General features: G+C 60.9%; 114 protein-coding genes, 1 tRNA gene, 1 other RNA gene and 1 pseudogene (2 of these 117 only partly in view). 67 read left to right on the top strand and 50 right to left on the bottom strand.

Features of this window, described 5'->3' with window-relative positions:
• The 5 genes from ACQY1K_RS13445 to ACQY1K_RS13425 form a co-directional block, all read right to left on the bottom strand.
• Window positions 1-409 carry the 5' portion of a tetratricopeptide repeat protein gene (locus tag ACQY1K_RS13445; RefSeq protein ID WP_430257584.1) on the bottom strand. It extends 245 nt beyond the left edge of the window, so the window shows 409 of its 654 coding nt (coding positions 1-409); the start codon lies at window positions 407-409; its stop codon lies off the left edge, out of view.
• Between the two features lie 107 nt (window positions 410-516).
• Window positions 517-642, bottom strand: a complete 126-nt coding sequence (ykgO, locus tag ACQY1K_RS13440) for a type B 50S ribosomal protein L36 (protein ID WP_003497670.1) — start codon at window positions 640-642, stop codon at window positions 517-519.
• A gap of 144 nt (window positions 643-786) precedes the next feature.
• The gene (locus ACQY1K_RS13435) at window positions 787-1,860 is read right to left on the bottom strand and encodes a 5-(carboxyamino)imidazole ribonucleotide synthase (protein WP_430257583.1); all 1,074 of its coding nucleotides are present in this window, start codon (window positions 1,858-1,860) and stop codon (window positions 787-789) included.
• 8 nt (window positions 1,861-1,868) lie between these two features.
• The gene (purE, locus tag ACQY1K_RS13430; RefSeq protein WP_062582383.1) at window positions 1,869-2,366 is read right to left on the bottom strand and encodes a 5-(carboxyamino)imidazole ribonucleotide mutase; all 498 of its coding nucleotides are present in this window, start codon (window positions 2,364-2,366) and stop codon (window positions 1,869-1,871) included.
• Between the two features lie 21 nt (window positions 2,367-2,387).
• Window positions 2,388-2,591, bottom strand: a complete 204-nt coding sequence (locus ACQY1K_RS13425; protein ID WP_062461867.1) for a YdcH family protein — start codon at window positions 2,589-2,591, stop codon at window positions 2,388-2,390.
• Window positions 2,592-2,820: 229 nt separating this feature from the next.
• Between ACQY1K_RS13425 and ACQY1K_RS13420 the strand changes: the two genes are divergently transcribed.
• Window positions 2,821-2,997: a YdcH family protein gene (locus ACQY1K_RS13420; RefSeq protein WP_082471995.1), complete on the top strand. Its 177-nt coding sequence runs from the start codon at window positions 2,821-2,823 to the stop codon at window positions 2,995-2,997.
• Between the two features lie 118 nt (window positions 2,998-3,115).
• Here the strand turns inward: ACQY1K_RS13420 and ACQY1K_RS13415 are convergent, their stop codons facing one another.
• Entirely contained in the window at window positions 3,116-3,373 is a 258-nt protein-coding gene (locus tag ACQY1K_RS13415) for an ArsR/SmtB family transcription factor (protein ID WP_062460875.1), read from the bottom strand.
• A 107-nt stretch (window positions 3,374-3,480) separates the two neighbouring features.
• Window positions 3,481-4,266: a sulfite exporter TauE/SafE family protein gene (locus tag ACQY1K_RS13410; protein WP_113167687.1), complete on the bottom strand. Its 786-nt coding sequence runs from the start codon at window positions 4,264-4,266 to the stop codon at window positions 3,481-3,483.
• Between the two features lie 136 nt (window positions 4,267-4,402).
• Between ACQY1K_RS13410 and ACQY1K_RS13405 the strand changes: the two genes are divergently transcribed.
• Window positions 4,403-5,056, top strand: coding sequence for a thiamine phosphate synthase (locus ACQY1K_RS13405; RefSeq protein ID WP_062460869.1), 654 nt, complete (start codon window positions 4,403-4,405; stop codon window positions 5,054-5,056).
• 8 nt (window positions 5,057-5,064) lie between these two features.
• Window positions 5,065-6,192 carry a tetratricopeptide repeat protein gene (locus ACQY1K_RS13400; protein WP_062461864.1) on the top strand — a complete coding sequence of 376 codons (1,128 nt, stop codon included), beginning with the start codon at window positions 5,065-5,067 and terminating at the stop codon, window positions 6,190-6,192.
• Window positions 6,193-6,215: 23 nt separating this feature from the next.
• Here ACQY1K_RS13400 and ACQY1K_RS13395 read toward each other — a convergent pair whose 3' ends face one another.
• Window positions 6,216-6,572: a hypothetical protein gene (locus ACQY1K_RS13395; protein WP_062460866.1), complete on the bottom strand. Its 357-nt coding sequence runs from the start codon at window positions 6,570-6,572 to the stop codon at window positions 6,216-6,218.
• Window positions 6,573-6,780: 208 nt separating this feature from the next.
• Between ACQY1K_RS13395 and ACQY1K_RS13390 the strand changes: the two genes are divergently transcribed.
• The 4 genes from ACQY1K_RS13390 (at window position 6,781) to ACQY1K_RS13375 (ending at window position 10,064) form a co-directional block, all read left to right on the top strand.
• Window positions 6,781-7,581, top strand: coding sequence for an inositol monophosphatase family protein (locus tag ACQY1K_RS13390; RefSeq protein ID WP_062461861.1), 801 nt, complete (start codon window positions 6,781-6,783; stop codon window positions 7,579-7,581).
• A 154-nt stretch (window positions 7,582-7,735) separates the two neighbouring features.
• Window positions 7,736-8,806: a hypothetical protein gene (locus ACQY1K_RS13385; protein WP_062460863.1), complete on the top strand. Its 1,071-nt coding sequence runs from the start codon at window positions 7,736-7,738 to the stop codon at window positions 8,804-8,806.
• A 3-nt stretch (window positions 8,807-8,809) separates the two neighbouring features.
• Window positions 8,810-9,841 (top strand): peptidoglycan -binding protein, encoded by a 1,032-nt coding sequence (locus ACQY1K_RS13380; protein ID WP_062582385.1) that lies wholly within the window; start codon window positions 8,810-8,812, stop codon window positions 9,839-9,841.
• 1 nt (window position 9,842) lies between these two features.
• Window positions 9,843-10,064, top strand: coding sequence for a hypothetical protein (locus ACQY1K_RS13375; protein ID WP_062460856.1), 222 nt, complete (start codon window positions 9,843-9,845; stop codon window positions 10,062-10,064).
• Here the strand turns inward: ACQY1K_RS13375 and ACQY1K_RS13370 are convergent, their stop codons facing one another.
• Together ACQY1K_RS13370 and ACQY1K_RS13365 are read right to left on the bottom strand one after the other, a co-directional pair.
• Entirely contained in the window at window positions 10,065-11,339 is a 1,275-nt protein-coding gene (locus ACQY1K_RS13370; protein WP_430257582.1) for a glucoamylase family protein, read from the bottom strand.
• A complete protein-coding gene (locus ACQY1K_RS13365) occupies window positions 11,339-13,135 on the bottom strand; it encodes an ABC transporter transmembrane domain-containing protein (protein WP_430257581.1) in 1,797 nt (598 codons plus the stop codon). The genes ACQY1K_RS13370 and ACQY1K_RS13365 overlap by 1 nt, the downstream gene beginning before the upstream one ends.
• A 188-nt stretch (window positions 13,136-13,323) precedes the next feature.
• Between ACQY1K_RS13365 and rpmE the strand changes: the two genes are divergently transcribed.
• Window positions 13,324-13,545 carry a 50S ribosomal protein L31 gene (gene rpmE, locus ACQY1K_RS13360; protein ID WP_062460846.1) on the top strand — a complete coding sequence of 74 codons (222 nt, stop codon included), beginning with the start codon at window positions 13,324-13,326 and terminating at the stop codon, window positions 13,543-13,545.
• Between the two features lie 65 nt (window positions 13,546-13,610).
• A complete protein-coding gene (locus tag ACQY1K_RS13355) occupies window positions 13,611-14,147 on the top strand; it encodes an AAA family ATPase (RefSeq protein WP_430257580.1) in 537 nt (178 codons plus the stop codon).
• A 56-nt stretch (window positions 14,148-14,203) separates the two neighbouring features.
• On the opposite strand, the gene ACQY1K_RS13350 is transcribed toward ACQY1K_RS13355, so the two are convergent.
• The 3 genes from ACQY1K_RS13350 to ACQY1K_RS13340 all read right to left on the bottom strand — a co-directional run bounded on the left by ACQY1K_RS13350 (window position 14,204) and on the right by ACQY1K_RS13340 (window position 16,645).
• Window positions 14,204-14,716: a DUF1465 family protein gene (locus tag ACQY1K_RS13350; RefSeq protein ID WP_062461855.1), complete on the bottom strand. Its 513-nt coding sequence runs from the start codon at window positions 14,714-14,716 to the stop codon at window positions 14,204-14,206.
• A 441-nt stretch (window positions 14,717-15,157) separates the two neighbouring features.
• Window positions 15,158-15,349: a DUF1192 domain-containing protein gene (locus tag ACQY1K_RS13345; RefSeq protein ID WP_062460843.1), complete on the bottom strand. Its 192-nt coding sequence runs from the start codon at window positions 15,347-15,349 to the stop codon at window positions 15,158-15,160.
• 18 nt (window positions 15,350-15,367) lie between these two features.
• Window positions 15,368-16,645, bottom strand: a complete 1,278-nt coding sequence (locus ACQY1K_RS13340; protein WP_062460840.1) for an MFS transporter — start codon at window positions 16,643-16,645, stop codon at window positions 15,368-15,370.
• 207 nt (window positions 16,646-16,852) lie between these two features.
• Here ACQY1K_RS13340 and ACQY1K_RS13335 point away from each other — a divergent pair, with 207 nt between their 5' ends.
• Complete coding sequence (locus ACQY1K_RS13335) at window positions 16,853-17,017, top strand: hypothetical protein (RefSeq protein ID WP_092659869.1); 165 nt, start codon at window positions 16,853-16,855, stop codon at window positions 17,015-17,017.
• Here the strand turns inward: ACQY1K_RS13335 and ACQY1K_RS13330 are convergent, their stop codons facing one another.
• The 5 genes from ACQY1K_RS13330 to ACQY1K_RS13310 all read right to left on the bottom strand — a co-directional run bounded on the left by ACQY1K_RS13330 (window position 17,018) and on the right by ACQY1K_RS13310 (window position 23,413).
• Window positions 17,018-17,935 carry a PhzF family phenazine biosynthesis protein gene (locus ACQY1K_RS13330; RefSeq protein ID WP_430257579.1) on the bottom strand — a complete coding sequence of 306 codons (918 nt, stop codon included), beginning with the start codon at window positions 17,933-17,935 and terminating at the stop codon, window positions 17,018-17,020. It lies immediately after the preceding gene.
• A 232-nt stretch (window positions 17,936-18,167) separates the two neighbouring features.
• Window positions 18,168-19,064: a fructose bisphosphate aldolase gene (locus ACQY1K_RS13325; RefSeq protein ID WP_430257578.1), complete on the bottom strand. Its 897-nt coding sequence runs from the start codon at window positions 19,062-19,064 to the stop codon at window positions 18,168-18,170.
• A 273-nt stretch (window positions 19,065-19,337) separates the two neighbouring features.
• Entirely contained in the window at window positions 19,338-20,537 is a 1,200-nt protein-coding gene (locus tag ACQY1K_RS13320; protein ID WP_430257577.1) for a phosphoglycerate kinase, read from the bottom strand.
• A gap of 118 nt (window positions 20,538-20,655) precedes the next feature.
• Entirely contained in the window at window positions 20,656-22,482 is a 1,827-nt protein-coding gene (locus ACQY1K_RS13315) for a potassium/proton antiporter (RefSeq protein WP_062460829.1), read from the bottom strand.
• A gap of 370 nt (window positions 22,483-22,852) precedes the next feature.
• On the bottom strand, window positions 22,853-23,413 hold the full coding sequence (locus ACQY1K_RS13310) for a histidine phosphatase family protein (RefSeq protein ID WP_430257576.1): 561 nt from the start codon (window positions 23,411-23,413) through the stop codon (window positions 22,853-22,855).
• Window positions 23,414-23,604: 191 nt separating this feature from the next.
• Between ACQY1K_RS13310 and ACQY1K_RS13305 the strand changes: the two genes are divergently transcribed.
• Window positions 23,605-23,838 (top strand): hypothetical protein, encoded by a 234-nt coding sequence (locus ACQY1K_RS13305; RefSeq protein WP_430257575.1) that lies wholly within the window; start codon window positions 23,605-23,607, stop codon window positions 23,836-23,838.
• A 131-nt stretch (window positions 23,839-23,969) separates the two neighbouring features.
• Here the strand turns inward: ACQY1K_RS13305 and gap are convergent, their stop codons facing one another.
• On the bottom strand, window positions 23,970-24,980 hold the full coding sequence (gap, locus tag ACQY1K_RS13300) for a type I glyceraldehyde-3-phosphate dehydrogenase (protein WP_062460824.1): 1,011 nt from the start codon (window positions 24,978-24,980) through the stop codon (window positions 23,970-23,972).
• Between the two features lie 73 nt (window positions 24,981-25,053).
• Window positions 25,054-27,030, bottom strand: a complete 1,977-nt coding sequence (tkt, locus tag ACQY1K_RS13295; protein WP_430257574.1) for a transketolase — start codon at window positions 27,028-27,030, stop codon at window positions 25,054-25,056.
• Between the two features lie 319 nt (window positions 27,031-27,349).
• Between tkt and ACQY1K_RS13290 the strand changes: the two genes are divergently transcribed.
• The 3 genes from ACQY1K_RS13290 to ssrS all read left to right on the top strand — a co-directional run bounded on the left by ACQY1K_RS13290 (window position 27,350) and on the right by ssrS (window position 28,262).
• Complete coding sequence (locus ACQY1K_RS13290) at window positions 27,350-27,622, top strand: DUF4164 domain-containing protein (protein ID WP_062460818.1); 273 nt, start codon at window positions 27,350-27,352, stop codon at window positions 27,620-27,622.
• A gap of 10 nt (window positions 27,623-27,632) precedes the next feature.
• Window positions 27,633-28,004, top strand: coding sequence for a cell division protein ZapA (locus ACQY1K_RS13285; protein ID WP_062460814.1), 372 nt, complete (start codon window positions 27,633-27,635; stop codon window positions 28,002-28,004).
• A gap of 99 nt (window positions 28,005-28,103) precedes the next feature.
• Window positions 28,104-28,262, top strand: a non-coding RNA gene (ssrS, locus tag ACQY1K_RS13280) — 6S RNA.
• A gap of 96 nt (window positions 28,263-28,358) precedes the next feature.
• Here ssrS and ACQY1K_RS13275 read toward each other — a convergent pair.
• Window positions 28,359-28,637: a BON domain-containing protein gene (locus ACQY1K_RS13275; RefSeq protein ID WP_062460811.1), complete on the bottom strand. Its 279-nt coding sequence runs from the start codon at window positions 28,635-28,637 to the stop codon at window positions 28,359-28,361.
• Between the two features lie 223 nt (window positions 28,638-28,860).
• Here ACQY1K_RS13275 and ACQY1K_RS13270 point away from each other — a divergent pair, with 223 nt between their 5' ends.
• The 8 genes from ACQY1K_RS13270 (at window position 28,861) to ACQY1K_RS13235 (ending at window position 36,175) form a co-directional block, all read left to right on the top strand.
• The gene (locus ACQY1K_RS13270) at window positions 28,861-30,360 is read left to right on the top strand and encodes a sensor histidine kinase (protein WP_430257573.1); all 1,500 of its coding nucleotides are present in this window, start codon (window positions 28,861-28,863) and stop codon (window positions 30,358-30,360) included.
• Entirely contained in the window at window positions 30,357-30,800 is a 444-nt protein-coding gene (locus ACQY1K_RS13265; RefSeq protein ID WP_062460808.1) for a response regulator, read from the top strand. The genes ACQY1K_RS13270 and ACQY1K_RS13265 overlap by 4 nt, the downstream gene beginning before the upstream one ends.
• Window positions 30,801-30,809: 9 nt before the next feature.
• The gene (locus ACQY1K_RS13260; protein WP_062460805.1) at window positions 30,810-31,841 is read left to right on the top strand and encodes a sensor histidine kinase; all 1,032 of its coding nucleotides are present in this window, start codon (window positions 30,810-30,812) and stop codon (window positions 31,839-31,841) included.
• A 255-nt stretch (window positions 31,842-32,096) separates the two neighbouring features.
• Window positions 32,097-33,377 (top strand): hemolysin family protein, encoded by a 1,281-nt coding sequence (locus tag ACQY1K_RS13255; protein WP_430257572.1) that lies wholly within the window; start codon window positions 32,097-32,099, stop codon window positions 33,375-33,377.
• Window positions 33,378-33,390: 13 nt separating this feature from the next.
• On the top strand, window positions 33,391-33,993 hold the full coding sequence (locus ACQY1K_RS13250) for a 5-formyltetrahydrofolate cyclo-ligase (RefSeq protein ID WP_430257571.1): 603 nt from the start codon (window positions 33,391-33,393) through the stop codon (window positions 33,991-33,993).
• Window positions 33,994-34,004: 11 nt separating this feature from the next.
• A complete protein-coding gene (locus ACQY1K_RS13245) occupies window positions 34,005-34,829 on the top strand; it encodes a TIGR00282 family metallophosphoesterase (RefSeq protein WP_062460799.1) in 825 nt (274 codons plus the stop codon).
• A gap of 1 nt (window position 34,830) precedes the next feature.
• Window positions 34,831-35,169, top strand: coding sequence for a hypothetical protein (locus tag ACQY1K_RS13240; protein WP_062582412.1), 339 nt, complete (start codon window positions 34,831-34,833; stop codon window positions 35,167-35,169).
• Window positions 35,170-35,311: 142 nt separating this feature from the next.
• Window positions 35,312-36,175 (top strand): MBL fold metallo-hydrolase, encoded by an 864-nt coding sequence (locus ACQY1K_RS13235; RefSeq protein WP_192086066.1) that lies wholly within the window; start codon window positions 35,312-35,314, stop codon window positions 36,173-36,175.
• 33 nt (window positions 36,176-36,208) lie between these two features.
• On the opposite strand, the gene ACQY1K_RS13230 is transcribed toward ACQY1K_RS13235, so the two are convergent.
• Window positions 36,209-36,721, bottom strand: coding sequence for a pyridoxamine 5'-phosphate oxidase family protein (locus ACQY1K_RS13230; protein ID WP_430257570.1), 513 nt, complete (start codon window positions 36,719-36,721; stop codon window positions 36,209-36,211).
• Window positions 36,722-36,862: 141 nt separating this feature from the next.
• Between ACQY1K_RS13230 and ACQY1K_RS13225 the strand changes: the two genes are divergently transcribed.
• Complete coding sequence (locus ACQY1K_RS13225; protein ID WP_062460788.1) at window positions 36,863-37,609, top strand: YebC/PmpR family DNA-binding transcriptional regulator; 747 nt, start codon at window positions 36,863-36,865, stop codon at window positions 37,607-37,609.
• Window positions 37,610-37,664: 55 nt separating this feature from the next.
• Here the strand turns inward: ACQY1K_RS13225 and ACQY1K_RS13220 are convergent, their stop codons facing one another.
• The gene (locus ACQY1K_RS13220) at window positions 37,665-38,675 is read right to left on the bottom strand and encodes an LLM class flavin-dependent oxidoreductase (protein WP_062461844.1); all 1,011 of its coding nucleotides are present in this window, start codon (window positions 38,673-38,675) and stop codon (window positions 37,665-37,667) included.
• A 129-nt stretch (window positions 38,676-38,804) separates the two neighbouring features.
• Window positions 38,805-39,656, bottom strand: a complete 852-nt coding sequence (locus tag ACQY1K_RS13215; protein WP_062460785.1) for a methyl-accepting chemotaxis protein — start codon at window positions 39,654-39,656, stop codon at window positions 38,805-38,807.
• A gap of 218 nt (window positions 39,657-39,874) precedes the next feature.
• Here ACQY1K_RS13215 and ruvC point away from each other — a divergent pair, with 218 nt between their 5' ends.
• The 6 genes from ruvC (at window position 39,875) to ACQY1K_RS13185 (ending at window position 43,650) form a co-directional block, all read left to right on the top strand.
• Window positions 39,875-40,384: a crossover junction endodeoxyribonuclease RuvC gene (ruvC, locus tag ACQY1K_RS13210; protein ID WP_062460782.1), complete on the top strand. Its 510-nt coding sequence runs from the start codon at window positions 39,875-39,877 to the stop codon at window positions 40,382-40,384.
• Between the two features lie 181 nt (window positions 40,385-40,565).
• Window positions 40,566-41,183 carry a Holliday junction branch migration protein RuvA gene (gene ruvA, locus ACQY1K_RS13205; protein ID WP_062460779.1) on the top strand — a complete coding sequence of 206 codons (618 nt, stop codon included), beginning with the start codon at window positions 40,566-40,568 and terminating at the stop codon, window positions 41,181-41,183.
• Between the two features lie 212 nt (window positions 41,184-41,395).
• Window positions 41,396-42,436, top strand: a complete 1,041-nt coding sequence (ruvB, locus tag ACQY1K_RS13200) for a Holliday junction branch migration DNA helicase RuvB (protein WP_062460777.1) — start codon at window positions 41,396-41,398, stop codon at window positions 42,434-42,436.
• A 31-nt stretch (window positions 42,437-42,467) separates the two neighbouring features.
• Window positions 42,468-42,956, top strand: coding sequence for an NUDIX hydrolase (locus tag ACQY1K_RS13195; RefSeq protein WP_430259011.1), 489 nt, complete (start codon window positions 42,468-42,470; stop codon window positions 42,954-42,956).
• A 54-nt stretch (window positions 42,957-43,010) separates the two neighbouring features.
• Window positions 43,011-43,232 carry a DUF2945 domain-containing protein gene (locus tag ACQY1K_RS13190; RefSeq protein ID WP_062460771.1) on the top strand — a complete coding sequence of 74 codons (222 nt, stop codon included), beginning with the start codon at window positions 43,011-43,013 and terminating at the stop codon, window positions 43,230-43,232.
• Window positions 43,225-43,650 (top strand): hypothetical protein, encoded by a 426-nt coding sequence (locus tag ACQY1K_RS13185; RefSeq protein ID WP_430251120.1) that lies wholly within the window; start codon window positions 43,225-43,227, stop codon window positions 43,648-43,650. The genes ACQY1K_RS13190 and ACQY1K_RS13185 overlap by 8 nt, the downstream gene beginning before the upstream one ends.
• A 19-nt stretch (window positions 43,651-43,669) precedes the next feature.
• Here ACQY1K_RS13185 and ACQY1K_RS13180 read toward each other — a convergent pair whose 3' ends face one another.
• The 3 genes from ACQY1K_RS13180 to ACQY1K_RS13170 are packed head-to-tail and all read right to left on the bottom strand — an operon-like array spanning window position 43,670 to window position 46,573.
• Window positions 43,670-44,539 (bottom strand): NAD-dependent epimerase/dehydratase family protein, encoded by an 870-nt coding sequence (locus tag ACQY1K_RS13180; RefSeq protein WP_430257569.1) that lies wholly within the window; start codon window positions 44,537-44,539, stop codon window positions 43,670-43,672.
• Window positions 44,536-45,345, bottom strand: a complete 810-nt coding sequence (locus tag ACQY1K_RS13175; protein ID WP_430257568.1) for a glycosyltransferase — start codon at window positions 45,343-45,345, stop codon at window positions 44,536-44,538. Before ACQY1K_RS13175 ends, ACQY1K_RS13180 begins: the two co-directional genes overlap by 4 nt.
• Window positions 45,346-45,352: 7 nt before the next feature.
• Window positions 45,353-46,573 carry an NAD-dependent epimerase/dehydratase family protein gene (locus ACQY1K_RS13170; RefSeq protein ID WP_113165977.1) on the bottom strand — a complete coding sequence of 407 codons (1,221 nt, stop codon included), beginning with the start codon at window positions 46,571-46,573 and terminating at the stop codon, window positions 45,353-45,355.
• Window positions 46,574-46,695: 122 nt separating this feature from the next.
• Between ACQY1K_RS13170 and ybgC the strand changes: the two genes are divergently transcribed.
• The 10 genes from ybgC (at window position 46,696) to glmM (ending at window position 58,160) form a co-directional block, all read left to right on the top strand.
• A complete protein-coding gene (gene ybgC / locus ACQY1K_RS13165; protein ID WP_062583118.1) occupies window positions 46,696-47,145 on the top strand; it encodes a tol-pal system-associated acyl-CoA thioesterase in 450 nt (149 codons plus the stop codon).
• A gap of 267 nt (window positions 47,146-47,412) precedes the next feature.
• Window positions 47,413-48,132 carry a protein TolQ gene (gene tolQ, locus ACQY1K_RS13160; RefSeq protein WP_062582426.1) on the top strand — a complete coding sequence of 240 codons (720 nt, stop codon included), beginning with the start codon at window positions 47,413-47,415 and terminating at the stop codon, window positions 48,130-48,132.
• Between the two features lie 27 nt (window positions 48,133-48,159).
• Window positions 48,160-48,618: a protein TolR gene (gene tolR / locus ACQY1K_RS13155; RefSeq protein ID WP_062460755.1), complete on the top strand. Its 459-nt coding sequence runs from the start codon at window positions 48,160-48,162 to the stop codon at window positions 48,616-48,618.
• A 9-nt stretch (window positions 48,619-48,627) separates the two neighbouring features.
• Window positions 48,628-49,809, top strand: a complete 1,182-nt coding sequence (locus tag ACQY1K_RS13150) for a cell envelope integrity protein TolA (protein ID WP_430257567.1) — start codon at window positions 48,628-48,630, stop codon at window positions 49,807-49,809.
• 11 nt (window positions 49,810-49,820) lie between these two features.
• Window positions 49,821-51,125, top strand: a complete 1,305-nt coding sequence (gene tolB / locus ACQY1K_RS13145) for a Tol-Pal system beta propeller repeat protein TolB (RefSeq protein WP_062460748.1) — start codon at window positions 49,821-49,823, stop codon at window positions 51,123-51,125.
• Between the two features lie 173 nt (window positions 51,126-51,298).
• Entirely contained in the window at window positions 51,299-51,841 is a 543-nt protein-coding gene (gene pal, locus ACQY1K_RS13140; RefSeq protein WP_062460745.1) for a peptidoglycan-associated lipoprotein Pal, read from the top strand.
• Between the two features lie 305 nt (window positions 51,842-52,146).
• Window positions 52,147-53,169, top strand: coding sequence for a tol-pal system protein YbgF (gene ybgF, locus ACQY1K_RS13135; protein WP_062582428.1), 1,023 nt, complete (start codon window positions 52,147-52,149; stop codon window positions 53,167-53,169).
• Between the two features lie 10 nt (window positions 53,170-53,179).
• Window positions 53,180-54,514, top strand: a complete 1,335-nt coding sequence (gene tilS, locus ACQY1K_RS13130; RefSeq protein ID WP_430257566.1) for a tRNA lysidine(34) synthetase TilS — start codon at window positions 53,180-53,182, stop codon at window positions 54,512-54,514.
• A 103-nt stretch (window positions 54,515-54,617) separates the two neighbouring features.
• Window positions 54,618-56,552, top strand: a complete 1,935-nt coding sequence (ftsH, locus tag ACQY1K_RS13125) for an ATP-dependent zinc metalloprotease FtsH (protein ID WP_062461836.1) — start codon at window positions 54,618-54,620, stop codon at window positions 56,550-56,552.
• A 252-nt stretch (window positions 56,553-56,804) separates the two neighbouring features.
• Window positions 56,805-58,160, top strand: a complete 1,356-nt coding sequence (gene glmM, locus ACQY1K_RS13120; RefSeq protein WP_062460737.1) for a phosphoglucosamine mutase — start codon at window positions 56,805-56,807, stop codon at window positions 58,158-58,160.
• 73 nt (window positions 58,161-58,233) lie between these two features.
• On the opposite strand, the gene ACQY1K_RS13115 is transcribed toward glmM, so the two are convergent.
• A complete protein-coding gene (locus tag ACQY1K_RS13115) occupies window positions 58,234-60,069 on the bottom strand; it encodes a glycoside hydrolase family 15 protein (RefSeq protein WP_430257565.1) in 1,836 nt (611 codons plus the stop codon).
• Between the two features lie 549 nt (window positions 60,070-60,618).
• Between ACQY1K_RS13115 and ACQY1K_RS13110 the strand changes: the two genes are divergently transcribed.
• Entirely contained in the window at window positions 60,619-61,452 is an 834-nt protein-coding gene (locus tag ACQY1K_RS13110) for an outer membrane protein (RefSeq protein ID WP_174196167.1), read from the top strand.
• Between the two features lie 264 nt (window positions 61,453-61,716).
• Window positions 61,717-62,016, top strand: coding sequence for a hypothetical protein (locus tag ACQY1K_RS13105; protein WP_062460726.1), 300 nt, complete (start codon window positions 61,717-61,719; stop codon window positions 62,014-62,016).
• A 23-nt stretch (window positions 62,017-62,039) separates the two neighbouring features.
• On the opposite strand, the gene ACQY1K_RS13100 is transcribed toward ACQY1K_RS13105, so the two are convergent.
• A complete protein-coding gene (locus ACQY1K_RS13100) occupies window positions 62,040-62,303 on the bottom strand; it encodes a hypothetical protein (protein ID WP_062461833.1) in 264 nt (87 codons plus the stop codon).
• A gap of 367 nt (window positions 62,304-62,670) precedes the next feature.
• Here ACQY1K_RS13100 and ACQY1K_RS13095 point away from each other — a divergent pair, with 367 nt between their 5' ends.
• The 3 genes from ACQY1K_RS13095 (at window position 62,671) to ACQY1K_RS13085 (ending at window position 66,854) form a co-directional block, all read left to right on the top strand.
• The gene (locus ACQY1K_RS13095; protein ID WP_430257564.1) at window positions 62,671-63,849 is read left to right on the top strand and encodes a phosphoserine transaminase; all 1,179 of its coding nucleotides are present in this window, start codon (window positions 62,671-62,673) and stop codon (window positions 63,847-63,849) included.
• A gap of 91 nt (window positions 63,850-63,940) precedes the next feature.
• On the top strand, window positions 63,941-65,536 hold the full coding sequence (serA, locus tag ACQY1K_RS13090; RefSeq protein WP_062460720.1) for a phosphoglycerate dehydrogenase: 1,596 nt from the start codon (window positions 63,941-63,943) through the stop codon (window positions 65,534-65,536).
• A gap of 244 nt (window positions 65,537-65,780) precedes the next feature.
• Window positions 65,781-66,854, top strand: a complete 1,074-nt coding sequence (locus ACQY1K_RS13085) for a Tim44 domain-containing protein (protein WP_062460715.1) — start codon at window positions 65,781-65,783, stop codon at window positions 66,852-66,854.
• Here the strand turns inward: ACQY1K_RS13085 and ACQY1K_RS13080 are convergent, their stop codons facing one another.
• Window positions 66,855-67,295, bottom strand: coding sequence for a DUF1810 domain-containing protein (locus ACQY1K_RS13080; RefSeq protein WP_113109802.1), 441 nt, complete (start codon window positions 67,293-67,295; stop codon window positions 66,855-66,857).
• A 106-nt stretch (window positions 67,296-67,401) separates the two neighbouring features.
• Here ACQY1K_RS13080 and ACQY1K_RS13075 point away from each other — a divergent pair, with 106 nt between their 5' ends.
• The 3 genes from ACQY1K_RS13075 (at window position 67,402) to ACQY1K_RS13065 (ending at window position 70,143) form a co-directional block, all read left to right on the top strand.
• Window positions 67,402-68,535, top strand: coding sequence for a mechanosensitive ion channel family protein (locus ACQY1K_RS13075; protein WP_430257563.1), 1,134 nt, complete (start codon window positions 67,402-67,404; stop codon window positions 68,533-68,535).
• 178 nt (window positions 68,536-68,713) lie between these two features.
• Window positions 68,714-69,910, top strand: coding sequence for a tRNA 2-thiouridine(34) synthase MnmA (gene mnmA / locus ACQY1K_RS13070; RefSeq protein ID WP_062582443.1), 1,197 nt, complete (start codon window positions 68,714-68,716; stop codon window positions 69,908-69,910).
• A gap of 156 nt (window positions 69,911-70,066) precedes the next feature.
• Window positions 70,067-70,143 (top strand) — tRNA-Met (locus ACQY1K_RS13065).
• Window positions 70,144-70,286: 143 nt separating this feature from the next.
• Here ACQY1K_RS13065 and ACQY1K_RS13060 read toward each other — a convergent pair.
• The 6 genes from ACQY1K_RS13060 to ACQY1K_RS13035 form a co-directional block, all read right to left on the bottom strand.
• Window positions 70,287-70,532, bottom strand: a complete 246-nt coding sequence (locus ACQY1K_RS13060) for a hypothetical protein (RefSeq protein WP_062460699.1) — start codon at window positions 70,530-70,532, stop codon at window positions 70,287-70,289.
• A gap of 130 nt (window positions 70,533-70,662) precedes the next feature.
• Complete coding sequence (locus ACQY1K_RS13055) at window positions 70,663-71,712, bottom strand: sn-glycerol-3-phosphate import ATP-binding protein UgpC (RefSeq protein ID WP_430257562.1); 1,050 nt, start codon at window positions 71,710-71,712, stop codon at window positions 70,663-70,665.
• Window positions 71,712-72,560 (bottom strand): sn-glycerol-3-phosphate ABC transporter permease UgpE, encoded by an 849-nt coding sequence (ugpE, locus tag ACQY1K_RS13050; RefSeq protein ID WP_062460693.1) that lies wholly within the window; start codon window positions 72,558-72,560, stop codon window positions 71,712-71,714. Before ugpE ends, ACQY1K_RS13055 begins: the two co-directional genes overlap by 1 nt.
• 8 nt (window positions 72,561-72,568) lie before the next feature.
• Window positions 72,569-73,450, bottom strand: coding sequence for a sn-glycerol-3-phosphate ABC transporter permease UgpA (ugpA, locus tag ACQY1K_RS13045; protein ID WP_062460690.1), 882 nt, complete (start codon window positions 73,448-73,450; stop codon window positions 72,569-72,571).
• A gap of 68 nt (window positions 73,451-73,518) precedes the next feature.
• Window positions 73,519-74,823 carry a sn-glycerol-3-phosphate ABC transporter substrate-binding protein UgpB gene (gene ugpB, locus ACQY1K_RS13040; protein ID WP_062460687.1) on the bottom strand — a complete coding sequence of 435 codons (1,305 nt, stop codon included), beginning with the start codon at window positions 74,821-74,823 and terminating at the stop codon, window positions 73,519-73,521.
• 184 nt (window positions 74,824-75,007) lie between these two features.
• Window positions 75,008-76,132, bottom strand: a complete 1,125-nt coding sequence (locus ACQY1K_RS13035) for a metallophosphoesterase (RefSeq protein ID WP_430257561.1) — start codon at window positions 76,130-76,132, stop codon at window positions 75,008-75,010.
• 408 nt (window positions 76,133-76,540) lie between these two features.
• Between ACQY1K_RS13035 and ACQY1K_RS13030 the strand changes: the two genes are divergently transcribed.
• A complete protein-coding gene (locus ACQY1K_RS13030) occupies window positions 76,541-77,986 on the top strand; it encodes an aldehyde dehydrogenase (RefSeq protein ID WP_430257560.1) in 1,446 nt (481 codons plus the stop codon).
• Window positions 77,987-78,036: 50 nt separating this feature from the next.
• Here the strand turns inward: ACQY1K_RS13030 and ACQY1K_RS13025 are convergent, their stop codons facing one another.
• From ACQY1K_RS13025 to ACQY1K_RS13015, 3 genes are all read right to left on the bottom strand, one after another.
• Window positions 78,037-79,032 carry an MDR family oxidoreductase gene (locus ACQY1K_RS13025; RefSeq protein ID WP_430257559.1) on the bottom strand — a complete coding sequence of 332 codons (996 nt, stop codon included), beginning with the start codon at window positions 79,030-79,032 and terminating at the stop codon, window positions 78,037-78,039.
• Window positions 79,033-79,155: 123 nt separating this feature from the next.
• The gene (locus ACQY1K_RS13020; protein WP_082471999.1) at window positions 79,156-81,102 is read right to left on the bottom strand and encodes an AI-2E family transporter; all 1,947 of its coding nucleotides are present in this window, start codon (window positions 81,100-81,102) and stop codon (window positions 79,156-79,158) included.
• 195 nt (window positions 81,103-81,297) lie between these two features.
• Window positions 81,298-81,762, bottom strand: a complete 465-nt coding sequence (locus ACQY1K_RS13015; RefSeq protein ID WP_062460678.1) for a hypothetical protein — start codon at window positions 81,760-81,762, stop codon at window positions 81,298-81,300.
• Between the two features lie 405 nt (window positions 81,763-82,167).
• On the opposite strand from ACQY1K_RS13015, the gene kdpF reads away from it, so the two are divergent.
• The 10 genes and pseudogenes from kdpF (at window position 82,168) to ACQY1K_RS12965 (ending at window position 92,610) form a co-directional block, all read left to right on the top strand.
• The gene (gene kdpF / locus ACQY1K_RS13010; RefSeq protein ID WP_062460674.1) at window positions 82,168-82,257 is read left to right on the top strand and encodes a K(+)-transporting ATPase subunit F; all 90 of its coding nucleotides are present in this window, start codon (window positions 82,168-82,170) and stop codon (window positions 82,255-82,257) included.
• Window positions 82,258-82,290: 33 nt separating this feature from the next.
• A complete protein-coding gene (kdpA, locus tag ACQY1K_RS13005; protein ID WP_430257558.1) occupies window positions 82,291-83,994 on the top strand; it encodes a potassium-transporting ATPase subunit KdpA in 1,704 nt (567 codons plus the stop codon).
• A 9-nt stretch (window positions 83,995-84,003) separates the two neighbouring features.
• Entirely contained in the window at window positions 84,004-84,159 is a 156-nt protein-coding gene (locus ACQY1K_RS13000) for a hypothetical protein (RefSeq protein WP_430257557.1), read from the top strand.
• Window positions 84,160-84,200: 41 nt separating this feature from the next.
• Window positions 84,201-86,288 (top strand): potassium-transporting ATPase subunit KdpB, encoded by a 2,088-nt coding sequence (gene kdpB, locus ACQY1K_RS12995; RefSeq protein WP_062460668.1) that lies wholly within the window; start codon window positions 84,201-84,203, stop codon window positions 86,286-86,288.
• A 12-nt stretch (window positions 86,289-86,300) separates the two neighbouring features.
• The gene (kdpC, locus tag ACQY1K_RS12990; protein WP_430257556.1) at window positions 86,301-86,867 is read left to right on the top strand and encodes a potassium-transporting ATPase subunit KdpC; all 567 of its coding nucleotides are present in this window, start codon (window positions 86,301-86,303) and stop codon (window positions 86,865-86,867) included.
• A gap of 55 nt (window positions 86,868-86,922) precedes the next feature.
• Window positions 86,923-89,626, top strand: a pseudogene (locus ACQY1K_RS12985) (DUF4118 domain-containing protein).
• The gene (locus ACQY1K_RS12980) at window positions 89,623-90,312 is read left to right on the top strand and encodes a response regulator transcription factor (RefSeq protein WP_430257555.1); all 690 of its coding nucleotides are present in this window, start codon (window positions 89,623-89,625) and stop codon (window positions 90,310-90,312) included. The pseudogene ACQY1K_RS12985 and the gene ACQY1K_RS12980 overlap by 4 nt, the downstream one beginning before the upstream one ends.
• Window positions 90,313-90,387: 75 nt before the next feature.
• Window positions 90,388-91,059: a DUF2161 domain-containing phosphodiesterase gene (locus tag ACQY1K_RS12975; protein WP_113165495.1), complete on the top strand. Its 672-nt coding sequence runs from the start codon at window positions 90,388-90,390 to the stop codon at window positions 91,057-91,059.
• A gap of 102 nt (window positions 91,060-91,161) precedes the next feature.
• Window positions 91,162-92,085: a GGDEF domain-containing protein gene (locus ACQY1K_RS12970; protein ID WP_430257554.1), complete on the top strand. Its 924-nt coding sequence runs from the start codon at window positions 91,162-91,164 to the stop codon at window positions 92,083-92,085.
• A 99-nt stretch (window positions 92,086-92,184) separates the two neighbouring features.
• Window positions 92,185-92,610: a plastocyanin/azurin family copper-binding protein gene (locus ACQY1K_RS12965; protein ID WP_062582465.1), complete on the top strand. Its 426-nt coding sequence runs from the start codon at window positions 92,185-92,187 to the stop codon at window positions 92,608-92,610.
• 107 nt (window positions 92,611-92,717) lie between these two features.
• Here ACQY1K_RS12965 and hydA read toward each other — a convergent pair whose 3' ends face one another.
• The 5 genes from hydA to ACQY1K_RS12940 form a co-directional block, all read right to left on the bottom strand.
• Entirely contained in the window at window positions 92,718-94,136 is a 1,419-nt protein-coding gene (gene hydA / locus ACQY1K_RS12960) for a dihydropyrimidinase (RefSeq protein ID WP_430257553.1), read from the bottom strand.
• A 14-nt stretch (window positions 94,137-94,150) separates the two neighbouring features.
• Window positions 94,151-95,419 (bottom strand): cysteine desulfurase-like protein, encoded by a 1,269-nt coding sequence (locus ACQY1K_RS12955; protein ID WP_430257552.1) that lies wholly within the window; start codon window positions 95,417-95,419, stop codon window positions 94,151-94,153.
• A gap of 26 nt (window positions 95,420-95,445) precedes the next feature.
• Window positions 95,446-96,195, bottom strand: coding sequence for an amino acid ABC transporter ATP-binding protein (locus ACQY1K_RS12950; RefSeq protein ID WP_430257551.1), 750 nt, complete (start codon window positions 96,193-96,195; stop codon window positions 95,446-95,448).
• Window positions 96,195-96,866, bottom strand: a complete 672-nt coding sequence (locus tag ACQY1K_RS12945; RefSeq protein ID WP_430257550.1) for an amino acid ABC transporter permease — start codon at window positions 96,864-96,866, stop codon at window positions 96,195-96,197. The genes ACQY1K_RS12950 and ACQY1K_RS12945 overlap by 1 nt, the downstream gene beginning before the upstream one ends.
• A gap of 78 nt (window positions 96,867-96,944) precedes the next feature.
• On the bottom strand, window positions 96,945-97,742 hold the full coding sequence (locus tag ACQY1K_RS12940; protein WP_430257549.1) for a transporter substrate-binding domain-containing protein: 798 nt from the start codon (window positions 97,740-97,742) through the stop codon (window positions 96,945-96,947).
• A gap of 157 nt (window positions 97,743-97,899) precedes the next feature.
• Here ACQY1K_RS12940 and ACQY1K_RS12935 point away from each other — a divergent pair, with 157 nt between their 5' ends.
• The gene (locus tag ACQY1K_RS12935) at window positions 97,900-98,610 is read left to right on the top strand and encodes a FadR/GntR family transcriptional regulator (RefSeq protein ID WP_430257548.1); all 711 of its coding nucleotides are present in this window, start codon (window positions 97,900-97,902) and stop codon (window positions 98,608-98,610) included.
• Between the two features lie 155 nt (window positions 98,611-98,765).
• Entirely contained in the window at window positions 98,766-100,067 is a 1,302-nt protein-coding gene (locus ACQY1K_RS12930) for a PQQ-dependent sugar dehydrogenase (RefSeq protein ID WP_430257547.1), read from the top strand.
• Window positions 100,068-100,167: 100 nt separating this feature from the next.
• Here ACQY1K_RS12930 and ACQY1K_RS12925 read toward each other — a convergent pair whose 3' ends face one another.
• The gene (locus tag ACQY1K_RS12925) at window positions 100,168-100,758 is read right to left on the bottom strand and encodes a TetR/AcrR family transcriptional regulator (protein ID WP_430257546.1); all 591 of its coding nucleotides are present in this window, start codon (window positions 100,756-100,758) and stop codon (window positions 100,168-100,170) included.
• A gap of 74 nt (window positions 100,759-100,832) precedes the next feature.
• Between ACQY1K_RS12925 and bdcA the strand changes: the two genes are divergently transcribed.
• The 5 genes from bdcA to ACQY1K_RS12900 all read left to right on the top strand — a co-directional run bounded on the left by bdcA (window position 100,833) and on the right by ACQY1K_RS12900 (window position 105,273).
• Entirely contained in the window at window positions 100,833-101,546 is a 714-nt protein-coding gene (gene bdcA, locus ACQY1K_RS12920) for an SDR family oxidoreductase (RefSeq protein WP_430257545.1), read from the top strand.
• Between the two features lie 165 nt (window positions 101,547-101,711).
• Window positions 101,712-102,512 carry an alpha/beta hydrolase gene (locus ACQY1K_RS12915; RefSeq protein ID WP_062460619.1) on the top strand — a complete coding sequence of 267 codons (801 nt, stop codon included), beginning with the start codon at window positions 101,712-101,714 and terminating at the stop codon, window positions 102,510-102,512.
• A gap of 9 nt (window positions 102,513-102,521) precedes the next feature.
• Complete coding sequence (locus ACQY1K_RS12910) at window positions 102,522-102,893, top strand: hypothetical protein (protein WP_092659955.1); 372 nt, start codon at window positions 102,522-102,524, stop codon at window positions 102,891-102,893.
• A gap of 204 nt (window positions 102,894-103,097) precedes the next feature.
• Entirely contained in the window at window positions 103,098-104,054 is a 957-nt protein-coding gene (locus tag ACQY1K_RS12905; protein ID WP_082476460.1) for an SDR family oxidoreductase, read from the top strand.
• 55 nt (window positions 104,055-104,109) lie between these two features.
• Entirely contained in the window at window positions 104,110-105,273 is a 1,164-nt protein-coding gene (locus tag ACQY1K_RS12900; RefSeq protein WP_062460610.1) for a zinc-dependent alcohol dehydrogenase, read from the top strand.
• 120 nt (window positions 105,274-105,393) lie between these two features.
• Here ACQY1K_RS12900 and ACQY1K_RS12895 read toward each other — a convergent pair whose 3' ends face one another.
• A complete protein-coding gene (locus ACQY1K_RS12895) occupies window positions 105,394-105,771 on the bottom strand; it encodes a PH domain-containing protein (protein ID WP_062460606.1) in 378 nt (125 codons plus the stop codon).
• A gap of 32 nt (window positions 105,772-105,803) precedes the next feature.
• A complete protein-coding gene (locus ACQY1K_RS12890; protein WP_113165507.1) occupies window positions 105,804-106,247 on the bottom strand; it encodes a hypothetical protein in 444 nt (147 codons plus the stop codon).
• A gap of 160 nt (window positions 106,248-106,407) precedes the next feature.
• On the opposite strand from ACQY1K_RS12890, the gene msrA reads away from it, so the two are divergent.
• Window positions 106,408-106,911: a peptide-methionine (S)-S-oxide reductase MsrA gene (msrA, locus tag ACQY1K_RS12885; protein ID WP_174196259.1), complete on the top strand. Its 504-nt coding sequence runs from the start codon at window positions 106,408-106,410 to the stop codon at window positions 106,909-106,911.
• A gap of 95 nt (window positions 106,912-107,006) precedes the next feature.
• On the opposite strand, the gene ACQY1K_RS12880 is transcribed toward msrA, so the two are convergent.
• Window positions 107,007-107,441 carry a pyridoxamine 5'-phosphate oxidase family protein gene (locus tag ACQY1K_RS12880; protein WP_174196260.1) on the bottom strand — a complete coding sequence of 145 codons (435 nt, stop codon included), beginning with the start codon at window positions 107,439-107,441 and terminating at the stop codon, window positions 107,007-107,009.
• A 199-nt stretch (window positions 107,442-107,640) separates the two neighbouring features.
• Here ACQY1K_RS12880 and ACQY1K_RS12875 point away from each other — a divergent pair, with 199 nt between their 5' ends.
• On the top strand, window positions 107,641-108,150 hold the full coding sequence (locus tag ACQY1K_RS12875) for a sigma-70 family RNA polymerase sigma factor (RefSeq protein WP_062460596.1): 510 nt from the start codon (window positions 107,641-107,643) through the stop codon (window positions 108,148-108,150).
• Between the two features lie 21 nt (window positions 108,151-108,171).
• Here the strand turns inward: ACQY1K_RS12875 and ACQY1K_RS12870 are convergent, their stop codons facing one another.
• Together ACQY1K_RS12870 and ctaD are read right to left on the bottom strand one after the other, a co-directional pair.
• The gene (locus ACQY1K_RS12870; protein ID WP_062460593.1) at window positions 108,172-108,516 is read right to left on the bottom strand and encodes a hypothetical protein; all 345 of its coding nucleotides are present in this window, start codon (window positions 108,514-108,516) and stop codon (window positions 108,172-108,174) included.
• Window positions 108,517-109,866: the 3' portion of a cytochrome c oxidase subunit I gene (ctaD, locus tag ACQY1K_RS12865; protein WP_430257544.1), read on the bottom strand. 1,158 nt of this gene lie beyond the right edge of the window; 1,350 of the gene's 2,508 nt are visible here — the last part of the coding sequence; its start codon lies off the right edge, out of view; the stop codon is at window positions 108,517-108,519.

Genomic DNA, 109,866 nt, shown 5'->3' with positions numbered 1-109,866 from the left:
GGCGGTTCCAGCCTTCGACATAGGCGGGATCGATGAGAGTGACGCGGTCGAGGAAGTCGAGGGCGGCGGCGTTGCGCTTTTCCTTGGCGGCCGTGGCCGCCCAGCCCATCAGAAGATTGACTGTGGGACTGTCCGACTCACCCATGTTCATGGCGATCTGCGTGGCGATTCCGCGCGCCTTTTCCGGATTGCGCTCACGTTTCAGCGCCGCAAATAGCGGGTCGACCCTGGCGTTGAGAGGCTGGCCGGCATTTGGTGCTGCCTGCGGACCTCCCTGCGCCGGACTTTCCAGCGGCGAAGCGGGCGGCATCGGTTGGGATGGCGGCATGGGCTGGGGCAGGGTCTGCGCAAAGGCAGGCACCGCAACACACACAGAAAGGATCACGAAGCTTGAACGAAAATAGCGCATGCGGATAAAGTAATCCGCATGCGCCGAAGGTCAAACCCGAAATTTCACGCTGCCAACAATTTGATCGTCTCAGGCGTGCCCGGACAACCCGTCGATATCAGCGCAAATCAGCCCTGGCGGGCCTTGAAGCGCGGGTTCTGCTTGTTGATGATGTAAACGCGGCCCTTGCGGCGAACCAGACGGTTATCGCGATGACGAGCCTTCAGCGCCTTGAGCGAGTTCTTGATCTTCATTGTACTGGTCCAGAAGTCTGTGGGCTCAAAGAGCCGCTTGTCTCTATCAATCGAAAGCGTGCCGCCTATCTGTCGACGAGGGGCGCGCTCAGGTTGGCGTGCAGATAACCCGTGGCTGGATGCGTGTCAACCTTGTGACGCACTTTATGACCGGGTTTTCCGCCCCTTCAGCTCCGTGACATGGCCCATTTTTCGGCCCGGGCGGGATTCCGTCTTGCCGTAGAGGTGGACCAGCACGTCGGTCCTCGCGAGCCAGCCGGGCACGTCGAGGATGTCGTCGCCGATCAGGTTGGTCATCACGCAATCGGAATGACGGCGCGGATCGCCGAGGCTTGCGCCGGCCACCGCGCGGATATGCTGCTCGAACTGCGAGACCACGCAGGCAGCCTCTGTCCAATGACCGGAATTGTGCACCCGCGGTGCGATCTCGTTGGCAATCAGGGTGCCATCGGCCATCACAAAGAATTCCATGCCGATCACGCCGACATAGTCGAGGGCAGCGAGGAGCTTTTCGGCGGCACTGCGCGCGGTCTGCGCGGTCGTGTCTGGAATGGTCGCGGGCAGGGTGGAGGTATGAAGGATGCCGTTGCGGTGGATGTTCTCGGCCGGATCGTAGCAGGAGACCGTGCCGTCCTTGGCGCGCGCGGCGATGATCGAGATTTCGCGATCGAAGGGCACGAAGCTTTCGAGAACCATCGGCACCGAGCCGAGGTCCGCATAGGCGCCATCGGCCTTGTCGTCGCTGGAGCGGAACACGCGCTGGCCCTTGCCGTCGTAGCCCATGCGGCGGGTCTTCAAGACACCCTTGCCGCCGAAGTCTGCAAGTGCCGCTTCGAGATCGGACTGGCTGTCGACCGCGTGAAACCTTGCGGTCTCGATGCCGCAGCCGTTGAGGAACTGCTTTTCAACAATCCTGTCCTGCGCCACTTCCAGGGCCTTGGCCGGCGGGTAGACCGGAACCGACTGCTGCAGGAACTCGGCTGCCTCGACCGGTACGTTTTCAAATTCGTAGGTCACGACGTCGCAGCGGCTGGCGAGATCGGCCAGCGCCGTCCTGTCGTCGTAGGCCGCCGTGATCTGTTCGTTCGCGACCTGGGCGGCCGGGCAGTCGGCCTGCGGCTCAAGGATGATGATGAGGTAGTTCAGGCGTGCGGCAGCGATCGCCAGCATGCGGCCGAGCTGGCCGCCGCCGATTATGCCGATGGTGCGGATCGTCATGATGTTTCTCAGGGTGCTTCGTCGATGGGATATTCGGCGACCGATGCGGTGTGGTGCGCGCGATAGGCGTCGAGTCGGTCGGCAAGGTCATCGTCGGAAAGGGCAAGCACCGCTGCAGCAAGAAGGGCGGCATTGATCGCGCCGGCTCGGCCGATGGCCAGCGTGCCGACGGGGATGCCGGCGGGCATCTGCACGATCGAGTAAAGGCTGTCGGTTCCGCTCATGGTCTTTGACTGGACGGGCACGCCGAACACCGGAAGCGGCGTCAGGGCCGCTGTCATGCCCGGCAGGTGGGCAGCGCCGCCGGCACCGGCGATGATGACCTTGAAGCCCTCGTCGCGGGCGCTCTTAGCGAATTCGTACATCCGGTCCGGCGTGCGGTGTGCCGAGACGATCCGTGCTTCGTAACCGATGTCGAGCGTATCAAGCGTGTCGGCGGCGTTCTTCATGGTCTCCCAGTCGGACTGGCTGCCCATGATGATGGCGACTGCGGGTCTTTCTGACATTCCAGGCCCTTTAAGGTGAACTCAAGCGATGATGTCGGGAATGATCTGGTCTTCGATCTGGGTCATCCGGTCCTTGATGGCCAGCTTCTTCTTCTTCATGCGCTGGATGCGAAGAGCCTCACAGCCGACCTTGATCATGGCATTGATCGCGGCGTCGTAATCTTCGTGTTCCTGGCGAAGTTTCGCGAGTACCAGCCGGTTATCCGCCTGTTCCTGATCACGCATGCTCAGTCCCCATTCTTTACGCCGGCTTTTTGCAAACCCCGGCTTCATCCGCAAGCTCCTACCATCAAACCGCGTTAACTGGAAGTTAGCCGACGCCACGAATTTGCCGCTGAGAGACCATGATTTCTCCTTCGACAAAGCGGACCAACCGTGTCACACTTCTGTTGCAAACCTGAAGCCTTGGCTCAGAGGAGTGCCAAGGCAGGTACCTAAGGAAGGAACATGCCACATGACCGTCCAGGCGCATATCGCATCGCTTGAAAAGAAGCACGGCGACCTCGAAGAGGAACTCCAGTCCGTTCTCGCATCTCCATCCGCCGACGATCGTGAGATCGCAGAGCTCAAGCGCCGCAAGCTGCGCATCAAAGACGAGGTGGAGCGGTTAAAGACCGACACCCGTCATTAGGCGATCAAAAGCGCCACGCGCCTCACGTACATTCGTGAGAGGGTGCCCACAGCGGCACGATAAATTCCAAGACTAAAAGCAATAGTTCTGGTCGTAACGTCACAGTCGCGGCCAGAATTCACGTCCAGAACTGGTCGAGCCACAGGTTGAGCCGGGTGAAGCCGCTGCCGTTCACGGCATAGATGCGCCGCGTTCCCTCTGGTGTGACAGTCACGAGATCGCTGTCCAGCAGTGCTTTCAGATGCTGCGAGACGGCCGGCCTGCTGATCGGCAGTCCTTGTGCAAGTTCATTCACGGTTTTCGGCGCGCGTCTCAGCTCTTCGAGGAGATGGCGCCGGTTCGGATCGGCAATGGCTGAAAACGGATCGAGTGTCATAGTTTGAAGCTAAGCATAACTTGACGAAGCATCAACCGTTTTCGTGTCTCGCGACCGGCGGAAGGCCTTATTGTAATTGGGTTTTTTATGATGTTTGGATGGACCGGTCAGATCGGCAGGCCGTCCCACAGTAGCTTTACGCCGGCAACGAGAGCGAGCGCGTAGGTCATCGGATAGAACACTTCCGACTTCAGATGCTTGACGATCGCGGCACCGAGCATGGTCGAGACCAGGGCTGCCGGCAGCAATGTCGCCGAGATCGTCAGGTTTTCGGCCCCCAATGCGCCGAGAAGGAAATAGGGGATGATCTTGACGGCGTTGACGATGGCGAAGAAGCGGATGCTGGCCCCGGTGTATTTCTTAGGATCCAGCTTCATCGGCAGAACGTAGATCTGGAAGGGCGGGCCGCCGGCATGCGCCACGAAACTGGCATAGCCCGACAGCGCGCCCCAGAACGTGGCGGCCGCCGGACGATGCGGCAGTGCGGCGGCCGGACGGTTCTTAGCCGGGCCGTAGACCTGCCAGAAGTAGCGGAGGGCGAAGAAGATCGTTGCTGCCGCAATGACGATCCGCAATGCGTCGTCGGAGACATAGGCCGATGTTGCCCAGCCGAGCGCGATGCCGATGACACCGCCCGGCAGGATCATCAGCAGGGTTTTTCTGTCGTTGAAATGGCGCCAGGACCAAAGCGCCACGATATCCATCAGGATCAGGATCGGCAGGAAGATCGCCGCCGCTTTGACCGGGTCGACGGCAAGCGACATCAGCGGCATGCCCATCAGGCCGATCGCGCCGCCAATGCCGCCCTTGGAAAGCCCGACCAGCATCACGGCGGGCACCGCTGCTGCAAAGAAGGCGAGGCTGAGCGTATCGGAGGAAAATATGTCTGGCATGGGCACTTCAGGCTTGCACCGTTGAGGCGGGCAGATGGGATGAGCGGTTGATTGCGCAATCCTTCCGGTCTATCGAATCATTCAAGAGAAAACGAGTGCGGATCGCCGGGTTGCGGTTCGCTGCATGGGAAGAAACATGAAGAAACAGGAAGAGCGTTGCCGTCTGGTGCTGATCGTGCCGCAGGATGCGGATGCGAAAGCGCAGGCGGACCGACTGGAGAAGGCGCTTGCGGGCGGCGATGTCGCCTCGGTGATCCTGCCGCAATACGATGAAGACGATACCGCGTTCCAGGACCGCGCCGAACTCATGGTGCCGATGATCCAGGCCGCGGGTGCCGCAGCGCTGATCGCCGGAGACAGCCGCGTCGCAGGTCGCGTCAAGGCAGATGGCCTGCATATGGCCGGTTCGATGGAAGAGCTGGAAGAAACGATCGAGAAATTCAGCCCGAAGATGATCGTCGGCGCCGGTGGTGCATCCGAGCGTCACACGGCGCTCGAAGTGGGCGAGCGCCGCCCCGACTATATTTTCTTCGGCAAGCTCGATGGCGACATCAAGCCGGAGGCGCATCCGAAGAACGTCGCGCTTGCGGAATGGTGGGCTTCGATGGTGGAAATTCCCTGCATCGCCATGGGCGGCACGGACATTTCCTCGGCGCTCGAGGTTGCCGAAAACGGAGCGGAATTTGTGGCTTTGAGACTGGCTGTCTTCGATCATCCCGAAGGACCGCAGGAAGCAGTTCGACTGGTCAACGCCGATCTGGACGAAAAAGCGCCACGGTTTGAGGCTTGATGGTCTCCATGCCATCGATTCGTCGCGCCTCATCCACCGTCCTGATGCTTGCCGCCAGCCTTTCCGCGTCGGCCGTCTTGCCGCATCCGGCAATTGCGCAGGTGCAGCAACCCGGTGCGGTGGAGCAGGAGGGGCCGACGGCGGCGCAGTCGCGTCAAGTGGTGACGAGACCGGTCGCGCCGGATGCAATGGGCGTCGAACGCGGTGCACAGCCCGATGGCATCGTGCCGTCCGCCGGTGTCGAACTCTATCAGCGCATGGGCGTGACCTTGCCGCCACTGCCGCCGGAGAAGCCCTATACGGGCCCGATCGACGAGGCCTATGGTGCGTTCCAGCGCGGCTTGTACGTCAAGGCGCTCGATGTCGCACTGAAGCGTGCGTCGGCCGGCGATGCGGCGTCGCAGACGCTTGTCGCCGAAATGATGAGCAAGGGGCTCGGCATCAACCGCGACGCAAAGACCGCGGCCTTCTGGTACGGGCAGGCTGCCGAGCGCGGCGATCCTGCCGCCATGTTCCAGTATTCGCTTCTTTTGATGAGCGGCCGTTACGTGCCCGCCGACAAGAAGAAGGCCGACGACTATATGCGCAAGGCGGCGGAAGCCGGCAATTCATCGGCGCAGTTCAACTGGGGCCAGATCCTGGTGTCGGACAATCCGGGCGACAAAGGTTTCAAGCTGGCGTTGCCCTTCTACGAGCGGGCGGCAAAGCAGGGCGTGGCGGATGCGCAATATGCGGTGGCCCAGCTCTACGTGAACATGAAGGGCGTGCCCGAGGAGAAGAAGGCCGAGGCTCGCCGTTGGCTGGAGCGCGCGGCGAAGGCCGGGTTCGACACGGCGCAGCTCGACATGGGCATCTGGTTCGTCAACGGAGTCGGCGGCGAACGCAACTACGACAAGGGCTTCGAATGGCTGCGGATTGCGGCCCATCGCGGCAATGTGGTTGCCCAGAACAAGCTGTCGCATCTCTATATCGAGGCGCTGGGGACACGACCGAACCCGGTCGAGGCCGCCAAGTGGTATGTGCTTTCAAGGCGTGCCGGGTTGCAGGATGCGGCGCTTGAGGATTTCTACCTCGGCATCAACGACGAGCAGCAGCGCCAGGCGATCGACGCGGCGAACCGCTTCCGCCGCCAGTAGTCAACCGCCAGTAGTTCGAGTGGTCAGGCGGTTGCCTTCATCGCCGCCAGCGTGAACAGGGCGTGGCGGATGATAAAGCCGTGGGCAAGCGCCAGGATCAGCAGCGTTACCAGCCAGACGATCAGGTAGATGCCCGGCGAGGCCTTGATACGGCCGCCCATGCGGGGGCCAAGTGCGAACATGGCTGTCACGAAGAGCGCGCAGGCCGGCAGAAGCAGCAGCGCGATCATGGCCGGTGCCGTGCTGGTCGGTGTGCCGGTCAGGGTGAAGTGGATCGGCAACTGGGTATCGGCCGGCAGCGCCGAGATCAGACCCAGCGACAGCATGGTCATCACGCCCACAAGTCCGAGGCTGATGCCGAATGGCAATGCGATCTTCACGGTGATACTCCTAAAATCTCGATAGCCGGCGTTCTGGCAGATCGCAGGCAGGCGGGCAATGTCGCATTTTGTCCGTTCACGCGGGCTTTGTCGGCTTCGACTTGAATTTCCCTTGGTTTTGTGGTCTTGAACCGGCCAATCAAGACAATTCGCCACAGACACGTCCCGGCTGATGCATGTTCGGGACCATACGATCAGGATTTCCCGCATGGCCCGCTCAGCCCTTCTCAATGTCATGGTTCAGGCCGCCCTCAAGGCTGGCAAGTCGCTCTCCAGGGATTTCGGCGAAGTTCAGAACCTGCAGGTTTCGGTCAAGGGACCGGGCGATTTCGTGACCCAGGCGGATCTCAAGGCGGAAAAGATCGTCCATGACGAGCTGATGAAGGCGCGCCCGACCTACGGCTTCCTCGGTGAGGAAAGCCAGGAGGAGAAGGGCACGGACGGCGCCCATCGCTGGATCGTCGATCCGCTCGACGGCACGACCAACTTCCTGCACGGCATTCCGCAGTTCGCGGTGTCGATCGCGCTGGAGCGCAATGGCGAAATCGTCGCCGGCGTGATCTTCAACCCGGGCACCGACGAACTCTATACGGCAGAAAAGGGCGGCGGCGCGTTCCTGAACGACCGTCGCATTCGCGTTGCCGCACGCCGGGTCCTGTCCGATTGCGTGGTTGGTTGCGGCGTGCCGCATCTCGGCCGCGGCGATCACGGCAAGTTCCTGGTCGAACTGCGCCATGTGATGGGCGAAGTGGCGGGCGTTCGTCGCCTTGGCGCTGCGTCGCTTGATCTTGCCTATGTCGCTGCCGGTCGCTTCGACGGTCACTGGGAAATTGGTCTTTCGCCGTGGGACATTGCTGCCGGCCTCGTCCTTATCCGCGAAGCGGGCGGCTTTGTCAGCGACATCAAGGGCTCGACCGACATGTTCGGCACCAAGAGCATTGTTGCCGGCAACGAGCTGATCCAGAAGGCGCTGCTGGAAGTTTCCAATCGTCCGGTTCCGTCGCGCTGATTGCTGATGCGGTGACGGCCGGAGTGCTGCTTGTCATTTGAAATGGCGAGGAAAAAACTTCGGCTTGTCCCGGTCTTTGCACCGTGGCGACACTTCAATTCGTCGCAATTTTGCTCTAGCCTCCGCGCGACGCGACCCAGAGGCGAGGCTTATTATGGCGAATGCGACAGTGGACGATCTGGACGAAACTGAAGCTAACCGCCGCCGTTTTACCGAAAAGCTTTCCAACCCGGCTTCCTTCCTCTGGACGATGCTGATCTTCCTGATCATCGTCGGTTTTGTCTGCTCGATCCTGTACCGCCAGGCCGCACAAGCGTTCCAGACCAATCCGGGTCTGAACGGTCTGATCCTCGGCGTCCTGTTGATCGGTATCGTCCTGGTTTTCCTGCAGGTCATCGGCCTCATTCCGGAAGTGCGCTGGTTCAACTCGTTCCGCGCTGCCGGCACCGTCGACAAGGTGGGCCGCGAGCCGAAACTTCTGGCGCCGATGCGCTCGCTGATCGGTGGTCGCCGCAAGACGGCGCTTTCGACCGCAACGCTGCGCTCCATTCTCGATTCGATCGGTACCCGCCTCGACGAATCGCGCGACACGTCTCGTTATCTGATCGGGCTCCTGGTGTTTCTCGGCCTGCTCGGCACGTTCTGGGGACTGATCGGCACGATCGGCTCGATCAGCGACGTCATCGGCGCGCTCGACCCGGGCGCCGGCGGCTCCAACGACATTCTGTCGGCGATCAAGACCGGTCTTGCGCAGCCGCTTGCCGGCATGGGCACGGCGTTTTCGTCGTCGTTGCTTGGTCTGTCAGGCTCGCTGATCCTCGGCTTCCTCGATCTCCAGGCAGGACGTGCGCAGAACCGCTTCTATACGGAACTCGAAAACTGGCTGTCATCGGTGACCGATACGGGATCGGACGCGCCGGTTGCGGCGGCAGGGCTTTCAGCTGGCTCTTCCGGCGAATTCAAGACGCTCGCCGACGAGCTGCGCAAGATTGCGGCGGCTCAGGGCAGAACCGGCAGCGGTGATGTCCAGCAGAACGAGAAGTCGCTTGCTGCCATGGCAAACCTTGCCGAAGGCATTCAGGGGCTGGTCAAGAACATGCGCAACGAGCAGCAGATGCTGCGCGACTGGATCGAGGCGCAGCAGGAAGAATCGAAGGCCCTGCGGCGCACGCTGGACCGGCTCTCCGACAAGATCGGTCAGTCCGACAAGATCGGGAGCAAGTAGACCATGGCGCTGGGCAAGAACCGTCGCCGCCAGCACGGCGTGGACTACTGGCCGGGCTTCGTCGACGCGCTGACCACGCTTTTGATGGCGATCATGTTCCTGCTGACGGTGTTCGTGCTGGCGCAGTTTCTGCTCACCCGCGAGATTTCCGGTCGCGACGAGGTTCTGAACCGGCTGAACAGCCAGATCGCGGAACTGACAGAGCTTCTGGCGCTGGAAAAGGGCAACAATCAGGATATCGAAGACCAGCTCGCCAACCTGCAATCGTCGCTGGCGGTTGCTGAAAGCGACCGGTCGCGGCTGCAGCAGCTTCTCAACCAGGGCAGTGGTGCAAGCGACGCGGCCAATTCCCGGGTGACCACTCTGACGGGTGAACTCTCCAACGAGCGGCAGGTCAGCGCCCGGGCGATGAGCCAGATCGAGCTTCTCAACCAGCAGATCGCGGCGCTGCGGGCCCAGATCGCCGCCGTCGAACAGGCGCTGCAGGCGTCGGAAACGAAGGACGCCAACTCGCAGGCGCAGATTTCGGATCTTGGTCGTCGCCTCAACGTGGCGCTTGCTGCCCGCGTACAGGAGCTCAATCGCTACCGCTCCGACTTCTTCGGCCGTCTGCGTGAGATTCTCTCCGATCGCGAAAACATCCGCATCGTCGGCGATCGGTTCGTGTTCCAGTCGGAAGTTCTCTTCCCGATCGGCGGCAACGAACTCGATGCGGCCGGTCTCGTGGAGATGGACAAGCTTGCCGCCGCACTTCTCGATCTCGCCAAGGAAATTCCGGCCGAGATCAACTGGGTGCTGCGGGTCGATGGGCATACGGACAATGCGCCGCTTTCCGGCACCGGACGCTACCGCGACAACTGGGAGCTTTCGTCTGCGCGCGCGACGTCCGTGGTCAAGTATCTGATCTCGAAGGGCGTGCCGGCCAACCGGCTGGTGGCCGCGGGCTTTGGCGAGTTCCAGCCGATCGCGGCTGGCGATACGCCGGATGCCAGAAACCAGAACCGCCGCATCGAACTGAAGCTTACCGAACGCTGACATGACCTACAGCAAACCCGACATCGACGCGATCGCCAAGGCGGTGGCAGATACGCCTCGCCGCGACAATACCGCCTATCACGAGGCGATGGCGCAGGCGCGCCGTGCTTTCGAGGAGGCGCAGGCTGCGTTCGGCGAGCAATCGGTCCAGCTGAAGATGAAGACCAAGATCAAGCGCAATGGCGATCATGTCGTCAAATGGACGTTCAAACGCGCGAAGTGATCAGGTGCCGGCGTTTTTGTGCTCGAGCGGAGTGGCCGGATAGCGGAATCCCAGCCGGTCGAGGCCGCGGCGAACTTCCGGAGCGGCCATGAACAGTTTCCACAACAGACCCGAGCGGTGGTTCTCGATCATCGCGACGATCGGACCCTGGTCGATAGCGATGTAGGTCGATGCGACCCAGCCGGTCTTCGGCGCGAAGGCGTCGGCGAAGCCGAAGCGGTTGACCAGCCGTCCGTTCTCATAGGCAAGGAGGGCGCGCAAGGCTTCTTCCGCATGGCCGGGAACGAAGGGAAAGCTCGACAGTGCTGCAGACGGTGCAATCGCGCCGAAATCGACCAGCGGCGAATTGGCGGCGTAGCCGGCCTGGGCTTCCGATGCCGTCAGGCCCCAGACGCCGGCTGCGGCATATTCCGGCACGGTCAGGCAATAGGCGCGGTTGATCCGTGAATGCGCGACCGCCTGGCGCCAGTAATCGGCGTAGCGATCGGACAGGCCGCGTGGATTGAGCGCACAGAAGGTATATTGCGACAGGAACAGCGGCCCGCCCATGGGTTCGCCCAGCGGCAGCTGTATGCCGAAATATTCCTCGCCGTTCTTCATGGCGCCGTTGCGTGCCCATCCGCAGTGATAGTTCTGCGGATCGATCGGAAACGTGTCCGAGCCGGCGGCAAAGACATAGGTTGAAAGCGCCTCGTTCCAGCCGGTGATCGGCAGGTTCATCGCCCACTCGTTGATCGGGCTCCAGTGCCAGTAGATCGGGCCGTCGGTCTTGCCGCGGGTGTACCAGGTCCACTCGACCTCGTCGAACAGCCGGGTGATCGCGGTGCGCAGCGATTTTTCGGAAATGGTCTCTGCCGCGAAATATTCCCGGGCGCAGATCAGGCCCTGAAGGAGAAGCGTCGTTTCGACGATGTCGCCCCCATCATCCAGCGCCGAAAACGGGATCATTGCGCTGGTAGCGGGATTGATGAAGTGAGAGAACGCGCCGTGGTAGCGCGGTGCCAGTTCGAGGCTCTCGACAATCGTGGTGATGCGAACCAGCGCCTCGTCGCTGGTGATCCAGCCGCGCTCGCAGGCAACCAGAATTGCCATCAGACCAAAGCCCGTTCCGCTGATCGAGATCGCATCGATGCCGGGTGTGCCGTCGAGAAGGCATTTGTCATAGGGGAGGCCGCTCTGCGCATGAGCACCATCCCAGAAATACCGGAAGGTGCGCTGCTGAACGTCATCGAGCAGACTATCCAGATCTGCGGAGATGATGGGGGTCGCGTCCATCAGATCGCGCTGACGGAAGTTTGCTCGAGATCATGGGATTGCAGCCGGGCGAGCTTGGCATAGAGACCGCCAGCCGCCACCAGGCTCTGGTGCGTGCCTTCCTCGACGACGCGACCGTTTTCCAGGACCAGGATCCGGTCAGCTTTCAACACCGTCGCAAGGCGATGGGCGATGACGAGCGTGGTGCGGTTGCGCATGAGACCGTCGAGCGCCTTCTGCACCAGTGTTTCGCTTTCCGCATCGAGCGCCGAGGTGGCTTCGTCGAGCAGCAGGACCGGAGCATCCTTCAGGATGGCGCGGGCGATGGCGATCCGCTGGCGCTGGCCGCCGGACAGGGTGATGCCGCGTTCGCCGGCGAGCGTGTCATAGCCGTTGTCGAGCTTCGCGATGAATTCGTCTGCCTGGGCAGCGATCGCTGCTGCACGCACGGCCTCGCGGGTCGCGTTCGGGACGCCGAAGGCGATGTTGTCGTGGATGGAGGCTGCAAAGATCGTCACGTCCTGCGGTACGATCGCAAGCCGTGAGCGGATGTCTTCAAGGGTCGCATGGCGGAGGTCGACGCCGTCGAGGCGGATCGATCCGGCTGTGGGATCGTAGAAGCGCAGCAGCAGCGAAAAGATCGTGCTCTTGCCGGCACCGGAAGGACCGACGATGGCGACAGTTTCTCCCGGTGCCACATGCAGGGAAAGCGCATTGAGCGTGATGGCGCTGACGCGTGCCGGATAGGCGAACGAGACGCTGTCGAACGCGACATCACCGAGCGGGGGTGAGGGGAGCGCTTTCGGGTGTTCCGGGTCACGCACGGCGGACACTTCATCCAGCAGTTCGGACAGCCGTTCGGCGGCGCCGCCTGCAGACGACAGTTCGCCCCAGACTTCCGACAGTGTGCCGAGCGAGCTTGCCGCAATCACCGAATAGAGCACGAACTGGCCGAGCGTGCCCGGTGTCATCGTGCCGGCAAGCACGCTCTGGGCGCCGTACCAGAGGACGCCGACGATCGAGCCGAAGATCAGCACGATGCCGAAGCCGGTCAGAAGCGCGCGGGCGCGGATCGACTTGCGGGCGGCCTCAAAGGCATTCTCGACCGTGTCGCTGTAGCGCGAGGTGGCGACAGCCTCGCCGGTGAAGGCTTGAACGGTGCGTGTGGCGCCGATCGTTTCGGCTGCATAGGCGGCGGTCGCGGCCAGCATGTCCTGGGCGGCGCGCGACCGGCGGCGCACCGAGCGGCCGAAGCCGACGAGCGGAAAGACGATCAGCGGGATGGCGCCGAGTGCCAGAGCCGAGAGTTTGGGGCTCGTATAGACCATCATGCCCATCGCTCCGAGACAGAGGATGGTGTTGCGCAGGGCCTGCGATGCGGCAGAACCAAAGGCGGACTTGATCTGGGTCGTATCGGCGGTCAGTCGCGAGACGATCTCGCCGGACTGGTTGACGTCGAAGAAGGAAGCGGACAGCCGCGTCACATGCGAAAAGACCTCGCGGCGAAGATCCGCCACCACGCGCTCGCCGATGGTGATGACATAATAGTAGCGCATGCCGCTTGCGATCGCGAGAAGGACCGCCAGAACGAACAGCATGACAAAATAGTTGTTGATGAAATGTCCGTCGGAGGATGCGAATCCATGATCCACCATGCGGCGGACAGCCAGCGGCAGCGCTAGTGTGGTGCAGGCGGCAAGGACGAGAAAAAAAGTCGCGCCGGCGACCATGGCTCGATAGCGGGAAAGATAGGGGAGCAGTCGGGAAAGCGGCTTGAGACTGCGGTTTTTCTTCTGATTTTCTCGGCTTTCGGCCATGTCGTCTCCATGGCCCCCGGGCAGCGGAATCTCAGCCTTTCGGGGACTTGTACTTGCGGCGCCCTTCCTGTATAGGCTCCGCATCCAATTGGGAAGCCGTGACCGCGCCGGTTTGCGGCTTCATTCATTAAAGACGGTTCTTGCTCGCGCAATGCGACGAATGGACCTCGCAGAGCAGGAATATCGACATGAAGGCTGGCATCCATCCCGACTACCACAAGATCAAGGTCGTCATGACCGACGGTACCGAATACGAGACGTTCTCGACCTGGGGCACCGAAGGCGCCACGATGAACCTCGAAATCGACCCGACGTCGCACCCGGCCTGGACCGGCGGCAACCAGCAGATGCTGGACCGCGGTGGCCGCGTTTCCAAGTTCAACAAGCGTTTCGGCGGTCTCGGCCTCTAATCGCTTTTTGCATTTTGACAAAAGAAGCCTGGCGAAAGCCGGGCTTTTTTGTTTTTCTAGAAGGCATGGAGGAGAAGGCCAACTGTCTGTCCAAGCTGCCGCTTCCGCTCTGCCGCGTGCTCATCTTCGGCAATGGCGGATCGGGTAAGACGTGGCTTGCGACAAGGATGGGGGCGGCGCTCGGCCATCACCCGATTCATCTGGACGACGTCCACTGGGAGCCGGGGCGTTACGGCATCGCCCGTGACAGGCAGGTCGTTGACGACGACGTTTGCCGGATTGCAGCACAGGATGTCTGGCTGATCGAGGGCGTCTATGGCCGGCTTGCCAGTCTCGCCATCACCCGGGCAACGACACTGATCTTCCTCGACATCGCCGACGACGTCTGCCTCGAAAACATTCGCCATCGCGGTCTTCAGGGTGGGGGAAGCGTTGCGTCCTTCGAAGAGCTACTCCATTGGGTGGCGGGCTATCGCTTCCGACACAACAACTGGAATTCATTCGAGGCGCATGACCGGATGTTCAGCGCCTTCGAGGGCCAGAAACACCGGCTTGACTGTCGTGACAGTGTCAACGCCTATCTGGCGTCGCTATCTCTATAGTCCCAAACGCAAAAAGGCAGGCCAATGCCTGCCTTTGGACTGTCGCCGTTCAGATCTCAGCCACCAAATGCGGTGTGAAGCAGGTTCTGCTGGGCGCGGACACTGTTTTCGTTGTCGGAGATGACAACGGCTTCCGGGGCGCGATAGATTTCGCGGTCCAGAAGAGCGACGCGGTTCTGCAAACGAAGCGAGCGTTCGACAAGATCACGGAAGCTTTCCGGCAGATCGAGCCAGCCCGGAGCGTTGCGATCGACATTGAAGCCGTCGAGACGCACCTTGCTCTTTTCCGAAAGCACCTGATCGCGGCTCATCTCGCCGTTGTTGACGGCACGCTGAAGCAAAAGCCACGATGCCATCTGCATCAGGCGAGTCGTCAGACGCATGGATTCAGCTGCATACAGAACCGAGGCCATGCGCGGCAGAACCTTGGATGCAGCACGACCCTGACCGTCCAGATAGCTTGCTGTCTCTTCAACAAGAGCCATGCCTTCGGAGTATAGTGACTTGAACTGGGCAGAGCTTGCGGCGCGGCCCGCAAAACTCACTGTGTTCAATCCCTGCTCGGACATCGAATTCATTCCTGCTAATGCTTTCTTACTCAGGCAATGGCGAAGTGGCTCAAAAAGTTCCATCTGGCCCGCTGAATGAAGTGAACATGATCCTTATACTGGAAATCCGCAAGGCGTTTCTTAATGAAAGGTTAATACCCACAGGAACCGGTAAACGCCCTCGATCTTCTTGAAATGAAACAGATCTTGCGAAAGCGCAAGTCCCCTGAAAATGGCCTTTGGAACGGGTTTTTGATGGCTGCGTGAGCTTGTACGGACTGACAGCCAAAAAAAAGAGCCGCAAAAGCGGCTCTCAAGGTAAAACAGGGAGAAATCAGACCATTCGCCGAGCGGTGAAACTGTCTGAGTCCGGCAGAACCGAACATCGCTATATTCTCTGTTAATGATTAATGTTTGCTTAAGATTGGTCGTGGTTTTGCGGTTTATTCTTAGTCCGGCAGATCAGGTCCGGAAAAAGCTGTCAGCGGCCTTGCGACCCTCAGCCTTCCTCGCCTTCTCTGCTTCCAGTCTCGCGATCTCTTCCTGCAGGATGGTGATGCGCGTCTGCAGTTCGTCCGCAGAGAGCAGCGAGAGATCGGCGCCGATCTCGTGGGCTGCGGGTTTCTTCGGGCGGTCGTCGTCGAGAAATGACATTTCAAGGCTCCTTGGCCGTTATGGCGTCGTCTGCTGTTCAGGCGCGGCTGCATCCTTGGGTCTTGCGCGCGGATCGAGCGAGAGGCCCTCGGGTGTCGCGAGTGGTCCGTTGGTTCCAGTCACCGTCGTGTAGGCGTCGCGTTCGCCGGCAGGGACGGGTGCGCGCTGCCGGCTTCGGACGATCGCATAGACGGTGATCATCAGATGGGCGACAGCCGTGACGCCAAACAGAGCGTGCGGGCCGGCCCAGGTCATGACAGGACCTCCGAGCGTCGGGCCGATGATCGTCCCGATGCCGTAAAGAAGCAACAGGCCGCCGGAGACCTTTACGAAGTCCTCGGGCTGGGCGAAGTCGTTGGCATGGGCAACGGCGATCGGGTAGAGCGCATTTGCGGCGGCGCCATAGGTCGCGACGAGGATAACGATCGTGTAGACGTTGGTCGGCGCAACCAGCACAACGGCAAGGCCTGCCAGCGCACTGACGCCGGAGAGGACTGCAAGGACATGACGGCGATCCAGCCTGTCCGACAACCGGCCCGCCGGAAACTGCATGATCGCGCCGGCAAAGATGGTGATCGAGACCATTGCGGCGACCGATCCCTTGTCGAGGCCGACCTTGGTGGCGAACACGGCGCCGAGGGTGCCATAGGCGCCGTTGGCGATGCCGACCAAGAGAATGCCTACGCAGGAGATCGGCGAGTTTCGAAACAATCCCTTGAGATCCAGCCGCGCGCGTTTCAGCGGTTGTGGTGACGCAGCCTTGGACAGCGTCGTCGGCAGGGCGGCGATCGAGTAGAGGATGCCGCAGACCATGAACAGCGTCGGCAGCGTCACATCGGCAAACGGCACCATCAACTGGCCACCGACAACGCCGAACAGGGTGATGGAGATATAGAAGGAAAAGATCGTGCCCCGGTTTTCCGGTGTGGCACGTTCGTTGAGCCAGCTTTCGATGATCATCGACGTACCGGCAGTGCAAAAGCCGGTGATTGCCCGCAGGATGAGCCACGCGACGTCATCGACCAGCAGGCCGGTCATAAGCACGTTGAGGCAGATCAGGGCCAGAAAGCCGGAGAAGGCCCGAACGTGCCCGATGCGGCGCACGACATTCGGTGCCACGAAGCAACCGATGACGAAGCCTGAGGCCCAGGTTGTGCCCAGCAGGCCGAGAACCTCGTTCGAGTAGCCTTCGATCGAACCGCGCACCGGCAACAAAAGACCCTGCAGGCCATTGCCGAGGAACAGAAAGAGCGTACCAGTGAGGAGGGCGAGAACGGGAAGGAGATTACGGCTCATCGTCTATACTGTCAGCTCTCTTCGTGGTCGGTGATCCGCCCTGCCGTGCCGGAGCGATGTTGCGCAGACCGGCACAGGACGTTAACGAAGGTAAGGCAGATCAGAGATCATGACGCAACAGACCCCGATTCTCCTCCCGGTCTAACTGTGGTGGAGAGCAAAAATGTCCAGCCTGTGGCGAGCCTTTGAAACAGTGACGAAAGACAGATGACAAAAACAATCTCCGTCCTGTTGATGCTGGCCATGGTCGTGCAGATCATCAAGCCATTGAACCTCCCGGGCCTCAGGCGCCGGATGGATTTCTGGAAGCTGGCGCTGGTCGCCTTCGCGCTCTGGTCCGTGGCACTGCTGCTGCGCGAGTTCGTCGGCTGATTACAGCTCGATCCGGCCGCTCATCACCTTCACGCAGCTTCCGCTGATCCGCACATCGGTGACGCGACCCTGTCTTTTGACCATGGCGAGCTCGATCACGCTGCGGCGGCCCATCTCCACACCCTGTTCGACGGTCATGCGGATATCGGCGTCGGTTTCAGGGTCAAGCATCGCGAGGAACGCGCCGAGCGCTGCAGACGCGCTACCCGTTGCCGGGTCTTCCGGCACATTGTCGAGCGGTGCGAACATGCGGGCACGGATATGCAGGGGATCCTTGGCATCACGGACATAGAGAAACAGCGAAAACTCCATCTGATCGCCCGGGCTGATCTCGGCCGCGCGATGGAATGACGTGAGATCCGGCCTGGCCGCGGCGAGCGCCTGCAGGCCGTCCAACTCAGCAATTGCGAATGGCAGGCCGACCGATGCGAAGACGGGTGCGTGATTGTGCATGACGACATGCCCGACGCCGATGGATGCGCAGTCGGCGATACGTTCAGGTTCGATCTCGGCGCCCAGTTCAAGTGGCCGCGGTGCCCGGATGGTTGCGCCGACAACCACACCGCCCTCCCGGATCAGGTCGATCTCGACCAGTCCGGCGATTTCCTCGAAGCGGAGCATTTTGCCTAAAGCGTTGCCGAACAGGTCGGGCAGATTGCCAAGGACGAAGGCAGTTCCGACATTCGGATGGCCGGCAAAGGGAACCTCTGTCGTCGGCGTGAAGATACGCACGCGCGCCGTGTTGGCTGGATTGTCCGGTGGAAGCACGAACGTGGTTTCGGAATAGCCGAACTCCGTTGCGATCGCCTGCATCTCATCGCCCGAAAGGCCGCGGGCGTCTGTGATGACCGCAAGCGGATTGCCGAAGAAGCGCTGGTCGGTAAAGACATCGACGGTGACGAAATCGACGACAGGCATGGACGGGCTCCCCAGTTGAGAACCCAACTTCTAGAGCCTGCGATCTCCCATCACCAGACAATGGTTTTGATGGAAGACATCAATCCTGATTGTCTGGGCAGGGTCTGGAAACGAGAAAGGCCGCACCCCCCGGTGCGGCCTCTTCCTCCCATGAAAAGGGCCAGAGCTATTAAAGCTGAGGCGGCCTTTTCCAGGTTCGTGTTCCCGATGCCGCAGCATCTGGGTTAGAGCATCAGGCCTTGTTGACGCTCGCGGAATAGATCCCGTCGATGGTTTCAGCCAGGCTCGCGTCGAAATCTGCATCGCTCATCGAGACGCGCAGGTTTTCGGTGAGCGCGCGCGAGAAGCTCGCGATCATGTCGCGGTTGTGGCTGAGCTTTTCGCAGGCATCGACGCGGCTGTAGCCGCCCGACAGGGCAACGAGGCGAACGACCGACTTGTGAGCGGCGAGATCCGCATAGAAATCGGCGACCGTTGGGATCGTTACCTTCAGCATCACGTCTTCGCCCGGACCGAGCGTGTCGAGCTGCTGGGCGATCTCGTCGCGCAGGATGGTCTCAGCTTCAGCCTTGGTCGGGCTGTTAATGAGGATCTCCGGTTCGATGATCGGAACGAGGCCCTGTGCGATGATCTGGCGCGCGACTTCGAACTGCTGCTGCACGACGTCAGCGATGCCGGCCTTGTCGGCAGAGGCAATCACCGAGCGCATCTTTGTACCGAAAATTCCCTTTTCGCGGCCGCGGATCAGGAGAGCGTCGAGATCGGGCATCGGCTTCATCAGCTGCACGCCGTTTTCTTCGGCAGCAAGGCCCTTGTCGATCTTCAGGAAAGGGACGACGCCGCGCTTTTCCCAGAGGTAGGAGGGAACAGGTTCGCCATCGACATCGCCTTCCATGGTGCGCTCGAACAGGATGGCGCCGACAACCTTGTCGCCTGTAAAGGCCGGTGCCTTCATGATGCGGGCGCGCATGGCGTGCATCAGGCGAAACATCTCTTCGTCGCCCTGGTATTCGGTTTCGGCAATGCCGTAGAGCAGCAGCGCTTTGGGTGTCGAACCACCGCTCTGATCAAGCGCCGCAATAAAACCGGGCGCCGACCTGACTTTGTCCAACATCTTCGCGTCTACCATAATCGCTCCTATCCCTCACAATGGCGCGTTGCGCGCGTGTGCCCATTCAATCTTCGGAGAGCCCGATATTGAAGAGCATATCCGAAGTTCTCTCCCGCCGATAACAGAAGTTCTTTTAAAGGGAAATGATGCTCTAAGCCATTGAAACGATTGAAATCGTTTCAATCGTTTAAAATATTGAATTTCTTTAAATCCGCCTTGCCGATCGGGCGCGGAAGCCTATGTCCCGCGCCTCCGAACCCATCGAGGGTTGCGTCCTGGAAAGCCGGTCGATCAGGCCTTGGTCAGCACCGAAACGCCGGGCAGTTCCTTGCCTTCCATCCATTCCAGGAAGGCGCCGCCTGCGGTCGAGACGTAGGAGAAATCGTCGGCCACGCCCGCGTGGTTGAGTGCTGCCACCGTATCGCCACCACCCGCGACCGAAACCAGCTTGCCGGCCTTCGTCTCACTGGCTGCGAATTTTGCAGCGGAGACGGTCGCCGTGTCGAACGGGGTGATCTCGAAGGCGCCGAGCGGGCCGTTCCAGACCAGCGTCGAGGCCTTGCCGATCCATTCGTTGACGGCTTCGACGGATTTCGGGCCGACGTCGAGCATCATCGCGTCCGAAGGGATCGCGTCGATCGCGACGGTTTCGTTTGCGGCATTCGCCTTGAATTCGCGGGCAACGACGCCGTCGGTCGGCAGCACGATGGTGCAGCCGGACGCTTCGGCTTCCGCCATGATGGCGCGGGCGGTGTCTGCGAGATCATGCTCGCAGAGCGACTTGCCCACATCGATGCCCTGCGCTGCAATGAACGTGTTGGCCATGCCGCCGCCGATCACCAGCGCATCCACCTTCTTCACCAGGTTCTGCAGCAGATCGATCTTGCTCGACACCTTGGCGCCGCCGACGATGGCAACGACCGGGCGGGCAGGCTCGCCAAGACCCTTTTCCAGCGCTTCGAGCTCAGCCTGCATCGTGCGGCCGGCATAGGCGGGCAGGCGGTGGGCAAGACCTTCCGTGGAGGCATGGGCGCGGTGGGCGGCCGAGAAGGCGTCGTTGACATAGATATCGCCGTTCTTCGCCAGTTCTTCGGTAAAGCCGCTGTCGTTCTTTTCCTCGCCCGTGTGGAAGCGGGTGTTTTCGAGAAGCAGGACATCGCCGTTCTTCATCGAGGCGACAGCATCCTCGGCTTCAGGGCCGATGCAGTCGGATGCGAAGAGGATCTTCTGACCGAGCACCTGATTGACGGCCATGACGATCTGGGACAGCGACATGTCGGCGACCGGTTCGCCCTTGGGGCGGCCGAAATGGGCGAGCAGGATGACCTTGGCGCCTTTCTTCGACAGTTCCGTGATTGTCGGAGCAACGCGCTCGATACGGGTCGCGTCCGTCACCTTGCCGTCGCTCACGGGAACGTTGAGGTCGACGCGGACGAGAATGCGCTTACCTGCGATATCGGTGAGGTCGTCGAGGGTCTTGAAGGCCGGCATGGTACTGATCCCGTTGCTTGATAAAGGGTGGCGGGACCATACTATTCTTGTCCGACGGCGCAAGGCTGTCGGGTCAATGAAATAGCCTTTGCGCCGGTTGCCGGATGGCGGCCAGGGTTCAGGCGGAGGGGCGGCCGGGCACCGGCTTGCCGCGATACTTGCGGATCTGGTCCCTTATCCGGTGGGCGATTTCGCGCATGTTGATGAAGATCGGCAGCTTGGTGGCAGGCTCCACCGGTTCCAGCGAAACGCCGATCTTGGTGACATGATCAAGCTCGTCGGTTTCCCGGACGATCAGCACGATCGAGCCGAAACGCATGCGGTCGGCATATTCCGTCTTGCCGCCCAGCCGGGAATGCATCAGTTCGCCGATCGTCATTGCCTGCTCGGTTGCCGAGAGCAGGCCCGGACCATACGCGAGGTCCAATTCGGTTGCGGGCCGTGTCGGCGAGATGGCGAAGGCGCCGAAGAACTCGGCATCGTCATCATCGACAGGCACGCGGCTCGCAAACAGCCGATCGAGCAGTTTCGTGTAGTTCGGCGTCACGAACAGATAGACCTGATCGTTCTCCCGCAGGCGTCCGGCATACTGGTAGCGCAGGCTGCGGCCGTCGCGGATCACCAGCGAGGGCATGGCCCAGCGGGGAATGCGTTCGCCGGACAGGATCGGGCTGTCTTTCAGGACGCGGTAGGAGATCAGTTCATGGGTCGCCTTGCCGGGAAGGTCGAGTTCCAGCTTGTCGACGGCGCCGATCCGCGGCGGGATAATCAACCCGAGATACCGCGCCACCGGCTTGATCGTCCAACCCTGGAGAAGAAGCGAGACGAGCACGATGATGAAGGTGACGTTGAAGAAGACGGACCCGTTTTCGGCGCCCGACAGGATCGGCGTGATGGCGAGCAGGATCGAGACCGCGCCGCGCAGGCCGACCCAGGACAGAAAACCGATTTCCTGCTGCGTGAAGTCATAGGCCATCAGGCTGATCCACACGGCGATGGGGCGGGCGACGAAAATCAGGAACAGCGCCAGACCGATCGCCGGCACGAGCAGGATCGGGAACTGGGACGGTGTCGCGAGCAGGCCGAGCACCAGGAACATGATGATCTGCGCCAGCCACGTCAGCCCTTCGTTGAAGCGCGTGATCTGATGCTTGGCGAACATCTTGCGATTGCCCGAATAGATGCCGGCCACATAGACTGCAAGGAAGCCGCTGCCGCCCATCGCGCCGGTAAAGGCGAACACGAGCAGGGCAAGCGTCAGGACGAGGATTGGCGCCAGACCCCGATCGGAGGTGAAGCGGTTCAGGACCCAGACGATCATCAAGCCGCCGAGCAGGCCGAAGATGACGCCGAGCCCCATTTCCTCGAGGAACATGACGGCGAAATGCAGGTCGAGGCCGCCGAAGCCCTGGCCGGTGGCCAGAAGCTCGGACAGCGCGATCGTCAGGAAGATCGCCATCGGATCGTTGGTGCCGGATTCCACTTCGAGCGTCGAGCGCACCTTGTCGCGGATGTTGATGCCGCCGATGCGCAGCAGGAAGAACACCGCGGCTGCGTCAGTCGAGGCGACGATCGACCCGAGCAGGAAGCCTTCGAGCCAGCTGAAGCCCAGGAAATACTTGGCCGCGACGCCGAATACGCCGGCGGTCAAGAGCACGCCGACGGACGCGAGCGTGAGCGCCGGAACCGCGGCTATGCGGAAGGAGTGGAGCGAGGTGCCGAAGCCGCTATCGAACAGGATGATGGCGAGCGCCAACGACCCCAGCATGAAGGTGAAGGAGTAGTTCTCGAAGCGGATGCCAAGACCATCGACACCGGCCAGCAGGCCGATCGACAGGAAGACGAGAAGCAGGGGGGCGCCGAACCGGAAGGCAAGCAGGCTGGAAAAGGCCGCAGCCAACACCAGAACCGTGCCGACCAGCAGGATGATGTAGAAAGCCTCCAAAGTCCCCGTCCTTCCTCTCGCCGCCGTTTACGGAAATCCATCCATCAGCAGGCCCGGCGATTGTCGGATCCTGTGCCGCTGCCGCGATGCGGCAAGATAGCCATGGAGCAGATCCCGGTCAGTGGCCGGGCGATTCGATGTGCATATTCAAATAGACGGGAACAAATCCGGCAAGAGAAGGGCCGGGGGCGAAGAAAAAGCACGCCGGTGCGAAGTGAATCGTTGGCGCAGGCCCGACCGGCAGCGACCTCGGCCACGATGGCGTCAATGTCGGTCAGCGCGTTGCGAAGGTAGGCGTGGTCGCGGACACGCCGAAGAGCTGACCCCAGCGCAGCGTCAAGGAGCCGGAAAGCATTGCCGCTCGCTCCTATTACTCAACGGCGACCCTGCCGATCACGGTCAGTGGATCGGCAGCCGCTGCCGTGACGAACAGGAGTTCGCCGTTAGCAGGAACGATGCTGGTGAGGCCGGTAATGTTGACCTGATGGGTGACCAGCACAACCGGCCGGCCGGGCGGCAGGCCCGTCATCCAGGCGCGCAGGGCCTGCGTCTGCGGCCGGCCATCTTCGGGACTGCCGAAAAACGAGTTGAGCAGCGGCTGCGGCTCGACCGGTCCAAGACCAAGACCTTTGGCGGTATCGATGCAGCGGCACCACTGGCTGGAAAAGACCTGCGCCTGCGCCACGCCATTCTCCCGGAAGAGCGTGCCGATACGGCCCGCCTGCGCGATGCCCTGCGCGGAGAGATTGCGCTGCGTGCTGCAATCATTGACCGCAAAATTCGCCGGATCGCCGGTTCCGGGCGCAATCGCGTGGCGAAGCAGCATGATAGCCGCGCCAGTGCGAAGCTCTGCCCACGGATCGGATTGCGCCCTTGCATTGCTGGTCAGGGCAAGGGCGGAGGCGATCAGCAACTGGCGTCGCAGAAACATGGCGTATCTCCAGGTGGTGCTGGCGTTTGTCTGTCCAAAGCCAATACGTGCGGTGATATTGCGTGGTTTCACCCTCACGCACAATAACATCCCTCACATAGGGTATCTGCTGACGCCGACGGGTCATCATCGCAATTGGGTCGTGCCAGAAAGTGTGCTAAGCGCCGGCGAAACAATGACTGGAGTATGACATGAGCGAACCGACCGTAGCCGAAGCGACAAACCGCATTTATGAATCGCTTCAGGCCAACAATGCCGATCTCGACACGCATATCGCCGCTCTCAAGGCAGCGCTCACCCAGGCTGGCCAGAAGGAAGCCGAGTTCGACCCCGCGCGGATCGTGCAGAACAACCGCCAGGGCCGCAAGCTGATGCAGGCCTATTTTCGCCAGCGCGGCGTGACGGTGAAGTTTAAGGCGTCCTGAGGGATTTACGCGCGGGCGATCTCTCTCCCGACCATGTCCCATAACGCAAAACCCCCTCCTTTTAAGGGGAGGGGGTCAAAAGCCTGAGCGTCAGGACCGGTCCTTGAGAACCGGCATTGGCGTTTCAGAGATTAGATCAGCTTGCCCATGGCAACTGCGGTGTCCGACATGCGGTTGGAGAAGCCCCACTCGTTGTCGTACCAGGTCAGGATGCGCACGAACGTGCCTTCGAGAACCTTCGTCTGGTCGAAGGCGAAGATCGAGGAGTGGCTGTCGTGGTTGAAGTCGCGGGAAACCAGCGGCTCGTCGGTGTAGCCAAGGATGCCCTTCAGCTTGCCGTCTGCGGCAGACTTGATGGCGTCGTTGATTTCGGCAACGGTGGTGGCGCGCTTGGCGACGAAGTTGAAGTCGACGACCGAGACGTTCGGGGTCGGAACGCGGATCGACGTGCCGTCGAGCTTGCCCTTCAGTTCCGGCAGGACGAGGCCGACGGCCTTGGCTGCACCGGTCGAAGTCGGGATCATCGACAGAGCCGCTGCACGGGCGCGGTAGAGGTCCTTGTGCATCGTGTCGAGGGTCGGCTGGTCGCCGGTGTAGGAATGGATCGTGGTCATGAAGCCGTGGTCGATGCCGACCGCGTCGTTCAGCACCTTCACGACCGGAACCAGGCAGTTCGTGGTGCAGGATGCGTTGGAGATGACCAGGTGGTCCTTGGTCAGCTGATCGTCGTTGACGCCGAACACGACCGTGAGGTCAGCATTGTCGCCAGGCGCCGAGATGATGACGCGCTTGGCGCCGGCCGTCAGGTGGGCAGCGGCCTTGTCGCGGGCGGTGAAGATGCCGGTGCATTCGAGCGCGATATCGACGCCCATTTCGGCGTGCGGCAGCTGGGCCGGGTCACGCACCGCGGTTACCTTGATCGGCTTGCCGCCGGCGACGATGATCGTGTCGCCTTCGACCTTGACGTCCGCCGGGAACTTGCCGTGGATCGAGTCGTAGCGCAGAAGGTGGGCATTGGTCTCGACCGGGCCGAGATCGTTGATCGCGACCACTTCGATGTCCGTGCGGCCGGATTCGACGATCGCGCGCAGGACGTTGCGGCCGATACGGCCAAAGCCGTTGATGGCAACCTTTACAGTCATAGAGTTCTCCCGAGAAAATAGTTTGGCAGCTGGACGGGGCGGGCGTTTTACCGTCGCCCCGTCGTTTGAATGATCAGTCGAGCTTTGCTTCGGCCGCAGCGACGATGGCGTCAGCCGTGATGCCGAAGTGCTTGAAGACGTCCTTGGCAGGACCCGAAGCACCAAAGCCCTTCATGCCGACGAACGAACCTTCCGGACCGATAAAGGCATCCCAGCCTTCGCGGACGGCTGCTTCAACCGCAATCTTGACCGGCGAGTTGCCGAGGATCTCGCGGCGATAGTCGTCCGGCTGTTCGAAGAACAGTTCGGTGCAGGGCACGGAAACAACGCGTGCGCTGACGCCCTTTTCCTCAAGCGTCTTTGCCGCCGCAATCGCCAGTTCGACTTCCGAACCGGATGCGAAGATGGTGACCTTGGCATCCGCGTTGCCCGACAGCGTGTAGGCGCCGAGCGTGCAGAGGTTCTTTTCCGAATATTCGGTGCGGGCCGGTGCAAGGTTCTGACGCGTCAGCGCAAGCGCTGACGGACGGTCCTTGGTTTCGAGCGCGATCTGCCAGCATTCGGCCGTCTCAGTCGCATCGGCCGGGCGGAACACCATCAGGTTCGGGATGGCGCGAAGGCTTGCCACCTGTTCGACCGGCTGGTGGGTCGGGCCATCTTCGCCCACGCCGATCGAGTCATGCGTCAGGACGTGGATGACTCGGATACCCATAAGGGAGGCGAGACGGATCGGCGGACGGCAATAGTCCGAGAAGATCATGAAGCCGCCGCCGTAGGGGATCAGACCGCCATGCAGGGTAACGCCGTTCATGGCGGATGCCATGCCGTGTTCGCGGATACCCCAGTGCATGTAGCGGCCGGAGAAGTCGGTCGGTGTGATCGAGACCATCTGGCTGGTCTTGGTGTTGTTCGACGGTGTCAGGTCGGCGGAGCCGCCGAGCGTTTCCGGCACGAAACCGTTGATGACTTCCAGAACGTCTTCCGACGCCTTGCGGGTCGCAACGGTCGGCTTGGTTTCAGCAAGCTTCTTCTTGTAGTCGTTGATGGCAGTGTCGAAGCCTTCCGGCAGGTCACCGGCAAAGCGGCGGTCGAATTCGGCCTTGTGGGCAGACGCTGCAAGGCGGCCTTCCCAGGCCTTCACGGCTTCCAAAGAGCGGACGCCGGCTTCGCGCCAGTCGGACAGAACGTCGTTCGGGATGACGAAGGGTTCGTATTCCCAGTTCAGGGCCTTGCGGGTCGCTGCAATTTCCTCGGCGCCGAGCGGCGAACCGTGAACCTTGTGGCTGCCGGCCTTGTTCGGCGAACCGAAGCCGATCGTGGTCTTGCAGGCGATGAAGGTCGGGCGGTCGGACTTGTGGGCCTGCTCGATCGCGTCGGCGATCGCGGCCTGATCGTGACCGTCGATCTCGATCGTGTTCCAGTGCACGGCCTTGAAGCGGGCGATCTGGTCCGTCGAGTCGGACAGCGACACGGCACCGTCGATGGTGATCGAGTTGTTGTCCCAGAACAGGATCAGCTTGTTCAGCTTCAGGTGGCCGGCAAGTGCGATCGACTCGTGGGAGATGCCTTCCATCAGGCAGCCGTCGCCGTTGATCACGTATGTGTAGTGATCCTGCAGGTCGGCGCCGAATTCTTCGCGCAGCTTGCGTTCGGCGATTGCCATGCCGACGGCGTTGCCGATGCCCTGGCCAAGCGGACCAGTGGTGGTCTCGATGCCGGTCGCATGGCCATATTCCGGGTGTCCGGCAGTCTTGGAACCAAGCTGACGGAAGCCCTTCAGGTCGTCGATGGACAAGTCAGGGTAGCCGGTCAGATACAGTACCGAGTACAGCAGCATCGAGCCGTGGCCGGCCGACAGCACGAAGCGGTCGCGGTCGGGCCAATGCGGCTTGGTCGGGTCGAATTTCAGGTATTTGGTAAACAGGACCGTTGCGACGTCAGCCATGCCCATGGGCATGCCCGGGTGTCCGGAATTCGCCTTTTCGACGGCATCCATGGCAAGGAAACGGATCGCATTGGCCATCCGGTCGTGTTGTTCGCGAGAAATCATGGCTAATCCACTATCGTCCGAGTGTCGGTCAGGCCCTATGATCGGGCCTCGTCAGGAAGCGTCCGATCCATATCAGGTGGGGCGCGCAAGTCAACAAAAGGCGGGCCACCGGCGGCACATAATGATCGGGTTTAGCACAGTCTGCCTGCTATTTCGGCAGGGCCGCCGAGTGCCCTTGATCAGCGACGATCCACAGTTCGATGCGGTATCGTCTGCGTGTTTTATTGACCGGCTTTCAAGCGGTGAATAGTCTACGGCGCTTGTTGGCGAGGCGCTGCCGTACGATTCGGCGCCGATCGCGACCTCACGGGATATACGCATGCCGGCAGAAAAGACGGTGGATCTGGCGCTTTCGGAACTTCGGGCTGCGATAAGCGGGCTGGAGAATGCCGTCGATGTGCGCATCGAGCAGCAAAGAGACCAGGGCGAGATGGAAGGCGAGGTCAAGCGCGTGCATGCCGATCGATCGCGCCTGGCGCAGGAGCTGGATCAGTCGCAGTTTCGGGCCAATCGTCTCGAAGAGGTCAACCGCGAGGTTTCCCGCCGTCTGGTGACGGCGATGGAGACGATCCGCGCGGTTCTGGACCGGTAAGGAAAAAGAGATGGCCCAGGTAACGGTAACGATCGACGGCAAAGCCTATCGGATGGCTTGCGAAGAAGGTCAGGAACAGCACCTGACGGATCTCGCCGACCAATTCGACCGCTATGTCGGACATCTGAAGGGCCAGTTCGGCGAGATCGGTGATCTTCGCATCACGGTCATGGCCGGGATCATGATCATGGATGAGCTTTCCGAGCTGACCCGCAAGGTCGGTGCGCTCGAAGGCGAGGTGCAGTCGCTAAAATCCAACCGCGCCGGTGCCGCTGAAAACCAGAGCCGCAGCGACGAGCTTGTCGTCTCCGCCCTGAGCGAGCTTTCATCCAGGCTCGAAGGCCTGACCGCGAAGCTCAACGGCCGTGTGCCGGCGAACTAAGACCGTCTCACGCCGGTGTTCAGCGTCGCTGAAAGCCTGCAGAAAAAAATGCTTCGCGATGCCACTGGCGCGCCATCGACTTCAGCCTTATATTGAAAATGCGTTCTGCGCTTCTCGACAGGAACCACAATCCCTGGGGCCATACTCGATCCAAAGGGAGCTGTCCCTGGCCAGGCCCGTGGGCTTGGACATATGGCGCCCACCTACGTTTGTAGGCACCCAGGATCGTAAAAATCCATCGGTCGCCGCGGATCGCACCTTACAGAATTCGGGCTCGATCATTCATAATGGTGGGGCCCAAAAACGAAAAACCCCGCTCAAGGCGGGGTTTTGCACGTCTAGTCGATGGGATGCTTACGAGCGCTTTTCGATCGAGCAGACCAGAACACGGGAGAGAACGCGCTCATAACCGACGATTTCGCGAGCGATCCGCATAACGCGGGCATGGTCGCCACTGGAGCTGACAACGCCTTCAAGAACAATGAAGTCGCCGGTCACGTCGACAGTGAGGTTGCTGCTGTCGAAGTTGGGGAGGTAACTCAGTTCCGTTTCGATAGCGGTCTTTTCCATCATCATGCCGTGGTCATGGGCAAAGGCGAATGAAGCGGTAGGCTGAAGGCTGCTCAAGAACATTGTCGAAACTCCCAACATGAACGTCTGATGAATGAACTGTTGTCTTACGTTTATGTTCCGAATGTGTCCGCGCTTTTTCTAATTTCTTTTTCCAGTACACGAGTTCGTCAGATTGCCAGTCCGGTTTTCCCCTGATGTGGCATCAGGCGCCCCTGTCTGACGCTTGACAATGGCCGCGCCGTTTCCGAGTAAGTCTCCGTGTTTTCAATCGGCGGACTTCTTCATGCCCAACGCAAAAGCCACGTTCGCCCGCTCGTCGCTCCTGATGCTCGTCATCGGCGCGGCCATCCTGCTCGGCATCGTGATGTCTTCTTTCTTCCTGGCGCAGATGACCAGGACCTATTTCGATGACGTCACAAAGCTGAGAGCATTGCGCGCGACCACTGCCGATCTGCTTTTGCTTGTGCAGACCGCCGAGACCGGACAGCGCGGCTACCTTTTGGTGCAGGATCCGCTGTTTCTCGAGCCCTACCGGACATCCATCGGTGCGCTGCCGCTCCAGCTGCAGAAGGTGGAGCGGACGGCGGCCAATCAGGACATCGTCAGCGTTCCGCTGGACGAGATCCGCAGCCTGATCGCGCTAAAGACCAATGAGATGCAGGCGACGCTGTCGCTCGCAAGTTCGGGTCAGGTCGAGCAGGCAGTCGCCATCGTTCGCAACCAGTCGGGCCTTGAGGCCATGCAGAAATTGCGCGCCCTGCTTGGCGGCGTGATCGGCGAACTGGATGGACACCTGATTTCTGGAATCGGAGAGATTCGCGGAAGTTCCGAAAAGCTGCAGTGGTTTACCGTCGGCGGCGGTATCCTGATCATTCTCGTTCTCGGCGGCGCGATTGCCATCGTCTTCCAGCATGTCCGCCAGCTTCAGAAGGCCCGTGCCGAGGTGGAAACCTTGAATGCCGGATTGGAGGAGCGGGTCAACGAGCGTACCGAAGACCTCATCCAGGCAAACCGCGAGATCCAGCGCTACGCCTATATCGTCTCGCACGATCTGAGAGCGCCGCTTGTCAACATCATGGGCTTTACCAGCGAGCTGGATAGTTCGCTCAAATCGATCTCCGCCTACGTGCTGGCCGATGACGTCAAGCCGAGCGAACTTCAGGTGAGGGACGCCCGGCTTGCAGTCGAGGAAGATCTTCCAGAGGCAATCGGTTTTATCCGTTCGTCGACCAAGAAGATGGATGGCCTGATCAACGCCATCCTGAAGATCTCCCGCGACGGTCGGCGTGAGCTGAAGCCGGAGAGGATCGACCTGAGCGAACTCCTGGAGGCAACTGCCGCGAGTCTCTACCATCAGGTCAACGAGGGCGGCGGCGAAGTGGCGATTTCCACGTCGGCCGCAAAGACCCTCGTCACCGACCGGTTCTCGCTGGAGCAGGTTTTCGGTAACCTGTTCGACAATGCGGTCAAATACCAGCATCCCGACCGGCCGCTGGCGCTGTCAATCACGTCAACGCCGCTCGGGCGAAGCTTTGTCCGGATCGAGGTTGCCGATAACGGGCGCGGCATTGCGCCGGAAGACCACGAACGGGTGTTCGAGCTGTTCCGCCGTTCCGGCGTGCAGAACCAGCCCGGCGAGGGCATCGGCCTTGCGCATGTGCGATCATTAGTCAGAAATTTAGGTGGCGAGATTACGATCACGTCAACCTTGGGCGGCGGTGCGACTTTCATCATCCGCCTGCCCACCGATCTGTCCCAATATGTCAGGAGTCATGGGTCATGAATGCTGCCGGCAAAGAAGTTACCATCGTTATGGTCGAGGACGACGAGGGGCATGCGCGCCTCATCGAAAAGAATGTCCGTCGAGCAGGCGTCAACAACGAGATCGTACCGTTCACGAACGGAAACGCAGCGCTCGATTATATTCTCGGCGCTGACCGCCTGGGAGCGGCCAATGCGGATCGGTATTTGCTGATCCTTCTCGACCTCAACCTCCCCGATATGTCGGGTATTGACATACTTGAGAAGGTGAAGTCCAACCCTCACTCGAAGCGACTGCCTGTGGTCATCCTGACCACGACCGACGACGAGCGAGAGATCCAGCGGTGCTACGATCTCGGTGCCAACGTTTATATAACGAAGCCAGTGGATTATGAGAGTTTCGCGCACGCCATCAGACAGCTCGGTCTGTTCTTTGCCGTGATGCAAATTCCCGGACAATGACGAGACGTGATGCAGCACACCATTCTCTACGTCGATGACGACCTTGCCCTTGCGCGGCTTGCCGTGCGCAATCTGGGTCGCTTCGGCTATCAGGTCGTCCATGCCGTGGATCTGTCCGCGGCAATGGAGACCGTTGAGAAGGGTGGCGTGCACGCAGTGGTTCTCGACCACTATCTCAGCACCGGTACCGGCCTCGAAATCCTTCACAGGCTGAACGAGATGGGGGCGGGGCTCCCGGTCATCTACGTCACAGGTTCGAGCGATGCGACGATCGCGATCGACGCGCTGAAGAACGGCGCGTCCGACTATGTCATCAAGACGGTGGGCGACGAGTTCTGGCCGCTGATGCAGAGCGCGATCGGCCAGGGGATTGCGACCGCCGAGCTTCGCCGCGCCAAGGAGCGCGCCGATCAGGAGATCCGGCTTGGCAAGGAACGCGCCGAGGTGCTGTTGACGGAAGTCAACCACCGCGTCGCCAACAGCCTGGCGCTGGTCGCCGCGCTGATCCGTCTCCAGGTGTCGAGCAGCAAGAACGACGACGTCAAGGCGGCCCTGTCGGAGACGCAGGCGCGCATCTCCGCGATCGCCGGCATGCACCGCAGCCTTTATACGTCCGACGACGTGCGCCAGGTGGAGATGGACAAGTATCTCGGCACTCTGGTCAAGGAAGTGCAGGGTACGGTCAACGATCACCAGAGCGCGACGATCCTTTTGCAGGCCGACGAACTCTCGCTGAAGTCCGACCGGGCCGTCTCCGTCGGGATGATCGTGACCGAACTTCTCACCAATGCGCTGAAATATGCCTATCCGCCGGGCGCTGAGGGCGAGGTTCGCGTGCTTCTCAAGCGGCAGGATGATGACAAGGCGCTGCTTGCGGTGGAGGACGACGGCGTCGGCTGGAAGGAAGGCGACATGCCGAAGGGCACGGGTCTTGGCAGTCGGATCGTCAAGTCGATGGCGGCAACGCTTGGTGCTTCCATCCAGTATGTGCCGCGCGAAAGCGGCACCCGCGCCGAACTGCTGATCGACCTGACGGCGTGATTTCTCCCTTTCCGACCGGACGCTCGCAAGTTCCACAGTGACGGCCATTGCATTGGACGCATGCTGACCCTATGATTTCCACCGCGAGCGAAGGTGCATAGCTCCGAGAACCCCCAAGGATTGCGGGCGGTTTTCCGAACTGTGCGCGAAGCAGCGCCGACGCGCCCATAGGGTGCGTTCGATAACGGTTCTCGTTGAAGTGGGCCGTGGCGTCAGTTTTGCAGGCAGGATATTGTTCCAGATTAAGAGCCCCTTTTGTTAACCGAAATATTCATCGTCGTTGCACTCACCATTCTCAATGGTGTCCTCGCAATGTCGGAACTTGCCGTCGTGTCCTCGCGTCCCGTGCGTCTCCGGGTCATGGCAGAGCAGGGAAATCGTGGCGCAGCTGCCGCCATCAAGCTGGCTGAAGATCCGGGCCGCTTCCTCTCCTCCGTTCAGATCGGCATCACCCTTGTCGGCGTTCTCTCCGGCGCGTTTTCCGGTGCAACGCTCGGCACCCGTCTGACCAACTGGCTGTCCGAGCAGGGTATGCCGCAAAACTTCGCCGACTGGCTCGGCGTCGGCGGTGTCGTCGTGGTCATCACCTATATGTCGCTGATTGTCGGCGAACTCGTGCCGAAGCAGATCGCATTGCGGGCGCCTGAGCTCGTGGCCGCCAAAGTGGCGCCGGCGATGAAGATGGTTGCGACAGTCGGTGCCCCGGTCGTGTGGTTTCTCGATATCTCGGGCCGGTTTCTTCTGGCCCTTCTCGGCCAGAGCGGGGAATCGAACGAGAAAGTCACCGACGAGGAAATCCGCACCGTGCTTGCCGAAGCGCATAGCGCGGGCGTGATCGAGACCGAGGAATCGGCGATGATCTCCGGCGTCATGCGACTGGCCGACCGTACCGCGCGCGGCCTCATGACGCCACGCCGCGATGTGGAGGTGCTCGATACCGAAGATGAGCCCGAAGAGCTTCGTGCCCAGCTGCGGGCGACGACACGCTCGCGTCTGCCTGTACGCAAGGGCTCGTCGGACGAGATCCAGGGCGTGCTCTTCGTCAAGGACGCCTATGAATTCATGGCCGGCGGCAGGGGCGGCGATCCCGCCTCGCTGATGCGCGAAGCGCCTGTCGTTTCCGACCTGACCGGCGCGCTCGACGTCATCCAGGCCCTGCGCAAGTCACCGGCACATATGGTTCTCGTCTATGACGAATACGGCCATTTCGAAGGTATCATCACCTCCGGCGACGTGCTCGAAGCCATCACCGGCGTGTTCCAGGAGGACGAGGTTGAAGAACCCGCCATCGTCGCGCGCGACGACGGATCCTATCTCGTCGCCGGCTGGATGGCAGTCGACGAGTTCTCCGCGCAGATGGGCGTGCCGATCGAGGATGACCCGGGTTACGAGACCGTTGCAGGCTTCGTTCTCGACGAGCTGAAGCATCTGCCGGAACTGGGCGAAAAGTTCACCACACGAGGCTGGACCTTCGAGGTGATCGATCTCGACGGACGTCGTATCGACAAGCTGCTGCTCAGCCGAGCACCAGACTGACGGTACGGGACCGATGAGCGAGGCTTTTTCCGACAATCGCATGCGCAAGACGGAACTGCGGCGCCAGAGCCTCGCCGCGAGAGACGCTCTGTCTGTTTCGGATAGGGTCGAAAAGAGCCAAGCGCTTGCCGTTCATGGCGCCGGGGCAATCGTGTCGCATGCCGGAGCGATCGTGTCGGGCTTTCTGCCGATCCGATCCGAGGTGGATCTCCATCCTCTGATGGCATTGCTGCGGGATCGCGGCGGGCGCATCTGCGTGCCGGTCGTCCTCGACAAGGAAACGATCGTGTTTCGCGAACTGACGCCTGAGACGGTGCTTGTGCCCGGTACGTTCGGGACCTCGGGTCCTGGACCCGAGGAGGAAGAACTCGAGCCCGAGATCATGCTCGTGCCACTGGCCGCATTCGACGCCCGCGGTCACCGGATCGGCTATGGCGGCGGATATTATGACCGGGCCATTCACCGTTTGCGCGAAAAAGGCTTGAACCCGCGGTTGATCGGCATTGCATTCGACTGCCAGGAAGTGGCATCAGTGCCTGAAGAACCTCATGATATGAAGCTCGATGCCGTCTTGACCGAAAGCGGCTATCGGCCGTTCGCGGATATGCCCGCGTAGATTGGACAAGCATGCGTCTTTTGTTTCTGGGTGACATGGTCGGCAAAACCGGCCGTACGGCGGTTTGGGACAAATTGCCGGGGCTGGTGTCCGACCTGAAACTCGACTTCGTGATCGTCAACGGCGAGAATGCCGCTGGTGGCTTCGGCATTACCGAGGAGATCTTTCTCGAGACGATCAATGCCGGTGCCGACGTTGTCACCACCGGCAACCATGTCTGGGACCAGAAGGAAGCCGTCGGCTTTGCCGGTCGCCACGACCAGTTCCTGCGCCCGGCCAACTATCCGGCCGGCACGCCCGGCAAGGGATCCGGCATCTTCTACGGCCGCAACGGCGCGCGCATCCTCGTCGCCAACATCATGGGCCGGGTCTTCATGCATCCGGAACTCGACGATCCCTTCAAGTCCGCCGAGGCGATCCTTGCCGCTGCTCCGCTGAAGGAACAGGCGGATGCCATCATCTTCGACTTCCATGCGGAAGCCACCAGCGAAAAGCAGTGTTTCGGCCATTTCGTCGATGGTCGTGCGTCGCTCGTCGTCGGCACGCACACGCATGTGCCGACCGCCGACTGCCAGATCCTGAACGGCGGCACCGGCTACATGTCGGATGCCGGAATGTGCGGCGACTACGACTCGTCGCTTGGCATGGACAAGGAAGAGCCGCTCAACCGGTTCATCTCGAAAATGCCGAAAGGCCGTTTCGAGGCGGCAAACGGCCCCGCAACGATCTGCGGTCTCGGCATCGAGATTTCCGACACCACGGGACTGGCCGAGAAGATCGAGCCGCTCCGGATCGGGCCGCGGCTCGCGGAGACCATTCCGAGCTTCTGGCGGTAGAATGGTTCGGGCGCTGCTTCTGTTTGCGGTTCTGATGCTTCCGGTTTTCGGGGCATCGGCACAGCAAAGCGTCCAGCCTTCAGCCGGAACGTGGGCTCAGAAGAAGTGCAGTTTCTACGCCAAAGCCTGGCAAGACCTGCTTTCCATGTCCAAAGATCGGGACATTACCCGCGCCTTTATCGATGGAAACAATGCTTTCATTGCAGCCGGCTGCTCCAACGGTGCGGATGTGTGCCCGTCGTCCAAGGGTGATATCGATCTTGCCAATCGCCTCACCATGGCCGCGATGAACTTTGGGACAGCGAGCTCATTTCTGCCCTTCGTCTGCCGGACGCGTTGAGGCGCTAACCACTCAATGACATGATTGTGAGACGACCACGGCGCTTCGTCGCTGGACGCTTCGCCATGCTTGCCGCATCCTGAGCCCCGGAATGGCATGAACGCATCGGCTCGATTTTTCGCAACGCGGTTCGGGGTGTGGCATGAAGCTGCGAACGCTGGCATTCGGTTTTTCGGCTCTCATTCTATCCGCCATATCGGCGCTGGCGCAGGAGGGCGGGTTGCCGGTCAGCCAATGCCAGGCGATTGCGCAGAACCTGCCGGGCGAGAATTTCCCCCATGTCCGCTATGCCAGCTTCAATCCCTCGGGTCCCACGCTTGCGCCAGTCATCAAACCGGTAAACCTGTCGGCGCGGGAAGAGGTGAAGATAACCTTCGTCGGCCACTCGACCTATTTTATCGAGAGCCCCGACGGTATCGGCATCGCCACCGATTACAGCGGCGTTCACCAGCCGTCGCGGATGCCTGACGTGGTGACGATGAACAAGGCGCATTCCACCCACTACACGATGATGCCGGATCCTGCGATCGCCCACGTGATGCGCGGATGGAGCGATGTGCCGGGTGAAAAGGCCGAGCATCGGGAAATGGTCGGGGATGTCTATATCCGCAATGTCGTCTCGGATATCCGCAACTGGGGCGGCGGGATCGAGCCGGACGGCAACTCGATCTTCATCTTCGAAGTCGCCGGTCTCTGCATCGGGCATCTCGGCCACCTGCATTTCGAACTCAACGAACAGCAGTACACGCAGATCGGTCGGCTCGATATTCTGATGGTGCCGGTCGATGGTGGTTTGACGATGGGGGCGGACAGCATGAGCCGCGTCGTTCAACGGCTGCGGTCGTCGCTGATCCTGCCGATGCACCGTTTCGGACCGCCGCTCGAGCGGTTCCTGTCGATGTTCGACGGCAAGTTCGAGATCGCCTACGCGCCAAGCGAGACGATCACCGTGTCGATGCGCAGCCTGCCGAAGAAGCCGACGATCATGGTGCCGCGAGGGCTGTGACAGGGGCTGTTTAAGCCCCTGTCTTTCGTTTGATCAGGCGTGACGCGTGAAGGTCAGGCGCTTGTTGACGCCGACTTCCGGCATCTTCTCGTCGTTGAGGTTCGCCTTGGCGATTTCCCAGCCGAACTTGAGCGTGCTGTCGGTCGACGCCCAGATTTCGGCGTCGTCGACGCGGAAGGCCAGCATGGTCAGATGCGGATCGGACTTACCGTGTTCGTACCAGGCAGCCGTCACGGCGCTCCAGTATTCATCGATCTTCGCCTCGTCCTTGCGGACTTCCAGGATGCCCGACAGGCAGGCGTGGTAATCGTGATCCTTGCCGACCACGTTGAAGTGGGCGCGGGAGGCTGTGCCGAGCGCCTTCACCAGATCCGTATCGGTCCTGGTATAGAACCAGATCGTGTTGGTCTCGGAATCGACATTCGGCGCCATCGGCTGGAAGTGCATGTGCGCACCTTCGATGCCGAGCATGCCCGCATGGATTCCGTTGATTTCGTCCCACATCTGACGTTCGGGGGCTTCGCGTGCTTCGGTAAGGCTCGCCATCTATAATTCTCCTTCTTTGTCGTGCGGTTGAAGAACGGAGGCGGGGCGGGGTTTGTTCCTCATCCGAAAGGCTCTTGAACGGCATCCGCTTCGAAACTATAAGGCGGCACAATTCCAGATAATGATGCAGACAGGGGTGCCATGGCTGGCCATTCACAGTTCAAGAACATCATGCACCGCAAGGGCAAGCAGGACGGTATCCGTTCCAAGATGTTCTCCAAGCTTGCACGCGAGATCACCGTTGCGGCAAAGTCCGGTCTACCCGACCCGGATATGAACGCGGCACTGCGCCTTGCCGTTCAAAACGCCAAAGCGCAGTCGATGCCGAAAGACAATATCGACCGCGCCATCAAGAAGGCGTCGGGCGCCGATGCTGAGAACTATGACGCGGTGCGTTACGAAGGCTATGGCCCAGGCGGCACGGCCGTGATCGTCGAGGCTCTGACCGATAACCGCAACCGTACCGCCTCCAACGTTCGCTCGATCTTTACCAAGGCCGGCGGCGCTCTTGGCGAAACCGGTTCGGTGTCCTTCTCCTTCGACCATGTCGGCGAGATCACCTACAAGGCGTCGGTCGGAGATGCGGATACGGTCATGGAGGCTGCGATCGAAGCGGGTGCCGACGATGTGATTTCCGACGAGGAAGGCCACACGATCATCTGCGGGTTTGAGGCGCTCGGTGAAGTCTCCAAGGCGCTCGACGCCACGCTCGGTGGTGCCGAGACCGTCAAGTCGATCTGGAAGCCGCAGAATACGATCGAAGTCGACGAGGAACGTGCGCTGTCGCTGATGAAGCTGATCGGCAACCTCGAAGACGACGACGACGTGCAGAACGTCTATTCGAACTTCGAAGTCTCGGATGAGGTCATGGCCAAGCTGTCGGCCTGATCGCCTCTAGTCCTGAAATGAAGCGGGCCGGTCGTTGAGACCGGCCCGTATTCGTTTACGCGGCTCGCTGCAGCTGGCTATCCATCAGCGACAGCTGCGAAAACAATTCCACCGAGCGGAGACGCTTGTCGATATCGTGGATCGGCATTGAGATGATGAGCTCGTCGGCCTGGGTTTCGGCCAGGAACTCACCAAGCTTACGTTCGATGGTTCGCGGCGAGCCGACCGCTGCGTAGCGCAGCGTGTGCTCCACATTCATCTTCTCCATCGGCGTCCAGAAACCGTCCATCGTATCGAGCGGTTTCGGGAAAAGGCCGCGGACGTTCTTGCGCAGGTTGACAAACTGCTGCTGCGACGAGGTGAAGAGCCTGTTTGCTTCCTCATCCGTATCTGCTGCCACACCCATGACACCGGCCATCACATACGGTTTGTCGAGATCCGCCGAGGGCTGGAAGCGATCGCGGTAGATGGCGATCGCGTCGAGCAGCATATCTGGCGCAAAGTGCGAGGCAAACGCGTAGGGGAGACCCAAAGCGGCCGCCACGTGGGCGCTGTAGGTCGAGGAGCCGAGAAGCCAGATCGGCACATTCGCCTCGGTTCCCGGCACGGCAAGGATTGCCTGGTTCGGGACGGGCGTTCCAAGCAGATGCTTGAGCTCGACGATATCCTGCGGAAAGTTTTCTGCGCCGGCATCGAGATTGCGTCTCAGCGCATTTGCCGTGCGCATGTCGGTTCCGGGCGCTCGGCCGAGGCCGAGATCGACGCGGCCGGGGAGCAGCGCTTCCAGCGTGCCGAACTGTTCGGCGATCACAAGAGGAGAATGGTTTGGCAGCATGATGCCGCCGGAGCCAACCCGGATGGTCTTTGTCGCGGCGCCGACATGGGCGATGACGAGCGCGGTGGCCGCGCTGGCAATGCCCGGCATGCCATGGTGTTCGGCAAGCCAGAGGCGGTTATAGCCATGCTGTTCGGCCTTAATCGCCAGCCTGCGGGACTGGTCGAGAGCCTGGCTGACGGAATAGCCTTCGCCGATCAGCGAAAGGTCGAGAATGGAAAACGGGATCATCGGCATATCCTGAAATGGATAGGAAAACGTGTTCTCCCTATCTAGGCAGCCGGTCTTGCAAATACGACCCCGCCGGCGATGAAAGTCGCTCGGCGGGGTCGGTGGAGGTCCGACAGTGAGGTCGCTGCCTCAGGTCTTGATCAGGCGCAGGAAGGGCTTGCGACCTCCCGACGACGGGGGCGATCCTTCAGGCGGAAAGACTGGTGGCGCCGGCAAAATTGTCACGTCGGAGTAGCGTGCGGCAGCGCGATCGATCTCGCCGATGCTGCGGTTCAGGCTGTCGAGAACAAGCGGCGTGGTCAGGATTTCGGGGGCCTGGGCATCCTTTGCCTTGGCCATTTCGTCGAGTTCGCCACGGATAGCCTCGGCCTCGGCCGCCTGAGCATCGGCGGATTCGGTCAGTTCTTCGACGTTCTGGGCCAATGCATCGACGTAAAGGCCGATCGCACGCAGTTCGCGCTCGATCTCTTCGGTCTTGGCGCGGATTGCGCTCATGCCTGTAGCACTGGACGTGCCGGCCGACAGTTCCATCGTCTCAATGAGCTTCAACGCGGCAGCAACCGCTTCGCGCGGTCGGCGCATGTCGAGCTTGGTGTTGTGGGCGATCGTGCCGACATGACGGGTGATTGCCTGACGCTGCTTGGCGCTTCTCTCATGCGCGCTGGTCTTTGACTTCGCGCGGGTAATTCTGTCTGCTTGATCCTGGCGGGCCTGAGCTTGGCTGCGCAGGATGGCGGCCATGGCTTCGGTGTCGGCCCGCATCGTCTCGACACTCGAAACGACGGTGCCGATGGTCCGGTCGATTGTTGCGAGTCCACGATTGAAATCGCGGCGCATGCCTTCGAAACGCAGCGGCATGGGTTCATCAAGTGTGGTGCGGATATCACCGCTTGCAAAGCGGCGCAGACCGCCGTCCAGGATGTCGGCGGTTCTGCGAAGATCGCGCAGCTCGGTCTCATTCCGATCATAGTCCCGTATCATTCGGGCGCCTCCTCGTGATTCTTAAGAAACCCTTTGTGACGAACCAACGCCATTAGGAAAAGGTTGTTGCGGTTGGATCACCACTTCTGCCCAAAACGATGCGGTTATGGTTAACAAAATATGAACGCTTCCGACGGCTTCGGTCCGCATGTTGGCCTGCAGACTCACTCCGCGTTTCGGCCTTGGCGCAGGATTCCCGGCGTGACACAACAGTTGCCATGACAAAACCGATTCGCATCATCGGCATCGATCCGGGGCTTCGCCGCACAGGGTGGGGTGTTATCGAGACATTGGGAAACTCGTTGCGCTTTGTGGCATCGGGGACGGTCGTGTCCGACGGTGACATCGACCTCGCCTCGCGCCTCTGCCAGCTGCACGATGGTCTGGCCGAAGTTGTGCATACCTACACGCCAGACGAGGCGGCGGTCGAGCAGACGTTCGTCAACAAGGATGCGGTGGCGACGCTGAAGCTTGGTCAGGCGCGTGGCGTCGTGATGCTGGTGCCGGCGCGTGCCGGGTTGCCTGTTTCGGAATATGCGCCAAACGCTGTCAAGAAAGCGGTCATCGGCGTTGGCCACGGCGAGAAGCAGCAGATCCACATGATGGTGAAGATTCTGATGCCGAAGGCGGAGTTCAAGGGTAATGATGCCGCCGACGCGCTGGCGATCGCCATCTGCCACGCCCATAACCGCGTTGCAAACCGCATGCGCCAAGCTTTGGCCGGCTGACGCATCAGCCTCCTCTGTTCTTGACTTGTTCTGACGCCCTCAGTAGGTATTTCGGCAGAGGCCGTACGCTCGCATCGGCTTCTGACGCGCGATGCAGCGCGCTATCGTGCCTGTTTCCCGATGCTCGGCATCATGATTTCCGGAACCCATTCTCCTTCATCCTCAGCGGCGGACCTAAGACATGATCGGCAAGCTCAAAGGCACTATCGACGAGATCGGCGAGGACTACGCGCTCGTTGACGTGCACGGCGTCTGCTACGAAGCCTTCTGTTCGGCCCGCACGCTGGCCCGCCTCAATGTGGGCGAAGCGGCAGTGCTGTTTATCGAGACCTATGTGCGCGAGGACCAGCTGAAACTGTTCGGCTTCCTGTCGGCACTGGAGCGCGAGTGGTTCAACCTCCTGCAGAGCGTGCAGGGCGTCGGCGCCAAGGTGGCGCTGGCCTTGCTCTCAACGCTGACACCGGGCGAACTGGCCAATGCGATTGCGCTGCAGGACAAGACCGCAGTTTCGCGGGCACCCGGCGTCGGCCCCAAGGTCGCCGTCCGCATTGTCACCGAACTCAAGAACAAGGCGCCCGCCTTTGCCGGCGAGGCATCCGCCAATATCGGCTTCAAGCAGGAACTGGGCGAGGGCGTGGCGTCTGCGCCCGTCAGCGATGCGGTCTCGGCGCTCACCAATCTTGGCTATTCTCGCGATCAGGCGGCCAATGCAGTCGCCGCAGCTTTGAAGGCAGCCGGTGAGGATGCCGACAGCGCCAAGCTGATCCGGCTGGGTCTGAAGGAACTGGCGAGGTCGTGATATCCGGGGTAAGCACTGGGATATCGATAGGGCCAGACGATTACGGGAAGTAACAGATTGGGTGCGTTCACGACTATGGCTCTTGAAGGTCAGATCAGGATAGCGATCAAGGGTCGCGACGTGCCGAGAGTTGCTGCTCCACATGGCCGGTGCCACTGCTCCATGACATCAGACACAAAGGCCGCATGCGCGCCCGAGATGGAATTTCTTGCATGACCGACGAAAACCGCCTCATCTCGCCGGAAAAACGGGGCGAAGATTTCGATACGGCGCTGCGCCCGCAGTCGCTCGACGAGTTTACCGGGCAGGCAGAGGCTCGCGCCAACCTCAAGATCTTCATCGAGGCCGCCAAGAACCGGGGCGAGGCCCTGGATCACGTGCTGTTCGTCGGCCCGCCGGGTCTCGGCAAGACCACGCTTGCGCAGATCATGGCCAAGGAACTGGGCGTCAATTTCCGCTCGACCTCCGGTCCTGTGATTGCAAAGGCCGGCGATCTGGCGGCGCTTCTGACCAATCTCGAAGACCGAGACGTGCTGTTCATCGATGAAATCCACCGTCTCAACCCGGCGGTCGAGGAAATCCTCTATCCAGCGATGGAAGATTTTCAGCTCGATCTGATCATCGGCGAAGGGCCGTCGGCACGGTCGGTGAAGATCGACCTGTCGAAATTCACGCTGGTTGCTGCCACCACCCGTATCGGGCTGTTGACGACGCCGCTGCGCGACCGGTTCGGCATTCCCGTGCGCTTGTCGTTCTACACGGTCGAGGAACTGGAAGGTATCGTCCGGCGTGGTGCGCGCCTGATGAACCTGCCGATGACCGATGGCGGCGCGCGCGAGATCGCACGGCGCGCCCGTGGCACGCCGCGTATCGCCGGACGGCTGTTGCGCCGTGTCCGCGATTTTGCCGAAGTGGCGCGTGCGGAAGCCGTGACCAAGGAGATCGCCGACGAGGCGCTGATCCGCCTCAATGTCGACCACGCCGGTTTCGACCAGCTCGACAAGCGCTATCTCAACATGATCGCCGTCAACTTCGGCGGCGGGCCCGTGGGTATCGAGACGATCGCGGCGGGACTTTCGGAGCCGCGCGACGCGATCGAGGACATTATCGAGCCCTACATGATCCAGCAGGGCTTTATCCAGCGCACGCCGCGGGGCAGGGTGCTGACGGCAGTCGCCTGGAAGCATCTCGGCCTGCAGCCGCCCAAGGATATGGAAGCGGCCCAGTTCAGGATCAGTTTCGACGATGAGTAAAAGCGACGAACCCCAGGATCTGCGCATCCGGATGAAGTTCAAGCCGAAGCGCATTTTTCAGATGCGCATCGCGGGGCTTGGTTTTCGCGACGGCCATGTGCTGGTGCACCGCGCCGTGCATGAGACGTTCTGGACCTTTCCCGGCGGACGCGCGGAAGTGGGCGAAACCTCCGAGGAAACGCTGAAGCGCGAGATGGTCGAGGAACTCGGGGCCGAGGTGAAGGTCGGGCGGCTGCTCTGGGCGGTCGAGAACTTCTTCCGCTACGAAGACCGCGACTGGCACGAACTCGGCTTCTACTATCTGATGGAGCTGCCGGAAAGTTTCCCGTTTCATTCGACCGATATCATCCATCGGATCATCGACACGCACGAACTCGAGTTCAAGTGGGTGAAGGCGACGAGGGACTCGCTGAAGGCGCTGGATATCCCGCCGTATTTTATCGCGGAGGAAATCGAAGATCTGCCTGCGAGCCCGAAACACGTGGTCTGGCGCGATGGCGATCTCGATCTGAAAGACTGATGTTGGAACATCCTTTACTCCCTCGAGTTTTCCAGGAGTAGAAGGAGATGATCCATGCAGAAGATCAGCGTCGGAAACGAAGTCGAATGGAAATGGGGAAAGTCGAAGGCCGAAGGTAAGGTCGCCGAGAAGTTCACCAAGGATGTCGAGCGCAAGATCAAGGGCAAGACGATCAAGCGCAAGGCGGATGCCGACAAGCCCGCCTTCCTCGTCAAGCAGGAAGACGGCGACAAGGTTTTGAAAAGCCAATCGGAGCTGAAGAAGACCGATGGCTGAAAGATCTTCGCACGACCATCAGCACGAGCAGTCTAAGACTCGCGCGCGCAGCCCGTCCAAACCATCGCAGCTTGACCACAAGCCGCCGGCCGACGTTGCGGCTGCGGCCGAGAAGGGCTTGAAGCTGCGCGCCGAATACCGCCGCGGCGGCACGACGGTCGGGATAGCACGCGCTCGCGATCTTCAGCATCGCAAGCATCTGTCGGAACAGACGGTGAAGCGGATGGTGAGCTACTTCAAGCGTCACAATGTCGACAAGCGCTCCGACAATTTCGGCGACGACGGCAACCCATCTGCTGGTTACATTGCCTGGCTTCTGTGGGGCGGCGACGCCGGCCAGAAGTGGGCTGAAGAGCACATGAAGCAGATCGACAAGACGAAGCAAGAGGCCAAGACGCAACGCACCTCGTCCCACTAGGATCGTAGCGGGGATAAGATCAGGAGGAGGCGAGGCGGCGGATTGTTTGTGCAAGCAACGGTTTGCCACCGCCCCTCCAGCCAAGCGCCTCGATCTTTGCCGTCGGCATGACGCGCACTCGCGACAGATCAGCCTTCTCGGGCAAGCGGCGGCAATTGTCGACGTGACTGAGGATCTCGCTTCGATCGGTGAGTATGTCTGACACGTTGAAACTTTCGCCGGCGATCCTGACGGCCTCGGCTTCCAGCATCAGACGAACGGCGGAGCTGACATCGCTGCCGTGTACTTCCGTTCCCGCACGCGGTTCGATGACGCCCCCGGAACGGTAGGTTTCAAACATCTGATCCCACTTGTTGGGTCTCAGATCTCCGTACACACCAGTCAACCGCAGGCTTGCGGTCGTAAAGTCAGGGTCGCAAAGTCCGGCGACCGCGACTTCGCCCTTATGCTTGATTTCGCCGTAGAGACTTGTCGGTGAAAGATCCGTGTCTTCGGTCAGCGGCAACCCGTCAGGCAGGCCGTCATAGACAGCGCGGCTGGAGATGAGGACGGCGCGGCGGAGACCGGCTCGTTTGGCAGTCTCGAACAGTTTCATCGTGCCATCGAGGTTCATGCGGGCAAACCGCGTGGGATCGTCGCCTTCGCCGCCCCGGTATTTCCCCGCGACGTGGTCGAAGGCGGCGTGGACGAAGAAATCGGCACCGGTGAAGACATCACTCTGGTCGAGATCGGAATCGAGCGAGAGGGGGACGAATTCGACTGGTTTCGAGAACAGGTCGGGTTGCGGCCGTGTCCGGCCGCCGACGGTGACCGAGTAGCTGGCGTCCAGCAGCGCTTCGACGATATAGCGGCCAACGAGCCCGGTCCCGCCCGAGACGAGGACTTTCATGGCAACGGCGCCGGATTGGGCAGCGCGGTGATGTCGGGCGAGCGCCCTTCGTAGAAGTCCCACCAGAGATCGATCAGAGGTCTCAACTGCTGCGCCTTCGGGTGATCCTTCTCCCAGGGCTTTTCATACTGGTAGTGGAGGATGCCGATGCTTTCCCAGTTCCAGAGATCGGGCATTGCGAACCACACATATTGCAGCATGTTCATGGTCACCGGCAGGCCGTGCCAGTCCGGAAAGAAGTGTTCCAGAAACGTCTGGTCGGTGCGCCGCCAGAAGGCGTCGGGAACGTCCAGCGCCGCCATCATACCGTCGAAGGTCTGCAGCGATGGCTTGGCCACGAACACGCCGGAGTTCATCCGGTGGAAGTCGGCCATGCTCTCGTAGACGTTCGGTGCCGCGGAAAACTCCGGATAGGCGAACAGCTTGTCGATGTTCTTCAGCATCAGCGCGTCGGCATCGATGAAGACTGTTGTGTCGTAGTCGGTCAGCTGCCACAGGCGAAGCTTACAGAAGTTGTCGAGCGGCGTGTGGAAATCCGGCTTGTTGCCTTTGGTAAAGGGCGCCGCCCCATGCAGTTTCTTTCGGGCGTGACGGTCGTTGAACGCGTCGGACAGCGGAAGGTGCGCGACTTCCACCAGCCTGCAGCCTAGGGCCTCGAGCGGGCCAAGGTCGGAAGCTGAGACCGCAGCCGTATGCAGCACGACGATCTCGGCCGTGGTCCCGGTCAACCTGATCGATCGGGCCAGTGCCGTGGCGCCCATCGCGTAATCGGCATTGGTAACGAGGGTGACGAAGGCGGTTTTCATCGCGCCATCACGAGACGGATTTCAGCCGCATGCCTTCCGGATCGTGCTCGACTTTGGCGGCGATATCGCGCGTCCAGGCGGAAACGGCGGGGACACGGCTGCGATCGACGCGGTAGGCGTATTTCTTCGCAACATCGACGATCTCGGCCAGCAGGCCTTCACCGAGCGTGGTCGGCTGCAGGCCAAGGCTCAGGAACTTGTCGTTCTTCACGACGAGATCGTTTTCGGGGGCTTCCTTGCGCGGGTTGGGCAGCCAGGCAATCTGGGCGCCGCTCATCTTGGAGATCATTTCGGCGAGATCACGGACCCGGTGGGTTTCCGTCATCTGGTTGAAGATCTCGACCCGGTTGTTGCGGGCAGGCGGTGTGTTGAGCGCGATTTCGATGCAGCGTACCGAATCCTGGATGTGGATGAAGGCCCGCGTCTGGCCGCCGGTTCCGTGTACCGTCAGCGGGTAGCCGATCGCCGACTGGATCAGGAAGCGGTTGAGAACCGTGCCATAATCGCCGTCGTAATCGAATCTGTTGATCAGCTGTTCGTGGCGGCGTGTCTGCTCCGTGTGGGTTCCCCAGACGATCCCCTGGTGCAGGTCAGTGATCCGCAGACCGTCGTTCTTGGCGTAGAAGGCAAACAGCTGCTGATCGAGGCATTTCGTCATGTGGTAGATCGAGCCGGGATTGCTCGGATAGAGGATTTCCTGGCTGACGGTGCGGCCATCCATCGTCTCGATGCCAACAGGAAGGTAGCCTTCCGGGATCGCAGCACCGACGGTCGAGTAGCCGTAGACACCCATCGTGCCCAGGTGAATAAGATGCGCGTCAAGATCGAGCTCGACCATGGCATTCAACAGATTGTGCGTGGCGTTGACGTTGTTGTTGACAGTGTAGTTCTTGTGGCGGTCGCTCTTCATCGAATAGGGGGCTGCCCGCTGTTCGGCGAAGTGGATGATGGCGTCTGGACGGTTCGCCGCCAGCCAACCCTTCAGAAGCTCGTAATCCTTGGCAAGGTCGATCAGGTGAAAGTGGATGCGGCGGCCGGTCTCGGCGTGCCAGATGCGGGTCCGTTCCTGAATGCTGTCCATCGGCGTCAGCGACTGAACACCGAGTTCCGTATCGATCCAGCGGCGCGACAGGTTATCGAGAATATGCACCTCGTGGCCGGCATCGGACAGGTGAAGCGATGTCGGCCAGCCGACGAAACCATCGCCGCCAAGGACTGCAATCTTCATGAATGTTCTCTCCGTTCGCGGGTGCCCTATTTTATGCGGGCGGGAAGTATGACAGGACACCGAAAGTGGATCGGTATTCCGCCTTTATCCAGGGGATGAAGATGGAATTTCAAGGCAAGCTTATGACAGAGCAGAATTTTTTGTTATCCGGAGAACTGATCGAGGGCGGTCACAGCCTCGTCCAGCGGGTCTATTACGAGGACACGGACTTCTCCGGCCTCGTCTATCACGCCCGCTACCTACACTTTCTCGAGCGCGGCCGAACAGACTATCTGCGGTGCCTCGGCTGCGAGCAGGGTGCGCTTCTGTCTGCGGATGAGGAGGGGCTGGTCTTCGTTGTTCACCGCATGGAGATCGACTTCAAGCAACCGGCCCGGATGGACGATATCCTGACGATCCGGACGATCACCGAAAAGGCCGGTGGCGCCAAGATGGTGCTGACCCAGGAAATCCGCCGCGGCGAAACGCTGCTGATCGCGGCGAAGGTGGTCATCGCCGTCATCAACAGACACGGCCGTCCACGACGACTGCCGGAGGCGATCGCGGAGAAGTTTCTAACAGCGCCGATCTGAGCTTTAGACAATAGAGCCAAAGCGCTGATCAAGCTTGCGGCCGTAACACATTATTAACGATAATGTAGTCTTACTAACCCGTGAGGGATTTGTGCAACGCACGCCTTCCTTTGACCAAATTTGAAGGCGAGAAGCCAAGCTGAAAACTCAGGACATCTTGGGCGTTAGGCGGCGATCTCGGCGGACAGAAACATTCTCGCGAGAGCGCGCTTTGGAACCCGCCCGGTTGTGAAATGCCGGGCGTTTGGATTCGGGGATTGAAGACAGATGGAACAGGTAGCTCTGGAAGCTGCGACGCATGACGTGAGCCTTTGGGCGCTGTTCATGCAGGCCGGACTGATCGTCAAGATGGTGATGATCGGGCTGATGGGTGCCTCGGTCTGGACCTGGGCGATCGTCATCGACAAATATATGGCCTTTTCAAAGGCGCGGCGTCAGTTCGATCAGTTCGAACAGGTGTTCTGGTCGGGTCAGTCGCTCGAAGAACTCTACCGCACCCTTGGCGAGCGCCAGAATACAGGCCTTGCCGCCATCTTCGTCGCTGCCATGCGCGAGTGGAAAAAGAGCTTTGAACGCGGCGCCCGTTCGCCGATCGGTCTCCAGATGCGTATCGACCGCGCCATGGACGTGACGATGTCGCGCGAAGGCGAGGCCTACGAGGCACGTCTTGGGTCGCTCGCAACCATCGGTTCGGCCGGTCCGTTCATCGGTCTGTTCGGTACCGTCATCGGTATCATGACCTCCTTCCAGGCGATCGCAGGATCGAAGTCCACCAACCTTGCGGTCGTTGCACCGGGTATCGCCGAAGCGCTCTTGGCAACCGCCATCGGCCTCGTCGCCGCTATCCCGGCAGTTATCGCCTACAACCGTTTCATGGGCGAGGCTGGCAAGCTTTCATCGCGGATGGAAGGTTTTGCCGACGAATTCTCGGCCATCCTTTCGCGCCAGATCGACGAGAAGCTGCAGCCACGCCAGGCCGCTCAGTAATCAGGCACAACGCCAGGAGTAAGCACCATGGGCATGTCGGCCGGAGGAGCAAAGTCGGGAGGCGGTCGTCGCGGACGTCGCGGTGGGCGAAGCCGTAGCGGCGCGATCAGCGAAATCAACGTCACGCCGCTTGTCGACGTCATGCTCGTGCTTCTCATCATCTTCATGGTCGCCGCACCGATGATGACTGTCGGCGTGCCGATCGACCTGCCTGAAACCCAGGCCAAGGCGATGAATTCCGATACGCAGCCGATCACCGTTTCGGTCAATCCGGAAGGGCAGATCTTCCTGCAGGAAACCCCGATCACGATCGACGAGATCCTGCCGAAGCTGCAGGCGATCGCCACGACCGGCTATAACGAGCGCATCTATGTGCGGGGCGACACTGCCGCTGCCTATGGCGTGGTGATGAAGGTCATGGCCCGCATTTCGTCTGCCGGTTACAAGAACCTCGGCCTCGTTACCCTTCAGGAACAGGAGCAGTGATCCCACGCCATGAAGGGTAGTATCGGCACATCGCTGGTTCTCCATTCGGTGCTTCTCGGCTGGGCGCTTGTCTCGCTGAGTTCACCGATGCAGCTCAACGTCGCCGACGTCGAGGCGCTTCCGGTCGACATCGTCCCGGTGGAATCGATCACCCAGATGCAGCAGGGTGACAAGAAGGCGCCTCTCACCGAAAAGCCTTCGGTGAAGGAAACCAAGAACCAGAAGGTCGTCGAAAACGCCGAGAATGCCGGCGAGAGCGACATCGACCTGAAGTCCCCGCCGACGCCGGCCAAGAAGCCCCTGAAGACCGAAGCCGCCGCCGCGCCAAAGCCGGTGGAGCGCCCGACGCCGACCCCGACGGACGAGGACAACCAGGTCAAGGATATCGTCAAGGAAGAAACGGCACCGAAGCCTCAGGAAGTGGCAGCATTGCCGCAGCCGAAGCCGGAGCCGACCCCGCCAAAGCCCGAGCCGACGCCGCCCAAGGCCGAGACACCGCCACCGACCCCAACTCCGACCGAAGCCAAGACCGAGGAAGCGCCGCTTCCCGACAGCGTTCCGCTGCCCGCTGCCAAGCCGAAGCAGGAACCGCCGAAGGAGCAGGCAAAGCCCGTCGAAAAGCCGGTCGAGAAAAAGCCTGACCCGCCGAAGCCGACCGAAACCGCCAAGGCGGATACCAAGGCGACGGAAGCTTCAAAGCCGACCGACAAGAAGGAAGGCAAGAAGCAGGAGACGGCGAAGGCCTCGTCTTCCAAGGCCAGCGACTTCAATGCCGACCAGATCGCAGCGCTTCTCAACAAGCAGGACGCGTCGGGCGGCGGTGCCAAGCGTTCGACGTCGCCTGCTTCCACCGGCAGCACTAAGCCGTCTACTGGTTCAAAGCTCAGCGTCAGCGAAATGGACGCACTGCGCGGGCAGATCGGCAAGAACTGGTCCTATATCGCCGGCATCGAAGGTGCAGAAGGCGTGGTGATCCGCGTCCATATGCGGCTCGACCAGTCGGGCATGATCGTCGGCGAACCCGAAGTTTCCTCAAGCGGCGGTTCAGATACGGCCCGCCGGACGCTTGAATCCAGCGCGCGCCGCGCTGTCTTGCGTTCGTCGCCGTTCAAGAACCTGCCGGCAGACAAATACGATGCGTGGAGCGAAGTCATCGTGAACTTCAGCCCCAGCGATCTTGATATGCTTTGAAAGGCCAAACCATGATCAGACGTTCCTTCCTCGGGCTCATGATGGCGTCCGCCGGTGCTGCCGCGATCTCCAACCCCGCAAACGCGGTGGTCGAGATCAACATCAACAAGGGCAATGTCGAGCCGCTGCCGATCGCGATTACCGATTTCCTGTCCAACAACGAGCTTGGACCGCAGATTTCGCAGGTTATCGCCGCCGATCTTCAGCGCTCGGGCCTCTTTGCGCCTGTGAACAAGCAGGCGTTCATCGAAAAGATCACCGATCCGGGCCGCGCGCCGCGTTTCGAAGACTGGAAGGCGATCAACGCCCAGGCGCTGGTCGTCGGCCGTGTCAGCCGTGAAGGCGACGGTCGTCTGCGCGCCGAATTCCGTCTCTGGGATACGTTTGCCGGCCAGCAGATGACCGGCCAGCAGTTCTTCACCCAGCCGGAAAACTGGCGTCGTCTGGCGCACATCATCGCCGACGCGATCTATAAGCAGATCACCGGCGAGCAGGGCTACTTTGACACCCGCGTCGTGTTCGTATCCGAAAGCGGTCCGAAGACTGCCCGTCAGCGTCAGTTGGCAATCATGGACCAGGACGGTTTCAACGTCCGCATGCTGACCGGTACCAAGGATCTCGTTCTGACGCCGCGCTTTTCGCCGAGCCGTCAGGAAGTCACCTACATGTCGTTCGAGGGCAACCAGCCGCGGGTCTACCTGCTGCAGCTGGAAACCGGACAGCGCGAAGTGGTGGGCAATTTCCCGGGCATGACGTTCTCGCCGCGCTTCTCGCCTGACGGTCAGAAGGTGATCATGAGCCTTCAGCAGGAAGGCAACGCGAATATTTACACGATGGACCTGCGTTCGCGCACGACGACGCGCCTGACGTCGACGGCTGCGATCGATACCGCGCCATCCTATTCGCCCGATGGTGCGCGCATCACGTTCGAAAGCGACCGTGGCGGCCGCCAGCAGATCTACGTGATGGGGGCCGACGGTTCGGGCCAGAGCCGCGTCTCGTTCGGCGATGGTTCCTATTCGACGCCGGTCTGGTCGCCGCGTGGCGATCTGATCGCGTTCACCAAGCAGTCGGGCGGAAAGTTCTCGATCGGCGTGATGCGTCCGGACGGTTCTGGCGAGCGCATTCTGACATCGGGCTTCCATAACGAGGGTCCGACCTGGGCACCGAACGGGCGTGTTCTGATGTTCTTCCGCCAGAACGCCGGCGCCGGTGGTCCGCAGCTTTATTCGATCGATCTCAGCGGCTATAACGAGCAGATGGTCAAGACACCGGCATTCGGGTCCGACCCGGCCTGGTCGCCGCTTCTTGAATAGGAGGCACGTTTGAGGCGCGGCAGATCTGCCGCGCTTGCGTTCCAACCGGCAGCGAACGACTGAAAAATAGGGCACCGGAAGGAATTCGTTAACCATAAGCGTTTGATCATGGTTAACCTAAATCCGTTAGAGTTCGGCAACTCTTAAATTAAATGATCAAGGAGAGAACGGCCATGAGCCGCATTCATACCCCGGCGATGAGCCGTATGCAGACCCTCGCTCGCAACCCGGCCGTCATCGCTCTGACGCTGGCCCTCGCTCTCGCAGGCTGCGCCAACAAGAAGAACCTTCCGAACAACGCGGGTGACCTTGGCCTCAACGGCGGTGGTGCCGGCGGCTCGGCAACACCTGGCTCGAGCCAGGACTTCACGGTCAATGTCGGCGACCGGATCTTCTTCGATACGGACTCGACCTCGATCCGTGCAGATGCCCAGCAGACGCTCGATCGTCAGGCTCAGTGGCTGCAGCGTTACCCGAACTACGCGATCACCGTTGAAGGCCATGCCGACGAACGCGGTACACGCGAATACAACCTGGCACTCGGCGCCCGTCGCGCTTCGTCCACCAAGGAATATCTTGCTTCGCGCGGCATTCCTGCCAACCGCATCAAGACCATTTCCTTCGGCAAGGAACGTCCGGTCGCAGTTTGCGACGACATCTCCTGCTGGTCGCAGAACCGCCGCGCGGTTACCGTTCTCGGTGGCGCTGGCATGTAATGCCGGTGAGGGGCGGGGCCAGTCCCCGTTCCACACATGACATTTTGGTGAGAAAAGGTGGCCTTCGCGCCACCTTTTTTGTTTTTCCTTAGTTTGGCCCCGTTTCCCTTGATTTTGAACGTCGACTTGGTTGCTTTTTGACGGCAGTTCAGAAAAATCCGTATTGCGCCAATCCGGCGCAAGCTACAGCGCCGCGCACCGGGTTTCCGATGCGCACAGCGCGTTGTAGAACATAGGTTGCGCTTCGTTCTTTCCGAAAGCCATTCCGGCTTGAGGGCCGAAGCGCGGGAAGCAGGACGGACGACATGAAGAAAATTGTCTTGGCAGCGATGCTGGGGCTGGCGGCGATGGCGGGCCCTGCTGGGGCCTTCTCATTTCCGAAACTCTTCCAGGGCGAGCAAAGCGTTCCGCAACAGCCGCAGGCCGAACAACGGCCTGTGATCCTCGCGCAGGGCGGCGATGCCGTCCGGACGCAGCAGCTTCAGGAAGAGGTACGGCAGCTTAACGGCCGTATCGAGGAAATGAGTTATCAGCTCCTGCAGATGCAGGAACAACTGCGCAAAACGCAGGAAGATAACGAATTCCGTTTCCAGGACCTGGAAAAGAAGAAGAGAAGCGACTTGGGCGACACGGGCGGGCAACCGGCCGTGGCGTCCAACCGCCCTTCGTCTTCGGCTTCCTCCGGCGAACCCTCCCCACCTGCCGCGCAAGGCGCCGACGACGTGGCTCGCATCATTGGTGAGCCTTCCAGCCCATCCGCGACCACAGGCAACCGCGCCGCACCTGCGCCAACAACACTTGGATCGATGAATCTCGACACGAGCGGGAATACTGTCGGTGCGTCCCGCAACGACAATGCCCGCAATTCGGCCGGTCTTCCCGGTGTTGCTTCCGGCTCGTCGCGCAGCGGTGGGTCGCAGGATCCGCAGCAGACGGCCTCGCTTGGCAGTGAGGGCGACAGCTACAAGATCGCCTATGACCATGTTCTTTCCGGCGACTACCCGCTCGCCGAGAAAGAGTTTTCCAGCTACCTCGCCAGCTACCCGAAGAGCTCACGGGCCGCAGACGCCAATTTCTGGCTCGGCGAAGCGCAGTTCTCGCAGGCGAAATATGCCGATGCGGCAAAGACCTTTCTCAACGCGCACCAGACCTACGGCAAGTCCGCCAAGGCGCCGGAAATGCTGCTGAAGCTCGGCATGTCGCTTGCGGCTCTCGACAACAAGGATACGGCCTGCGCGACGCTTCGCGAGGTACCCAAGCGCTATCCAAATGCGCAGCGCGCCGTGCTCGGCAAGGTGACGACCGAGCAGAAGCGGCTGTCCTGCTGATCCTGCGGCGGTGACCACCCCGGATCCATCCCCGCAGTCAGCGGTTCGTGAATTTCTCGCCGGTCTTTCAAGGCCGGCGAAACTGCTTGTGGGGATCTCCGGCGGCAGTGATTCGACCGGGCTTCTGCTCGCGCTTCAGGAGGCGCTGGCTACTGACCCGGAAGGCGGGATCGAACTTGCCGCCGCCACGATCGATCATGCGCTGCGAGCCGAATCAGGCGCGGAGGCCGGCTCGGTGGCATCTCTTTGCGCACGCAAGGGCATTCCCCACACGATCCGCCGCTGGGACGGCGACAAACCAACGACCGGCATTCCGGCTGCCGCACGAGAAGCTCGCTACCGGCTGCTGATGGAGATCGCTGACGAGATCGCAGCCACCGCCATCCTCACGGGCCATACGCTGGACGACCAGATCGAAACGGTGGCGATGCGCGCAGTGCGCAACGGCACGAAGGGCAAGCTGGGTCTGGCGGGCATGGCAGGTGCAGTCCTGCTCGACAGACGGCGCTGGCTGCTGCGACCGTTTCTGTCTGTGCGTCGCTCAGCGATCCGGGATTTTCTTGCAGCGGGAGGCGAGGGCTGGATCGACGACCCTAGCAATCTCGACAGCCATTACGAGAGGGTCAGAACTCGAAATGCCCTCACGGGCATCGAAACGGTGACGATGGACGAGATCGCTGCGGCCGGCGCTTCGCGAACGCGTCTGTCCCGCCATGCGGCGGAACTGGCCCGCGAGCAGCTGACCATCAGCCATGGGGTTCTGGCTTATCTTCCGGTCGAAGCATTGGGCGGCGATCCACTGGCTCGGGACCATCTGCTCGGACATCTCATCGCGCTCCTGGGCGGACGGGAACACGTTCCTTCGACCGAGACGATGACACGGGTCGCGGCATTTCTGGATGGCCGGCACCTCGGCCGAATGTCTGGAGGGCGGGTCATCCTCGATCTGCGTCGGGATGGGCTGTATCTTTACCGGGAAAGCCGCAATCTGAACCCTGTTCGCATCGCGGCGGGGGCGGTGAAGGTCTGCGATGGCCGATACCGCGTCCACAACCCAACCAATAGCGAAATCGTGATCGGGCCGACCATTCCCGATCGCACGCTGGCGGGCTCGCTTTTCCCGAATGCGCCCGGGTCGGTCGCGATGCGGGCCATGGCGGCAATGCCACAGGTGCAAACACTCGAAACTGGCCTGCTGCACGCGATTGACATGCACCCGGTCCTGGGGACGTTCGAACGCTTCCTGTCGCAGTTCGAGCTCGAGATTGCAGCCCAGTTCGCCGATTTGGTCGGATGCGACGATATACCCCCGCTTCCGGTTAAGCTTTCGCAGCGGAAAAGCTAGGCGTCCGTGCCGGTTCGCCTTGGCAATGCCAAAGCTCAACCCTATGTTAGGTTCCAAGAAGGGCGGTCGCCATGATGTGACCGTTGGCATACTGGGGAGTTCGATGAACCCAAATTTTCGCAATTTTGCCCTCTGGGCCATTATAGCCCTGCTGCTGATCGCTTTGTTCAGCATGTTCCAGACGGCGCCGTCGCAGACGTCCTCGCGCGAAATTCCGTATTCGCAGTTCCTGCGTGACGTGGATTCCGGCCGCGTTCGCGACGTCGTCGTGACCGGCAATCGTGTCCTCGGCACCTATACCGAGAACGGCACCAATTTCCAGACATACTCCCCGGTCATCGATGACAGCCTGATGGAGCGTCTTCAGTCGAAGAACGTCTCGATCATGGCTCGCCCCGAGACAGACGGATCGTCTGGCTTCCTGAGCTATATCGGCACGCTGTTGCCGATGCTGCTGATCCTCGGTGTCTGGCTGTTCTTCATGCGTCAGATGCAGGGTGGCTCACGCGGTGCGATGGGCTTCGGCAAGTCGAAGGCGAAGCTTCTGACCGAAGCGCATGGTCGCGTCACGTTTGAGGACGTTGCCGGCGTCGACGAAGCCAAGGCCGACCTCGAGGAAATCGTCGAATTCCTGCGCGATCCGCAGAAGTTCCAGCGCCTCGGCGGTCGTATCCCGCGCGGTGTGCTGCTTGTCGGCCCTCCGGGTACCGGTAAGACTCTGCTCGCCCGTTCGGTCGCGGGTGAAGCCAACGTGCCGTTCTTCACGATCTCGGGTTCGGACTTCGTGGAAATGTTCGTCGGTGTCGGCGCATCCCGTGTGCGCGACATGTTCGAGCAGGCCAAGAAGAATGCGCCCTGCATCATCTTCATCGACGAAATCGACGCCGTCGGCCGTCACCGTGGCGCAGGCCTCGGCGGTGGTAACGACGAACGCGAGCAGACGCTGAACCAGCTTCTGGTCGAGATGGACGGCTTTGAGGCGAACGAGGGTATCATCCTCATCGCCGCAACCAACCGTCCCGACGTTCTCGATCCGGCACTTCTGCGTCCAGGCCGTTTCGACCGTCAGGTCGTCGTCCCGAACCCTGACATCGTCGGTCGCGAACGCATCCTCAAGGTTCACGCGCGCAACGTCCCGCTTGCTCCCAACGTGGATCTCAAGGTTCTTGCCCGTGGTACGCCTGGTTTCTCCGGTGCCGACCTCATGAACCTCGTTAACGAATCTGCCCTGATGGCAGCGCGCCGCAACAAGCGTCTCGTCACCATGCAGGAATTCGAAGACGCCAAGGACAAGATCATGATGGGCGCCGAGCGTCGCTCGTCCGCCATGACTGAAGCCGAAAAGAAGCTCACCGCCTATCACGAAGCCGGTCATGCGATCACCGCCCTCAAGGTGGCCGTTGCCGATCCGCTGCACAAGGCGACGATCATTCCGCGCGGCCGTGCGCTCGGCATGGTCATGCAGTTGCCGGAAGGCGACCGCTATTCGATGAGCTACAAGTGGATGGTGTCGCGCCTGACCATCATGATGGGTGGCCGCGTTGCCGAAGAACTGACATTCGGCAAGGAAAACATCACGTCCGGTGCATCCTCTGACATCGAGCAGGCGACCAAGCTTGCGCGTGCCATGGTCACCCAGTGGGGCTTCTCCGACATCCTCGGTCAGGTCGCCTATGGTGAAAACCAGCAGGAAGTCTTCCTCGGACATTCGGTTTCGCAGTCGAAGAACGTGTCCGAATCGACGGCCCAGAAGATCGATAGCGAAGTGCGCCGTCTGATCGACGAAGCCTATACGGAAGCGCGCCACATCCTGACCGAATACCACGATCAGTTCGTGGCCATCGCGGAGGGCCTGCTCGAGTACGAAACCCTTTCGGGTGACGAAATCAGAGCGCTGATTCTCGGCCAGAAGCCGTCGCGCGACCTTGGCGACGATTCGACGCCAAGCCGTGGTTCGGCTGTGCCGAGCGCCGGTGCAAAGAAGGACGAGCCGAAGGGCGATGCGCCCGAAGGCGGTCTTGAACCTCAGCCGCACTGATCTCTACTGCATCAAACCTATTAAAGCCGCTGCGGAAACATCCGCGGCGGCTTTTGCTTATCGACCTTAGCGGGACTGGTTCGGTAACGGGATATAAGCGATTTTGACGGTAATTTAGGTGCCAACGCAGATGAACTGTGGCATGAGCCGATCTTGGACGGCAGTGCCGCCGATCCGCTCGGGCATGTTGCACATACAGACATAACCGGGCGAAGACCGCGCTTTTGAGAGCGCGTGTACCAGGGAGCTTACATGACACGCCGCTATTTTGGGACTGATGGCATCCGCGGGCATTCCAACGTCTATCCGATGACGCCAGATCTTGCGATGCGCGTCGGTATTGCCGTCGGAACAATTTTTCGCAACGGAACGCACCGCCACCGCGTGGTGATCGGCAAGGATACTCGTCTTTCCGGCTACATGCTGGAAAATGCCATGGTCGCAGGCTTTACCGCAGCCGGCCTCGACGTGTTTTTGCTTGGCCCGATCCCGACGCCCGCGGTTGCCATGCTGACGCGCTCCCTGCGTGCGGATGTCGGCGTGATGATTTCCGCTTCACACAACCCGTTCGAGGATAACGGCATCAAGCTGTTCGGCCCCGACGGCTACAAGCTTTCCGATGAGCTGGAAATGCGGATCGAGGATCTGCTCGACAGCGACCTCCATTCGCAGCTGGCAAAATCGGCCGATATCGGTCGCGCCAAGCGCGTCGAGGGCGATATCTACCGTTATATCGAACAGGCCAAGCGCACGCTCCCGCGTGACGTGACGCTGCACGGTCTTCGGGTCGCGATCGATTGCGCCAATGGTGCCGCCTACAAGGTCGCGCCGCTGGCTCTGTGGGAGCTCGGCGCCGAAGTGGTCACGATCGGCAACGAGCCGAACGGCACCAACATCAATCTCGATTGCGGCTCAACCAGCCCGGCGGCGCTGCAGCGCAAGGTCCACGAGACGCGCTCCGATATCGGCATTGCGCTCGACGGCGACGCGGACCGTGTCATCATCGTCGACGAGAATGGCGATATCATCGACGGCGACCAGCTGATGGCGGTTATCGGCGAAAGCTGGGCGGAAGACGACAAGCTGACCGGTGGCGGCATTGTCGCGACCGTCATGTCCAATCTCGGGCTCGAGCGCTTCATGGAGACCAAGGGCCTGACGCTTGCGCGCACCAAGGTCGGTGACCGGTATGTGGTCGAGCACATGCGCAATCACGATTTCAACGTGGGTGGCGAACAGTCCGGTCATATCGTGCTGTCGGATTTCGGCACCACCGGTGACGGTCTTGTCGCAGCCTTGCAGATTCTTGCCCGCGTCAAGCGGCTCGATCGCCCGGTGAGCGAAGTCTGCCGCCGGTTCGAGCCAGTGCCGCAGCTTTTGAAAAACGTGCGCTTTGCGGGTGGCAAGCCGCTGGAAAACGCCGTTGTGCGGCAGGCGATCGCGGATGCGGAAGCCGAGCTTGCCACCAAGGGCCGCCTCGTCATTCGCCCGTCGGGCACCGAGCCGCTGATCCGTGTCATGGCTGAAGGCGACGACCGGGCCCAGGTGGAGCGCATCGTCGGCGATCTCGTCACGGTGATTGCCAACGCCAGACCGGAAGCGGCCTGACGGATCGTTCGGATCTAGCCTCTCCCGGCTATGACGGGAGAGGGATGGGCCACGACCTTGTGGCCGTTCGCTGTTACGGCCGCCACTGCCTGAACTTGCCGTCCAAAGCGCCGTCGAGGTAGAAGGCGGCGCTGATCAGGGCGAGGTGGGTAAAGGCCTGCGGGAAGTTGCCGAGGAACTCACCGCGCGGATCGAATTCTTCCGCGTAGAGCTGCAGGTGATTGCCGAACAGAAGCAGCTTTTCCATGTTGATCTCGGCTTCCGCCAGGCGACCGGCGCGGGCGAGGCACTCCACATACCAGAATGAACAGGCGGCGAAGAAGCCTTCATCGCCTTCCAGGCCGTCCTTGCGCTTGTAGCGCATGACGAGCGCATCATCGGCAAGTTCGTTGCCGATTGCATCGAGCGTCGCCAGCCAGGCCGGGTCGGTGGCGCTGATGAAGCGCACGAGCGGCATCATCAGCATGGACGCGTCGAGATCACTGCCCCCCTTGGCATGAACGAAGTGGCCGAGATCGGCATTCCAGAAGTTTGCCCAGATGTCGTCGCTGATGGCATTGCGTGCCTCGACCCAGCGTCCGAACGGAGCTGTTAGCGACCGCTTCTGAGCCAGCCGGATGGCACGATCCACCGCGACCCAGCACATGAGCCGGGAATGCAGATGTTCCTGCGGCTCGCTGCGGATTTCCCAGATGCCGGCATCGGCGTCCTGCCAGATGTCGCAGACGTGGTCGACGATGCGCCGGACAGCATTCCAGTTGTCGTGGGAGATCGCCTCGCCGTATTTGTTGCTGATATAGACCGAATCGAGAAGCTCGCCGTAGATGTCCAGCTGGATCTGTTCAGCTGCGTTGTTGCCGACGCGGATGGGTTTGGCGCCACCATAGCCCGAGAGGTGGTCGAGTTCCTGTTCGGTGTCGACGCGACTGCCATCGAGATTGTACATGATCTGTATTTCCCCACCTGGCGACCGGTCCGTCCTGTCGACGAGCCAATGGGAAAATGCGTTCGCTTCGTCCTGATAGCCAAGGCGCATCAGCGCGTAGATCGTGAAGGAGGCATCCCGGATCCAGGTCGCACGGTAATCCCAGTTTCGCGGGCCGCCCGGAGCTTCGGGCAAACCGAATGTGCCCGCTGCGGCGATGGAACCGTTCTTTTGCGAGGTCAAAAGCTTGAGCGCCAGTGCCGAGCGGGTGACGGAGGAGCGCCAGCGACCGGTATAGGTCGAGCGTTTTGCCCAGCCCTGCCAGTATTCTATGGCGTCCGCGATTGCAGCGCTGACAGCGTCCTTGTCCCAGACGTCGCCGTCATTTCCGTCCAGAACAAAGTCGGCCGTCTCTCCGGCTTTCAATGAAAACGTGGCGCTGACACCGCCGTCTTCCTTTTCGAAGGTCACCGGGCCCGAGAGGCGAAGGGTGAAATCACCGCAGCGGAACGTTGAAACGCCGCCGTCGACCGTGACCTCGGGCACCTTGCGCGCATAGTCGAAGCGCGGCCAGCAACGCAGCGAAAACGTCATCTCGCCGCGGGTGACTTCAACCCGGCGGATCAGGTTCTCCACCCCGTCCTCGGTTTTTGGCACCGGCATCAGATCGACCACTTCGGCGCTCTGGTGCTGTCCGAGCCAGCGGGTGAGGAGGACGTTGGTCTCGGGGATATACATCTGCAGACGACGGGCATCGTCGATGTCAGGCGAAAGCTCGAACGCGCCGCCCTTTTCCGGATCGAGGAGTGCGGCGAAGATGCTGGGACTGTCCAGATCCGGCCAGCAGAGAAAATCGATCGCACCATCGCGCGCAACCAGCGCCAGGGTTCTCAGATTGCCGACCGCACCATGTTCGGCGATCGGTCGCGGCACGTCGGCGTGGATCGCCAATGATTTCCCAGTATCGGTATTCAGTTGTGTCAAAACCTGACCCTTTCCTATGCAGAACGGACAACTCCGAAGCAGCAGATCGGTTCGCCGATAACGTCTTGGCTCGCCAAGAAGTTACCCCTGATTTTTTAGGGATCGAACTTCGAGATGGTGCGTTCTCTTTCCCGCAAGGACGGGATGGAAGAGATGCAGCACGTGAAAATCGAAGCTGTCCGCAGGGCAGCGGTCAAACTTGTAGCAAGGCATGAGCAGGAGAAACTGAGGACTGCGCTCGCCGACCATCTTCGATCCGTGGCCGAGCTGAAACGCAAAGCCAAAGCGGACCGGGAAGGCTGACCGACGCGAGTGGGCGGCAGGCGAGGGCGTCATTCACGAAAAATTCGCCGATAATTTTTTAGAATTCACTTATATAATGTGAACATGTCGTTAAGAGCAGTGTGCTGTTAACCGCAAATCTTCACGAATATAACCTTGCTGGGGTTATAGTTAATCAGCATTTAACCTTTTTTCTTCATTCTTCATTGTCAAAGAGGTGGCCGGGCGTCGTGCCTGCCATTGACGCGACAAGCTTGGAGATGAGCCATGAAGAAGTGCCTAGCAGCCACGATGGCGTTCTTGCTGACGACCACCGTTGCCTATTCCGCGGATGTCTATCAGCCGCAGCCGGAAGCCTTTCAGGATGCACCGGAAGTGACCGTTCAGGAGTCGACCGGGTGGTACCTGCGCGGCGACGTCGGTTATTCCTTCAACAAGCTGCGCGGCGCCAAGTTCTTTCAGGGCGGCAGCTCGGAAAGCGAAACGGATTTCCGGTCGACTGACATCGACGACAGCTTCACGTTCGGCGGTGGTGTCGGTTACCAGATCAACAACTACCTGCGCTCGGACGTGACATTCGATTACCTGACGAAGAGCGACTTCGAGGGGTCGACAAGCGGCAGTTGCGGCGTGGCGACGGACTGCATTTCCAAGGATCGCGCCTCGATGAGGGCGTATAGCCTTCTCGCCAACGTCTATGTCGACCTCGGCACCTATGCGTATTTCACGCCCTATGTCGGCGCCGGTATCGGTGCGACCTACGTGAAATGGGACAAGCTGCGCAACACGTCCTGCGCCACCGGAAACCCGGCGCTGTGCGATGATTCGGTTGAACACGGCGGCAAGGGCTCGTGGCGCGCGACCGGTGCCCTGATGGCTGGCGCGACCATCGACGTGACCTGCAACGTCAAGGCCGATGTCGGCTACCGCTTCCGCTATGTCGACGGCGGCGACATGTTCGGTTACGCCTCGAATGGTGGCCCGGGCCGCGACAAGGGCTTCTACAGCCACGAAGCACGCCTTGGCGCTCGCTACGTCTTCGGCGGCTGCGCGACACCCGTCGCCTACGAGCCGGAACCGGCTCCGCTGGTCTACAAGTAAGCTTCATCTCGATCTCGAGAAAAAAGGGTCGCCTTCCCGGCGGCCTTTTGTCGTTTGGCGGCCCAGACGAAGACGAATTTCCGTTTGGCCCCGCTGCTTCGCCCTGTCATCTCACTGGGACACCGGGAGCGTTACGAGGACTGCGCGGTAGAGCCCGGTCACAGCACCAACCGCATCGGCAGCCGATCACGAACTCTTGACGAACGCACTCTCCGCCCGAAATGTCGATAAACGCGATTTTGATCGCGCTGTGGGAGAGGATGAATGAAGAAGTATTTTGTTTCGGCGGTTGTAGCTGGCGTTGCATTATCAGCGTTTGCCGGTTCGGCATCGGCCCAGAGATACCTTGATGACTACGTTGGACAGCGCATCAATGCCGTGAAAGACGATCTGCGCGACCAGGGCTTTCGCGATGTTGGACGCATTTCGGACCGGCGCGGCAGCTACGCACTCATGTTCGACGGCCGAACCTGCCTCGCGTTGCACGGAGGCAGAGGCGTGATCGACGACATCGACAGGCTTGATCGCCAGGATTGCGATCCAAGACGTCGGCCACGTTACTGACAACAGGTGAGTATGATCGACGGTCAGTCATCGAACGGACCGTCGATCCTATGTCTGTCGATTATGCGCAGGCTACGATCAGGTTCGATGACGTAAGTTTCGCTGATCCGTTCACCGAACTGGTTGCGAAATTCATGGGGTATCCTGCTGCCCACCGGTGCGTTTTTCAGCCGCGTGTGAGGCTGCCCTTTGTATGTGATGCTCCCGGGGATGGGGGAAAGGTCGACCTGTGATGTCGAGCAGGCCGTGAGGAGGCCTGCTGCAGCCAGTACAAGAAAGCGTTTCATGGTCTGCTCCTGGATTTGTAGGTAAGCTGTCAAACAGCCTGGGCGGAGAAAAGTTTCCCGATAGGCTGCGGGCTTCAGACTCATATTGCTGAAGACGCACTGACGTTGCAGGGCTGCACGCCATTTCGACAGTATTGGCGCGATAGTCTTTGAACTTTGCAAGGGTGATCAGTCGGGGAATCGGCATATCAAACATATGCTAGCAGACCGATCCCGGTCTTGTGCTACTCCGGCTCCATCAGCGCGATCTTGCTAGCCGCACTCTCCAGAAACCCATTTCCACTTGCGCTTTTCTCATCTTTCCACTATCCACGGCGGCGGGACACTCCTCCCCAACGAGGAGCCAATTACCTGGAAGGGTATACATATGGCCAATGCCGCAAAGCCGGACCTGCGTCCGAATAACGCCCATTTTTCTTCTGGCCCTTGCTCGAAGCGCCCCGGTTGGTCGCTCGACGCTCTCTCCGATGCCCCGCTCGGTCGTTCGCACCGCGCCAAGGTTGGCAAGGACAAGCTCAAGCAGGCCATCGATATCACCCGTGAAGTTCTGAACGTTCCGGCCGATTACCGTATCGGCATCGTTCCCGCATCCGACACCGGCGCCGTCGAAATGGCGATGTGGTCGCTGCTTGGCGAACGTGGCGTCGACATGGTCGCCTGGGAAAGTTTTGGTGCCGGCTGGGTCACCGACGTGGTCAAGCAGCTGAAGCTGAAGGATGTCCGCAAGATCGAGGCCGATTACGGCGTTCTTCCCGATCTTTCCACTATCGATTTCGACCGTGACGTGGTCTTCACCTGGAACGGCACGACCTCGGGCGTTCGCGTTCCGAATGCCGACTTCATCCCTGATGACCGCAAGGGCCTCACCATCTGCGACGCAACGTCGGCCGCATTTGCGCAGGACCTCGATTTCTCCAAGCTCGATGTCACCACCTTCTCCTGGCAGAAGGTGCTGGGCGGCGAGGGCGGCCACGGCATGATCATCCTGTCGCCGCGCGCTGTCGCCCGTCTTGAAAGCTACGTCCCGGCGTGGCCGCTTCCAAAAATCTTCCGCATGACATCCGGCGGGAAGATTTCCGAAGGCATCTTCAAGGGTGAGACGATCAACACGCCGTCGATGCTCTGCGTCGAGGATTATATCGATGCGCTGCAATGGGCGAAGTCGCTCGGTGGCTTGAAGGCGCTGATTGCCCGTGCCGACGCCAATGCGAAGGTGATCTTCGATTTCGTGGCTTCCAACGACTGGATCGCCAATCTGGCGCAGGTCGATGAGACCCGCTCTAACACCTCGGTCTGCCTGAAGATCGCCGATGCCGACATCGCCGCTCTCGACGCTGACGCACAGGCAGCCTTTGCCAAGGGCGTGACCTCGATCCTCGAAAAGGAAGGCGTCGCACTCGACGTCGGCGCTTACCGCGACGCACCGTCGGGCTTGCGCATCTGGGCTGGCGCCACCGTCGAAGAGGCGGACATGAAGGCGCTGATGCCGTGGCTCACCTATGCGTTCGAAACGCAGAAGGCCGCGCTGTCCAAGGCCGCTGCCTGATCGAATTCCGGTGCCGCCGCTCACCCGTCTAGGGACGCGGCACCGTTTCATCCGCATTTAGAGATTACACCCCTTATCAGGAGCCCAACCCATGGCACCTCGCGTTCTCGTATCCGACGAACTCTCCGAAACCGCTGTCCAGATCTTTCGCGATCGCGGCGTCGAAGTCGATTTCCAGCCGAAGCTCGGCAAGGACAAGGACAAGCTCGCCGAAATCATCGGCAATTACGATGGCCTCGCCATCCGTTCCGCCACAAAGGCGACCGAGAAGCTGATCGCTGCTGCGACCAACCTCAAGGTCATCGGCCGCGCCGGTATCGGCGTCGACAATGTCGACATCCCGGCTGCCTCGAAGCGCGGCATCATCGTCATGAACACGCCGTTCGGCAACTCGATCACGACGGCTGAACACGCGATCGCGCTGATGTTTGCCGTTGCCCGGCAGTTGCCGCAGGCCGATGCCTCGACGCAGGCCGGCAAGTGGGAAAAGTCGAAGTTCATGGGTGTCGAAATCACCGGCAAGACGCTTGGCGTCATCGGCGCCGGCAATATCGGCGGCATCGTCTGCAAGAAGGCGATCGGCATCGGCATGCATGTCATCGCATACGACCCCTTCCTCTCGGCTGAACGCGCGCTGGACATGGGCGTCGAGAAGGTCGAGCTGGACGATCTACTGGCGCGCGCCGACTTCATCACCCTGCATGTTCCGATGACCGACAAGACCCGCGGCATTCTCGGCAAGGAAAACCTTGCCAAGACCAAGAAGGGCGTGCGGATCATCAACTGCGCCCGCGGCGGTCTCGTCGATGAGGCAGCGCTTGCAGAAGCCATCAAGTCCGGCCATGTCGCCGGTGCCGGTTTCGACGTGTTCGAAGTCGAGCCTGCGACGGAAAGCCCGCTGTTTGGCCTCGACAACGTCGTGTGCACGCCGCATCTGGGCGCCTCCACCACGGAAGCCCAGGAGAACGTTGCGCTGCAGGTGGCTGAACAGATGTCGGACTATCTGGTCAAGGGTGCCGTTTCCAACGCCATCAACATGCCCTCGATCACCGCTGAAGAAGCACCGATCCTGAAGCCGTTCATCCGTCTTGCCGATGTTCTCGGTGCCTTCGTTGGTCAGGTCACGGAAGATCCGATCAAGGAAATCGAGATCCTGTTTGATGGCGCAACGGCCGGAATGAACACCAAGGCGCTCACCTCCGCGCTTCTGGCTGGTTTGATCCGTAATCAGGTGGCAGACGTGAACATGGTTTCCGCGCCGATCATGATCAAGGAAAAGGGCATCGTCCTGTCCGAGGTCAAGCGCGACAAGACCGGTGTCTATGACGGCTACATCAAGCTGACGGTCACCACCGACAAGCAGAGCCGTTCCGTCGCCGGCACCGTGTTTTCCGATGGCAAGCCGCGGTTCATCCAGATCAAGGGCATCAACATGGACGCCGATGTCGGCGCCAACATGGTCTACATCTCCAATACCGACGTACCTGGCATGATCGGCTTCATGGGCACCACTCTCGGTGATGCCGGCGTCAACATCGCCAACTTCCATCTCGGCCGCGAGAAGGATGGCGGCGATGCGATCGCGCTGCTTTATGTCGATGGTCCGGTCTCGAACGACGTGCTCGCCCGCCTGACCGCCAACCCGGCGATCCGTCAGGCCCGCCAGCTAGTCTTCAACGTCGAATAAACCATCCTCCCGGATGACCAAGACAAAGCCCGGTACCAGCGTGCCGGGCTTTTTCGTTGTGATCAAGCCGTTGTGATCGGTCCATACGCTAAATCTCCCGCTGGTTGTATTTGCATCGCTTGGCTCCCGTTTCATCGTCCGATATCTACTTCGGCGGGAAAAGATTGTGGTGGCTCTAAAATTCTCGCCTGCCACTCTCTATATCTAGGATCACGACCGCATCGGGCGGCCAGAGGAGAAACCAATGTTATCCAAGCTTCGGCGTTTCCAGAAACTCTTCGCGATCTTCGCGGTCGGAATGGCAGTTTCGCTAACAGCCGTCGATATGGCGGAGGCGCGCCGCGCCGGCGGCGGTTCCAGCTTCGGCAGCCGCGGTACACGCACATTCGCACCGCCGCCGACCACGAACACGGCACCGGGCACGGCGACCGGCATCAATCGTTCGATGACGCCCAACACGCAGCAGAACGCAGCGTCTCCTGCTAACGGCGCAGGCGCCCAGGCGGCTCAGCCGCGTCGTGGCCTGTTCGGCGGCATGGCTGGTGGTCTTCTCGGCGGTCTGGCTCTCGGTGGCCTGTTCGGCATGATGATGGGCAACGGTTTTGGCGGTATGGCCGGCATGTTCGGCATGCTGTTGCAGATCGCGCTGATTGCGGGTCTTGCCATGCTGGCCTTCCGCTTCTTCGCCCGTCGTCGCCAGCAGCAGCACCCGGCGGGTCCTGCCGGCAACGCGCGCGATAACGGTTTCGGCGGTAACAGCCGTGACAACAACAACCATGCCTATCAGGCACCGCAGAACAACGGTGGCGGCTTCCAGATCCCTAAGATCGGTTCTGGCGGCGGTGCGATGGGTGGCTTCGGTGCCACGCAGGCTGCGTCTGCTCCGCGTCAGGCGGGTCCCGATACGGATGAAGTCGGTATCACCGGTCGCGATCTCGGCCTGTTTGAAAAGATGCTGACGGATGTCCAGGCTGCCTATGGCGCGGAAGACTACGCGAAGCTTCGCAATCTCACCACGCCGGAAGCCATGTCCTATCTGGCCGAAGAGCTTGGTGAAAACGCCACCAATGGCGTGAAGAACGAAGTCCGCGACGTGACCCTGTTGCAGGGCGACCTTTCGGAAGCTTGGCGCGAAAACGGCCAGGAATACGCAACGGTTGCGATGCGCTACTCGAGCGTCGACTTCCTCAGCGATCGCAACACCGGCGCTGTCGCCGAAGGTGATCCGAATGCCGTCACGGAAACGGTCGAGATCTGGACCTTCGTGCGCAAGCCCGCCAATGACTGGAAGGTTTCGGCCATCCAGTCGGCTGCCTGATCAGCAGATCCCGAGCAGCGCGATCGTCTTGTCGTCGCGCTGCCCGCCGAAGAATTTCTCAAGGGCTCGCTCGAAAGGCGAGCCCTTTTCTGTTGCGGCTTTATCGAACAGCGTCATCGAACTGCGAAACTTCATGTCGTCGGGGGACCCGAGGATGGTGCGCGCCGAAAGTCCTTCATGCGGAAGCATGGCGTGCGTGCATTCGAGGAGACGTGGTCCAAGCACCGGATGGTCGAGATAGGTCTGGGCTTCTTCCAGAGAGGTAAGTGCGAAGCGTTGTGACATGATCGAGGGACCAAGACCGGCGATCTGCGGGAAAATGTACCACATCCAGTGCGACTCTTTACGGCCGTTTCGCAGTTCGCTCATGACCTGCGCGTAGACCGGGTCTTGTGCATCCACGAACCGGGTCAGGTCGGATTTTCCGTTATCGACAGTCATGCCGCGCTCCTCGCATCATCTCCCAACGGCCGCCATGAAGACACCGCAACTGTGAAATTTTTGCGGCAGGGGTGTTTCATGCTGCACTGCACCCTAAATCGGTTGGATGGATTTTTTGATTACAGAGTTTCGTCAATATACCGACTGGCTGCCGAACTGGATGGTGAGCGTCGGCCTTCTCGTGGGCGCGGTCCTGATTGGTCTGGCGATCCACCGTTTCGCGTTCGGTATCTTCAAGCGGCTGGTGGAAGACAAGGACCTGTTCTGGCGATCGCTGGTGTCGCGCGGGCGCCGGCCGATGCGTTTGACGGTTCTGACATTCACTGTATCGTTTGCATCATCTATCGCACCGCTTGCGGCTCGACCCGCCGAAATCATCCGGCATGTGCTGCTGCTGGGTTTCATCCTCGTGCTCGGCTGGGTCGCAAAGACGGCTTTGCATATTTGGATGACGGTCTATCTGCGCCGCTTCAAGCTGGATGCGGAAGACAACCTTCTTGCCCGCACCCACGTGACCCAGTCGCGGATTGCCGAGCGCATTGCCGGCGCGATGATCGTCATCGTCACGGTCGCCGCGATGCTGATGACCTTCCCGGCCGTCCAGCAATACGGCGTCAGCGTGCTCGCCTCCGCCGGTGTCGCCGGTATCGTGCTGGGTCTTGCCCTGCAGCCCATGCTTAAAAACATCTTTGCCGGCATCCAGCTTGCCATCACGCAGCCGATCCGCATCGACGATGCGCTGATCGTCGAAGGGGAGTGGGGCAATGTCGAGGAAATCACCTCGACTTATGTGGTGGTGAAGCTGTGGGACTGGCGGCGCATGATCCTGCCGCTCTCCTATTTCATCGAGAATCCGTTCCAGAACTGGACCCGCGAAGGTTCGGCCCTGATTGGCACCGTGATGATCTATCTCGACTATTCCGTTCCCGTCAGCGCCATCAGGCGCAGGGTCGAGGAAATCGCCAATGAGTCGAAGATCTGGGACAGGCGCGTGGTCAATGTTCAGGTGACGGATTTCAAGGAAAGCGTGATGGAGATCCGGATCCTGATCTCCGCCAACAACGCGCCGAAGACGTTCGACATGCGTTGCGAGATGCGCGAGAAGATCATCAACTTCGTTCAGCGGGAATATCCGGCAGCGCTGCCTCGTCTAAGGGCCGAAGGTGCGAGCAACAGCAACGGGCACGCAAACGGCGCCGTCGCGGATACGGCCCTGCGTCACGCGAACTTCCAGTCCTGATGTTGCTGCTCTCTGACACTGAGGGCACAGATGGGGTGAACGGGCTTCTCTTGCGCGCCAGCTCATTCCTTTCTATATCCTCTTTCTGAAAGCCTTTGCGCGGACGATCCCGCACATCTGGTGCCACTCTGCCGGCGTGCTTGCTGCCGCGGCCTGAGAGACTTTAAGAAAGTACCCCGTGAATACGCTGGATTTTGACAAGAAGCCGGAAGATACGCGCGTCGTGGTCGCCATGTCGGGCGGCGTGGATTCCTCCGTCGTGGCCGGGCTGTTGAAGCGCGAAGGCTATGACGTGATCGGGATCACGCTTCAGCTCTATGATCACGGCGCGGCCGTGCATAGGGCAGGGTCCTGCTGCGCCGGCCAGGATATCGACGATGCCCGCCGGGTCTGCGAAACGCTTGGCATTCCGCATTACGTTCTCGACTACGAGAAGCGTTTCCGCGAGACGGTGATCAATCCGTTTGCCGAAGCCTATGCGATGGGCGAAACGCCGGTGCCTTGCGTTGCCTGCAACCAGACGGTCAAGTTTGCCGATCTGTTGGCGACCGCGCGCGAGCTCGGGGCCGATGCACTGGCGACCGGCCATTACATCCGTTCGGCGCCGAACCCCACGGCCGACAATCCGGGCCGCCGTGCGCTGTTCAGGCCGATCGATGCCGACCGCGACCAGAGCTGGTTCCTGTTTGCGACAACGCAGGAGCAGATCGACTACCTGCGCTTTCCGTTGGGTGGCATGGGCAAGGCGCAGGTGCGCGAGCTGGCCGAAGACATGGGGCTGGTGGTTGCCAAGAAGGCCGACAGCCAGGATATCTGTTTCGTCCCCGCCGGCAAATATGCCGATATCATCGCCAAGGTGAAACCGAACTCGGCTTTGGTGGGCGATATCGTCCACATGGACGGCCGCGTGCTGGGCCGCCACGAGGGGATCGTTCATTACACGATCGGTCAGCGCAAGGGTTTGGGCGTTGCGACAGGCGAGCCGCTTTACGTGGTTTATCTGGACGCCCGCTCGCGCCGCGTCATCGTAGGTCCCAAGGAAGCGCTCGATACGCACCGCGTCTATCTGCGCGACGTCAACTGGATCGGCGACGGGACGCTGCAGGATGATGCGGGCAACGGCTTTGCGTGCTTTGCCAAGGTGCGTTCGACGCGCCCGCCGACACCTGCCACGCTGCATACGGACGAGCTGGGCGTCTATGTCGATCTGGCGTTCGGAGAGCAGGGCGTAGCCCCCGGTCAGGCCTGCGTCCTCTATTCGGCAGAAGGTGCCGATGCGCGCGTTCACGGCGGCGGCTTCGTCGAGCGGTCCGAACGGGCGGCCGATGCCGAGGCATCGTTGCGGGCGCTTCTGGCGACCCCTGTAGCCGCTTGAAAGACCGGTTTTATTCGGCCTGGAGAATGAACGAGGGATCGGGAAAATAGCGGTTCAAATCTCGCCGTTTTTCTCCCATCCTGCGCTTGACACTTCAGTGACGCGGGTTCTATAAGCCGCACATCCAAACGGATCGAGACACTCGATCCACCCTGTGGCGGGGTAGCTCAGTTGGTGAGAGCGCAGGATTCATAACCCTGAGGTCGGCAGTTCAATTCTGCCCTCCGCTACCAAATTTCCCTAAATTTCTATCTGATCTCAGCTGTATCCTGCGGGTGATATCCGAGGCTTGGCCCGGATGCTTCTGCGCCCGCAGCTTCTCGGTGCGAAGTGCTGCAGCCCGCACATTTTCACAGGCAGCAGCTGTTGCGGAAAATCACTTCGCCCGCGCGGCCAGCGCCTTTGCGCGCTTCATCCTGGCGAGGCGTTTCTTTGCGAGGTTGCGGCGGTGCTTGCGAGCTCTGATCTTGAGCTTGGCCTCCCGGTTCTCCAGTCTTCGCTGCAGGCGGACCTGATCGCGGAAGTGCTTGTCGTACGCAAGCGCGCGCGCCCGAACTGCGAAGAACACGGCTGCAATCAGAAGGACCAGGAAACCCAGCAGTGTTACGAGAATGGTGACCATTATTGCGATGCGAACCTTTTTGCTCGCATGAGTAATAGCTCACTTTCCGATAGGGTCAATGTCGCGAAGTTGCAGGAGTGCGCAGGCGTCCGTCGAGAGCGCACTCCTGCGCATCTTTGCGCGTCCCGGATCAACCGGTACGTTCGATGCGCTTTCCGGCGCTGTCGAAAAGATGAAGGTGGTGGGGCGCTGTCGTCACGGGCAGTTTCTCGCCGATCGCGATGCGGGAGCGGCCGGGGACCCGGAAGACAAGAGGGCTTCCGTCCGACGTCGCACCATGGACATAGCTTTCTGCTCCGACCAGTTCGACAGCGATGACCTCGACCTCGGCTCTGAAAGGCGAGGTAACCTCTCCCTCGGCAATCACGATGTCTTCCGGACGAATTCCGACGGTGGCGACAGTGGAGGGAAGGCCTTCGGCCACGCTCCAGCCGCCGGCCTTGCCGAGCGTCATCAGGTTCATCGAGGGCGATCCGATGAAGGTTGCAACGAAGGTCGTTGCGGGTTTCTCGTAGAGCTCGATCGGCGTGCCGACCTGCTCGATCCGGCCGGCATTGAGAACGACGAGGCGATCGGCAAGCGTCATCGCTTCCATCTGGTCGTGGGTGACGTAGATCGACGTCGTGGCCAAGGACCGCTGCAGACGGCGGATCTCGACCCGCATCTGCACGCGCAGTTTCGCGTCGAGGTTCGACAGCGGCTCGTCGAACAGGAAGGCTGCGGGCTTGCGCACGATCGCGCGGCCCATGGCGACGCGCTGCCGCTGGCCGCCGGACAGCTGGCGCGGCTTGCGGGCGAGGAAGGGCTCGATTTCGAGCGCGCGGGCTGCCTCGGTGATGCGCCGTTCGATCTCGTCCTTCGGGGTGCCGCGGTTCTTCAGACCATAGGCGAGGTTCTGCTTGACCGTCATGTGCGGATAGAGCGCGTAGTTCTGGAACACCATCGCGATATCGCGCTCGGCCGGTTCCATGTCGTTGACGCGCTTGCCGTTGATGATGACGTCGCCACCGGTGATGCTTTCGAGCCCGGCGACCATGCGCAGCAGCGTGGACTTGCCGCAGCCGGATGGGCCGACCAGAACGATCATCTCGCCGTCTGCGATGTCCAGTGACACGCCCTTGATGGCGTCGATATTGCCGCCATAGACCTTGCGGACGTCTTTCAGTTCAATTGTTGCCATTACTTTTCGGTCTCCACCAAACCTTTGACGAACCAGCGCTGCATGAGCACCACGACGATGACGGGAGGGATGATTGCCAGGATCGCCGTGACCATGACGTAGTTCCAAGGAGTTGATGCATCAGTGAAATCGACCATGCGGCGCAGGCCGATGATGATCGTGTTCATCTCCGCGCGGTCGGTGACGAGCAGCGGCCAGAGATACTGGGTCCAGCCGTAGATAAACAGGATGACGAACAGTGCCGCGATATTGGTCGTCGACAGCGGCAGCAGGATATCGCGCATGAAGCGGAACGGTCCGGCATTGTCGATCCGCGCCGCCTCGACCATTTCGCCGGGGATCGTGAGGAAAAACTGGCGGAAAAGGAAGGTCGCCGTCGCCGACGCCATCAGCGGCAGCGTGAGGCCTGCATAGGTGTTGAGCAGGCCAAGATCGACGATCACCTTGTAGGTCGGCAGGATGCGTACTTCGACCGGCAGCATCAGGGTGATGAAGATCATCCAGAAGAAACCCATGCGGAACGGGAAGCGGAAGAAGACGATCGCGAATGCCGACAGGAAGGAGATGATGATCTTGCCGACGGCAATTGCGACCGCCACCACGAAACTGTTGAACAGCAGTCTTTCCAGACTGACGCCGACGACGCGTTCGACGCCGCCGGAGATGGACTCGCTATAATTCTCGACCATATGGCCGCCCGGCAAGAGCGACAGCGGCGGGCGGATGATCGCGCTCGACGTCGCCGTCGAGGCAATGAAAGTGTAGTAGATGGGGAAGGCGACGATGATGATCCCAAGGATCAGCATCAGATGCGCCATCAGGCGTGCGACAGGACGGTTCTCGATCATCTGATAATTTACCCGTAATGGACGCGTCGCTCGACGAAGCGGAACTGGAAGGCGGTCAGCGCGATGACGATGACCATCAGGATCACCGACTGGGCCGCAGACGAACCGAGATTGAGGTTCACGAAGCCGTCGTTGTAGACCTTGTAGACCAGCGTTTCGGTGGCCTTTGCCGGTCCGCCGCCGGTCACCGAATGGATGATGCCGAACGTGTCGAAGAAGGCGTAGACGGTGTTGACGACCAGAAGGAAGAAGGTGGTCGGTGCAAGCAGCGGGAAGACGATCGTCCAGAACCTTCGGCTCCCTCGCGCGCCATCGATCGCGGCGGCTTCGAGCAGGGATTTCGGGATTGCCTGCAGGCCGGCGACGAAGAACAGGAAATTGTAGCTGATCTGTTTCCAGGCGGCTGCCACTACGACGAGGGACATGGCTTGATCGCCGTTCAGCAGCGGGTCCCATGCAATGCCGTTGCGCCGCAGGATATAGGCGAACGTGCCCATGGCCGGGTTGAACATGAACAGCCACAGCATGCCGGCAACCGCCGGCGCCACCGCATAGGGGATGATCATCATCGTGCGGTAGAAACCCTTACCACGCACGACGGTATCGGCAGCTGTCGCCAGCAGAAGCGCGACACCCATGGAAAGCAGCGCGGTTGCCACGCTGAAGACGACGGTGACGCGGAGCGCGTGAAGATAGCTCTCGTCGGCCAGGATGGCGGAAAAGTTGGCGAAGCCGACAAAGCTGCTCTGCAGCCCGAACGGATCTTCGCGCATGGCCGACTGGTAGAGCGCCTGGCTGGCTGGCCAGAAGAAAAACACGACGGTCAGGACAATCTGCGGCGCCACCAGAAAATACGGCAGCACCTTGTTGGGAAATACGACGCTTTGCACGGGCAGGCTCCGTTGAAATGCTGCAGGCCGCCCGCGACAGTCGCCGGGGCGGCCCTTATGCTTACCGCTTACTTGCCGATGGCTTGCTGAATGGCGGCATTGCCCCGCTGGACAGCCTTGTCGAGGGCGGCCTTGGCATCCTGCTTGCCGGCGAGCATCGATTCGAACTCTTCGTTCATGATGTCGCGGACCTGCGGCAGGTTGACGAGGCGAACGCCCTTGGAGTTCTCGGTCGGAGCCTTGCCCATCATCTGCAGCAACGGCGTTTCGCGCGCCGGGTTCTTCTCGTAGAAGCCGGATTTCTTGGTATCCTCGTAGGCTGCCATCGTGACCGGCATGTAGCCGGAGACCTGGTGCAGCCTAGACTGGATCTTGGTCTGGGACAGGAAGTTGAAGAAGGTCGCGACCCCCTTGTATTCGGCATCGCTCTTGCCGCCGAAGACCCAGAGGCTGGCGCCGCCGGGGATGGTGTTCTGCGGGCGTCCCGGACCTTCTGCATAGGGCAGCTGGCCGATGCCGTATTTCAGGCCGGACTTGACGATGTCGCCCAGACCGCCGGAGGATTCGGTCAGGATGGCGCATTCGCCCGAGGTGAACAGCTGCTTGGCTTCAGACGTGCGGCCGCCGTAACGGAACGTGCCGTCCTTGGCGAGATCGGCGATTGCCTGGAAATGCTTGACGAAGGGTTCGGCGTTGAAGGCAAGCTTGACGTCGGTGCCGCCGAGGCCGTTTTCATTGCTTCCGTAGGAGAGGTTGTTCCAGGCCGCAAAGTTTTCCGTCTGGATCCATGTGAGCCATGTCGAGGTAAAGCCGCAGGGAGCGGCACCGCTGGTCTTGATCTTCTTGGCGGCGTCAAACACCTCGCCCCAGGTCTTCGGCGGCGTGTCGGGGTTCAGCCCGGCCTTCTCGAAGATATCCTTGTTATAGTAGAGGATCGGCGAGGACGAGTTGTAGGGGAAGGACAGCATCGTGCCGTCAGGCTTCGAATAGTAGGCAACGATCCCCGGCAGGTACTGGCTCTTGTCGAATTTGAAGCCGCCCTTTTCCAGAACGTCCGCAACCGGCACGATGGCACCCTGGGCGCCCATCATGACGCCGCTGCCGGCGTCAAACACCTGCATGATGGCCGGTGGCTGCTTGGCGCGGAAGGCGGCGATGCCGGCGTTCAGCGTTTCCGGGTAGGTGCCCTTGAAGACAGGCATGACCTTGAAGTCCGACTGGCTTTCGTTGAATTCCTTGGCGAGCTGGTCGACAACCTCGTTGTTGGCGCCGGTCATGGCGTGCCACCACGAGATTTCCGTCGCGGCCATGGCGGTTGATCCCATCAGAAACGATGCGGTCGCCAGAATTGCCGAGCCTGTAATGACTTTCATGAAAATTCCTCCCTTGGCATGAATACCGGTCGAGATCCTCCAATCCCGATCGACGCACCGTGTCGATGACGGCGCATTGGCGGCGACTATGTGTTGGCGAGAGCGCCCACGTCAACACCTGTCGTTCGCGGCGAGCCGATGGTTGTGGATAGAGAAAGCAGATGAAGCGGTGTCACTTCAGCCTTCAAAGCGGCTGACCGGCCCGAAGCGTGATCCGGGTCAGTTCGGAGGGAACACCGATCCGCAGCGCGAAACCGGGCCAAATGCCCGTGCCGTTGTTGACGTAGAGGGTCATGCCGCCGATCTGATAGCGGCCCGAAACAAAGCCGTTGTTGGCGCGTGCGACCACGCGATCAAGGCCGACAACCATGCCGCCATGGGTATGTCCCGACAGTTGGAGGGCGATCCCCGATGCGGCGGCTTTCTGTGCCAACCTGGGCTGATGGTCGAGAAGAATGATCGGCGCGTCGGCGGGGGCACCCGCAATAGCCGTATCAAGGTCCGGGGCCGGCGCTCCGTGTCCGCGTGCCGAAAGGTCCGTGACACCGGCCAGCACGAGCCTGCCGCTCCCTCGCGTCAGCACCGCGTGGGCGTTCTCAAGCATCGTCATGTTGAGGGTTGCGAGGTGGCGCATCCACTCCCGGTAATCGAAGAAGTATTCGTGGTTGCCAGGGATGGCATAGACCCCATCGCGCGCCCGCAGGTTTGCCAGCGAAGCGACGTCGCTGCGGCGGTCTGCGACGCTGCCGTCGATAAAGTCTCCCGTGATGACGATGAGGTCCGCATCGAGCGCGTTGGTTTTCGATACGACCGCCTCGGCCCATTTCGCTGGGAACAGTCGGCTGATGTGGAGATCGGTCAGCTGGACGAGGCGATAGCCCTCGAATTCCGGCGGCAGGTTTGCGATTGCAATCTCGATATCGTTGAGTGGCGGCACACGGATTGCCTGGCTGACACCATAGGCGGAAAGGCAGAGCGCGACGCCACCCATGGCATAACGGAGCCCGGCGGGTGCGGCGGGGAAGTGTCCGTTGAAGAGCATGATCAGGAGCGAGGCGACATCGAGCGCGATCTGGAAGACGGCCAGAAAAACGATCGCGCCAAACAGGAGGTTGAACGCAATGATCAGCGGTCGCGGAAACTCCGGCGAAAAGACCGAGCCGGAGGAGAGCCGGCTGAAGAAATGGTATTGCGAGGCGATCAGCAGAAGCACCGCCACTACCACCTTCGCCGACCAGTGCCAGGGCAGCGGCTGAATGAAGCGGAGGACGACAATCAGCCAGGGCAGTCCAAAGATGAGATGAAACATTGGGTACTTTCAGTTGCGCATGTCGACTGCGGCGCCGGTTCCGCAATCCTACCTATCCCTCGTCGATAGGGTGTGGAAGAGCCGAGCGGGCCGTGTCTGCTCGAAGTAGCGCAGATCAGTCCCGTATCTTTCCGTTTGATGGCTTGAGGCAGGTGCCATGTTCGTGGCTGCGGCTGTTTGATCCTCCCCTTGAGTCGCGGCTGGAGTTCGTTAACATGCCTGTTGGAGGAGGGGCTTCGGTTCTCGATGGAAACCGCGGAGACTGACGGTCAGACGTGCGAAGTCATGCGCAGGCTGACTGTTTGTTCGCGCGATCGGTCGAGAAAGCGGACGTGTGATGCCGTCGTTTACGGCTGTGGCGCATCCCTCGAAGCTGGCTATCTGGTTTCTCGAAGAAAGGATGCGACCTTGGACATCAAACAGATCATCGGCGGCCAGTTTGCCGACGCCATTTCGGGCAAGACGTTCGAACGGATCAATCCCTTTACGGGCGATGTCGCGAGCCGATCGCCGGCGTCCGGCATCGAGGATGCCAAGGCAGCCGTCGCGGCAGCCCAGGCCGCCTTTCCGGCATGGTCTACAACCGGTCCCGGTGCACGTCGCGCGCTTCTCAACAAGGCGGCCGATGTGCTTGCGTCCAAGGGTGGCGAGCTCACCGAGCTGATGACCGCCGAGACCGGCGCGACCGGCGGATGGGCCGGCTTCAACGCACATCTTGCGGCAAACATGCTGCGCGAGGCGGCGGCCATGACGACCCAGATCCAGGGTGAGATCATCCCGTCGGACAAGCCCGGAAACCTGTCGATGGCGATGCGCCAACCGGTCGGCGTCTGCCTTGGCATCGCGCCGTGGAATGCGCCGATCATTCTCGGCGTGCGGGCCATCGCCATGGCGCTTGCCTGCGGTAACACGGTCATCCTCAAGGCCTCCGAAGCATGCCCCGGACTGCATGTCGCGATCGGCAAGGTGTTTATCGAGGCCGGTTTCCCGGTTGGAGTCGTCAACGTCATCACCAATGCGCCTGAGGATGCCGCCGTCGTTGTCGAGGCGCTGGTTTCGGCACCCGAAGTCCGCCGCGTCAACTTTACCGGTTCCACCAAGGTCGGCCGCATCATCGGCGAACTCTGTGGCCGCCATCTGAAGCCGGCACTTCTCGAGCTCGGCGGCAAGGCACCGATGCTCGTGCTCGAAGACGCCGATATCGATGCTGCCGTCAACGGCGCGATCTTCGGCTCGTTCATCAACATGGGCCAGGTCTGCATGGCGACCGAAAAGCTGATCGTCCACGACAGTATTGCTGACGAATTCGTGGCGAAACTGTCCGAGCGCGCAGCCAAGCTTCCGGCGGGCGATCCCCGCGGTCACGTCGTGCTCGGTTCGCTGGTGACGATCGGTGCCGCGGAGAAGATGGAAGAGATCATTGCCGACGCGATCGCCAAGGGGGCCAGTCTCACCGCGGGCGGCAAGCGCACCGGCAGCGTCGTGGAGGCTACGGTGCTCGATCACGTCAAGCCCGGCATGCGCATCTATGACGAGGAGTGCTTCGGTCCGGTCAAGCCGATCATCCGGGTCAAGGACGAGGAGGAGGCGATCCGGATCGCCAACGATACGCAATATGGTCTCTCGGGTTCGGTCTACAGCCGCGATATCCAGCGCGCGCTCGCCGTCGCCGGCCGGGTGCAATCGGGGATCTGCCACATCAACGGCCCCTCTGTCGCGGATGAGGCACAGATGCCGTTCGGCGGCGTCAAGGGCTCCGGCTATGGCCGCTTCGGCGGCAGGGCTGCGATCAACGAATTCACCGATCTGCGCTGGATCACCATCGAGGATCCGCACCAGCACTATCCGTTCTAGCGCGAACGCGGCTGAAGAGGGAGGCCGGCCATTGCGTACGGCGCGCGGGGTTACCTCGTGACGTCGATCACGATCCGGCCGCGCACCTTGCCGGCGATGATCTCTACTGCCAGTTGCGGCAGGTTGGACATCGGTTCCGTTCTGGTGATGGCGGCAAGCTTTCGGCTGTCGAGATCGCGGGCAAGGCGCGACCAGGCGGTGAGGCGTTGTTGGCGCGAGGCCATGACCGAGTCGACCCCGATCAGGGTGACGGCGCGTAGGATATGCGGCAGGACCGTCGCTGGCAGGTCGGGTCCGCCGGCAAGGCCGCAGGCTGCGATTGCGCAGCCCCGCATGGTCTGCGACAAGGCGTTGGCAAGCGTCGTCGAGCCGACGCTGTCGATGCCGCCGGTCCAGCGCTCCGTCTGCAGCGGGCCGCCCTTTTCGGCAAGCGTCGTGCGATCGATGAAGCTGGTGGCACCGAGCGAGGCCAGATAGTCGTGGGTTTCGGGGCGACCGGTCGAGGCTGTGACGACGTAGCCGCGCGCCGCCAGAAGCGCGATCGCCACCGAGCCGACGCCACCGGCGGCGCCGGTCACGAGGACTTCGCCTGCGCCGGGTTTAATCGAGCCCCATTTTTCAAGCGCGTCGACGCAGAGTGCCGCGGTATAGCCCGCCGTGCCGATTGCCATCGCCTGTTCCATCGTGAAGGCGTCGGGCAGCGGGATCAGCCATTCCGGTTTGACCCGCTGGTAGCGGGTATAGGCGCCCCATTCCGTTTCTGACAGGCCCCAGCCGTTCACGACCACCTTGTCGCCCGGCTTCCAATCCGGGGAGCGTGATTCGACCACGGTTCCGGCAAGATCGATGCCGCCGACCATCGGCATCCGGCGAGCGATCCGGCTCTTGCCGGTGATGGCCAGACCGTCCTTGTAGTTGACCGTCGAATAGGCAATTTCGACCAGAACGTCATTGTCAGGCAGATCGGCGACGGAGATTTCCCGGAAGGCGCCTTTCGGCTTGCCGTCAACGGTATCGATCACCATGGCGGTAAATGTCTCAGTCATGTCCATGCCTCCCGGGCTCTACAGGTCTTGACGAGTTGATCCTTGTCTAACCAGATTTCGATGCACTCAGGCGCGTCGGCATCGAGGACCCCACAGGTCAGGCATGCCTGCGGGGTGCTCCGATCACGCGACGAGCGGCGTGGTCTTGCGCTCACGCGGCCGGCCGATCCGTTTCGGCGCCTTGATCTCGACCGCCTGGGCGGTGGTCAGCGCGCCACGAACCGCATCGGAAATGGTGGTGACGACAAAGTCTGCATCGATGTCCTCTGTCGCAAGGGGGCTTTCCCGCTGACCGTCAACGCCGGTGATCATGATCCCCACCCGAACCGACGGCTTCTGTCGCTTGAACCGGCGGACGGCCTGGCGGGCGTGGGCTTTGGAGCCGCCATTGAGGAAGGCGATGAGGACCGTGTCGACGTCGGTCAGGTTCATCAGGCTTACCGTCTTGCCGCTCACGGCCGTGTGGTCGGCCTGAGACACGGTGGCGCCCTGAATGGCGAGAACCTGCGACAACATGGCGGCCGCTGCATCATCAATCGCGCCTCTGCCGCCGAGGCAGAGAACGGATTTCCCTTCGCCGCTGGGCAGGTCGATTTCACCGGTGATCTGCTCTGTGACAGCGGCTTCCCCTTCGGCCGGATCGTCTTCCGCTTCTTCCTCGATCGCGATCTCTGCCAGATTGCCGATCAGCGTCTGGGTGGTGGAGGCAAACAGGGCGATCTGGGCCTCGCTCATCACGCCGCGCTGCCGGTCCAGTTCACCCAGCCTGAGTGCAGGCAATCCGACTTTTTCATAATAGTCGACGAGATACTCCTCCTCGAGAAAATCCTCCGCGTTGTCGGTCGCCTCGTTGGGATCGCCGGCAAGCAGCCTCTGGTAGAGTTTTTCCTGCGGTTGCAGAACCGGCTCATTGCCGAGCAGCACGTCGAGAAAGCTGAACTGCGGGACGTAGCGACCGAGAACGACGAGACAGACGGTGAGGGGCGTCGAAAGCATCAGCCCGACAGGCCCCCACAGCCACGACCAGAAGATGGCCGAGACGATGATGGCGAGCGGCGAAAGGCCCGTATGGCTTCCATAGAGCCACGGTTCAACGACGTTGTTGCTGACGAGTTCGGTGACGATAAACAGTGCGGCGACCCAGGCAACCAGCGACCATCCGGGGGCAATCGCCAGTGCCAGAAACAGCGGCAGGATCATGCCGATGACCGGACCGATATAGGGGACAAAGCGCAGGACGAGCGTCAACAGTCCCCACAGGATGGCGTTCGGAATGCCGAGCAGCCAGAGGCCGATCGAGATCGGCAAGGCATAAAGCGCGTTGACGACCAACTGCATCAGCAGATATTTGCCGACGCGTTTTCCCGCGTCCTGAAGAGCCGCCGTTGTCCTGTGGAGATCGCCGAGGCCGACAAGGCGTATGAACCGGTCGCGCAGTTCCTCCCGCTCAAGCAGCATGAAAATCACGAGGACGATAACCAGACCCGCGGTTGCAAAGGGACTGATGAGTGGCAGAATGAAATTGCCGAGCGTTTCGATCGGGTTGGCGCGGGTTACGATCTCGACAGGCATCGGATCGCGACGCTTGATCTGTGGCGGCGCGTCTTCCTTGCTTTCTTCGGCGTTGTCCTGCAGTTCCGAGCCTATGCGCTCGACGACCTTACTGAGATGTTCGAAAACGCCGTTGCCGGAGCCCGCCTGGCTGAGAGAGTGCACCTTCGCGACGATGTTGCGCTGATAGGTCGGAATATTGTCCGCGAGATTGGCGACCTGTCCGGCCACGATGAAACCGAAGGCTGCAATGACAAAAAACGCGGTGGCGACGGCGAGGAGGACGGCGGCGATCCTCGGGACGTAGCGCTTGCGCAGGAAACTGACGATGGGTGCGAGCGTGAAGGTAAGAAGGAGTGCGAGCGCAAGCGGCACAAACACTTCCTGGCCGACATAGAGGATCACCGCCACGCCGATGAGAATAAGGATCGTTCGGCCCGAAAGGGTCGGCGCGCTCAGCCCTACAGGCTTGTTCGCGATCCCCGCCGCTGCGATAGCCCCTTTACTCATGTCGCTCATAGCCGTCCCCGATTGAATGCGCTGCTGCCAGAAGCCAGGCATGACAGTGTAAATGCGCTTGGAACAAAACTTATCGAGCGGTGACGCAAAAATAATTCGCGACAGCCGTTTGCGGGTCACGCTGACGGGGAAAGTGGAAGCGTTCAAGCCAAGCAAAACCGCAAGTCGTTGCGGCACGGTTTGTCCCAGAAACGATTAGCTGGACGCAAATCGCGAGAGCGAGACCTCGGCCGACCATTCGAGGTCGCTGGGGTTGTAGTGGACGTCCCGTTCGGAAAACGACAGCGGATTGAGGCCGTAGCACTCGGTCCAGCTGCCGCCCGGTTCGATGATCTTGTCGCTTCGAAGCGTTGCCCTGTAGATCAGCGAGCTGTGACCCGCCTGGCGCGCACTCAGCGTGAAGGATGTCGCGAGCAGCTGTCTGTCCGCGTTGTTGGTGAAGGTAACGGAGACGGGCGCGCCGGGTGCCTGGCAGGTCGCGCCTGAGGAGCTTGCGACCACAGCGACGGATTGGTTGGTCGGCACGTGCGAATTGATCTGGCCCGACATCAGCAAGAGCCCGACATAAAGCACCGCCAGAACGGCGACCGCCGCGATGCCCGCCCGTCGCGAGTACAGGAAGAGAACCACGACGGCTGCTGCGCCTATTACCCAAATCATCGCGCACCTGTCTTTTCCGGAGTGATATCAACTCCGTATATGTAAGGATTTGGAGGTTAAACCGCAACGGGAACTCCGCAAAGGCCAAGCCCTAAGCGGCCGACGGCAAGATACCGACACGCGAGCGTGCGGGCAAATTCCTATGCGGTTTATATTTCTTAGGCTTCTGGGCCATCTCGAATCCCTATGGGGTTCCGCCGCATATTGAGGACGAGACGGATCGTGATCGTCTCCAGCCGGAGAGAGAATGACGCGTTACCAGAACGACGCCCTTCCTGGCTGACACCACGAACAACCAGGATTCCAGAACAATGATGGACCTTATTCTCGTCGCGGCGACTGTTGGCTTCTTCGGTCTCTGCTCGGTCTATACCCGTGCCTGCGACAGGCTTTGAGAGGGATGCCATGACCCTCGATTATATCCTCGGCGGCGGTGTGACCGTCTTCCTCGCCCTCTACCTCACCTATGCTCTCATTCGCCCCGAACGCTTCTGACCAAAGCTTCAGCTTGCCCGAAAGTCTCTTCCCATGACCTTCAACGGATGGCTACAGATCCTCGTCTATTGCGGGATCCTCCTTCTGCTCGTCAAATCGCTCGGGGCCTATATGACCCTTGTGTTTTCCGGCGGGCGTACCTTTCTCTCCCCCGTGTTCGGTCCGCTCGAACGCGGGCTCTACGCGCTGGCCGGCACCAGCGAGCGTGAAGAGCAGCACTGGACCGCCTATGCGTTTTCCGTGCTGATGTTCAATCTCGCCGGTTTCCTGCTGCTCTACGGTATCCTGCGGCTGCAGGACGTTCTGCCGATGAACCCGGCAGGTCTCGCATCGCCCGGACCGGAATTGTCGTTCAACACCGCTGTCAGCTTTGTCGCCAACACCAACTGGCAGAGTTACGGCGGCGAAAGCACCATGTCCTATTTCAGCCAGATGACTGGGCTCGCGGTGCAGAACTTTGCCTCGGCTGCGACAGGCATGGCGATCGCCATCGGCCTCATTCGCGCGTTTTCGCGGGCATCGGGCAAGGCGATCGGCAATTTCTGGGTCGATACGACCCGTGCCACGCTCTACATTCTCTTGCCGCTCTGCGTCTTGCTGACGCTCATCTATGTCTCGCTCGGCGTTCCCCAGACGTTTTCGGCATACGTCAATGCCACGACGCTTGAAGGCGTCCAGCAGACGATCGCCGTCGGCCCTGTCGCGTCGCAGCTTGCCATCAAGATGCTCGGCACGAATGGCGGCGGTTTCTTCAACGCCAACTCGGCGCATCCTTTCGAAAACCCCGACAGCATTTCCAACATGATCCAGATGCTGTCGATCTTTGCGATCGGTGCCGCCTTTACCAACGTGTTCGGCCGGATGGTCGGCAATCAGCGCCAGGGCTGGGCGATCCTCGCCTCGATGGGCATCCTGTTTCTGGCAGGCGTCACCGTTGTCTACTGGGCAGAAGCGTCCGGAAACCCGATCATGCATACGCTCGGCCTTTCGGGCGGCAACATGGAGGGCAAGGAAGTCCGCTTCGGCGTTGTCATGTCGTCGCTGTTTGCGGTCATCACCACGGCGGCCTCCTGCGGCGCGGTCAATGCCATGCACGGCTCGTTCACGGCACTCGGCGGCCTTATCCCGCTCATCAACATGCAGCTCGGCGAAGTCATCGTCGGCGGTGTCGGCGCGGGCTTCTACGGCATCGTGCTGTTCATCATCGTCGCCGTGTTCGTGGCAGGCCTGATGGTTGGTCGTACGCCGGAATATCTGGGCAAGAAGATCGAGGGCAAGGACATGAAGATGGCGCTTCTGGCCATTCTCTGCCTGCCGCTCGCCATGCTGATCTTTACGGCTATCGCCAGCGTGCTGCCTTCGGCGGTCGCCTCTATCGGGACGGCTGGTCCGCACGGCTTCTCCGAGATCCTCTATGCCTATACCTCGGCCGCCGCCAATAACGGCTCCGCCTTCGGGGGACTGTCGGCCAACACGCCCTGGTTCAACATCACGCTCGGCATCGGCATGCTGATGGGCCGCTTCCTGGTGATTATTCCGGCGCTGGCCATTGCCGGTTCGCTGGTCGCGAAGAAGACCGTTCCGGCATCGGCCGGCACGTTCCCGACCGACGGCCCGCTGTTTGTCGGTCTGCTGGTCGGCACGATCATGATCGTCGGTGGCCTTACCTTCCTGCCGTCACTGGCGCTCGGTCCCGTCGTCGAGCACCTGATGATGATCGCCGGCCAAACGTTCTGAGGTCGCACCATGCGTAACCGTCAGACGCACCCCGCACAGTCACCTCCCGTCACGCCAAAGCGTGGCGGGACGGTCCCCCGCTGGTGGTGCGGATCGAACGCCATTCTCGTGATGATGACGGCCGTGCTCGCCATCGTCGCAACACTAGAAATCCTTCGTGGCTGACCTTTTCCCGGTCGCCTCCCTTTCCAAGGCTGGAGCCTCATATGAGCCAGGCAAAATCCGATAGCGCACCAAGATCCGCAAGTATCCTGGACAAGCGCATCCTCGTTCCGGCAATCGGCGGTGCTTTCACCAAGCTGAACCCGAAAACCCTCGTCAAAAACCCGGTCATGTTCGTCGTGGCCACCGTGTCGGTGCTGACCACCGTTCTGTTCCTGCGCGATCTTGCCGCCGGCAGCGACGACCTGGGCTTCTCCCTGCAGCTCAACATCTGGCTCTGGTTCACCGTCCTTTTCGCCAATTTCGCGGAAGCCGTTGCCGAAGGACGTGGCAAGGCGCAGGCGGAATCGCTGCGCAAGGCCCGCACCGAGGTCCAGGCAAAACTTCTCACCGGCAAAGAGCGGACCGATTTCCAGATGGTCGCCGGCACCACTCTCAAGCTGAACGACATCGTTCTCGTCGAAGCCGGGGACATCATTCCCTCGGATGGGGAAGTGATCGAGGGCGTCGCCTCCGTCAACGAAGCCGCGATCACGGGTGAATCTGCTCCGGTCATCCGCGAATCCGGTGGTGACCGCTCGGCTGTGACAGGCGGCACGCAGGTCCTGTCCGACTGGATCCGCGTGCGCATCACGGCAGCCGCCGGTTCGACCTTTATCGACCGGATGATTTCGCTCGTCGAAGGCGCGGAACGTCAGAAGACCCCGAACGAAATCGCGCTCAACATCCTTCTCGCGGGCATGACGCTGATCTTCGTTCTGGCAACTGCGACCATTCCGGCGTTTGCCTCCTATGCGGGCGGCTCCATCCCCGTCATCGTGCTGGTCGCGCTGTTCGTGACACTGATCCCGACGACGATCGGCGCCCTGCTGTCGGCGATCGGCATTGCCGGCATGGACCGCCTGGTGCGCTTCAACGTGCTAGCCATGTCCGGCCGCGCAGTTGAGGCTGCCGGCGATGTGGATACGCTTCTGCTCGACAAGACCGGCACGATCACGCTCGGCAACCGTCAGGCGACGTCCTTCCGTCCGGTCAAAGGCGTATCGGAACAGGATCTTGCCGATGCAGCCCAACTGGCCTCACTTGCCGACGAAACGCCTGAGGGACGTTCCGTCGTCGTGCTTGCCAAGGAAAAGTACGCGATCCGCAGCCGCGACATGGCGAGCCTCAAGGCAACCTTCGTCCCGTTCACCGCACAGACCCGCATGAGCGGTGTCGATCTGGACGGAGAGCAGATCCGCAAGGGTGCGGTCGATTCCATCCTTTCCTATATCCGCCAGAATGCCGTGGCCGGTGGCCCCGTCACGCAGGACGCCGTTCTGGTGGAATGCCAGGCGATTGCCGACGAGATCGCCAAGGCCGGCGGCACGCCGCTGGCCGTTGCCCGCGGCGGAAGGTTGCTCGGGGTCATCCAGCTCAAGGATATCGTCAAGGGCGGCATCCGCGAGCGGTTTGCCGAATTGCGCCGCATGGGCATCCGCACGGTGATGATCACCGGCGACAATCCGATGACGGCGGCCGCCATTGCGGCAGAGGCAGGCGTCGACGACTTCCTTGCCCAGGCGACGCCGGAAAACAAGCTGTCGCTGATCCGCGAGGAGCAGGCCAAGGGCAAGCTGGTCGCCATGTGCGGCGACGGCACCAACGATGCGCCGGCGCTCGCTCAGGCCGATGTCGGCGTGGCGATGAATACCGGCACGGTTGCGGCGCGCGAAGCCGGCAACATGGTCGATCTCGACAGCGATCCGACCAAGCTCATCGAAATCGTCGAGATCGGCAAGCAGTTGCTGATGACCCGCGGCGCGCTGACGACGTTTTCGATCGCCAACGACATCGCCAAGTATTTCGCGATCATCCCGGCCATGTTCCTGGCCTTCTATCCGCAGCTCGGCGTCCTCAATGTGATGGGACTGGCGACACCGCAAAGCGCCATCCTGTCGGCGATCATCTTCAACGCGCTTATCATCGTTGCACTGATCCCGCTGTCGCTGCGCGGCGTCAAATACCGCGCTGTCGGTGCCGGTGCGCTGCTGTCGCGCAACCTTCTGATCTACGGCCTCGGCGGTATCATCCTTCCCTTCTTTGCCATCAAGGCGATCGACATGGTCATCACGACCATCGGTCTTGCCTAAGGAGCATTCGTCATGTTGAAACAGATCCGTCCGGCAATCGTCATGATCGTTGCCGTCACCGTCATCACCGGCCTCATCTATCCGTTTGCCATGACCGGCATTGCCCAGGCGATCTTCCCCGTCCAGGCGAATGGCAGCCTGATCGAACAGAACGGCAAGGTCGTCGGCTCCGCGCTGATCGGCCAGGCGTTTACCGGCGAGCAGTATTTCCATGGTCGCCCGTCTGCTGCAGGCGATGGCTACAACGCGGCCTCGTCGTCCGGTTCCAACCTCGGCCCGACCAGCCAGAAGCTGATCGATCGCGTGAAGGCCGACACGGAGGCTGCGAAAGCGACCAACCCGGGCGCGGATGTGCCGATCGACCTCGTCACCGCATCGGGCAGTGGTCTTGATCCGCATATCTCGCCGGAGGCTGCGCTATTTCAGGTGCAGCGTGTCGCAAAGGCGCGCAGCATGGATGAAGCCGCGGTTCGCGCCATGGTCGAGCGTCATATCGAACAGCGAGAACTGGGCTTTCTGGGTGAGCCTGTGGTGAATGTGTTGGCGCTCAATATGGCGCTCGACGCTGAGAAGTCGTAGTTGAACGAGCGGCGGTCAGTTTGGCCGCCGCTCGTTTGCGGAACGAAAGACCTCCATGCCGGAAGCAAAACACGAAGGCGCTAGCAGACCATCACCGGATGCTCTTCTTGAGTACGCCCGGCAGGAGGGGCGTGGCCGGCTGAAGATCTTTCTCGGGGCCGCACCCGGCGTCGGCAAGACCTATGAAATGTTGATGTCCGGCCGCAGCCGAAAGGCGGATGGCATTGATGTGGCGATCGGCGTGGTCGAAACCCACGGGCGGAAGGAAACTGAAGCTCTGGTCGAGGGCTTCGAAATGATTCCCCGCCGCGTCTTCGACTATCGCGGCCAGCAGCTCGACGAGATGGATCTCGATGCGATCCTTGCCAGGAAGCCGCGGCTGGTGCTGGTCGATGAACTCGCCCACACCAACGCACCCGGCAGCCGCCATCCGAAGCGCTATCTCGACGTCCTCGAAATTCTCGCCAGCGGCATCGACGTCTTTTCGACGCTGAATATCCAGCACGTCGAGAGCCTGAACGACATCGTCGCGCAGATCACCCGCATTCGGGTTCGTGAAACGGTGCCGGACTCGGTGATCGACCGCGCCGACGATATCGAGATCATCGATATTACGCCGCAGGACCTGATCAAGCGTCTGCATGACGGCAAGGTCTATCTGCCGACGACGGCGCGGCGTGCGGTCGAGAACTATTTTTCTCCGGGCAACCTGACGGCTCTGCGCGAGCTGGCGCTGCGTCGCACGGCGCAGCGGGTCGATGATCAGCTCCTCAATCACATGCAGGCGCATGCCATTGCGGGTCCCTGGGCTGCGGGCGAACGCATTCTCGTTTGCCTTGATCATGGCCGAAACGGCGCGGCGCTGGTGCGCTACGCCAGACGCCAGGCAGACAGGCTGCGGGCACCCTTGACGGCGCTGCATCTGGAGACGCCCGGATCTGCCAATCTAGGCGAGGCCGAGAAGGACCGGCTATCGGCTGCGATGCGGCTCGCCGAACAGCTCGGCGCCGAAACCGTGACACTGCCCGCCTCCAGGGTGTCGCGCGAAATCATCGCTTACGCCAATGCTCACAACTTCAATCACCTGATCATCGGCAAGTCGACCAAGCCGCGCTGGCGAGAGCTGTGGGATGGGTCGATCACGCACGATCTCATCCGCTATTCCGGGGCAATCAGCGTTCATGTCATGTCCGGCGGCAGCGAGGAGGCTGTCTCGAACGGGCGTCAGGACAGCGCCGCCGACGAGAAGGCTCAATCCGAAACACTATATCCGCGCATCGCTGTTCATGACGGCGGCGGTTGCGATCGGCACGCTGCTCGACCGGGCGCTCGACGTGCAGAACCTGGCGCTCGTCTTTCTGATGGGCGTGCTCGCTTCGGCAATCCGGGGAGGGCTGGGGCCGGGTCTCTATGCGTCCTTCATCGGCGCTCTCGCCTTCAATTTCTTCTTTCTCGAGCCGCGCTACACGTTCACGATCCGTGATCCGGAAAGCGTCGTTGCGCTTCTTTCGTTTCTCGGAACCGCCGTTGTCGCGAGCAATCTGGCCGCGTCGGTTCAACGGCAGGCGATCGCCGCCCGGCAGAGAGCCCGCACGACCGAGGATCTCTACCTGTTCTCGAAAAAGCTCGCCGGCACGGGAACGCTTGACGACGTGCTCTGGGCCACCGCGTTCCAGATCGCCTCCATGCTGAAGGTTCGGGTCGTCATTCTGTTGCCCGAGAACGACACCCTTGCCGTCCGGGCCGGCTATCCGCCTGATGACACGCTTGTCGATGCCGACATCGCGGCGGCGAAATGGACATGGGAACACAATCGTCCGGCCGGCCGCGCTGCCGATACGTTACCCGGCGCCAAGCGGTTGTACCTGCCGTTGCGCACAGGACGCGGGGCGATCGGCGTTGTCGGGCTCGACAACGACAGGCAGGGACCGTTGCTCACCCCGGACCAGCAGCGTCTGTTCGATGCGCTGGCCGATCAGGCAGCACTCGCGATCGAGCGCATTCAACTCGTCGCTGACGTCGACAAGGCCAAGCTTGCCGCCGAAACGGACAAATTGCGCACCGCACTGCTGACCTCGCTTTCGCATGATCTGAAGACGCCGCTTTCGGCCGTGCTCGGGTCGGCGAGCACGCTCAAGGATTTCGGGGCGAACCTGACCGATCATTCGCGAGATGAACTTCTGACCACCGTGATCGAAGAGTCGGAGCGTCTCAACCGGTTCATCGTCAACCTGCTCGACATGACACGCATCGGATCAGGCGCCATGGAGCCAAACTTTGCGCTTCATTATGTCGGCGATATCGTCGGGACAGCCTTGAAGCGTGCACAGAAAATCACTGCTGATCACAAGCTGAAGGTAGCTATTCCATCCGAAATGCCGATGATCAGAAGCGATCCGGTCCTACTGGAGCAGGCACTCTTCAATCTCATCGACAACGCGGCCAAATATGCGCCAGAGGGCACAACGATTGAAGTTCTGGGCTGGTCAGATGCGAAATACGTCACCCTTGCCGTTCTGGACGAGGGGCCGGGGATCCCCGATGCCGACCTGGAGCGGGTGTTCGACACCTTCTACCGGGTGCGCAAGATCGATCATGTCAAGGCAGGCACCGGCCTTGGACTGTCCATCAGCCGTGGTTTCATCGAAGCGATGGGCGGGCGTCTGACGGCCGGAAACAGACCAGCGGGTGAGGGAGCGATCTTTACGATCCGTATGCCAATTCCGGCCCAGCTGCAGATTGACGGAGACATGCGATGAACCACGCCGCCACGAGAATTCTGGTCGTCGATGACGAGCCGCCGATCCGCAAGCTGTTGCGGGTCGGGCTTTCGACGCAGGATTTCGTCATCATCGAAGCACCGAACGCGAGGACCGCGATGGAGCTCGTGGCTGCCGATCAGCCCGACCTCGTTCTGCTGGATCTCGGCCTGCCCGATATGGCCGGGCACGATCTTCTGGCGAAATGGCGGGCCGAGGGGCTGACGCTGCCGATCGTGATCCTGTCGAGCCGGACGGATGAGGAGGGGATCGTCAAGGCGCTGGAAATGGGTGCCGACGACTATCTCACCAAGCCGTTCAACATGAACGAACTGATTGCGCGGATCCGGGTTGCGTTGCGCCACCGGTTGCAGACCCAGGGCGAAAAGCCGATCTTCCAGACGGGTGATCTCAGTGTCGATCTCGTGCGGCGCGTGGTCAAGGTGAAGGGCGAGGAGGTAAAATTCTCGCGCAAGGAATACGACATCCTGCGGATCCTCGTGCAGCATGCGGGGCGCGTGCTGACCCACCGATACCTGATCGATCAGGTCTGGGGGGAGGTCACCGACATCCAGTACCTGCGCATCTACGTGCGCCAGATCCGCCAGAAGATCGAGGAAACGCCCGACCAGCCGCGATACATCCTGACCGAAACGGGCGTCGGCTACCGGCTGGCCGAAAGCTGAAATCCGGCCGCGGGGTGATCTGGCCGGTTGATCGGTGTATGTCTGCAGCCTGATTCCCGACTGTGATGCGCATCCATGGAAACCTCCCTCTATCTACCGGTCAAATCCTTCCTCGAGACTGCAGGCTATGTGGTGAAGGGCGAAGTCGGCGGCTGTGATCTCGTCGGCCTGAGCGAGGGCGATCCGACCGTCGTCGTGATCTGCGAGCTCAAGCTGAGCTTCAATCTCGAGCTCATTCTGCAGGCGGTCGACAGGGCGGCTATCGCGGACGAGGTGTGGATTGCGGCAAAGCTTTCGCTGAAGGGCAAGGGCCGCGAAACGGACAAGCGCTACCGCGACCTCTGCCGCCGGCTTGGCATCGGTATTCTCGGCGTTTCGGCCGCAGGAGATGTGAGCGTCATCGTCGGCTCCGTGTCGCCGATGCCGCGGACCAATCCGAAACGACGTTCCAGGCTGATGCGCGAACACCAGAAGAGACGCGGCGATCCCGTGCTGGGCGGCAGTACGCGGGTTCCCGTCATGACCGCCTATCGCCAGCAGGCGCTTAGCTGCGCCGCCATGGTCTCCAACGGTCCGTCCCGCGTGCGCGATATCAGGGCGGTTGCCCCGGATGCCGGCAAGATCCTGCTTTCCAACGTCTATGGATGGTTCGAGCGGCTCGACAGAGGCGTCTACGGCCTCACCGACGCTGGCCGTGAAGCACTGGAGAGATGGCCCCAGCCGGATCCCCGGTCTTCTGACGTTTGATTACCGGCAGGGGCTCCCACGATTACACCAATGTTCCATGGCTGCATCAATTTGACGAGGAAATACGAGAATTATTTGCGACACTTAATCGCAAATTAACTTGTGTTCGGATTCACGAAGTCTCAATGCGTTTGTAGTTCAGTGTGGCGAGCTGAAAGCCGTCAGGCGCGTCCGCGTGGTCGCTTCGAACCGTATTGGAATTACCGCATGCTTGCTTTGATCGACCGCTACATCAAGCAGGCCTGTGCGTCGGACCGGTTCGAGACGCGACGCAAAGTCCTCGCATTCGCATTGCTCATGACCGTTTGCGTCACCGTTGTTGCCGACATTCTCAACGTTGCGGCCCACTACACGCTTCATGCCTTGGGATGGCTGCCGTATGACGTCGTGCCCGCCGCAACGGTTGGGGTTATCATCTCGACTGTCGTTGCATCGGCGCTGACATTTTCGATCTTCTATATCGTTGGTCTAGCAATTCATCACCTCACGATCTCCCGGGCGGCTTTCGAGCATTTGAGCCGGACGGACATGTTGTCGGGGCTGATGAATCGGCGAGCGTTCCTGGATGAGGTGACGCGCGCTCCCGCCGCATCTTCTCTCATCCTGTTCGATATCGATAAGTTCAAGGCGATCAACGACCGCTTTGGCCACGATATCGGGGACCAGGCCATCATTGCAGTTGCGCATCAGCTCGCCGAGATCTTTTCGCAAAGTCGTGCCGTCGCCCGGATCGGTGGTGAGGAGTTCGCAGTCCTCGTGTCAGCGCTTTCGCCGACGGAGCGTCTCTCGCTCGCGCACCGCTGCAGGGCCCTGATTGCTGCGCGGCCCATACAAGCGGGCAAAAGGCAGGTCGATATCACGGTGTCCGGTGGCGTTGCGGACCAGGAGGACTACCCTACGTTCGAGGATCTCTACAAGGCCTCCGACAAGGCGCTGTTCGTTGCCAAGGCGTCCGGGCGCAATTGTGTCGTTCACAGCAAAGACATCGCGGTCATTCTCGACGCGCATAAGGTGGCCACGATGTAACGGCCTGTCCGGTAGGCGGCGAGAACACGCTCCAATTCGTTCAGGCCGCTGTCAGCTTGCCGTCATACCCATCCGGTGATGACAACCGGAGGTAAACCCATGCTCACAATCCGAAACACCGCTATTGCACTTGCCCTTTTCGTTGCTGCAACGCCTGCACTGGCCGGCTCTATGGTCAAGGTTGTCGAGTCCGGCGAAGCGGGTGAGCCGATGACGTTGACGATGGATCAGACGACCGTTCCGGCAGGCGACACAACGTTTATGGTCCACAACGACGCGACGACCGAGGAGCACGAAATGGTGCTCGTCAAGTTGAAGTCGCCAGATCAGACACTCACCGTAGTCAAGGCCAAACATCGCGTCGATGAGAAGACGCTGAAAAGCCTTGGCGAAGTTGCCGATCTGAAGCCCGGTGCCGACGGCCAGTTGAAGGCCAAGCTCGTCCCCGGAACGTATATGCTCTTTTGCAACATCAAGGGCCATTACGAAGCCGGCATGCATGCGACCCTCACGGTGACGAAGTAATCACCGCTTGCGTGTGGGCTCCGCCGCCTCATAGCGGCGGTCAAGTCACGATCGGACCGTCAGGCAGACGTGGTCGCCAGCGAAAGGCGTTGCAGCTGTGCAACGCCTCAGGTTGAACCGCGGCTCGATGTCAGGGACGAGCGGTTTCGCGGGAGATAGCGGCCGCGGCTTTCGGGCCCGGTCAGCTCTCCGTCCTTGACGATGGTCTTGCCGCCAAGAAGCACCTGCACCGGCCAGCCGCGGATATCGAGACCTTCATAGGGCGTATAGTCCGCGCCGTGTTTCAGGAGGTCGTTCGTGACGGTGACGCGCTTGTCCGGATCCCAAAGCGCGATGTCTGCATCGGCGCCGATCGCGATCGTGCCTTTGCGGGGATAGAGACCGTAGAGTTTGGCATGATTGGTCGAGGTCACGGCAACGAACGTGTTGATGTCGATGCGGCCCTTCATGACGCCTTCGGAAAACAGGATCGGCAGACGGGTGGCGACGCCCGGTATGCCGTTCGGGATCCAGCGGAAATTCCGCTTGCCCTTGTCGTTGAGCTTGCCTTCCGGATCGTCGAAGCGGAAAGGGCAGTGGTCGGAGGAGAACAGGTCGAAGACGCCCTGTTCCAGTCCCTCCCAGCAGGCATCCTGGCTGGCCCTGTCGCGCGGCGGCGGCGAGCAGACGAATTTGGCGCCTTCCATCTCCGTCTGGTCGAGATCATCGGCGGTCAGCATCAGATATTGCGGGCAGGTCTCGCCGGCGATCTTCTGGCCCCGCTTTCGGGCGCGGCGGATCTCTTCCATCGCCTCTCGGTTCGAGACATGCACGATGACAACAGGCACATCGACGATTTCGGCCAGTGACAGCGCCCGGTGGGTGGCTTCGCGTTCGGCGGCGATTGGTCTGGTCGTGGCATGGAATTTCGGCGCGAACTTGCCTTCTTCCTCATGCCGGCCGATCAGGTAGCGGATCGCATCCTCGTTCTCGCAATGAACCATGACCAGCGCGCCGGTGCGCCGTGCGGTGTCGAGCGTGGCCAAGATCTCGTCGTCGCGCAGCCGCAGACCCTCATAGGTCATGAACACCTTGAGCGAGGTGTAGCCGTCCTCGACGAGTGCCGGCAGTTCCTGGCCGAGGACTTCAGGGGTCGGATCGGTGATGACAAGATGGAAGGCGACGTCGACATGGCATTTGCCTTCGGCCTTGGCGTGATAGATCTTCAGCGCCTCGCGCAGGCTCTGGCCCTTCTCCTGCATGCAGAAGGCCAGAACCGTGCTGTTGCCGCCGATCGCCGCCGACCGGGTGCCTGAATCGAAGTCGTCTGCCATGACGATGCCGTCGCCGGACGGCTGGTCGAGATGGACATGGCTGTCGATACCACCCGGCAGGACCAACAGTCCTGTCGCGTCGATCACCTCATCGGCTTCGGTAAGCTCTGCCGCAAGGGCAGCGATGCGGCCGTCCTTGATGCCCACATCGCTCACGAACGTGTCGCTCGCTGTGACCACCGTGCCGTGTCTGATGACCGTATCGAAGCGCATGATCCGTTCCTTCTTCAAGCGGCGGCGGCCGCGCGACCGGCGTCGGTTGCGAGGATCCGATCGAGTGCTGCGGTGAAGCGATCGATCTCTTCCAGCGTGTTGTAGTGCACCATCGACACGCGAACCATGCCGCTGTGGTCGGTCAGCTCAAGATATTCGGCAAGCCGGCGCGAGTGGAAATCGCCGAAGCGGATGGCGATCTTGTCGCCGTCCATCGCCTTGCAGACTTCGCCGGCGTCGCGGCCATCGAAGCGGAACGCGATCGTCGGGACCCTCGTGCTACCGCTGTTTGTCGTCTGGCCGACGATGCGGCAGTCGTTGCGTGTGCGCAGGTAAGCGAGAAGGCGTTCCACCAGCAGGTTTTCCTGAGCGGTGATCGCAGCGAAGGCCGCTTCGATCTTCTGGCGCACCGTGCCGGTCTCGCCGGCCTGTTCGCCGAGCGCCGTCAGGTAATCGACGATGCCGCAGGTTGAATAGGCGAGCTCGTAATTCGGGTTGCCCGGCTCCAGCTTGCCCGGCACTTTGTCCTTGCCGTAGAAGTAATGGTAGAGCGTGTCGAGCTCGGCCAGCAGATCGTATTTGCCATACATCAGCGCGTAGTGCGGACCATAAGTCTTGTAGAGGCTGAAGACGTAGTAATCGACATCCAGCGCCTGCACGTCGACGGCGCGGTGCGGGGCATAGGCCACGGCATCGACGCAGATCTTGGCGCCACGGGCATGCACGAAATCGGCGATCTCTCTGATCGGGTTGATCGATCCCAAAATGTTGGAAACGTGCGTGACGCAGACCAGCTTGGTGCGATCGCTCATCAGCGGAGCAAGGTCGGCGAGATCGAGCGTCAACGTGTCCTTGTTGAGCGGCCATAACTTCAGCGTGATGCCGCGCTCCTGCAGCCGGTCCCAGGGACCGATATTGGATTCGTGATCGCTGACGGTGACGATGATCTCGTCGCCGGGCGAGAGCTGGCTCTGCATGGCGCGGGCGAGGTTTTGCAGCAGCTGAGTGGTGGAAGCGCCGAAGACGATTTCTTCCGGACGCGAGGCGTTTACCAAGTTCATGGCCGCGGTGCGTGACTCGTAGAGTGCGGCGGCTGCTGCCTGCGATACGGCGTAGGAGCCGCCGATCTGGACGTTCTTCTCGATCAGGAATGTGTTGATGCGCTCAACGGCACCTTTAAGGATCTGCGACCCTCCGGCGTTGTCGAACAGCGTCCAGCCGCGGGCGAGGCCGGGGAACTGGCTGCGCACGTAATCAAGATCGAGTGGAGATTTGGTGTTCATCCCTGTAGTCCTGCGTTTGTTGTTCTTCAATGATTGAGTACGGCGCGCAAGAAGCTGCGTGTCCGTTCTTCCCTAGGATTGTCGAAGATCTCGGCCGGCGTGCCCGCCTCGACAAGCCGTCCCGCATCCATGAAGATCACCCGGTCGGCGACCTGGCGGGCAAAGCCCATCTCATGGGTGACGATGATCATGGTGACGCCCGTGCCGGCGAGCTTGCGCATCACATCCAGCACTTCGCCGACCATTTCGGGATCGAGCGACGAGGTCGGCTCGTCGAACAGCAGCACGCCGGGTTCCATGGCAAGCGCCCGGGCAATCGCCACGCGCTGCTGCTGGCCGCCGGAAAGCTGGCCCGGAAACTTTTCCGCCTGTTCGGAAATGCCGACCCGCGCCAGTAGTTCGCGGGCCTTGCGCTCGGCCTCTTCGGGCGATGCCTTTCTGACGCGCATCGGTGCCAGCATGACGTTTCTCAGCACCGTCATATGCGGGAAGAGATTGAACGACTGAAACACCATGCCGACTTCGGCGCGGACTTTCGCAAGCGCCGGTCCCGGTGCGACGCGGGTGCCGTCAACGGTGATGGTGCTGTCCGGCGAGAAGGCTTCGAGGTGGTTGATGCAGCGGATCAGCGTCGATTTGCCGGAGCCGGAGGGGCCGATGATGCAGACCACTTCGCCTTCGGCCACATCGAGATCGATATCGTGGAGAACGGTGAATGTGCCATAGGCCTTGTTCAGGCGGCGGATCGAAATGAGGGGGCCGGTTGTCTTCGCCATCAGCGTTTCCCCCGGCTGTAATGCTTTTCGAGACGCGCAACCACGGCCACCATCGGCCAGAGCAGCGCGATATAGATGAGAGCAGCCCCGATCAGCGGCGTCGGGTTGGCGTTGAGCGCCTGCGCCTGGGTTGCCTGCTTGAGAAGATCCGGCATGGCGACGACGGAGGCAAGCGCCGTATCCTTCATGACGTTGATGCAATTGTTGGTGAGCGGCGGAATGACGATGCGGATCGCCTGCGGCAGGATGATATCCATCATCGTGCTGCGGCCCGAAAGGCCAAGCGCTGATGATGCCTCGAACTGCCCGTGCGGAATGGCCTCGATGCCGGCGCGAAAGATCTCGGCGGTATAGGCGGCCGAGACGAGCGACAGCGCCGTGACGGCCGACAGGAACGGCGACAGGCGGATGCCGACGAAGGGGAGGGCGTAGTAGACTACGATCAGCAGCACCAGCAGCGGTATCGAGCGGAAGATGTCGATATAGATGCGGATCAGGACCTGAAAGAATGACGGAGCGTAGAGCCTTGCCACCGCCAGAAACAGTCCGCCGGCGAGGCCGACCAGAATGCTGGTAATACCGATCTGCAGCGTGACGACCAGACCCCAGAGCAGCTGCGGCAGGCTGTTCAGGAAGACCGGTATGTTGAAGAATGTATTGAGTAGGTTCATGCCGGATCGGCTCCCTTGGCAAGCCGACGGAGCGTTTGGCGCTCCGCCGGATGCAATTCAAGCGTGCTTGGATGAGCCTTACTTGGCCTTCGGCATGTCGAGGACGGCGACGGTCGAGGTCGTGTCTTCGGCCTTGGCGCCGAACCATGTCTGGTGCAGCTTGGCGATAAAGCCTTCGCCCTTGAGCTTGGTGATGACGGCGTTGACTTCGGCTGCGAGCGGATCACCCTTGTTGAACATGATCGAGTATTTCTCGCCGGTCGGGATGCGTTCGACGACCTTCAGTTCCGGCTTGTCCTTGGCGTAGTAGAGGAGGGCCGGGATGTCGGAGATGTAGCCATCGACGCGGCCGGCAACGAGATCGAGCATGGCCGGCTGAAGGCCTTCAAAGCGGCGGATTTCGCCGAGCTTGTATTCGCCCTTGTGGCTGTCTGCCCACATGTCGCCGGTCGAGCCGGTATCGACGCCGACGACCTTGCCGCTCATGCCCTTGAGGCCGGTGATGCCGGAAGCGGCCGTGACCGTCAGCGACTGGTCGCTGTCGTAGTAGGGCTGGGCGAAGGACACCGACTGCAGGCGCTTCTCAGTGATGGTGATCGACGACACCGCCATGTTGATGCGGCCGGACTGGACGGCCGGGAACAGGCCGTTGAAGGGCGTGTTGACGAATTCGACGGTCTTGCCGAGGCGCTTGGCGATTTCGTTGACGAGATCGATCTCGAAACCGGTCACCTTGCCGCTGGCATCCTCGAATTCCCAGGGCACGTTGCCGATATTGGCGCCGACGGTAAGATCGGCGGCATGAACGCCGATCGCGCCGAGCGCTGAAAACAGGCCGGCGAGAACTGTGGTTTTGATGCGTGACGCGTGTAGCATGAAGAGAACCCCTTGTTTTTATGATATGACGCAATCTATGTTGGTCTAACTGGTCAGACCAGTCCGACCAAACAAGCACGGCACTTTGGGCTTTGCAAGGTGGCCTGGGTAAAAATATATCTAAGAGGCCACAGGGGCTCAGCTGGAATAGGTTTGCATGCTCAACAAAACGCTCGTTCCGCAGTCGGTGGCCCGCGAAATCCAGACGATGATCCAGGCCGGCCAGCTGAAGGCCGGCGAAAAAATCCCGTCACAGCGGGAGTTCTCTCAAAAGTTCGGGATCAGCCGGGCATCGTTGCGCGAGGCGCTGCTCACGCTCGAAACGTTGGGATTGCTGAAGACCGAAGCCGGTTGCGGCACGTTCGTGACGGCGGGTTCAAGCTCGGTCTCGGACGGCGCCATCAGCCAGTCGGGTCATATGGCGCCCTGGCGTTACTCCGACAGCTATTCGGTGTTCGACGTGTTCCAGACCCGCATTCTGCTGGAAGGCGAGATCGCGCGTCTTTCGGCGGGGCGCCTGTCGCAGGCGCAGCTTGAGAAGATGGAAATAGCGACGCAGACGATGGAGGATTGCTGGGCCCGCCAGGACCTTCTTGCAAACGTCGAGGCGGATCTCGACTTCCACGGCACGATCGTTTCGGCCTGCGCCAATACCATGCTTAAGGCGCTATACCAGACGGTTCGCGATCAGGTCACCGAAACCCAGCGGCAACCGATTCCGATGACCGATCCCGAGCGGATGCGACAGTCGATCGCCGAGCACCGGCGCATCATTGCGGCCCTGAGAGCGAATGACGCGGCTTTGGCGCGCAGCGAAATGGAAACGCATATCCGCAACACCGCGCGCTGCGCAGGTCTTCAGCCATAGGCCGGAACGGGCCGTATCCGGTGGTCGAAGGGCCACCCGGGCGGCAACCGGAGCCGCGGTGGATGCTCTGATAAATTGTGCCTTTGCCCTCTAGTGCTTGTTGCATAAAGCCTTTAGCGTTCTGCTTTTCGGATTCCTCAATGCAGAGTTCCCCCATGACTGAGCCTTCTCTGTTTGCCCGCGTCGTCGCCTTTATCGGCCAGGGCGCTGTTCTTATCCGTCATTCGGGGGATGGCCCGCGACAGCCGGTGTTCGGCACGACGCCGGCCATTCCGGCCGCAAAGCCGCAGGGCAAGATCCCGACCTTGAAGATGCCGACAGCCAAGGGCTGGGAAGGCGATCACAAGCCGACGGCGGCGGCGGGCCTCAAGGTCAATGCCTTTGCGCGCGGGCTCGTGCATCCGCGCAACATGCATGTTCTGCCCAATGGCGATGTGCTGGTGGCGGAATCGATGGGCGAGCGGGGCAATCCACGCAGCCTGTTCGACCATGCCATGTCGGCGACGATGCAGCGGGCGCGCGCTTCCGGCGACAGCCCCAACCGCGTGACGCTGCTGCGCGACGCCGATGGCGACGGGGTGGCCGAGCAAAGTTTCGCCTATATCGAAAACGTGCGCCAGCCCTACGGTATCGCGCTGGTCGGCGACACGCTCTATGTGGGAGCAAGTGACGCGCTTCTGGCCTATCCTTACGTGGCGGGCGCGACGAAGATTACCGCGCAGCCGAAGAAGCTGATGGATCTGGTGCCCGGCGGCCACTGGACGCGCAACCTGATCGTCAGCCAGGACGGCACCAAGCTTTTCGTGGCCGTCGGATCGCTCAGCAATATTGCCGACGAAGGCATGGGCGTGGAAGAAAACCGCGCCTGCATTCACGAATACGACCTTCAGACGGGCCAGTCGCGCATCTTTGCCGGTGGTCTTCGTAATCCCGTCGGCATGGCGTTCGAGCCCGAGGGCGGCATGCTGTGGACGGTCGTCAACGAACGCGACGGACTGGGCGACGAGACGCCGCCGGATTATCTGACATCGGTCCGCGACGGCGGCTTCTATGGCTGGCCCTACTGCTACTGGAACCGGGTCGTGGACGACCGGGTGCCGCAGGATGCCGCCAAGGTGGCATCCGCGCAGCAGCCCGATTATGCGCTGGGCGGCCATACGGCGTCGCTTGGGCTTTGCTGGCTGCCCGCGGGCACGCTTCCCGGCTTTCCGGCGGGGATGGCGATTGGCCAGCACGGGTCGTGGAACCGCTCCAAGCTTTCCGGCTACAAGCTCGCCTTCGTCGCTTTTGAGAACGGCAAGCCCGTGGGAATGCCGCGCGAAATCCTCACCGACTTCCTGTCCAAGGACGAAAAGCACTCCTTCGGCCGTCCGGTCGGAGTGGCTCTCGCCGCCGACGGTGCCGTGTTGATGGCGGACGATGTCGGCGACGTCATCTGGCGCGTCACCGGCGCTTGATAGCGCGACGTAGATCATTTGAATTGATTGCTGCGTGCCACCCGATGGGTGCGCAGCAACCGCGTTCCGTCGCTGCAGGGCCCGACCGCAGCGGCGATGATCAATCCGCAATCTCTTGCGTCAGGATCCGTCCGGCAAGGCGGGCAATGGCCATGAGGCGGTCCAGTTCCAATCCGCTGCGGGCCTTGGCGGAGAGGCCGGTCATTGTGGTCGAGACGAAATCGGTCACGCTTTCCGCCTTTTCCGGATGCCGCGCTGCGATAAAGCCGCGGATCACATCCTCCGCTGCTGCCTGCAATGCACGGGTCGCCGCGCGTGCCTCCGGATCATCGCAATGGGTTCCCTCCAGAACGAGACAGCCTGCGGCCGCGGGGTCGGCCGCATAGCGCCTGCAGGCATCTTCCAGCACGGCCGCTAGGCATTCCGCTACCGGCCGGTCGGGCCTCAGGATATCAGCAAGCGGAACGGCTGCCGTGAGCGAGTAGCGGTCGAGAACGCGTGCGTAGAGCCCGGCCTTGTTGCCGAATGCGGCATAGAAGCTGGGCGGGTTGATGCCGAGTGCCTGCGTGACATCGGCAACCCCCACGGCATCATAGCCGCGCGCATGGAACAGCTTCTGGGCAATCTCCACACCTTGGTCAGCATCAAAACGACGTGGGCGACCGCGGGTACGCGGAATATCTGTAGTCATTATTACAAAATACCTTGACGATGAACCCTGATGATTTATGTAGCAGTCATTACTGTATTTCTCAAGGATCTCAGATGACGACTTTTCAGGGAAAATCCGTTCTGGTTCTCGGCGGTAGCCGGGGTATCGGCGCCGCCATCGTGCGGCGGTTTGCAAACGACGGTGCCAACGTGACCTTCACCTATGCCGGCTCTCGCGCGGCGGCGGATGAGCTGACGGCAGAGACCAAGACTACGGCTGTTCAGACCGACAGCTCCAGCCGCGATGCTGTGATTGCCCGGGTGCGAGAAAGCGGCCCGCTGGACGTGCTGGTGGTCAATGCAGGGATTGCTGTCTTCGGCGATGCGCTTGAACAGGATCCGGACGCGATCGACCGGCTTTTCCAGATCAATATCCATGCGCCCTATCACGCCTCGGTCGAAGCGGCGCGTCAGATGCCGGACGGCGGGCGGATCATCGTCATCGGTTCCGTCAATGGTGACCGGATGCCCATTCCGGGCATGGCCTCCTATGCGGTGAGCAAGTCTGCCCTGCAGGGACTGGCCCGCGGGCTGGCGCGCGATTTCGGGCCACGCGGCATCACCATCAACGTCGTTCAGCCAGGGCCGATCGATACGGATGCCAATCCGGAGAACGGACCGATGAAAGACCTGATGCACAGCTTCATGGCGATCAAGCGCCACGGTCGTCCGGAAGAGGTTGCCGGAATGGTCGCCTGGCTCGCCGGCCCGGAGGCGGGGTTCGTGACCGGGGCAATGCACACGATCGACGGTGCGTTCGGAGCGTAATCCCGGCATACCCCATCCGGGGCGACATCGCATAAGGCCAGTCGCACGACTGGCCTTACAGCTCTGGACTCAGCAATCTGCGATCTGCTTGCCCAAGTCTTTCAGCGCGTGGGAACAACGGCGCGGGTTTTCGGTTCCTCTCTCTCAGAAAAGAGAGGATTATCGATGACGCAGATCGTTTTCGTGCATGGCATGTTTCAAAATCCCAAAAGCTGGGACAACTGGGTTCGCTACTTCAGCGACAAAGGCTACGACTGCAGCGCCCCGGCATGGCCTCTCCACGATGGCGATCCGAAGGCATTGCGCGACAACCCGCCAGCCGGGCTCGGTGAGCTGAGCCTCGATGCCATCTATGCATCCATCAAATCGGCGGTCGCAGGCCTCGATAAGCCTGTCGTCATCGGTCACTCTGTCGGCGGCCTGATCGCGCAGAAGCTGCTCGCGGATGGCCACGTCTCGGGTGCAGTGGCGATCTCGTCGGTTGCGCCGAATGCCATGCTCGATTTCGACTGGGGCTTCATCAAGAACAGCGCCATCATCACCAATCCGCTGAAGGGCGACGAGCCGGTCTACATGGACGCAAAGACGTTCCATGGCTCCTTCGCCAACACGCTGTCGGAAGAGCAGGCGGCTGTCGAGTTCGAGAAGACGGCGACCCACGACAGCCGCAACGTTCTGCGCGACTGCATGGGTTCATCCGGCAAGATCGATCTCAGCCGTCCGCATGAACCTTTGCTTCTGGTTGCCGGCGAGAAGGATGAGATCATTCCTGCCGATCTCAACGAGAAGAATTTCAAGGCCTACGAGAATACCGGCAGCGTGACCGACTTCCGCGAGTTCCCCAACCGTGGCCATTACATCTGCGGCGAACCCGGCTGGGAAGAGGTCGCCGCCTATATCGACGGCTGGCTTCAACAGAACCGGTTCGACGTCGACAACCGTATCTATGCTCCAAGCGCGATCTGAGGGACAACCATGACCAATATCAAAGCACGCGGGTTCGAAAGCACCGCTCTTCTTAATGAACATCTCGACGAGTTGGACGACGTCGCTTATGGCGATCGCGGCGCATCGGCCGGGGCCATGTCCGGCAGCGAGGCCGAAATGGAACGGCTGCGTCGGGAAGTCGTCTATCTGCGCAACCGGATTGCCGAGATCGAAGGCGAGGGCCAGACCCGGCGTGCATCGCCGTCCTCCCAGACCCCAGAAAATTCGTGGGTGAAGTTGATTGGAACCGCCACGGCAACCTTCGTTCTTGGTCGGCTTGCACAACGGTTGCGGCTTGGGCCCGTGGGGACGGCTGCCGTTCCGCTGATCGCCGGACAGCTTCTGAGCCGTATCCGCTGAACCACTGACATATTGCACCGGCTGCAGAGCTGCGGCCGGTGCATTCTTTGCATGGATTACGCCTGGTCTGATGGCTGAACGAAGCCTCCCGTGAAGATAGACAGGCGAATGTGGGAACACTCCCCGTCCACCTTAGTTCTTGGGTTATAATCCAGGAACATTACCGTGCCGACATTCCCATCGTTCATTCTTTCCCGCCGACACATGCTTGCGTCCACCACAGCGGCGCTCGCCGCTTCGGCGTTGCCGGCATTTTCTCAAGATACGACTGTAAAGGCATCCAGTATGGAAGACCCGACGACCAAGTACCCGCAGCCTCCGTTTCAGAAGCAGACCCAGCCATTTCCAGGACTGGCCGGCAAGATGACGCCGAAGCCGGATCACGGTGAGACGTCTTACAAGGGGTCTGGCCGGCTGGCTGGTCGCAAAGCTCTGATCACCGGCGGCGATTCCGGGATGGGCCGTGCGGCTGCCATTGCCTATGCCCGCGAGGGTGCCGATGTCGCGATCAACTATCTTCCCGATGAAGAGCCGGATGCCAAAGAAGTCATCGCCCTGATCGAAAAGGAAGGTCGCAAGGGCATCGCGCTTCCCGGCGATCTGCGCGACGAGGCATTCTGCGTGAAGCTTGTCGAAGATGCCGCAAAGGCTCTGGGTGGTCTCGACATTTTGGTCAACAATGCGGGCCGTCAGCAGCAGGCCCAGTCGCTGTCGGATATCACCACCGAAGCCTTCGACGCGACGATGAAGACGAACATCTACGCGATGTTCTGGCTGACCAAGGCGGCGCTCAAGCATCTGCAGCCGGGATCGTCGATCATCCAGACAACGTCCGAACAGGCCTACGATCCGTCCGAGAACCTGGTCGATTACGCCATCACCAAGGCTGCCGGCATGAGCTTCACGAAGTCGATGGCCAAGCAGCTCGGCCCGAAAGGCATCCGCGTCAACGGCGTTGCGCCGGGCCCGGTCTGGACGCCGCTGCAGGTGTCGGGCGGTGCGACGATGGAAAAGCTGGTCGAGTTCGGTGGCGATACGCCGCTCGGCCGACCGGGTCAGCCTGCCGAGCTTGCGTCGATCTACGTCCAGCTTGCCGACAACGGCGCAAGCTTCTCGACGGGACAGATCTACGGTGCTGCCGGTGGCAGCGGGCAACCTTGAACATGAACATGCGCATGAACACCAACGCGAATGCAACACGACCGGAGGTTAGAACGTGAAAGCTCTTACATGGCACGGCAGCGGTGATATCCGCTGCGAAGAAGTAGACGATCCAATCATTCAGCATGACCGCGACGCGATCATCAAGGTCACGAGCTGCGCCATCTGCGGCTCGGATCTTCACCTTTATGGTGGTTTCGTTCCCGGCATGCACGCAGGCGACGTGATGGGCCATGAAACGATGGGTGAGGTGGTCGAAGTCGGCCGCGGAAACTCGAAGCTCAAGGTCGGCGACCGCGTGGTCGTGCCGTTCACGATTTCCTGCGGCGAGTGCCGTCAGTGCAAATGGGGTCAGTTCTCGCTTTGCGAACGATCGAACCCCAACGGCGCGATGCAGGCCAAGCAGATCGGTTATCCGACGGCCGGCCTGTTCGGCTTCTCGGAAATGTACGGCCAGATCCCGGGCGGCCAGGCCCAGTACCTGCGCATTCCCTACGCCGATGTCGGGCCGATCGTGGTGCCAGATGGATTGACCGACGAACAGGTCCTGTTCCTCTCCGACATCTTCCCGACAGGCTACATGGCGGCCGAAAACTGCGACATCAAGCAGGGCCAGACGGTTGCCGTGTTCGGTTGTGGTCCAGTCGGCCTGTTTGCGATAAAGTCGGCGTTTCTGCTCGGTGCAGAGCGCGTGATTGCGATCGACACCGTGCCGGAGCGCTTAGCGCTTGCGCAACAGTCCGGTGCCGAGACGCTTGACTATGCGGATGAGGATCTGCAGCAGCGCATTCTCGACATGACGAACGGTCTTGGGCCAGATGCGGTCATCGAGGCGGTGGGTCTTGAGAGCCATGGCGCCGGTGGCGTGATGGAAACGCTTCAGACCAAACTGTCGGCAACCGAGCGTCCTTACGCGCTCAACCAGGCAATCCTCGCCTGCCGGCCCGGTGGTACGGTCTCTCTTCCCGGCGTGTTTGTCGGTCCGGCCGTTCCGACGTCGCTGGGCGCCTTCATGGGCAAGGGCCTGACCCTCAAGACCGGTCAGACCCATGTTCAGCGTTATCTCGAGCCGCTGATGAAGCTGATCCAGGATGGCAAGATCGATCCGTCATTCCTGATCACGCACCGCATCGGACTTGAGGAAGGTCCGGAGGCCTACAAGACGTTCCGCGACAAGCAGGACGGCTGCGTCAAGGTCGTGATACGCCCGAACGGCTAAACAGATCGAATGGCCTGCGGCATCTGCCGCAGGCCATTCCCTTGTAAGCATGAGAGGATGCGGCGAAGCACCGGGCACGTACCGTGCATTCAACCGCATTGTCGTTTTGATACCTTGATTTTAACGGAAGATGCCGGTCGCGAGCGCGCGCTGTATGCCGCGCACATCGGTGCCCTTTTTCAGCGTTTTCGCAATCGGGCTGTCGCTACCCGATACCCAGATTTTCAGCTCCGAATCCAGATCGAACGTTCCCGCAGTCTCGACCGAAAACCGGGTGATCGACCGGTAGGGAATCGACATGTAGTCGACCTTACTTCCCGTCATACCCTGGATGTCGACCATAATGATGCGATACTGGGTGAAGACGAAGAAATCGCGGATGAGTTTGAAGGCGAGTTGCGGCTGTTCTCCATCGATCAGCACGCCATCGAGGCGCTTGTTCAGGTCCGCCGGGTCGACTGTCGATCCATGGCCCAGAAATCCGTCAAAAAGGCCCATGATTGCAATCTCCCGGCAAAGGTTTTGGGTTTTTAGTCCTGAAGCGGCTTGATCGTCTCGATCACACCACCGGCGTCGATGACGCCGCGAGAGAGATCGGTTCGGCCACGCGCAATTTCAATGACGGTGTAGAGCTTTTCATCCCGGAACGCGCTGGCGAAGTCGGTGCTGACGCCTTCGGCGGGCGCTGCGTCAACTTGCTGGAAGTCAACTTCCTGGCTGGTCGCGACAATCCTTGCATCGCCGGCAGTCCTTGCGGCAACCGTGACTGCGCCCTGCATGGGAGCATTCTGCCACCGCGGATCGTCGCTACGGGCGGTCGGTTCGAGCCTGTAGATGTTGAGCGTTTCGCCGGGCGTGGTCGTCACCGACGCGTCTCTGATCTGGGCCTGGCTTTCGACCGATTGCCCAACCCTTGTCTCGCTGATCGAGGTGTCCGAGAATTTGTCACCGTGGATGTCGTCGATATCAGACATTGCGTTTTCTCCTGCAAGGTTCCCGAACTGACGGCGGGTTGCACAGTTCCACTGCTCTGCTCGTTTACCGACAAGTGCTGCGATCGGTCGTTCGAGCCGTCTGGTTAAATGCGGAAGGCGACACCATATATTGGCGAGACGGACGAACAGGAGATACATCATGACAACCGAACGCGCAGTTTTAGCAGGCGGCTGCTTTTGGGGAATGCAGGATCTGATCCGCAAGCTTCCCGGTGTCCAATCCACACGCGTGGGATATACGGGCGGAAGTGTTGCAAACGCGACCTATCGCAATCACGAGGGCCACGCGGAGGCGATCGAGATCAATTTCGATCCGACCAAGACGACCTACCGCGACCTGCTTGAGTTCTTCTTCCAGATCCACGATCCAAGCACCCGCAATCGGCAGGGTAACGACGTCGGCTCGAGCTATCGCTCCGCGATCTTCTTCACCAGTGACGAACAGAAGAATGTTGCCGCTGACACGATCGCCGATGTGAATGCGTCCGGTATCTGGCCGGGCAAGGTCGTGACGGAAGTCGTGCCTGAGGCAGAATTCTGGGAGGCAGAGCCTGAGCATCAGGATTATCTGGTGCGAATCCCCAATGGCTATACCTGCCACTTCCCGCGGCCCAACTGGCGGCTGCCGAAGCGTGCAGCGTAACGGGTCGCCCGATAACATTATCCCGAAACGCACTTGGGCCCGGTGGAAACACCGGGCCCAAGTCGTAATGCCATCCCACGTAAGGACAGATCAGCTTACAGCGAGATCTGGCCTTCGTCGCTGCCGTCCCAATAGCGGATCGTCTTAGCCGTCACGCGGATCATCACGACACCGGGAGTGTCGATCCCTTCCGGGAAATACCGGTTGAGGTCCTTGGTCCAGTGATCCTTGAATGTCGCTTTGTCGGTGATGAGCGTTGCCGAGCCTTCAACGCCGACAAAGAGCGGCGAACCACCCAGCATGCCGACTGCGCCCGTATAGGTAAGGCCGACTGCGCTGTCGGCGCGGATTTCCGCAATCTTTCTCGACTGCTCGTAGGCGAAGAAATAGCTGTCGCCGTCGTACTCGACGTCGCCGTTGTTGCTCATCGGTCGCGAAGTGAGGTTGCCGGATGATGTCGTGGTGGTCAGCATGGCAAAGTCCAGCTTTGCCATCTTCTTCGACAGGTCGTGCAGCGTAAGTTCGGACATGGTTGCTCCAGGTGTTGCTCGAATGGAGTAGGAACTGGCGGTTCTCTCGTTGGTTCCGGTGCGCCAGTCTCGGGCGCCATAGACCGGCATCCGGTCACCTACCTACGTACGTTAACGTACCCTTCCCGGATTGGGCGTCATCGAACGGAACGATGAGCGCAACTGCGACTTGAGTTACCTCTAGTAGGAGGAGACGAGAATGGATGCCGATCTCAGATTGCACCACGAAGTCGTAGCACTTATTCCAGCGCTGAGGCGCTTTGCGATGCGCTTCCATCGAAACGCGACCGATGCTGACGACCTTGTCCAGGAAACCTTGCTCCGGGGCCTCGCGGCGCTGCCTTCGTTCGCCACCGGGACCAACCTCAAATCATGGTTGTTCACCATCATGCGCAACACCCATCATACCGCCTTTCAGCGGGCAAAGCGCATGAGCATCGGAACCGAAAATCTCGAGCACCTCATGCCTGCAGCGTCTTCGCCCCAGGAGTGGGCCATCCGCAAGAGCGAGTTCGACCGGGCATTGATGGCGATGCCGGAGACGTACCGGGATGCCTACAAGCTGGTGATCGAGGACGGTCAGTCCTATGACGTTGCAGCCGATAAATGCAATGTCGCCGTCGGTACGGTGAAGAGCCGGATCAGCCGGGCACGGCATTTCCTCGCCGCCCAGATGGGCGAGACTGTTTCCACCGTGGCATCGATCTGAATGCCAGATGATCGGATCGCGTCAGGCTGAACACAGTGTCAGCCAGACGACGCCGGTGAAGCAGAAGGCGGTCGAGAACAGCGCGGCGATCGACACGTAGATCGCAACGCCGTTGATGAAGCTGGACGTCTCCGAAACCGGTGCCTTCAGGCGCGGTCGTAACTGGCGCAGCAGGATGACGACAACCGCCGCAACGCTGGCGACCATCATCGTTATCAACAGCAGCCGGAGCGGCGATGTCCAGGCTCCGAGGTTGCCACTTTGCCAGTCCAGGCTGCAGCCGGTCGCCTGAACCGCGTAGATCGTCAGGAATGCACCACTCCAGACCACGAACGCCGAGATTGCAAGCAGAAGCGGATGGCGCATTTATAGGCCTCCTTCGCCGATCAGGCTTTGCAGCGTCAGATAGAATGCTGCGGCACTGATGCCTGCTGCTGCCGTGTAGTCATGCCAGAGCCTGCCAATCCTGAGATCGAGGGAGAGAATAGCCTTCCTGTTTCCGAGGCTCGTCCACAGGGCGTGGGCCGCAAACACGGCGCCGATGGTGCCGTGCAGGGCGGCGTAGATGAAGATCACGAACACGGAGGCGATCGCGGCATGGCCCGACGGCGCGGGGAGGACCAGCAACGCGATGGCGAGGAACAGCCCGGTCGAGATCAGGTGTCCGAGCAGCGCCAGCGCGCTGCCCACCGTCACTGCCCCGTTGCGACGTGCGGCGAGACGACCTCCAACACAGCTCATGATCACTCCGCCGACGGCGAGCGCCAACAGCTTTACGTCAACGACAAAGCCGGCCGGCGGCCAGTTGGGTGCGGAAACCCACAGGAAAAGGCAGCCGAACAACAGGGATATGTAGAGCGTCGCATCAGCGACAAGCGTGAGAACCATCGCCAGATAGGATGGCGGCGTGCTCGCATGCAGGTGAACCGGCACGCTTAACCCATGCCCGATCGGAACGAGATCGTTTTCGACGGGGAGGGGGTCGCGGCGTGTCCAAAGCCAGAAGCAGGCGATGATGGAGATCAGCGCCAGGGGCGTTGCCCAATAAAGCTTGAACAGCATCATCAGGAAAAATGCGCCTGTGGCGATCGCGGTCCAGAGCGGCAGGTATGTCTGGCGCGGCAGCATCACCACCTGGTCCGGCTCTCCCGTTACCGGATCCACGCCCAGCACTTCCATGCGATCATTGCGCGGCATGCCGAGGTAGCCGCGGCCAGACGCAAGGTAGGGGCCGAGCGTATCGGGATCGAGCAGGTCCGCGCGTTTGTTCACCCTCGGAATGGAAGCGAAGTTGTAGGACGGAGGGGGTGTCGGCATCGCCCATTCCAGCGTCCCGGCCTTCCACGGATTTCGTCTGAACGGCCGACCGAACTTGAACAGAAGGATGAAATCGAGCGCCACCAGCGCAAACCCCATCGCCATGATGAAGCTTCCCATCGACGAGATGAAATTCAGGGTCTCCCATCCGAACTCGGTCGGATATTCGAAGACGCGCCGCGGCATGCCGAGCAGACCCGTCAGGTGCATGAAGAAGAAGGTGACGTTGAACCCGATGAAGATCATCCAGAACGCCGCATTCGACAGGTGTTGAACGGGTTGTTTTCCGGTCAAATGCGGCAGCCAGTAATAGGCCATCGCCAGCATCGGGAAGATAAAGCCGCCGACGAGAACGTAATGCAGGTGGGCAACGACGAAATGGGTATCGTGGGCCTGCCA

This window comes from Neorhizobium sp. IRS_2294, from assembly GCF_050500145.1.
GTDB classification, from domain to species: domain Bacteria; phylum Pseudomonadota; class Alphaproteobacteria; order Rhizobiales; family Rhizobiaceae; genus Neorhizobium; species Neorhizobium soli.
The sequence above is the reverse complement of the archived record's forward strand: the minus strand, read 5'-3'. Positions and strand labels throughout refer to the sequence as shown.

What these genes read in the sequence shown, in the direction of transcription:
- ykgO (WP_003497670.1), bottom strand. Translation starts at nt 642, where the DNA reads ATGAAGATCAAGAACTCGCTCAAGGCGCTGAAGGCTCGTCATCGCGAT.
- ACQY1K_RS13435 (WP_430257583.1), bottom strand. Translation starts at nt 1,860, where the DNA reads ATGACGATCCGCACCATCGGCATAATCGGCGGCGGCCAGCTCGGCCGC.
- purE (WP_062582383.1), bottom strand. Translation starts at nt 2,366, where the DNA reads ATGTCAGAAAGACCCGCAGTCGCCATCATCATGGGCAGCCAGTCCGAC.
- ACQY1K_RS13425 (WP_062461867.1), bottom strand. Translation starts at nt 2,591, where the DNA reads ATGCGTGATCAGGAACAGGCGGATAACCGGCTGGTACTCGCGAAACTT.
- ACQY1K_RS13420 (WP_082471995.1), top strand. Translation starts at nt 2,821, where the DNA reads ATGACCGTCCAGGCGCATATCGCATCGCTTGAAAAGAAGCACGGCGAC.
- ACQY1K_RS13415 (WP_062460875.1), bottom strand. Translation starts at nt 3,373, where the DNA reads ATGACACTCGATCCGTTTTCAGCCATTGCCGATCCGAACCGGCGCCAT.
- ACQY1K_RS13410 (WP_113167687.1), bottom strand. Translation starts at nt 4,266, where the DNA reads ATGCCAGACATATTTTCCTCCGATACGCTCAGCCTCGCCTTCTTTGCA.
- ACQY1K_RS13405 (WP_062460869.1), top strand. Translation starts at nt 4,403, where the DNA reads ATGAAGAAACAGGAAGAGCGTTGCCGTCTGGTGCTGATCGTGCCGCAG.
- ACQY1K_RS13400 (WP_062461864.1), top strand. Translation starts at nt 5,065, where the DNA reads ATGCCATCGATTCGTCGCGCCTCATCCACCGTCCTGATGCTTGCCGCC.
- ACQY1K_RS13390 (WP_062461861.1), top strand. Translation starts at nt 6,781, where the DNA reads ATGGCCCGCTCAGCCCTTCTCAATGTCATGGTTCAGGCCGCCCTCAAG.
- ACQY1K_RS13385 (WP_062460863.1), top strand. Translation starts at nt 7,736, where the DNA reads ATGGCGAATGCGACAGTGGACGATCTGGACGAAACTGAAGCTAACCGC.
- ACQY1K_RS13380 (WP_062582385.1), top strand. Translation starts at nt 8,810, where the DNA reads ATGGCGCTGGGCAAGAACCGTCGCCGCCAGCACGGCGTGGACTACTGG.
- ACQY1K_RS13375 (WP_062460856.1), top strand. Translation starts at nt 9,843, where the DNA reads ATGACCTACAGCAAACCCGACATCGACGCGATCGCCAAGGCGGTGGCA.
- ACQY1K_RS13370 (WP_430257582.1), bottom strand. Translation starts at nt 11,339, where the DNA reads ATGGACGCGACCCCCATCATCTCCGCAGATCTGGATAGTCTGCTCGAT.
- ACQY1K_RS13365 (WP_430257581.1), bottom strand. Translation starts at nt 13,135, where the DNA reads ATGGCCGAAAGCCGAGAAAATCAGAAGAAAAACCGCAGTCTCAAGCCG.
- rpmE (WP_062460846.1), top strand. Translation starts at nt 13,324, where the DNA reads ATGAAGGCTGGCATCCATCCCGACTACCACAAGATCAAGGTCGTCATG.
- ACQY1K_RS13355 (WP_430257580.1), top strand. Translation starts at nt 13,611, where the DNA reads ATGGAGGAGAAGGCCAACTGTCTGTCCAAGCTGCCGCTTCCGCTCTGC.
- ACQY1K_RS13350 (WP_062461855.1), bottom strand. Translation starts at nt 14,716, where the DNA reads ATGTCCGAGCAGGGATTGAACACAGTGAGTTTTGCGGGCCGCGCCGCA.
- ACQY1K_RS13345 (WP_062460843.1), bottom strand. Translation starts at nt 15,349, where the DNA reads ATGTCATTTCTCGACGACGACCGCCCGAAGAAACCCGCAGCCCACGAG.
- ACQY1K_RS13340 (WP_062460840.1), bottom strand. Translation starts at nt 16,645, where the DNA reads ATGAGCCGTAATCTCCTTCCCGTTCTCGCCCTCCTCACTGGTACGCTC.
- ACQY1K_RS13335 (WP_092659869.1), top strand. Translation starts at nt 16,853, where the DNA reads ATGACAAAAACAATCTCCGTCCTGTTGATGCTGGCCATGGTCGTGCAG.
- ACQY1K_RS13330 (WP_430257579.1), bottom strand. Translation starts at nt 17,935, where the DNA reads ATGCCTGTCGTCGATTTCGTCACCGTCGATGTCTTTACCGACCAGCGC.
- ACQY1K_RS13325 (WP_430257578.1), bottom strand. Translation starts at nt 19,064, where the DNA reads ATGGTAGACGCGAAGATGTTGGACAAAGTCAGGTCGGCGCCCGGTTTT.
- ACQY1K_RS13320 (WP_430257577.1), bottom strand. Translation starts at nt 20,537, where the DNA reads ATGCCGGCCTTCAAGACCCTCGACGACCTCACCGATATCGCAGGTAAG.
- ACQY1K_RS13310 (WP_430257576.1), bottom strand. Translation starts at nt 23,413, where the DNA reads ATGTTTCTGCGACGCCAGTTGCTGATCGCCTCCGCCCTTGCCCTGACC.
- ACQY1K_RS13305 (WP_430257575.1), top strand. Translation starts at nt 23,605, where the DNA reads ATGAGCGAACCGACCGTAGCCGAAGCGACAAACCGCATTTATGAATCG.
- gap (WP_062460824.1), bottom strand. Translation starts at nt 24,980, where the DNA reads ATGACTGTAAAGGTTGCCATCAACGGCTTTGGCCGTATCGGCCGCAAC.
- tkt (WP_430257574.1), bottom strand. Translation starts at nt 27,030, where the DNA reads ATGATTTCTCGCGAACAACACGACCGGATGGCCAATGCGATCCGTTTC.
- ACQY1K_RS13290 (WP_062460818.1), top strand. Translation starts at nt 27,350, where the DNA reads ATGCCGGCAGAAAAGACGGTGGATCTGGCGCTTTCGGAACTTCGGGCT.
- ACQY1K_RS13285 (WP_062460814.1), top strand. Translation starts at nt 27,633, where the DNA reads ATGGCCCAGGTAACGGTAACGATCGACGGCAAAGCCTATCGGATGGCT.
- ACQY1K_RS13275 (WP_062460811.1), bottom strand. Translation starts at nt 28,637, where the DNA reads ATGTTCTTGAGCAGCCTTCAGCCTACCGCTTCATTCGCCTTTGCCCAT.
- ACQY1K_RS13270 (WP_430257573.1), top strand. Translation starts at nt 28,861, where the DNA reads ATGCCCAACGCAAAAGCCACGTTCGCCCGCTCGTCGCTCCTGATGCTC.
- ACQY1K_RS13265 (WP_062460808.1), top strand. Translation starts at nt 30,357, where the DNA reads ATGAATGCTGCCGGCAAAGAAGTTACCATCGTTATGGTCGAGGACGAC.
- ACQY1K_RS13260 (WP_062460805.1), top strand. Translation starts at nt 30,810, where the DNA reads ATGCAGCACACCATTCTCTACGTCGATGACGACCTTGCCCTTGCGCGG.
- ACQY1K_RS13250 (WP_430257571.1), top strand. Translation starts at nt 33,391, where the DNA reads ATGAGCGAGGCTTTTTCCGACAATCGCATGCGCAAGACGGAACTGCGG.
- ACQY1K_RS13245 (WP_062460799.1), top strand. Translation starts at nt 34,005, where the DNA reads ATGCGTCTTTTGTTTCTGGGTGACATGGTCGGCAAAACCGGCCGTACG.
- ACQY1K_RS13240 (WP_062582412.1), top strand. Translation starts at nt 34,831, where the DNA reads ATGGTTCGGGCGCTGCTTCTGTTTGCGGTTCTGATGCTTCCGGTTTTC.
- ACQY1K_RS13235 (WP_192086066.1), top strand. Translation starts at nt 35,312, where the DNA reads ATGAAGCTGCGAACGCTGGCATTCGGTTTTTCGGCTCTCATTCTATCC.
- ACQY1K_RS13230 (WP_430257570.1), bottom strand. Translation starts at nt 36,721, where the DNA reads ATGGCGAGCCTTACCGAAGCACGCGAAGCCCCCGAACGTCAGATGTGG.
- ACQY1K_RS13225 (WP_062460788.1), top strand. Translation starts at nt 36,863, where the DNA reads ATGGCTGGCCATTCACAGTTCAAGAACATCATGCACCGCAAGGGCAAG.
- ACQY1K_RS13220 (WP_062461844.1), bottom strand. Translation starts at nt 38,675, where the DNA reads ATGATCCCGTTTTCCATTCTCGACCTTTCGCTGATCGGCGAAGGCTAT.
- ACQY1K_RS13215 (WP_062460785.1), bottom strand. Translation starts at nt 39,656, where the DNA reads ATGATACGGGACTATGATCGGAATGAGACCGAGCTGCGCGATCTTCGC.
- ruvC (WP_062460782.1), top strand. Translation starts at nt 39,875, where the DNA reads ATGACAAAACCGATTCGCATCATCGGCATCGATCCGGGGCTTCGCCGC.
- ruvA (WP_062460779.1), top strand. Translation starts at nt 40,566, where the DNA reads ATGATCGGCAAGCTCAAAGGCACTATCGACGAGATCGGCGAGGACTAC.
- ruvB (WP_062460777.1), top strand. Translation starts at nt 41,396, where the DNA reads ATGACCGACGAAAACCGCCTCATCTCGCCGGAAAAACGGGGCGAAGAT.
- ACQY1K_RS13195 (WP_430259011.1), top strand. Translation starts at nt 42,468, where the DNA reads ATGAAGTTCAAGCCGAAGCGCATTTTTCAGATGCGCATCGCGGGGCTT.
- ACQY1K_RS13190 (WP_062460771.1), top strand. Translation starts at nt 43,011, where the DNA reads ATGCAGAAGATCAGCGTCGGAAACGAAGTCGAATGGAAATGGGGAAAG.
- ACQY1K_RS13185 (WP_430251120.1), top strand. Translation starts at nt 43,225, where the DNA reads ATGGCTGAAAGATCTTCGCACGACCATCAGCACGAGCAGTCTAAGACT.
- ACQY1K_RS13180 (WP_430257569.1), bottom strand. Translation starts at nt 44,539, where the DNA reads ATGAAAGTCCTCGTCTCGGGCGGGACCGGGCTCGTTGGCCGCTATATC.
- ACQY1K_RS13175 (WP_430257568.1), bottom strand. Translation starts at nt 45,345, where the DNA reads ATGAAAACCGCCTTCGTCACCCTCGTTACCAATGCCGATTACGCGATG.
- ACQY1K_RS13170 (WP_113165977.1), bottom strand. Translation starts at nt 46,573, where the DNA reads ATGAAGATTGCAGTCCTTGGCGGCGATGGTTTCGTCGGCTGGCCGACA.
- ybgC (WP_062583118.1), top strand. Translation starts at nt 46,696, where the DNA reads ATGACAGAGCAGAATTTTTTGTTATCCGGAGAACTGATCGAGGGCGGT.
- tolQ (WP_062582426.1), top strand. Translation starts at nt 47,413, where the DNA reads ATGGAACAGGTAGCTCTGGAAGCTGCGACGCATGACGTGAGCCTTTGG.
- tolR (WP_062460755.1), top strand. Translation starts at nt 48,160, where the DNA reads ATGGGCATGTCGGCCGGAGGAGCAAAGTCGGGAGGCGGTCGTCGCGGA.
- ACQY1K_RS13150 (WP_430257567.1), top strand. Translation starts at nt 48,628, where the DNA reads ATGAAGGGTAGTATCGGCACATCGCTGGTTCTCCATTCGGTGCTTCTC.
- tolB (WP_062460748.1), top strand. Translation starts at nt 49,821, where the DNA reads ATGATCAGACGTTCCTTCCTCGGGCTCATGATGGCGTCCGCCGGTGCT.
- pal (WP_062460745.1), top strand. Translation starts at nt 51,299, where the DNA reads ATGAGCCGCATTCATACCCCGGCGATGAGCCGTATGCAGACCCTCGCT.
- ybgF (WP_062582428.1), top strand. Translation starts at nt 52,147, where the DNA reads ATGAAGAAAATTGTCTTGGCAGCGATGCTGGGGCTGGCGGCGATGGCG.
- ftsH (WP_062461836.1), top strand. Translation starts at nt 54,618, where the DNA reads ATGAACCCAAATTTTCGCAATTTTGCCCTCTGGGCCATTATAGCCCTG.
- glmM (WP_062460737.1), top strand. Translation starts at nt 56,805, where the DNA reads ATGACACGCCGCTATTTTGGGACTGATGGCATCCGCGGGCATTCCAAC.
- ACQY1K_RS13110 (WP_174196167.1), top strand. Translation starts at nt 60,619, where the DNA reads ATGAAGAAGTGCCTAGCAGCCACGATGGCGTTCTTGCTGACGACCACC.
- ACQY1K_RS13105 (WP_062460726.1), top strand. Translation starts at nt 61,717, where the DNA reads ATGAAGAAGTATTTTGTTTCGGCGGTTGTAGCTGGCGTTGCATTATCA.
- ACQY1K_RS13100 (WP_062461833.1), bottom strand. Translation starts at nt 62,303, where the DNA reads ATGAAACGCTTTCTTGTACTGGCTGCAGCAGGCCTCCTCACGGCCTGC.
- ACQY1K_RS13095 (WP_430257564.1), top strand. Translation starts at nt 62,671, where the DNA reads ATGGCCAATGCCGCAAAGCCGGACCTGCGTCCGAATAACGCCCATTTT.
- serA (WP_062460720.1), top strand. Translation starts at nt 63,941, where the DNA reads ATGGCACCTCGCGTTCTCGTATCCGACGAACTCTCCGAAACCGCTGTC.
- ACQY1K_RS13085 (WP_062460715.1), top strand. Translation starts at nt 65,781, where the DNA reads ATGTTATCCAAGCTTCGGCGTTTCCAGAAACTCTTCGCGATCTTCGCG.
- ACQY1K_RS13080 (WP_113109802.1), bottom strand. Translation starts at nt 67,295, where the DNA reads ATGACTGTCGATAACGGAAAATCCGACCTGACCCGGTTCGTGGATGCA.
- ACQY1K_RS13075 (WP_430257563.1), top strand. Translation starts at nt 67,402, where the DNA reads ATGGATTTTTTGATTACAGAGTTTCGTCAATATACCGACTGGCTGCCG.
- ACQY1K_RS13060 (WP_062460699.1), bottom strand. Translation starts at nt 70,532, where the DNA reads ATGGTCACCATTCTCGTAACACTGCTGGGTTTCCTGGTCCTTCTGATT.
- ACQY1K_RS13055 (WP_430257562.1), bottom strand. Translation starts at nt 71,712, where the DNA reads ATGGCAACAATTGAACTGAAAGACGTCCGCAAGGTCTATGGCGGCAAT.
- ugpE (WP_062460693.1), bottom strand. Translation starts at nt 72,560, where the DNA reads ATGATCGAGAACCGTCCTGTCGCACGCCTGATGGCGCATCTGATGCTG.
- ugpB (WP_062460687.1), bottom strand. Translation starts at nt 74,823, where the DNA reads ATGAAAGTCATTACAGGCTCGGCAATTCTGGCGACCGCATCGTTTCTG.
- ACQY1K_RS13035 (WP_430257561.1), bottom strand. Translation starts at nt 76,132, where the DNA reads ATGTTTCATCTCATCTTTGGACTGCCCTGGCTGATTGTCGTCCTCCGC.
- ACQY1K_RS13025 (WP_430257559.1), bottom strand. Translation starts at nt 79,032, where the DNA reads ATGACTGAGACATTTACCGCCATGGTGATCGATACCGTTGACGGCAAG.
- ACQY1K_RS13020 (WP_082471999.1), bottom strand. Translation starts at nt 81,102, where the DNA reads ATGAGCGACATGAGTAAAGGGGCTATCGCAGCGGCGGGGATCGCGAAC.
- ACQY1K_RS13015 (WP_062460678.1), bottom strand. Translation starts at nt 81,762, where the DNA reads ATGATTTGGGTAATAGGCGCAGCAGCCGTCGTGGTTCTCTTCCTGTAC.
- kdpF (WP_062460674.1), top strand. Translation starts at nt 82,168, where the DNA reads ATGACCCTCGATTATATCCTCGGCGGCGGTGTGACCGTCTTCCTCGCC.
- kdpA (WP_430257558.1), top strand. Translation starts at nt 82,291, where the DNA reads ATGACCTTCAACGGATGGCTACAGATCCTCGTCTATTGCGGGATCCTC.
- ACQY1K_RS13000 (WP_430257557.1), top strand. Translation starts at nt 84,004, where the DNA reads ATGCGTAACCGTCAGACGCACCCCGCACAGTCACCTCCCGTCACGCCA.
- kdpB (WP_062460668.1), top strand. Translation starts at nt 84,201, where the DNA reads ATGAGCCAGGCAAAATCCGATAGCGCACCAAGATCCGCAAGTATCCTG.
- kdpC (WP_430257556.1), top strand. Translation starts at nt 86,301, where the DNA reads ATGTTGAAACAGATCCGTCCGGCAATCGTCATGATCGTTGCCGTCACC.
- ACQY1K_RS12980 (WP_430257555.1), top strand. Translation starts at nt 89,623, where the DNA reads ATGAACCACGCCGCCACGAGAATTCTGGTCGTCGATGACGAGCCGCCG.
- ACQY1K_RS12975 (WP_113165495.1), top strand. Translation starts at nt 90,388, where the DNA reads ATGGAAACCTCCCTCTATCTACCGGTCAAATCCTTCCTCGAGACTGCA.
- ACQY1K_RS12965 (WP_062582465.1), top strand. Translation starts at nt 92,185, where the DNA reads ATGCTCACAATCCGAAACACCGCTATTGCACTTGCCCTTTTCGTTGCT.
- hydA (WP_430257553.1), bottom strand. Translation starts at nt 94,136, where the DNA reads ATGCGCTTCGATACGGTCATCAGACACGGCACGGTGGTCACAGCGAGC.
- ACQY1K_RS12955 (WP_430257552.1), bottom strand. Translation starts at nt 95,419, where the DNA reads ATGAACACCAAATCTCCACTCGATCTTGATTACGTGCGCAGCCAGTTC.
- ACQY1K_RS12950 (WP_430257551.1), bottom strand. Translation starts at nt 96,195, where the DNA reads ATGGCGAAGACAACCGGCCCCCTCATTTCGATCCGCCGCCTGAACAAG.
- ACQY1K_RS12945 (WP_430257550.1), bottom strand. Translation starts at nt 96,866, where the DNA reads ATGAACCTACTCAATACATTCTTCAACATACCGGTCTTCCTGAACAGC.
- ACQY1K_RS12940 (WP_430257549.1), bottom strand. Translation starts at nt 97,742, where the DNA reads ATGCTACACGCGTCACGCATCAAAACCACAGTTCTCGCCGGCCTGTTT.
- ACQY1K_RS12935 (WP_430257548.1), top strand. Translation starts at nt 97,900, where the DNA reads ATGCTCAACAAAACGCTCGTTCCGCAGTCGGTGGCCCGCGAAATCCAG.
- ACQY1K_RS12930 (WP_430257547.1), top strand. Translation starts at nt 98,766, where the DNA reads ATGACTGAGCCTTCTCTGTTTGCCCGCGTCGTCGCCTTTATCGGCCAG.
- ACQY1K_RS12925 (WP_430257546.1), bottom strand. Translation starts at nt 100,758, where the DNA reads ATGACTACAGATATTCCGCGTACCCGCGGTCGCCCACGTCGTTTTGAT.
- bdcA (WP_430257545.1), top strand. Translation starts at nt 100,833, where the DNA reads ATGACGACTTTTCAGGGAAAATCCGTTCTGGTTCTCGGCGGTAGCCGG.
- ACQY1K_RS12915 (WP_062460619.1), top strand. Translation starts at nt 101,712, where the DNA reads ATGACGCAGATCGTTTTCGTGCATGGCATGTTTCAAAATCCCAAAAGC.
- ACQY1K_RS12910 (WP_092659955.1), top strand. Translation starts at nt 102,522, where the DNA reads ATGACCAATATCAAAGCACGCGGGTTCGAAAGCACCGCTCTTCTTAAT.
- ACQY1K_RS12905 (WP_082476460.1), top strand. Translation starts at nt 103,098, where the DNA reads ATGCTTGCGTCCACCACAGCGGCGCTCGCCGCTTCGGCGTTGCCGGCA.
- ACQY1K_RS12895 (WP_062460606.1), bottom strand. Translation starts at nt 105,771, where the DNA reads ATGGGCCTTTTTGACGGATTTCTGGGCCATGGATCGACAGTCGACCCG.
- ACQY1K_RS12890 (WP_113165507.1), bottom strand. Translation starts at nt 106,247, where the DNA reads ATGTCTGATATCGACGACATCCACGGTGACAAATTCTCGGACACCTCG.
- msrA (WP_174196259.1), top strand. Translation starts at nt 106,408, where the DNA reads ATGACAACCGAACGCGCAGTTTTAGCAGGCGGCTGCTTTTGGGGAATG.
- ACQY1K_RS12880 (WP_174196260.1), bottom strand. Translation starts at nt 107,441, where the DNA reads ATGTCCGAACTTACGCTGCACGACCTGTCGAAGAAGATGGCAAAGCTG.
- ACQY1K_RS12875 (WP_062460596.1), top strand. Translation starts at nt 107,641, where the DNA reads ATGGATGCCGATCTCAGATTGCACCACGAAGTCGTAGCACTTATTCCA.
- ACQY1K_RS12870 (WP_062460593.1), bottom strand. Translation starts at nt 108,516, where the DNA reads ATGCGCCATCCGCTTCTGCTTGCAATCTCGGCGTTCGTGGTCTGGAGT.